General features: G+C 41.6%; 76 protein-coding genes (2 of these 76 running past the window's edge). 60 read left to right on the forward strand and 16 right to left on the reverse strand.

Annotation, left to right across the window (positions count from 1 at the left end):
• From DBR40_RS03260 to DBR40_RS03345, 18 genes are all read left to right on the forward strand, one after another.
• Nucleotides 1-1,730, forward strand: the 3' portion of a protein-coding gene (locus tag DBR40_RS03260; protein ID WP_124558376.1) for a SusC/RagA family TonB-linked outer membrane protein. Its footprint begins 1,471 nt before the window's first position; the window shows 1,730 of its 3,201 coding nt (coding positions 1,472-3,201); its start codon lies beyond the left edge, outside the window; it ends in the stop codon at nucleotides 1,728-1,730.
• 26 nt (nucleotides 1,731-1,756) lie between these two features.
• A complete protein-coding gene (locus DBR40_RS03265; protein ID WP_124558377.1) occupies nucleotides 1,757-3,313 on the forward strand; it encodes a RagB/SusD family nutrient uptake outer membrane protein in 1,557 nt (518 codons plus the stop codon).
• Nucleotides 3,314-3,678: 365 nt separating this feature from the next.
• On the forward strand, nucleotides 3,679-6,816 hold the full coding sequence (locus DBR40_RS03270; RefSeq protein ID WP_124558378.1) for a SusC/RagA family TonB-linked outer membrane protein: 3,138 nt from the start codon (nucleotides 3,679-3,681) through the stop codon (nucleotides 6,814-6,816).
• An 11-nt stretch (nucleotides 6,817-6,827) separates the two neighbouring features.
• Nucleotides 6,828-8,708, forward strand: a complete 1,881-nt coding sequence (locus tag DBR40_RS03275) for a RagB/SusD family nutrient uptake outer membrane protein (protein ID WP_124558379.1) — start codon at nucleotides 6,828-6,830, stop codon at nucleotides 8,706-8,708.
• A 199-nt stretch (nucleotides 8,709-8,907) separates the two neighbouring features.
• Nucleotides 8,908-9,930 (forward strand): LacI family DNA-binding transcriptional regulator, encoded by a 1,023-nt coding sequence (locus tag DBR40_RS03280; RefSeq protein WP_124558380.1) that lies wholly within the window; start codon nucleotides 8,908-8,910, stop codon nucleotides 9,928-9,930.
• A 274-nt stretch (nucleotides 9,931-10,204) separates the two neighbouring features.
• Entirely contained in the window at nucleotides 10,205-11,065 is an 861-nt protein-coding gene (locus DBR40_RS03285; RefSeq protein ID WP_233603786.1) for a polysaccharide lyase, read from the forward strand.
• Between the two features lie 258 nt (nucleotides 11,066-11,323).
• Nucleotides 11,324-11,821 carry a phosphoheptose isomerase gene (locus DBR40_RS03290; protein WP_039475589.1) on the forward strand — a complete coding sequence of 166 codons (498 nt, stop codon included), beginning with the start codon at nucleotides 11,324-11,326 and terminating at the stop codon, nucleotides 11,819-11,821.
• Nucleotides 11,822-11,949: 128 nt separating this feature from the next.
• Nucleotides 11,950-12,681, forward strand: coding sequence for an acyl-CoA desaturase (locus DBR40_RS03295; RefSeq protein ID WP_124558382.1), 732 nt, complete (start codon nucleotides 11,950-11,952; stop codon nucleotides 12,679-12,681).
• 167 nt (nucleotides 12,682-12,848) lie between these two features.
• Nucleotides 12,849-13,184 (forward strand): DUF1475 family protein, encoded by a 336-nt coding sequence (locus DBR40_RS03300; protein ID WP_124558383.1) that lies wholly within the window; start codon nucleotides 12,849-12,851, stop codon nucleotides 13,182-13,184.
• Nucleotides 13,185-13,265: 81 nt separating this feature from the next.
• On the forward strand, nucleotides 13,266-14,066 hold the full coding sequence (locus DBR40_RS03305; RefSeq protein WP_124558384.1) for a DUF1295 domain-containing protein: 801 nt from the start codon (nucleotides 13,266-13,268) through the stop codon (nucleotides 14,064-14,066).
• Between the two features lie 116 nt (nucleotides 14,067-14,182).
• On the forward strand, nucleotides 14,183-15,214 hold the full coding sequence (locus DBR40_RS03310; protein WP_124558385.1) for an SAM-dependent methyltransferase: 1,032 nt from the start codon (nucleotides 14,183-14,185) through the stop codon (nucleotides 15,212-15,214).
• A gap of 123 nt (nucleotides 15,215-15,337) precedes the next feature.
• Nucleotides 15,338-16,585 (forward strand): NAD(P)/FAD-dependent oxidoreductase, encoded by a 1,248-nt coding sequence (locus tag DBR40_RS03315; protein ID WP_124558386.1) that lies wholly within the window; start codon nucleotides 15,338-15,340, stop codon nucleotides 16,583-16,585.
• 349 nt (nucleotides 16,586-16,934) lie between these two features.
• Nucleotides 16,935-17,738, forward strand: a complete 804-nt coding sequence (locus tag DBR40_RS03320) for a DUF1365 domain-containing protein (RefSeq protein ID WP_124558387.1) — start codon at nucleotides 16,935-16,937, stop codon at nucleotides 17,736-17,738.
• A 25-nt stretch (nucleotides 17,739-17,763) separates the two neighbouring features.
• Nucleotides 17,764-19,002: an SAM-dependent methyltransferase gene (locus DBR40_RS03325; protein WP_124558388.1), complete on the forward strand. Its 1,239-nt coding sequence runs from the start codon at nucleotides 17,764-17,766 to the stop codon at nucleotides 19,000-19,002.
• Nucleotides 19,003-19,236: 234 nt separating this feature from the next.
• Complete coding sequence (locus DBR40_RS03330) at nucleotides 19,237-21,672, forward strand: outer membrane beta-barrel family protein (RefSeq protein WP_124558389.1); 2,436 nt, start codon at nucleotides 19,237-19,239, stop codon at nucleotides 21,670-21,672.
• 319 nt (nucleotides 21,673-21,991) lie between these two features.
• Nucleotides 21,992-25,126, forward strand: a complete 3,135-nt coding sequence (locus DBR40_RS03335; protein ID WP_233603788.1) for a SusC/RagA family TonB-linked outer membrane protein — start codon at nucleotides 21,992-21,994, stop codon at nucleotides 25,124-25,126.
• Nucleotides 25,127-25,137: 11 nt separating this feature from the next.
• Complete coding sequence (locus DBR40_RS03340) at nucleotides 25,138-26,568, forward strand: SusD/RagB family nutrient-binding outer membrane lipoprotein (protein ID WP_124558390.1); 1,431 nt, start codon at nucleotides 25,138-25,140, stop codon at nucleotides 26,566-26,568.
• Between the two features lie 84 nt (nucleotides 26,569-26,652).
• Nucleotides 26,653-28,737 (forward strand): S9 family peptidase, encoded by a 2,085-nt coding sequence (locus DBR40_RS03345; protein ID WP_124558391.1) that lies wholly within the window; start codon nucleotides 26,653-26,655, stop codon nucleotides 28,735-28,737.
• A gap of 6 nt (nucleotides 28,738-28,743) precedes the next feature.
• On the opposite strand, the gene DBR40_RS03350 is transcribed toward DBR40_RS03345, so the two are convergent.
• Nucleotides 28,744-30,378 (reverse strand): ABC transporter substrate-binding protein, encoded by a 1,635-nt coding sequence (locus DBR40_RS03350; protein ID WP_124558392.1) that lies wholly within the window; start codon nucleotides 30,376-30,378, stop codon nucleotides 28,744-28,746.
• 45 nt (nucleotides 30,379-30,423) lie between these two features.
• Between DBR40_RS03350 and DBR40_RS03355 the strand changes: the two genes are divergently transcribed.
• A complete protein-coding gene (locus DBR40_RS03355; RefSeq protein WP_124558393.1) occupies nucleotides 30,424-30,876 on the forward strand; it encodes a hypothetical protein in 453 nt (150 codons plus the stop codon).
• A 214-nt stretch (nucleotides 30,877-31,090) separates the two neighbouring features.
• Here the strand turns inward: DBR40_RS03355 and DBR40_RS03360 are convergent, their stop codons facing one another.
• Nucleotides 31,091-32,428, reverse strand: a complete 1,338-nt coding sequence (locus DBR40_RS03360) for a sigma-54-dependent transcriptional regulator (protein ID WP_124558394.1) — start codon at nucleotides 32,426-32,428, stop codon at nucleotides 31,091-31,093.
• A 285-nt stretch (nucleotides 32,429-32,713) separates the two neighbouring features.
• Here DBR40_RS03360 and DBR40_RS03365 point away from each other — a divergent pair, with 285 nt between their 5' ends.
• The 8 genes from DBR40_RS03365 (at nucleotide 32,714) to DBR40_RS03400 (ending at nucleotide 43,090) form a co-directional block, all read left to right on the forward strand.
• Nucleotides 32,714-33,325 (forward strand): N-acetyltransferase, encoded by a 612-nt coding sequence (locus DBR40_RS03365; protein WP_124558395.1) that lies wholly within the window; start codon nucleotides 32,714-32,716, stop codon nucleotides 33,323-33,325.
• Nucleotides 33,326-33,332: 7 nt separating this feature from the next.
• Nucleotides 33,333-34,436, forward strand: a complete 1,104-nt coding sequence (locus DBR40_RS03370; protein WP_124558396.1) for a M20/M25/M40 family metallo-hydrolase — start codon at nucleotides 33,333-33,335, stop codon at nucleotides 34,434-34,436.
• A gap of 93 nt (nucleotides 34,437-34,529) precedes the next feature.
• Nucleotides 34,530-36,998: a PIG-L family deacetylase gene (locus tag DBR40_RS03375; RefSeq protein ID WP_124558397.1), complete on the forward strand. Its 2,469-nt coding sequence runs from the start codon at nucleotides 34,530-34,532 to the stop codon at nucleotides 36,996-36,998.
• Nucleotides 36,999-37,098: 100 nt separating this feature from the next.
• Nucleotides 37,099-38,793 carry a sodium:solute symporter gene (locus DBR40_RS03380; protein WP_124558398.1) on the forward strand — a complete coding sequence of 565 codons (1,695 nt, stop codon included), beginning with the start codon at nucleotides 37,099-37,101 and terminating at the stop codon, nucleotides 38,791-38,793.
• A 423-nt stretch (nucleotides 38,794-39,216) separates the two neighbouring features.
• Complete coding sequence (locus DBR40_RS03385) at nucleotides 39,217-39,840, forward strand: class I SAM-dependent methyltransferase (protein WP_124558399.1); 624 nt, start codon at nucleotides 39,217-39,219, stop codon at nucleotides 39,838-39,840.
• Between the two features lie 208 nt (nucleotides 39,841-40,048).
• On the forward strand, nucleotides 40,049-40,567 hold the full coding sequence (locus DBR40_RS03390; RefSeq protein ID WP_124558400.1) for a DUF2911 domain-containing protein: 519 nt from the start codon (nucleotides 40,049-40,051) through the stop codon (nucleotides 40,565-40,567).
• Nucleotides 40,568-40,743: 176 nt separating this feature from the next.
• A complete protein-coding gene (locus tag DBR40_RS03395; protein ID WP_124558401.1) occupies nucleotides 40,744-42,828 on the forward strand; it encodes a glycoside hydrolase domain-containing protein in 2,085 nt (694 codons plus the stop codon).
• A 70-nt stretch (nucleotides 42,829-42,898) separates the two neighbouring features.
• The gene (locus DBR40_RS03400; protein ID WP_124558402.1) at nucleotides 42,899-43,090 is read left to right on the forward strand and encodes a hypothetical protein; all 192 of its coding nucleotides are present in this window, start codon (nucleotides 42,899-42,901) and stop codon (nucleotides 43,088-43,090) included.
• Between the two features lie 115 nt (nucleotides 43,091-43,205).
• On the opposite strand, the gene DBR40_RS03405 is transcribed toward DBR40_RS03400, so the two are convergent.
• A complete protein-coding gene (locus DBR40_RS03405; protein ID WP_124558403.1) occupies nucleotides 43,206-44,309 on the reverse strand; it encodes a DNA alkylation repair protein in 1,104 nt (367 codons plus the stop codon).
• A 132-nt stretch (nucleotides 44,310-44,441) separates the two neighbouring features.
• Here DBR40_RS03405 and DBR40_RS03410 point away from each other — a divergent pair, with 132 nt between their 5' ends.
• Nucleotides 44,442-45,299, forward strand: a complete 858-nt coding sequence (locus tag DBR40_RS03410) for an NAD(P)-dependent oxidoreductase (RefSeq protein WP_124558404.1) — start codon at nucleotides 44,442-44,444, stop codon at nucleotides 45,297-45,299.
• 120 nt (nucleotides 45,300-45,419) lie between these two features.
• Here DBR40_RS03410 and DBR40_RS03415 read toward each other — a convergent pair whose 3' ends face one another.
• From DBR40_RS03415 to DBR40_RS03425, 3 genes are read right to left on the reverse strand one after another with little or no spacing between them, the layout of a single operon-like run.
• Nucleotides 45,420-45,821 carry a DUF1634 domain-containing protein gene (locus DBR40_RS03415; protein WP_124558405.1) on the reverse strand — a complete coding sequence of 134 codons (402 nt, stop codon included), beginning with the start codon at nucleotides 45,819-45,821 and terminating at the stop codon, nucleotides 45,420-45,422.
• 8 nt (nucleotides 45,822-45,829) lie between these two features.
• Nucleotides 45,830-46,663 carry a sulfite exporter TauE/SafE family protein gene (locus DBR40_RS03420; RefSeq protein WP_124558406.1) on the reverse strand — a complete coding sequence of 278 codons (834 nt, stop codon included), beginning with the start codon at nucleotides 46,661-46,663 and terminating at the stop codon, nucleotides 45,830-45,832.
• A gap of 4 nt (nucleotides 46,664-46,667) precedes the next feature.
• Entirely contained in the window at nucleotides 46,668-47,342 is a 675-nt protein-coding gene (locus DBR40_RS03425; protein WP_233603790.1) for a FadR/GntR family transcriptional regulator, read from the reverse strand.
• A gap of 203 nt (nucleotides 47,343-47,545) precedes the next feature.
• Here DBR40_RS03425 and DBR40_RS03430 point away from each other — a divergent pair, with 203 nt between their 5' ends.
• Genes DBR40_RS03430 through DBR40_RS03440 form a run of 3 tightly spaced genes read left to right on the forward strand, consistent with a single transcriptional unit; the run spans nucleotide 47,546 to nucleotide 52,332 of the window.
• Nucleotides 47,546-47,935, forward strand: coding sequence for a BlaI/MecI/CopY family transcriptional regulator (locus DBR40_RS03430; protein WP_124558407.1), 390 nt, complete (start codon nucleotides 47,546-47,548; stop codon nucleotides 47,933-47,935).
• Between the two features lie 25 nt (nucleotides 47,936-47,960).
• Nucleotides 47,961-49,862, forward strand: a complete 1,902-nt coding sequence (locus DBR40_RS03435) for a M56 family metallopeptidase (protein ID WP_158673981.1) — start codon at nucleotides 47,961-47,963, stop codon at nucleotides 49,860-49,862.
• A 22-nt stretch (nucleotides 49,863-49,884) separates the two neighbouring features.
• Nucleotides 49,885-52,332, forward strand: a complete 2,448-nt coding sequence (locus tag DBR40_RS03440) for an outer membrane beta-barrel protein (protein ID WP_124558409.1) — start codon at nucleotides 49,885-49,887, stop codon at nucleotides 52,330-52,332.
• A 118-nt stretch (nucleotides 52,333-52,450) separates the two neighbouring features.
• On the opposite strand, the gene DBR40_RS03445 is transcribed toward DBR40_RS03440, so the two are convergent.
• The 4 genes from DBR40_RS03445 to DBR40_RS03460 all read right to left on the reverse strand — a co-directional run bounded on the left by DBR40_RS03445 (nucleotide 52,451) and on the right by DBR40_RS03460 (nucleotide 57,382).
• A complete protein-coding gene (locus DBR40_RS03445) occupies nucleotides 52,451-53,740 on the reverse strand; it encodes a gluconate:H+ symporter (protein WP_124558410.1) in 1,290 nt (429 codons plus the stop codon).
• An 81-nt stretch (nucleotides 53,741-53,821) separates the two neighbouring features.
• Nucleotides 53,822-54,004 carry a hypothetical protein gene (locus DBR40_RS03450; RefSeq protein WP_124558411.1) on the reverse strand — a complete coding sequence of 61 codons (183 nt, stop codon included), beginning with the start codon at nucleotides 54,002-54,004 and terminating at the stop codon, nucleotides 53,822-53,824.
• Between the two features lie 161 nt (nucleotides 54,005-54,165).
• Entirely contained in the window at nucleotides 54,166-56,715 is a 2,550-nt protein-coding gene (locus DBR40_RS03455) for an ABC transporter permease (RefSeq protein ID WP_233603792.1), read from the reverse strand.
• Nucleotides 56,693-57,382, reverse strand: coding sequence for an ABC transporter ATP-binding protein (locus DBR40_RS03460; RefSeq protein ID WP_124558412.1), 690 nt, complete (start codon nucleotides 57,380-57,382; stop codon nucleotides 56,693-56,695). Before DBR40_RS03460 ends, DBR40_RS03455 begins: the two co-directional genes overlap by 23 nt.
• Before the next feature lie 99 nt (nucleotides 57,383-57,481).
• On the opposite strand from DBR40_RS03460, the gene DBR40_RS03465 reads away from it, so the two are divergent.
• Complete coding sequence (locus DBR40_RS03465) at nucleotides 57,482-58,165, forward strand: arylesterase (protein ID WP_124558413.1); 684 nt, start codon at nucleotides 57,482-57,484, stop codon at nucleotides 58,163-58,165.
• 120 nt (nucleotides 58,166-58,285) lie between these two features.
• Here DBR40_RS03465 and DBR40_RS03470 read toward each other — a convergent pair whose 3' ends face one another.
• Together DBR40_RS03470 and DBR40_RS03475 are read right to left on the reverse strand one after the other, a co-directional pair.
• Complete coding sequence (locus DBR40_RS03470) at nucleotides 58,286-60,079, reverse strand: cytochrome-c peroxidase (protein ID WP_124558414.1); 1,794 nt, start codon at nucleotides 60,077-60,079, stop codon at nucleotides 58,286-58,288.
• 75 nt (nucleotides 60,080-60,154) lie between these two features.
• The gene (locus DBR40_RS03475) at nucleotides 60,155-61,642 is read right to left on the reverse strand and encodes a hypothetical protein (RefSeq protein ID WP_199748266.1); all 1,488 of its coding nucleotides are present in this window, start codon (nucleotides 61,640-61,642) and stop codon (nucleotides 60,155-60,157) included.
• Between the two features lie 228 nt (nucleotides 61,643-61,870).
• Between DBR40_RS03475 and DBR40_RS03480 the strand changes: the two genes are divergently transcribed.
• On the forward strand, nucleotides 61,871-63,379 hold the full coding sequence (locus DBR40_RS03480; protein WP_124558415.1) for a S41 family peptidase: 1,509 nt from the start codon (nucleotides 61,871-61,873) through the stop codon (nucleotides 63,377-63,379).
• Nucleotides 63,380-63,935: 556 nt separating this feature from the next.
• Here the strand turns inward: DBR40_RS03480 and DBR40_RS03485 are convergent.
• Nucleotides 63,936-65,504 (reverse strand): sulfatase, encoded by a 1,569-nt coding sequence (locus tag DBR40_RS03485; protein WP_124558416.1) that lies wholly within the window; start codon nucleotides 65,502-65,504, stop codon nucleotides 63,936-63,938.
• A gap of 395 nt (nucleotides 65,505-65,899) precedes the next feature.
• Here DBR40_RS03485 and DBR40_RS03490 point away from each other — a divergent pair, with 395 nt between their 5' ends.
• The gene (locus DBR40_RS03490; RefSeq protein WP_124558417.1) at nucleotides 65,900-69,826 is read left to right on the forward strand and encodes a Dyp-type peroxidase; all 3,927 of its coding nucleotides are present in this window, start codon (nucleotides 65,900-65,902) and stop codon (nucleotides 69,824-69,826) included.
• A 240-nt stretch (nucleotides 69,827-70,066) separates the two neighbouring features.
• Here DBR40_RS03490 and phnA read toward each other — a convergent pair whose 3' ends face one another.
• Nucleotides 70,067-71,308 carry a phosphonoacetate hydrolase gene (phnA, locus tag DBR40_RS03495; protein WP_124558418.1) on the reverse strand — a complete coding sequence of 414 codons (1,242 nt, stop codon included), beginning with the start codon at nucleotides 71,306-71,308 and terminating at the stop codon, nucleotides 70,067-70,069.
• Nucleotides 71,309-71,548: 240 nt separating this feature from the next.
• On the opposite strand from phnA, the gene DBR40_RS03500 reads away from it, so the two are divergent.
• The 17 genes from DBR40_RS03500 (at nucleotide 71,549) to DBR40_RS03580 (ending at nucleotide 93,829) form a co-directional block, all read left to right on the forward strand.
• A complete protein-coding gene (locus DBR40_RS03500; RefSeq protein WP_124558419.1) occupies nucleotides 71,549-72,142 on the forward strand; it encodes an RNA polymerase sigma factor in 594 nt (197 codons plus the stop codon).
• A gap of 109 nt (nucleotides 72,143-72,251) precedes the next feature.
• Nucleotides 72,252-73,424, forward strand: coding sequence for a FecR family protein (locus tag DBR40_RS03505; RefSeq protein WP_124558420.1), 1,173 nt, complete (start codon nucleotides 72,252-72,254; stop codon nucleotides 73,422-73,424).
• Between the two features lie 135 nt (nucleotides 73,425-73,559).
• On the forward strand, nucleotides 73,560-77,156 hold the full coding sequence (locus DBR40_RS03510) for a SusC/RagA family TonB-linked outer membrane protein (protein ID WP_124558421.1): 3,597 nt from the start codon (nucleotides 73,560-73,562) through the stop codon (nucleotides 77,154-77,156).
• Between the two features lie 42 nt (nucleotides 77,157-77,198).
• Nucleotides 77,199-79,118, forward strand: a complete 1,920-nt coding sequence (locus tag DBR40_RS03515; RefSeq protein WP_124558422.1) for a RagB/SusD family nutrient uptake outer membrane protein — start codon at nucleotides 77,199-77,201, stop codon at nucleotides 79,116-79,118.
• A gap of 33 nt (nucleotides 79,119-79,151) precedes the next feature.
• Complete coding sequence (locus tag DBR40_RS03520) at nucleotides 79,152-79,598, forward strand: DUF5018-related domain-containing protein (RefSeq protein ID WP_124558423.1); 447 nt, start codon at nucleotides 79,152-79,154, stop codon at nucleotides 79,596-79,598.
• A gap of 69 nt (nucleotides 79,599-79,667) precedes the next feature.
• Nucleotides 79,668-80,660 carry a metallophosphoesterase family protein gene (locus DBR40_RS03525; protein ID WP_124558424.1) on the forward strand — a complete coding sequence of 331 codons (993 nt, stop codon included), beginning with the start codon at nucleotides 79,668-79,670 and terminating at the stop codon, nucleotides 80,658-80,660.
• A gap of 556 nt (nucleotides 80,661-81,216) precedes the next feature.
• Nucleotides 81,217-81,507, forward strand: coding sequence for a DUF6266 family protein (locus tag DBR40_RS03530; protein ID WP_255420093.1), 291 nt, complete (start codon nucleotides 81,217-81,219; stop codon nucleotides 81,505-81,507).
• A gap of 54 nt (nucleotides 81,508-81,561) precedes the next feature.
• The gene (locus DBR40_RS03535) at nucleotides 81,562-81,759 is read left to right on the forward strand and encodes a hypothetical protein (protein ID WP_124558426.1); all 198 of its coding nucleotides are present in this window, start codon (nucleotides 81,562-81,564) and stop codon (nucleotides 81,757-81,759) included.
• A gap of 4 nt (nucleotides 81,760-81,763) precedes the next feature.
• On the forward strand, nucleotides 81,764-82,015 hold the full coding sequence (locus DBR40_RS03540; protein WP_124558427.1) for a hypothetical protein: 252 nt from the start codon (nucleotides 81,764-81,766) through the stop codon (nucleotides 82,013-82,015).
• A 664-nt stretch (nucleotides 82,016-82,679) separates the two neighbouring features.
• Complete coding sequence (locus DBR40_RS03545) at nucleotides 82,680-83,057, forward strand: hypothetical protein (protein ID WP_124558428.1); 378 nt, start codon at nucleotides 82,680-82,682, stop codon at nucleotides 83,055-83,057.
• A 322-nt stretch (nucleotides 83,058-83,379) separates the two neighbouring features.
• Nucleotides 83,380-83,940, forward strand: a complete 561-nt coding sequence (locus tag DBR40_RS03550; RefSeq protein ID WP_124558429.1) for an RNA polymerase sigma-70 factor — start codon at nucleotides 83,380-83,382, stop codon at nucleotides 83,938-83,940.
• 68 nt (nucleotides 83,941-84,008) lie between these two features.
• Nucleotides 84,009-85,172 carry a FecR family protein gene (locus tag DBR40_RS03555; RefSeq protein ID WP_124558430.1) on the forward strand — a complete coding sequence of 388 codons (1,164 nt, stop codon included), beginning with the start codon at nucleotides 84,009-84,011 and terminating at the stop codon, nucleotides 85,170-85,172.
• Between the two features lie 240 nt (nucleotides 85,173-85,412).
• Nucleotides 85,413-88,775 carry a TonB-dependent receptor gene (locus DBR40_RS03560; RefSeq protein ID WP_124558431.1) on the forward strand — a complete coding sequence of 1,121 codons (3,363 nt, stop codon included), beginning with the start codon at nucleotides 85,413-85,415 and terminating at the stop codon, nucleotides 88,773-88,775.
• Nucleotides 88,776-88,833: 58 nt separating this feature from the next.
• A complete protein-coding gene (locus tag DBR40_RS03565; protein WP_124558432.1) occupies nucleotides 88,834-90,669 on the forward strand; it encodes a RagB/SusD family nutrient uptake outer membrane protein in 1,836 nt (611 codons plus the stop codon).
• A gap of 138 nt (nucleotides 90,670-90,807) precedes the next feature.
• Nucleotides 90,808-92,313: an alpha-L-fucosidase gene (locus tag DBR40_RS03570; protein ID WP_124558433.1), complete on the forward strand. Its 1,506-nt coding sequence runs from the start codon at nucleotides 90,808-90,810 to the stop codon at nucleotides 92,311-92,313.
• 117 nt (nucleotides 92,314-92,430) lie between these two features.
• Nucleotides 92,431-93,210, forward strand: a complete 780-nt coding sequence (locus DBR40_RS03575) for a helix-turn-helix domain-containing protein (protein WP_124558434.1) — start codon at nucleotides 92,431-92,433, stop codon at nucleotides 93,208-93,210.
• Between the two features lie 85 nt (nucleotides 93,211-93,295).
• A complete protein-coding gene (locus DBR40_RS03580) occupies nucleotides 93,296-93,829 on the forward strand; it encodes a dihydrofolate reductase family protein (protein ID WP_124558435.1) in 534 nt (177 codons plus the stop codon).
• 184 nt (nucleotides 93,830-94,013) lie between these two features.
• On the opposite strand, the gene DBR40_RS03585 is transcribed toward DBR40_RS03580, so the two are convergent.
• Nucleotides 94,014-94,460 (reverse strand): hypothetical protein, encoded by a 447-nt coding sequence (locus tag DBR40_RS03585; protein ID WP_124558436.1) that lies wholly within the window; start codon nucleotides 94,458-94,460, stop codon nucleotides 94,014-94,016.
• Between the two features lie 434 nt (nucleotides 94,461-94,894).
• Here DBR40_RS03585 and DBR40_RS03590 point away from each other — a divergent pair, with 434 nt between their 5' ends.
• The 4 genes from DBR40_RS03590 to DBR40_RS03605 all read left to right on the forward strand — a co-directional run bounded on the left by DBR40_RS03590 (nucleotide 94,895) and on the right by DBR40_RS03605 (nucleotide 103,900).
• Nucleotides 94,895-96,997, forward strand: coding sequence for a polysaccharide lyase 8 family protein (locus DBR40_RS03590; RefSeq protein WP_124558437.1), 2,103 nt, complete (start codon nucleotides 94,895-94,897; stop codon nucleotides 96,995-96,997).
• A 319-nt stretch (nucleotides 96,998-97,316) separates the two neighbouring features.
• Nucleotides 97,317-98,837 (forward strand): alpha-L-fucosidase, encoded by a 1,521-nt coding sequence (locus DBR40_RS03595; RefSeq protein WP_124558438.1) that lies wholly within the window; start codon nucleotides 97,317-97,319, stop codon nucleotides 98,835-98,837.
• A gap of 238 nt (nucleotides 98,838-99,075) precedes the next feature.
• On the forward strand, nucleotides 99,076-100,974 hold the full coding sequence (locus DBR40_RS03600) for a glycoside hydrolase family 36 protein (RefSeq protein ID WP_124558439.1): 1,899 nt from the start codon (nucleotides 99,076-99,078) through the stop codon (nucleotides 100,972-100,974).
• A gap of 172 nt (nucleotides 100,975-101,146) precedes the next feature.
• The gene (locus DBR40_RS03605) at nucleotides 101,147-103,900 is read left to right on the forward strand and encodes a glycoside hydrolase family 2 TIM barrel-domain containing protein (protein WP_124558440.1); all 2,754 of its coding nucleotides are present in this window, start codon (nucleotides 101,147-101,149) and stop codon (nucleotides 103,898-103,900) included.
• Between the two features lie 120 nt (nucleotides 103,901-104,020).
• On the opposite strand, the gene DBR40_RS03610 is transcribed toward DBR40_RS03605, so the two are convergent.
• The gene (locus DBR40_RS03610; protein ID WP_124558441.1) at nucleotides 104,021-107,155 is read right to left on the reverse strand and encodes a GH92 family glycosyl hydrolase; all 3,135 of its coding nucleotides are present in this window, start codon (nucleotides 107,153-107,155) and stop codon (nucleotides 104,021-104,023) included.
• A gap of 419 nt (nucleotides 107,156-107,574) precedes the next feature.
• Between DBR40_RS03610 and DBR40_RS03615 the strand changes: the two genes are divergently transcribed.
• The 5 genes from DBR40_RS03615 to DBR40_RS03635 form a co-directional block, all read left to right on the forward strand.
• Nucleotides 107,575-109,245 carry an alkaline phosphatase family protein gene (locus DBR40_RS03615; protein ID WP_124558442.1) on the forward strand — a complete coding sequence of 557 codons (1,671 nt, stop codon included), beginning with the start codon at nucleotides 107,575-107,577 and terminating at the stop codon, nucleotides 109,243-109,245.
• Nucleotides 109,246-109,742: 497 nt separating this feature from the next.
• On the forward strand, nucleotides 109,743-110,255 hold the full coding sequence (locus tag DBR40_RS03620) for an RNA polymerase sigma-70 factor (RefSeq protein ID WP_233603794.1): 513 nt from the start codon (nucleotides 109,743-109,745) through the stop codon (nucleotides 110,253-110,255).
• Nucleotides 110,256-110,325: 70 nt separating this feature from the next.
• On the forward strand, nucleotides 110,326-111,417 hold the full coding sequence (locus DBR40_RS03625) for a FecR family protein (RefSeq protein ID WP_124558444.1): 1,092 nt from the start codon (nucleotides 110,326-110,328) through the stop codon (nucleotides 111,415-111,417).
• Nucleotides 111,418-111,560: 143 nt separating this feature from the next.
• Nucleotides 111,561-114,959 carry a SusC/RagA family TonB-linked outer membrane protein gene (locus DBR40_RS03630; protein WP_124558445.1) on the forward strand — a complete coding sequence of 1,133 codons (3,399 nt, stop codon included), beginning with the start codon at nucleotides 111,561-111,563 and terminating at the stop codon, nucleotides 114,957-114,959.
• A gap of 30 nt (nucleotides 114,960-114,989) precedes the next feature.
• Nucleotides 114,990-115,343: the beginning of a RagB/SusD family nutrient uptake outer membrane protein gene (locus tag DBR40_RS03635; RefSeq protein ID WP_124558446.1), read on the forward strand. It continues 1,287 nt past the right edge of the window; only the first 354 of its 1,641 coding nucleotides appear in the window; it begins with the start codon at nucleotides 114,990-114,992; the stop codon falls past the right edge of the window.

Raw genomic sequence — 115,343 nt, forward strand, 5'->3', positions numbered from 1 at the left:
TCAGTTTTAGCAAAGACCTGGAGTTTCGTACCCAGTTAGGGGCCAATATTGTAACCAGGAATACCAACGAGTACAACGCCAAACAACTGTACGGCATATCCGACGGGCAAAACGGTACCGCCAATATTACCGATGACCGCGAAACCTTCTGGTCGTTAGAGAATTATTTAACCTACAACAAGCGCTTTGCCGAATCGCATGCCATTAATGCCTTATTGGGTATTTCGTGGCAGGCAACCAGTTTTTTCAGCAATACCAGTCATGCCGAAAATTTCGTAACCGACTTTTATGGCGATAATAACCTGGGCTCGGGCAGTAAATCTATTTCAGTTGGTTCGAGCAGAAACCGTTCGGCCTTTAATTCTTATTTTGGAAGGATTAATTATGCCTTTAAAGATAAATACCTGTTAACCGTTACAGGCAGGGTAGATGGTTCATCTAAATTTGGAGAGAACCACAAATTCGCCTTTTTCCCTTCTGCAGCGCTGGCCTGGAAAATTTCGGATGAAGAATTTTTGAAAGGCAACAAAACCATCTCTAATTTAAAATTTAGAACCAGTTATGGTTTAAGTGGTAACTCTGAGCTACCTGCATACCAATCGTTAGCTACTTTGGTTAATAACTTTGGCATTATTAACGATACCAGGGTAACCGGTATCGGGATTGGCCGCCTGGCAAACCCCGATTTGGTTTGGGAAAAAACAGCACAGTACGATGCAGGTTTAGAACTGGGCTTATTTAACAACCGCATTAATTTAGAAGCCGATATATATTACCGTAAAACAACCGATATGCTACTCGATGCCCCGGTTCCGCGTACTACAGGTTATTCTGTAATTAGGAAAAACGTAGGCTCGATGCAGAACAAAGGTTTAGATTTAGGTATTAACACGGTAAATATCCAGACCGATAACTTTACCTGGAAAACAAGTTTCAACATCTCATTAAACCGTAATAAAGTACTTTCACTGGCTACGCCCGATGATATTTTTGGCGTAGGTAATCCTAACTTTACCAACCAAACTGGTATTATCAGGGTTGGCGAGCCCGTTGGTTCGTTCTGGGGGCTGGTACGTTTAGGTACCTGGAGCGAAGCCGAAAGGGCCGAAGCGGCTAAATATGTGAGCTACCGTGGTGGTAAAACGTTGCTTCCGGGCGATATTAAATACCTGGATGTAAACGGCGACCATGCCATTACCGATGCCGACCGTCAGATTATCGGAAATGGAGCACCTAAAGGTTGGGGTTCATTTTCGAACTCATTCCGTTATAAAAACTTAGACCTGATTGTTGAGCTGCAATACTCGTATGGTAACGATGTGTTGAATATGACGCATCACTCGGGCGAAGACAGGCAGGTACAGGCCAATAGTTTTGCCAGTGTATTAAACGCCTGGACTCCTCAAAATCAGAATACCCCTATCGCGGCCATTAGAGATCAGGCTGCAGGTTATGTAACCAATGTAGATACGCATTGGGTAGAAGATGGTTCATTTATTCGTGGTAAAAACCTGTTGCTGGGCTACACCTTCAACAAATCGCTGGTAGAAAAACTGCGTTTAAGCAAATTGCGTGTGTACACTTCCGTTCAGAATTTCTTCATCGCTACCAAATACACTGGCAACGATCCGGAAGTAACCACTTATGGTAATGCTTTTGCACAGGGGCAAACATTTTTCGATTATCCAAAGCCAACCACCTTTACCGTGGGCTTAAACATTGGATTATAAACATTAATTAAAGAAAGGATATCAAAATGAAATTAAATATAAAAAACATCGCTGCCCTTTTGTTGCTGAGCGGAGCGTTGGTGGGTACTGTTGGGTGTAAGAAATTTTTAGATGAAACCGATCCGACCAATCTTTCGCCAAGTAGCTTTTATACGCTGCCCGAGCATGCTGAGGCAGGCATTGCAGCTGTTTATTCAGAAATCAGGTTTATTGGAGGTGGTGCAGGCATTTTCTCTAACAACTGGCAGATGCTCGATGCGCCAACCGGCATACAATCGACCGAAACTGCACAGAATTCAGATTTAAACAATCTTTACTCGTTGATTTATGACGGTACAAACCTGCACATTAACCAGAACTGGAACGGTTTTTACAAAGTAATTGCACAGGCTAATCTGGTATTGGATAAGGTACCAGGTATTAATCCGATGGATAATGCACAGAAAAAAAGGATTTTAGGCGAAGCGGCCTTTGTTAGGGCCTGGGCTTATTTTTACTTGGTACGCTTGTGGGGCGATGTTCCGTTAATCCTTAAGCCGATTTCCAGTCCTAATGATCCTAATTTTGCTCCTTCAAGAACGCCTCAGGAACAGGTTTACAAGCAAATTGTTGATGACCTTGTTTTGGCCGAGGCCGCAGGCCTGCCCTTTACAGATGCTAGCGGAAGGGTATCAACCGCTGCCATTAAAACCGAACTGGCAAAAGTGTACCTCACTATGGCAGGGCAACCGCTTAACAAAGGAACTGCCTATTATAAACTGGCTGCCGATAAGGCTAAAGAAGTAATCGATTATTCGACTGCTAACCCAACCATACTAGGTTTGTTTCCTACTTATGCTGCGTTGCACGATGCTAAAAACGATAATAAACTAGAACATTTATTTGGTATTCAGTATAACGATGCCGCAGGTGCAGGTAATCCGCTGCAGTCTTCATACCTCCCATTGCACCAGCCACTGGTTTCTAAAATCGACGGGATTGGGACTTCTATTCCAACGGGTGATTTTTATGCATCCTATGAGGCAGGCGATTTGAGGGCGAAAAACAGGGAAGGTTATTTCTTTACCGATTACTATACCGATGGTTTTAAAATGCCATTAATTAACCGTGGCAAGCCTTATATTTTTAAACACTTCGATATTATTGCAAATGGTACGTTGGGTACAGAAGGTACCAGTCGTAGTGATTTGAACATTCCGCAGATTCGTTATGCCGAAACGCTGTTAATTTATGCCGAAGCACAAAACAGGGCCGATGGTACAGCCAATACTGCTGCCTATACAGCATTAAATGCCATCAGAAAAAGAGCCCAGCTGGGCGATCTTGCCGGCCTTAGCCAGGTACAGTTTGAAGAAGCCGTTTGGAGAGAACGCTGGCACGAACTGTGTTATGAAGGCATTCTCTGGTTTGATATGCTTCGCCTGCGCAAAGTTTATAACGAAAGCACCAATGGCTTCGATAACTTTGTTGGTCACGTTAATAAAAGTGTAAACCAGGCTTTGCAGACTAAAAACCTGCTTTTTCCAATACCTACTTCCGAAATCAGAAATAACCCGAACCTTACACAGAATACGGGCTATTAACAAAATACTTTGGTTTGTTAGATGAGGGTGTCCCAAATTTTTTGGGCGCCCTTTTTTGTTGAAATGTAGTGGGGGCTGATAAGCCATTTAACCTGATGATTATCCTGCCCTTTTCAAAAAGGTGAAATTTATTACATCGTTGGAAATTGAAATTAAGGGCTATTTTATGCTTATTCCGGTTTTCGCTTTTTATTTCAGCTCTTTCAGCCTTTTATATTAGTGATTAAATAAGTCTAACCAGATGATCTACGCTAAATCGCTAAGTTTTGTGCCTGTATTCAGGAATCAGTCGTTTTTTTACGGCTAAGCGGGCCTGTTCCCAACCAATCTAATCGTCCTTAATATCAATTAACTAAAATAAACTTATGAGTAAAATTTACAACAAAAGCGCAGTGCTGCTGTATCTCAAGCGCCTGTGTACCGCAAAAATTTTAGCCATTTCGCTCCTTTTGCTATGCGGAAGCTTTAGTGCTTTTGCACAAACAACGATAACAGGGATTGTTAAAGATAATAAAGGCCTAACCTTACCGGGAGTTAGCGTGCGGATAAAAAATACGCAGGTAGGCACACTTACCGATGGAGCAGGTAAATACAGCATAAAAGCCCCCGAGGGCAATCAAACCCTGGTATTTACTTTTGTGGGTTTTACCTCGCAGGAAATTCCGCTTAATGGGCGTACCAACATCAATATTACCCTCGAAGATGCCTCACAAGGCCTTACCGATGTGGTGGTAATTGGTTATGGTACTGCACAGAAAAAAGATGTAACGGGTGCCGTTTCGAGCATCAAGGCAACCCAGCTCGAAAATGAAAATCCCAACAGTGTTACCGATATTCTCAGGGGTAACATACCCGGTTTAACTGTTGGGTTTAATAACAGTGCAAAGGGTGGTGGCGATTTATTGGTACGTGGAAAAACCACCCTTACCGGTACCACTACACCTTTAATTGTTTTGGATGGGGTTATTTTTATTGGTCAGCTTTCTGATATTAACCCGAACGATATCGAATCAGTAGATGTACTTAAAGATGCCAGCTCGCTGGCGGTTTATGGTGCAAAAGCGGCTACAGGTGTTGTGGCCATTACCACCAAAAAGGGGAAAAATAGCTCGCCAACCATTACGGTAAATACCAATTTTGGAATGGCTACGCTGGCAAAAGATCAGCCTGTGTACGATGGACCTGGTTTTTTGAACTGGCGTGCCGATGTACAACGAAGTGGAAGCGTAAATCCGGCCTATATTTACAGCGACCCCAATAATTTGCCGGAGGGCGTAACCCTTACCCAGTGGCTAAACGGGCAAACCACTACCAACCCGACTGATTTGTGGTTAAGCCGTCTCGGCCTTCTGGCCAACGAGAAAGCTAATTATCTGGCCGCAAAAACTATTGATTGGTATGATATGCTTTTGGTTACCGGCCAGCGCCAGGACCACACTTTAAGCCTTAGCGGCAGAAAAGAAGAAATAAATTATTACATGTCGTTAGGCTACCTCAAAAATGAAAGCATTATTGCTGGTGGAGGTTTCAGTACCTTCCGTACCAGGCTTAATTTAGAAGGGAAAGCAGCTAAATTCTTAACCCTGGGTATGAACATGCAATTTGCCGACCGCGATGAAGGGGCAATCGAAGCGCAGTTTTCGCAACTGCCGGATTTATCTCCCTATGGCGATTTTTACAATGCAGATGGTTCTTTGCGTAGAATCCCGACCGATGATAACGGGTTGAATGCCCGGAATCCTTTTCTCGATCAGACTTACAATTCGAGGTTGCAGAAACAGAGCACTTTATTCGGAAGCCTTTATGCCAAAGTACAATTGCCTTTCGGTATCAGCTATCAGGTTAATTTTAGTCCGGGCTTAGATCAGTACCGTACTTTTAACCACCAGTCTTCTAAAAACCCAAATGTTACCATTCCGGGTGGTTCGGCACAACGTGCACAGGAAACCCGCTACAACTGGCAGCTGGATAACCTGATTAAGTGGAATAAAACCTTTGCAAAAGATCACAATGTAGATGTGACTTTACTGGTAAACGGCGAGAAATATTCGACCTGGTACACCATAGCCGGTAACGAGGGCTTTGCACCAACAGATGTGCTGGGTTTCCACAACCTGCAAAGCGGTAATAAACCAACCGTAAGCAGCGATGATAAAGTATACACAGGCGATGCTTTGCTGGCCAGGTTAAATTATTCGTATAAGGGGCGTTATGCTTTTACCGGATCGGTTCGCCGCGATGGTTACTCGGCTTTCGGTGCTTCGAAAAAACGGGCTAATTTTCCGGCTGCTGCCCTGGCCTGGACACTGAGTGAGGAGAGCTTTTTGAAAGAGGTGAAGTGGCTCGACTTTTTAAAACTTCGTTTATCATACGGTATTAACGGAAACCGCGAAATCAGGGATGCGAACAACGTAATCGATCCTTATGTTTCTATTCAGACGCTAAGTGGAGGTAAGTATCAATCGGTTAACAGTAGTGGTACACCTGGCGAGGTAAATACAGTGGTAAACAGCTCGCGGCTGGGTAACCCGAATCTGGAATGGGAGAAAACAAAATCGCTGAACCTTGGTCTGGATTTCGGCTTCTTGAATAACCGCATTAACGGCTCGTTGGAGCTTTACGATAAAAAAACTTCAGATCTGTTGATTGGTCAGTCGCTGTCATCTGTTTCGGGCTACGCCAATGTAATTGCCAATTTGGGTAGGGTAAACAATAGAGGGATCGAACTTAGTTTAAATAGCCGTAACATTACCGGGGGCAACATTACCTGGAATACTTCGGTAAATTTCTCGCTTAACCGCAATAAAATTGTGGCTTTGGCCACCCCGAACGATGATCCTGGAAACGGATGGTTTATTGGTAAAGATATCGACGTGATCTGGGAGTATAAAATTTTAGGCGTGTGGCAGGAGAACGAAGTAGCCGAAGCAAACAAATTTAATAAGGGCATTAAACCAGGCGATTTTAAACTGGAGGATGTGGATGGCAATTACGTGTACAACGATCTGGATAAACAGTTTATTGGCTACCGCAGTCCGCGTTTTAACTGGTCGATGCGCAACGATTTTAATATCTTCAAAAACTTCGATTTCTCATTTCAGCTCGTATCAAGCTGGGGGCAACAAAGGAGCGATATTTACGCCAAGAACCAGCCGGGTAGTGTAGGTTTTGGCCGTTCGAGCTCTTACATCATCCCTTACTGGACACCATCTAACCCCATAAACGATTATGCGCGCTTAAACTCTGGCCTAAGTGGGGTAACCTTTAATGCTTACCGTAAAAGTTCTTACATCAGGTTAAACACCATCGCACTAGCCTATGGTGTACCCAAAGATTTGCTGAGCAAATTTAAAGTGCAGAGCGCTAAAATTTATGCCAACGTAAGCAATGCCGGAGTGTATGCACCAAACTGGAACCAGTGGGATCCGCAAACGGCTGATAATAACGGAAACCCTGTTCCAACACCAAGAGTCTACACCTTCGGATTGAATGTTACCTTTTAAAAATGAAGCACATGAATAGCATATATAAAAAAATAGTTCCATTTGTAGCTTTCGCGATGCTGCTAACCGTAAATGGTTGTAAAAAATCGGATTTAGATTCCGAATTACTATCGCAGCTCGAACCGCAAACCGCTTTAACCAGTGTAGCCGCCATGAAAGCCGCACTTGCCGGTATTGGGGCTAATGTAAGAAGAGAGTTTACAGGCGATATGGCGCCTATTGTTACCGAATCTATATTTTCGGAAGTTGCGGTAGACGGTACAACCGATAAAACCACACAGGCACAGGATATGGACACACGGGTAACGCCCGATGCCAATCTGGATAATCCGGATTTTAACCGGATAGGGTTTTACTGGACTGAAGGTTTCAGGGGAGTACGCATGGCCAATACCGTTATTACCTATATCGATAACGTAACCTTTAAAGATGAGGCCGAGAGAAATGCCATTTTAGGAGCGGCCTATTTTTATCGTGCTTATTATTACTACCGTTTGGTACACCAATTTGGCGATGTGCCTTTGAATTTAAAAGATATTACCACGCCCAAATTAGATTATTATTCGACAAAACGCGAGGTGATCTTGAAAAAGATGCAGGAAGATTTATTGTTTGCCGAGAAATGGGTGAAAGACAATGTAGACCGTGGCGAGGTAACCAAAGGTGCCTGCAGCCATTTGCTTACCAAGGTTAATTTGGCATTGGGCGATTTTGATGCGGCCATTACCTCAGCAAACAACTTAATTAATGGTGGTACCTACAGCTTAATGCGCAACCGTTTTGGCAGCACTGCCGGCGATGCGAGCAAAAATGTAGTTTGGGATTTGCACAGGATGGACAATAAAGCCATTGCTGCAAACCGCGAGGCCCTTTTCTTAACCATCGATCGTGAAACACTGGCCGGCGCTACCGATTTAGGTTCGCAGGTAATGCGTAACTGTGTACCGGCATGGCATTTTGCAAACTTAAGAACCCCATCGGGTACTACGCAGGCCATTGTTGATGGTATAAATGTAGAAATTCCTTTAACCTTAATGTATGGCAGGGGGATTGGGCGTTACCGTGGTACGGCTTACAGTACTAAAAATATCTGGACAGATAATACCGACTACCGCCATGCCCCGGGTATGTGGATGAACATGACTGATCTGGTATATAACAACCCGGCCATTAAAACCGCAAGCAACGTTGCCGAAAGGGCGTTGTACGGCAAACCTCTGGTTGATGTATCGTCTGCTAACGTAAATAATATGTTTTTAAATAAAGGTTTAGATACCATTCGCCATTTCTTTGGCTGGCCACATTATAAGACCTTTATCAATTCTACCAATGCATTGGCAGCTGATAAATACTGGTCGCCGCCGAGAGGAACCAATACCGATTGGTACATCTTTCGCCTGGCCGAAACCTATTTGCTGCGTGCCGAAGCCTATTACTGGAAAGGAAATTTAGCTTTGGCTATGGCCGATTTAAATCAGGTACGCTCCAGGGCCAATGCAGCATTGCTTACCGATGCCTCGGCCATTACGATCGGCACCATACTGGATGAAAGGGCGCGTGAGCTATTTTACGAAGAGCCCCGCAAAACCGAACTTACCCGTATTGCCTATATTTTTGCCACTACCGGTAAGCCGGCCTATAACGGCAAAACCTACAACATGGCATCTTTCTCCGATAATAATTTCTTTTACGACAGGATTATCGAAAAGAATGATTTTTACCGCAACAAAGTACCAACGGTATTGGGCGTAAACTTTAAAATATCGCCTTACCATGTGCTTTGGCCCGTTCCGGCAGCGGCGCAGCGTTTCAATACCGAAGGCCGGATTAATCAGAACAAAGGATATAGCGGCTACGAAAACAATGTGCCTGCTCTTGATAAAATTCAATAAAAAGCGCTTCTGACGTAAATTTAAGCACGGGGAATTTTAAAACCCCGTGCCCATTGAAAGAATAAATTGTCCCGGTATAAAAAGTTGTTGATTTAATGATGTGCCAGGGTGGTAGCTCACTGCTCTGGCCATTTTTCACTTTAAAATACCCATCATTTCCCACTCAACAAAATACAGGGTTAGTAAACATCCGCCACCTATGGAAAATAAACCGGTTACCTTAAAACTGATTGCCAAAGAATTAAAATTGTCTATATCAACCGTTTCAAAATCTTTAAAAGATTATCCGCGGATTAAGGAAAGTACCAAGCAAAGGGTAAAAGAACTGGCTGCCAGGCTAAATTTTACGCCCGATGTTTCGGCTTTAAGGCTAAGGGACCGCAAATCGCGGATTATCGGGATTATTTTGCCTAACCTTTCCGATCATTTTTTTACGCGGAGTATTTACGGAATGGAGCAGCTGGCTACCACACATGGCTATAACATTATCATCAGCCAATCGCACGATAATTACGAAATGGAAGTAATGGCCGCTGCGGCTCTTTTAGGCTCGCGAGTAGATGGATTAATTGTGGCCATTTCGAAACAAACATCAGATTTTACACACCTCGATCAGTTCGAAAAAATTGGCATTCCTGTAGTTTATTATACCCGCAACCCAAGCTTTAACCTCAATTGCCACAAAGTGTTGAGCAATACCCATCAGGGTTGCTATATGGCTACCGAATACCTCATTAACCGGGGGCATCAAAAAGTAGCTTATCTGGGCGGACCCAAAATGGTTAATTTTAGTCACGATCGCTTTTCGGGTTACATCAATGCGCTTAAAGACAATAATATTTCGTTTAATGCAGCACACGTAGCCTATACCGATTTTGATGAGGAAAACAATTTACTGGCCATTAAAAAACTGTTTAGCGATTATGATAGCAGTCCTACAGCCCTGGTAGCTTTTAAAGAAAAGCTGCTTTTCGATACGCTTAGGTTCTTAAAATCAGTTGATCACCCGGCTTATCAATCGCTCGAATGTATTGGCTTCGGGAACGATCCTATTATTGCCTATCTCAGTTCATCGCCAATTGCTTCTATTGAAGAAAACCCAGAGTTACTGGGAGAGCAGGCAGTAAGTTTGGTGGTTAAACTTATTAGTGGTGAGATTGAAACGAATGCCTACAAAAAGGTAATTGTAAACTGCAACCTTAAGGTGCATGCAATAAGCTAAGGTTGTGTTAGATAATTGGTTACTTAGGTTTAACTGTTGTGGTGTGATAATTTCAATCGTTGTAACAATAAATCAATTGCGTTTTTGTGTTTTTGCTGCGGGCATCGTCTGTTTGGGTTTACTTTTATGGTTAAGTTAGTGTAATAGATAATTACTAACCAAAAACAGAAACCAGTTTCCTCCCAATCGATAACAAGCTATCTAGGATAGCGGGTTATGATCAAAAAAAACTAACCAAATTTAAATCTTAACTAAAACTAACATGAGTCAGAAAATGAATTCAAAACATTTTATTGCCTGTCTGTTGCTTATATTTTCGGCAATATTCGGGTGTAAAAAAAATGCAGCCACATCTAACGAAGAAAATAAGGCACTTGCCGATCCAGCTCCGAAATCAGGTGCTGTAACCGAAGCCTACCCAAGTAACATCAATACCAGTTTTACCCATGCCGATGGGGCTTATTCTTACAGCGAAGCAAGCGCCGATTTTGGCAGCGCAAATTTAACCGGCTGGAACGAAGACATGGCCTATATTTCGGGTAACTGGGCACGTGCAACATTGGCACCAAATTCGGTTTCTAACGGATTAATTGCCGGAGCCGATATTTCGGATGGTTCGGCTTACGAGGCTACTTTTAAAGTACGTTTCCACAGCCAGTTCGATTGGAGTAGAGGCGGTAAAGTAGGTTTTGGCTTTCTGATTGGTGAAGGCAATACCGGTTGCGACATTGCCAGCGATGGTAACGGCGGAAGTTTACGTTTAATGTGGTACAATACCGGTAGTCGTGTGTTCTTTCAGCCTTACGTGTATCATAGGGATATGGCTGGCCCTTGTGGCGATACTTTTGGTAAATCTTACCCGGCTACAGGTAGCTTGGTTAAAGGCGATACTTACACTGTTCATTTATATGCAAAAAGCAATACCGGATCAACTAAAAATGGCTGGGTACAGGTAATTATTAACGGTACCACCGTACTCGATCAATCTATCCGCTGGACCACCAACGACGCACAACGTTTAATCAACAGACTATCTTTTCACAATTTCAGGGGAGGTAAAGATGTTGCAGTTTGGGGCTCGAGCCAAACCAGTTACATCTATTTTGACGATCTTGTAGTGAATAAAATCCAATAGTACTGCCCAGTTTTTATATTGAAGCCTCATGGAATTTTTACCTTATTCCATGAGGCTTTTTCTTTTGTTTGAAGGTTATCAGCTATGTTTTAATTACCATAGAAGTGTATGATTTTTGTGCTTTCTAAAAAATAAAAAGCGCGATAGTCCTTTTTTAATTTATTAGGCTTATTTTTGCGCAAATTATAAAAAAACAACATTGGCAAGTTATCCATGCTGGTGAATCTCGATAATCATTAGAAAACAAATATTTTACCGATGACAAACGATAAAAAAGAAATATTCGAAAGTGTAGCACAACGTTTAAAAATTGAAGGTTTTAATGTAGTAAACCGCGATGAAACCCGCCCTTGGGGTGGTTTCTTTGTAATAGACGAAGCGCAGGCACAACAATTTGCCGATACCTATTTTGATGGATTAAATGTAGAAGACCTTAAAATTGGTGGTAAATTAAGCCCGAAAATTTTAATTGTTGCACCAAACACACGTCTTTCGTGGCAATACCACCACCGCAGAGCCGAAATTTGGCAAGTAGTAACCGGTACTGTTGGTATTAAAACCAGCCAGACTGACGAGGAAGGTGAAGTAAAACAATACGGACCAAAAGATCAGATTAAATTACAGCAAGGCGAACGCCACCGTTTAATCGGTTTAGAAGATTGGGGTGTAGTTGCAGAAATCTGGCAACATACCGATGCTGCAAACCCATCAGATGAAAGCGATATTGTTCGCGTTCAGGACGATTTCGGTAGATAAAATTTGCTAAGCCGTATCAATCAGGTAATGGTTGATACGGCTTATTTATTCGAGCGTACCAGTTGTCTATCTTTCTGCTCCAAAACTAAACGCCCTCAAACTTCGTTTATAAAGTATACACACCTTACATGATTATCCTTATATTTTTTCTTTGCCACTGGTTTTTATCACTATTCAGCCAAACCTTTTTCCTGCACCGTTATTCATCACATAAAATGTTTAAAATGGAGCTTTTTTGGGAAAGGTTTTTCTATTTGGTGCTATTAATCTCGCAAGGCTCATCATTTTTAAATCCACGGGCTTATGCCATTCTTCACCGGATGCACCATGCCTATAGCGATACCGAGAAAGATCCGCATTCGCCACATTTTTTTAAGGATGTTTTCGGGATGATGATTGCCACAAAGAATATGTACATGAATTACCTGCATTTTAAAATACAGCCAGAACCTGCTTTTCAGGGTAATTACCCGGAGTGGCCGTTGGTTGACCGCATTGGTGATTCGTGGTTTTGGAGAATTGGTTGCGGTTTATTTTATATTGGCTTTTACGTGGCTTTTGCCAACCACTGGTGGATGTTCCTGTTATTGCCAATTCACTTTCTAATGGGGCCACTACACGGTGCTATTGTAAACTGGTGCGGGCATAAATACGGTTACTCAAACCACGATAACGAAGATCACAGTAAAAACTCGTTGCCATGGGATTTCCTTTTAATGGGCGAGCTTTTTCAGAACAATCACCACAAGAAACCGAATAGCCCAAACTTTGCTACTAAATGGTGGGAATTTGATCCAACTTATCCGGTAATGAAGGTTTTGCACTGGATGCGTATTATTAAAATCCGGAAAATACATTAAGTCTAAAAGACTAAAGTTAAAAGACCAAAGCTGTAAGCAGATTTTCCTATAAGTAGATCGTCATTTCGACCGTAGCGGAGAAATCTGTCCGGGCTAAAGTTTAAGATCAAATCTTTATTGTGGGCATTACCGTATATTGTTGTAAGGTAAAAACAAACCCGCAATTTATGATCAGCTTCCTCAAAATAGTCTTTTCCATTCTATTGGCCTTCATGTGCTATAAAGTTATAACCACTTCGCTGGAAAGTAACCTGTTTGAGCAGTGGGATTTTTTAGGCAGTATCCCCTGGATGCGCGCCACCCTATGGGATTTTTATGCTAACATTTTCATTATCACCCTGTGGATGTTTTACAAAGAAAAAAGCATTATTCTTAAAATCTCTATTGCCATTTTGTTCGTATGTTTAGGTAGTATAGCAACTTTAGCCTATGTTTTAGTGTATTTGTTTAAACTAAAACCCGGCGAAGGTGTTAAAGAATTACTTTTAAGGCGTGAGGCGTAGGATTTAAGGTATAGAGCTTGCCTTAAAAGTAGTTTATTTTTAAAGCAAGCTGATTTAGCCTTAAATTTTTATCGAAACCTTATGCCGTTCCAAACAGGACATCTATTATTTATTGCCTTCATATCGCTTATTTCGTGTTGCCTGATTATGGCTTTGGTTTGGCTATGGGCAAAAAAGATCAGAAATGCAGGTGTTGTTGATGTGTTTTGGGCATTAAATTTCCCGGTAATTACCATTATTACTTTCTTTTTATCCGATGGTTTTGAACCGCGCAAAATTTTAATCTGTGGTATGTTCCTTTTGGCTGAGCTGCGGCTGGGTGTTCACCTGTGGCAACGTGTTATTGGTCATTTAAACGAAGAAGAAGGGCGGTACCAGCAGCTGCGTAAGGAATGGGGTGATAAAGCCGACCGCAATTTTTTTGTGTTTTTTCAGTTTCAGGCTATTTCCAATGTTATTTTAGCCATACCATTCTTTATTGTTACTGCAAACCCCTCACAAACCATTTCTATTTTAGAATACCTTGGCGCAGGGATATGGGTTATTGCTTTTTTTGGAGAAATGATTGCCGATAGGCAGCTGGCCGAATTTAAAAAGGATCCCAAAAACAAAGGGCAGGTATGCAATACTGGCTTATGGCATTATAGCCGCCATCCCAATTATTTTTTCGAATGGGTAATCTGGCTCGCTTATTTTGTTTTTGCCCTCGCATCGCCCTGGGGCGTACTGGCCATTATTAGTCCGGCCATTATTTTATATTTATTAACCCGGGTTACAGGTGTGCCAAATAATGAAGAACAAAACCTGCGCAGCAAACCAGCAGCTTATAAAAAGTATCAGGAAACAACGAGTGCCTTTTTTCCGTGGAGAAAAAAGAGGTGAGATGGAAAACGTAAAATGGATGATGGACCTTACGGTCTGCAAATCCATCATCCACTTTAAATCGTACATCTACCATTTTCCATATTACATCAACCATCTTACATTATTCCATTTATATGTGGTACGATAAACTTTTAGAAAACGATAAACTTCCGGATGCAGCCTTGCGTATCGGTATCAGAAAATTATGCAAACAACGCCTGGATGATGAAACCCTGGGTGATGAAGAATTACAGCAGGAAAAATTTATGGACCTGGTTGCCGAATTAAAGCAATCGCCAATTGCTGTAAATACCGCCGATGCGAACGAGCAGCATTACGAATTGCCTACTGAGTTTTTTCAGTATTGTTTGGGCAAAAACCTAAAATACAGCAGCGGTTACTGGAAACCTGGGGTGAAAGATATTGATACCTCTGAAGATGATATGCTGGCTTTAACCTGTAAAAGAGCCGGTTTGCAAGATGGCCAGAATGTGCTGGAGCTGGGCTGCGGCTGGGGCTCACTTTCGCTTTATATGGCGGCTAAGTTTCCTAGAAGCACTTTTACGGTAGTATCTAATTCTGCTACACAAAAGGTTTTTATCGATAAAACTGCAAAAGAACGGGGTATTGATAACCTGACTGTTTTAACGGCTGACATGAATACCTTTACCATTGCCGATACATTTGACCGTGTTGTTTCTGTAGAAATGTTTGAGCACATGCGTAACTACAAATTTTTGCTCAACAAAGTGGCTTCTCTTCTAAAACCTGATGGAAAGCTCTTTGTACACATATTTACTCACAAAACACTGGCTTACAAATTTGAAGTAATTGATGAAACCGACTGGATGAGCAAATACTTTTTTACCGGTGGCATTATGCCGTCGAACCACCTGTTTTTTTATTTCAACGATGATTTAAAGATTGATAAACATTGGGTGGTAAACGGAACCAATTACGGTAAAACATCCGAAGCCTGGTTAAGCAATATGGACAAGCACAAAAAAGAAATTATGCCCATCTTCGAAAATACGTATGGTAAAGACCAGGCTGTAAAGTGGTGGGTGTACTGGCGCTTGTTTTACATGTCGTGCGCCGAACTTTTTAATTACAATAAAGGAAACGAATGGATGGTGTGCCATTATTTGTTCGAAAAAAACGGGTGAAGTAAGCGGTAAAATGTGAGGTGGATAATAGAGACAGCGATACGCCATGATCCATCTTACATTGTCCATCATCCATGATTCACCTTACATCATCCATTTTCCATCTTACATATTTACTGCCTCATGAAAACACTCGCCATTATAGGCTCCGGAATAGCAGGAATGGGTTGCGCCCATAAACTGCAACATCAATATAATATCACCCTGTTTGAGGAACTGGATTATATTGGTGGCCATACCAATACGATTACACTCGAAGAAGATGGCCGGCCCATTTATCTCGACAGTGGTTTTATGGTTTTTAATTACCAAACCTACCCAAACCTCACTGAGCTATTCGGCGAAATTGACGCACCTGTTATCAAAACAGATATGTCTTTCAGCGTTCAGTTTCTGCCAAAAAAGTTAGAATATAGTGGTTCAAGTTTAAACCACTTGTTTGCGCAGCGTAAAAACCTGTTCAATATTCCTTATTTAAAAATGTTGATGCAGATTAACCGTTTCAACAAAGAAAGTGTAGAAATTCTGGATAAACCCGAATATCAGGATTATTCGATCGGTAAATTCTTTAAGGAGTTTGGTTATAGCGATGAGATGCTCTGGCAATACCTTATCCCCATGAGTGCGGCTGTTTGGAGTGCCCCGATGGAACAGATTTTGGATTTTCCGGCCGTAACGCTTATCCGTTTCTTTAAAAACCATGGGTTTTTAGGCTTAAATACCCAGCATCAGTGGTATACCTTGCAAAACGGGAGTCAGGCTTATCGCGAAAAACTCATAGCGCCTTTTCGTGAGCGGATTAAAACCAACACCAAAATTGTTGCGGTAAAACGGCAGGAAAATGGCAGGGTTGAAGTAGAAACAGCTAAGGGAGAAAAATTTGAATACGATAAGGTGATTATGGCTAGCCATGCCGATCAGACTTTCGAAATTGTAAAGGATAAAACCGACTTAGAAACAGCATTAATTTCGAAATTCAAATACCAGTTAAATAAGGCCGTTGTACATACTGATGAAGCACAGATGCCTAAAGCAAAACTAGCCTGGAGCAGCTGGAATTACCGGGTAGAAAAACAGGGCGATAAATTATTGCCAAGCACCATTTACTGGATGAACAGTTTGCAGGGCGTTTCTAAAAAGCAGGATTACTTTGTTTCCATTAATCCAACCGAAACATTAAACCCGGAAAAGGTTATCAAAGAGATTGATTATCACCACCCGCTGTTCGATGTACCGGCTATGCAGGCGCAAGAATCGCTTCACAAACTAAATGAAAGCGGACCTGTTTATTACTGTGGCAGCTATTTTAAATATGGTTTCCACGAAGATGCTTATAAGAGTGCGGTGGATTTGTGCAGGAATCTTCTCTAAAACGATTGTTGTTTCGATCCGGTAGCTATCGGATCGAAACGTAGTGAAAGGCCTGCCCGTTGCAGTCGGCGAGAGTCGGCTATTTAGATTTCTGGGCTGCGTTGCACTCCGGTACCATTGACAAACGCGCTAGAAGAATTGTCATTTCGACTGGAGCCGGCCGGTTTTTCACCGGTGGCGGAATGGAGAAATCTATAGAGACAGATTTCTCGACTCCGTTGCACTGCGCTCGAAATGACGACCCCGAAGGGCTGTCACTAATATTGATTTTTATCCAATAAATTAATCCTCGAAATGACGGGTGAGTAGAATGGTTAACAACGATAAAATTTTGTAAATTGTAGTAACAATGGGATTTACCTCCAGTATATTCACTGCCAAAGTGATGCATCATCGCTTGGCACCCAAAAAACATTCTTTTTGGTACAACATTTATATGTTTTACATCGATCTGGATGAGCTGGATTTGCTTGCTCAGAAATTACGCTGGTTTAGCTACAACAAGTTTAATCTCTTTTCCTTTCGCGATAGTGAGCACCTGCAGCTGCCTAAGGAAAATCCTGATAAAACGAAAAATACCCGCCAGCATTTAGTAGATTATTTATTGGAAAATGGGGTAGATGGTAGCGGACTTAAAATAAAGCTGCTCACCAACCTCAATGTTTTGGGCTATAATTTCAACCCGGTTTCATTTTATTATTGTTTTGATCAATTGGATAATCCGGTGTGTTGTGTGGCAGAAATCAGCAATACTTACCGCGAAATGAAGCTGTTTTTCTTCGGGAAAGACGAATTGCATGGCGATACCTTTAAAAAAATAACAACAAAATATTTTTATGTATCGCCATTTATCGATCATGACAATGTTTTCGATTTTAAACTGAAGGTACCTGCTGATAAACTCGATATTGAAATTGATGATCTGGATAAGGCAGGTAACCGTTTTTTTATCAGCACTTTAAAAGGCGAAAGGAAGTTGTTAACAAACCGGAGTATGTTAAAGTATTTCTTTGCGATACCATTAATTCCGCTGCAGGTTATGGGCATGATTCATTGGCAGGCACTGAAGCTTTGGTTAAAAAAGATACCTTTTCATCCTAAAGCCAAAAACCCTCAGCTGCAACGTAACGTATATAAGCCATATAAACCTTAAACAAACAGATTTAAAGATATAGATTATGAATACGCTTGTCGCTACCAGAACATCAACCGGGTTTTTCGAAAAAGTGGTGCTAAATGCACTTTCTAAAATGACTTTAGGGAAACTGGAACTTTCGATGCCAAATGGAGAAATTTTGGTTTTTGGCAATGGAGAACATAAAATTGAGGCCAATATCCAGGTTAACCATCCCGATTTTTTTAAATCGATAGCACTTTATGGCGATATTGGTTTTGGTGAGGCCTACACCGATGGACTTTGGGATACCACAAACATTACCAATGTTATTAAATGGGTTATCCTCAATATCGAAAATGCACCTTCGATTACTGGAAGTAAGGTTAAATCGTTTGCTTTGGGTCTGCTGAAATGGGTAAACAAAATTTACCACGTAAAGCGGGCAAACACATTGGCCGGATCCCGGAAAAATATTTCGGAACATTACGATTTGAACAACGATTTCTTTGCTACATTTTTAGATAAGACCATGACTTACTCGAGCGGTTATTTTCTTAATGAAAATACCACTTTAGAAGAATCGCAATATGCCAAGTACGATAGGTTGGCCAAACAACTGAAAATTAAAGCTACTGATCATGTTTTGGAAATTGGCAGCGGCTGGGGTGGGAACGCCATCTTTCTGGCCAAAAAATATGGCTGCAAAGTTACCTCGGTTACCATTTCTAAAGAACAGCAGAAATTGGCCCAGGAGCGGGTTTATGCCGAAAAACTCGAAGATAGAGTGTCGGTTATTATTCAAGATTACCGCAAAATTACCGGAACTTTTGATAAGATTGTATCGATTGAAATGCTCGAAGCTGTTGGACACCAATACCTGGAAGCCTATTTTGAAAAATGCCAGGAACTTTTAAAACCCGATGGTATTTTCGCTTTTCAGGTAATTACCTCGCCCGATAGCCGCTATGATAAATTGCGCACCGGGGTAGACTGGATACAGAAACATATATTTCCGGGTTCTCTTTTGCCATCGGTTGCAGCTATGAATAAAGCAATAAACGAAACCGGTGATTTGACACTTGTTGATTTAAAAGACATGGGGTTGGATTACGCGCGTACACTTCACTTATGGTTTATAGAATTTAATAAAAACCTCGATAAGGTTAAGACCCTTGGTTTCGGCGAAACTTTTATCCGCAAATGGAATTATTATTTAAACTATTGCGAAGCTGCCTTTGCCATGCGCAATATCAATGTAATGCAGATGGTGTACTCAAGACCAAATAATACTGGAAGATAAGTAAAGCCTTTACTTAAAATAAAATGGATGATGGGAAATGATTTCTATCATCCATTTTTTGCATTATATACAGTCTCTTCCTACTTAGGTGTTTATCTTAATCAGTAGTTTTATTTTTACCGATAAAAGAACGATCTTTGCCGACCAAATTAAACTACTCACGTAAAAAGTATGGCGTAAAATTGTAACAATATGCAATTTGCACAGACTAATTACAAAAGACTAACTCCTAACATGAAAAAACTGCTACTATTAACCCTCACCCTTGGACTATTTTTTAAAGTGCATGCCCAGTTTCCTGCTGGTGGCTTTGGTGGGGGAGCAAAAAAAACAACTGTTACCGGTCGTATCACCGCCGTTATATTAGACTCATTAACTAAAAAACCTATTGATTACGCAACTGTATCGTTAATTAACGCAAAAGACAATAAATCGGTTAACGGTGGTGTTACCGATGAGAAAGGGAAATTAACCCTGCAAAACGTATCACCCGATGCTTATAAATTGATGATTGGTTTTATGGGCTACAAAACCAAAACGATATTGGTTACTACTACGCCTGCCAAACCCGATAACAATATCGGTACCATTTATATTTCTTCTACAGAGAATGCTTTGGCTGATGTTCAGGTACAAGGTACCAAAGCGGTTATCGAAAATAAAATAGATAGGATGGTGTACAATGCAGAAGCAGATGGTACTAACGCCGGTGGCGATGCAACAGATGTAATGCGTAAAGTACCCATGCTTTCGGTAGATATTAATGGCAATGTGCAGCTTCGTGGTGGGGCCGTTCGTGTATTAATTAATGGTAAACCATCTGGTACCATGGCCAGCAGCGTTGCTGATGCGTTAAAGATGATCCCTGCCGAGCAGATTAAAAGCGTGGAGGTAATTACCAGTCCATCGGCTAAATACGATGCGGAAGGATCAGGTGGTATCATCAACATCATTACCAAAAAATCAAATGCACAAGGTGTGAGTGGAACCGTTAATGCTTCGGCAGGTACCCGCCAAAATAATGGTGCATTTAACTTAACTGCTAAAACTGGTCGATTGAGTGTAAATACCGCCCTGGGTGGAAACTTTGCCTATGCTCAAAATTCTCGTGTTGTTATATCCAATATTACACGGGTTGATAATGTTATTGTAAACAATGTTATGCAAGATGGTTATTCGAAATGGAGCAGGGAAGGTTTAAACGGAAGTTTAGGGGTAGATTATGATTTTAATGCCTACAATAACATCAGCTCAAATGTAAAATTTAATAGCTTTTCTAATGGTGGCCCTGGCAAATCATCGTTCATTACAAACGGTGTTGAGCTAACAAATATCAGTGATATGGACATGACTTTCAGAAACATGGATTGGAATGTCGATTACAAAAAAACAACTAAAAAAGAAGGAGAGGAATTTTCAATTTCAGGCCAGTTATCTACAGGAAGAACCCCACAAAACTTTAGCAACACTTTTATCCCTGCAGGCGCCACAACAGGAAACCTTGTTGAAAGAAGCAATACCAGTAAAAACAATGAGTATACTATTCAAAGCGATTATACCTATCCGTTTACCAAATCTTCAATTTTAGAAGTTGGTGCCAAAGGGATTTTCCGAACCATTAAGAGTCAGTTCGATGTATCGGCCCAGGATTTTGATTACAGTCAGGACGTTGCCGCAGCTTACGGTGTAATGAGTTTCAATCTGACTAAAAAGTTGAAATTTAAAGGCGGATTAAGGGCGGAATATACATCAATTAGCTTCAACACCCAGGCTAACGGTATTCAAAAAAACGATTATCTGAACTTGTTCCCAAGTGCAATTTTATCTGAAACCTTAAAGGGAAATGCAACCTTAAAATTAAGTTACAATCGCCGTTTGCAAAGACCAGGTCAGAATTACTTAAATCCTTTCCTTAACGATAGTAATCCAATTAATCTGCAACAGGGAAATCCTTACCTAAGCCCCGAGTTGAGCGATAACTTAGAGCTAGGTTACAGTACTTATATTAAGGGATCAGTGATTAATGCATCTGTATTTTACCGCCGAACAGGTGGCGTAATTGAGAGCTCCTTAGCTACAAATAGTGCTGGTACGCCATTAACAACCTTTATTAATGTTGGTAACAGCCAGACTTACGGCTTCAATTTATTCGGTTCCTACAATCCTAAACCTAAATGGACCTTAATGAGTAATATTGGATTAAACACCTACGAGGTAAATAATACCACTAATAACTTTAGCACCGGAACATTTTTAAACTATAATCTGTTTGCCCGCTCTGCTTACGGATTTGGTAAGGGTTACAATTTCGAATTATTTGGTGTTGTAAATTCGCCAAGAAGAACCTATCAGGGTAAAACAGATGCGATGATTTTTTATGGTGCTTCATTTAAAAAAGATATCCTGAATAAAAAGGGATCAATTGGTGTAAATACTTTAAATCCATTTACAAAAGATCTTCACATTCAAACGGTAAATAATTCTATCATGAATGCGGTAACCATTAACCAAAGCCAAAATATTTACTACCCGTTGCGTTCGTTTGGCGTAAACTTTAGCTATTCATTCGGTAAGCTTAAATTTACTGAAAAGAAAAAGATCAAAAACGATGATATTAAGCAAGACCAACAACAAGGTGGCGGCGGAATGGGTGGTGGCGTTCAGCAATAAAATACCCAATCTACATATATTCAAATCCTTTCTGAATCACTTCAGAAAGGATTTTTTTGTTTAGGTAGGGTTTTCAGGTAAATAAATCCTTATAAATCATCCATTTTAAGTGCAATAAACAGTGCTTTCATTGGATCATCCATTGTTAAGCTAGTTTTTGCGGTTTTACTATTTTTTTCTGCGTGCTTTTGCGGGATGCGCTGCGATTGTGTAAAAATTTGCTTGAAATGCAGGCTGTTACGTCGTGTTTTATGCGTGTTCTTTTATGCTAAAAGCTTATATTGCATATGCTAACATTATTAACCTAAATAACTGAGATATGAGAAAAACCTTTACCTTAATTTTTTTTCTTTGTATTTTACTGGTGGGCCTATCCTCAATGGCACAGGTAAAGACAATTACGGGAAAAATAACCTCGTCTGATGATGGTGGGCCATTACCTGGCGTAAGTATAAAAATTAAAGGAACAAATGCAGGAACATCGAGCGATAGCGATGGTAGTTTTACCATTAAAGCGCCTTCTTCCAGTTCTATACTCGTTATAAGTTTAATCGGGTATAAAACACAGGAAATTACGGTTGGCAATAAAACCACTGTAAATGCTAACCTGATGCCCGATGCACAAGAACTACAGGAAGTAACCATTTCTACCGCACTAGGTATTACTCGTCAGGCCAAATCTTTAGGTTATGCGGCGCAATCAGTTGGCGGAAGTGACCTGAACTATAACCATCAGCCCAACCTGCTTAATGCTTTGCAGGGTAAAATTGCCGGCGCAACTATTTCCAGTACAGGAGGTGGTCCTGGCCAGGGTGCAAATATCAGAATCAGGGGGGTAAACTCTATCGATCCAAATATTTCTGGCGATCCCTTATATGTGATTGATGGTGTGCAGATTGATAATTCGACCTCAACCGTTGGTGCTAATCCCGATGGAACTGCCTTTGGCGCAAGGGGAGTAACCAACAGGGCTTCGGATATTAACCCCGAAGATATTGAAACCATTAATATTTTAAAAGGTGGTGCAGCTACTGCCCTTTATGGCTTAAGAGGTGCAAATGGCGTAGTGGTAATTACAACTAAAAGAGGTAAACAAAACGGGGTTAGTGTTAACCTGAACAGTAGTTATGGGTTTGATGAAGTTTTGAAAAGTCCTGATGTTCAAACTGAATACACCCAGGGAGTTTTAGGGGTTTATACCAACCCTCCTGGAGGTATTGGGCCAGCCTGGGGACCAACCATTGCCGAAGCAAAACTGATCGATCCAACACATCCTGATCAGTTATTTAACAACTATGATCGTGCATTTGGAACCGGCCAGCAGATAAAAAACTCGGTTTCGGTTGCCGGCGGTGGTGATGTAGTAAAGTTTTTCTCGTCAGTTTCGCAATTGTACCAAAAAGGGATGATGCCCAATACCGATAACAAGAATTTTTCAGGAAGGTTAAATACTGATTTTATCATCAGTCCTAAATTTAAAGCATCGGTAAATATGAATTTTACCAATTCGGGTGGCTATACTTACAGTGCTGACCGTTTTGGAGAAAGTTTGGCTTACTGGTCGCCACGTTACGATGTTTCAGATTTCCAGAATGCGGATGGTTCGCAAAAATACATTGGTACAAATAATCCGATATGGGGTACTGCCAACAACAGGTTTAAAGGCGATGTAAACCGCTTTATCGGCGGGGCAAGCTTAAGTTACGATCCCGTAAAATGGCTTAATTTTTCTTACCGTTTAGGTTTTGATACATATACCGATAACCGCGTGCGCACGGCCCGTGGCCCTATGTATGCTACAGAGGCAATGTACGATAATGCACAGGGCTTTTATGGAGAGTTCAATACCAAGTTCAGAACCATTAACAGTACGTTTGTAGCTACCTTTACTTCTAAATTAACTGATGACATTACCGGAACTTTAAGGCTGGGACAAGAGCTTTACGATCGTAAATCAAAAGAAATCGGTACTTTAGGAAGTATCCTTGGGGTTTACGATTTCTTTAACCTGGCCAATGCAGGTGTGCTTACCCCAACACAAACCTTGAAACAAAAACGATTGGTTGGTTATTTTGGTGAAGCTACTTTTGATTATAAAAATTACCTTTTCTTAACCCTAACCGGACGAAACGATATTACCTCTACCTTGCCTAAAGCAAGCAGGTCGTTTTTCTATCCTTCTGCGAGTTTAAGTTATGTATTTTCAGATCAATTTAAACTGCCTGCAGTTATAAGCCAGGCTAAGTTGCGCTTATCTTATGCCCGGATTGGTAAAGATGCATCCGAATATTCTACTTTTACCGGATACACACCTTATATATCGTTGCCAACCGGTACAGGTGGGTTAACCATTGCCTCTAACCTGGGTAATGCCAACCTTCGCCCCGAATTTACCAATACTTACGAGGCTGGTTTAGAGATGTCGTTCTTTAAAAACCGTTTAGGTTTCGATTTTACCTATTATTATTCTTTGAGTCAGGATCAGATTATCCAAACACAGATTTCTTCTGCTGTAGGTTATGTAACCAAATCTATTAATGCAGGCGATATCAGAAACAGAGGGGTAGAGCTGGTTATAAACGGTAAACCTATTGTATCAAAAGATTTTAGATGGGATGTGAACCTGAACCTATCAGCAAATAGAAATAAGGTGCTGACTATGCCAAACGGAATAACCGAAATTGTATATGGTGCCGCAAGGGGCTATGGAAATGCCGGAGTAACCATGAAACTTATCCAAGGGCAACCTTATGGTAATATTTATGGCAGTTATTTTAACCGTTATTACGGAGGTCAAGCCGAAGATCCGATTGTACTTGATAAAAACCTTCCGCTGCTGATCAGTGCCAATGGATTTCCAAGTATTTCTGGTGGCAAACAAAAGCTATTGGGTAACTCGCAGCCTAACTATATTGTTGGACTGGGCAATACATTCAGGTATAAAGATTTTAGTTTAAATGTATTGTTCGATGCCCGTTTAGGATTCGAAAAATACAACTGGCTGGAAGATTTTTATTCGGCTTTTGGCTTGCCAGATTATACTGCCGACAGAAGGACTACAAAGGTGTTTGACGGCGTATTGGCCAATGGCCAGCCCAATACCAAACCAGTGTACATGGGACAACGGTTTGGCCCTGATGGGGTAGATTATGGCGAGGGTTACTACCGTATTTATTACCGCAACGTTTCTGAACCATTTGTAAGTGATGCATCATGGGTACGTTTGCGTTCGGCGAGTTTAACCTACAACGTACCGCAAAACTGGTTGCCGGCAAAATCAATCAAAAATGCTTCACTTTCGGTTACCGGAAATAATTTATGGTTATGGACCAAATATTACGGTGTAGATCCCGAGTCGAGCTCTTTTGATGCCGGTAGCAACAACGATGGTTCTGCAGGGTTTACCTATCCATCTGCCCGCACTATAATGTTTACCCTTAATGTTGGTTTTTAAATAGTATTACGATGCAAAAGATTATAAAATATACATTGTGCTCAGTTTTAATTGCAACACTAGGCTTGCAAAGCTGTAAAGACAGCTATTTTGATAAACTGTCAGACAATCCGAACCAGGTTCCTGTGCCAACGCTCAATGCGTTGTTGGCTACATCGACCTATAAAATTGGAAACAACAATTACTTTATTGGAAGTATTGTTGCCCCTTACGTGCAATATACAGCCAACCCCACGGCTAACGGTGCTGGCGATACCTATCAGGCAATTGATTTTAGTGCCACCTGGGATGCCCTTTACTTCGCCATGGCCGATGCTAATGAAATGAAAAAGCTGGCCATTAGCCAGGGTTCCAGCGAGTATAAAGGTGTAGCCGATGTGATTATTGCCTACAACTTAACTTTGGTAAATGACCTTTGGGGAGATGCACCGTTTTCGCAGGCTTTTAACATCGATAACCTTACGCCCAAATATGATAAACAGCAGGATGTTTACAATCAGGCTATGGCACTTTTAGATGAAGCCATTGTAGAGCTTGCCAAAACCAATTCGACTATTAAACTGGCGCCAAACAGCGATTTGATTTATGGAAAAACAACTGCAGAAAGGGCAAACTGGTTAAAAATGGCTTATGCTTTAAAAGCCAGATTATTGAATAAGGTGAGTAAAACCAGTGCTTACAACCCTACAGCAGTGTTGGCCGCACTTAGCAATTCTTTTGCCGCCAATGCTGATGATGCAAGTATGGCTACTTTTAAAGAACGTAACCCATGGGCAAATGTGGCACTATCCAATTCACAGCAATCGTTAGGAGGCTGGTTATCCGAACAATTTATCGATGCATTGAATGGCAAAACTTTCACTGTTTTCGATCCCCGAATCGAAAAAATTACCGACAAAACGATCAATAATATCTACATTGGAACGGTAAATGGTGCCGGTAACCGCTTGCCTGGTGCCAACACCACTAAAGATGAATGTTATATTTCGAGAAATTCTCCCTGGACCAGTGATACAGCCCCTTTATTTATTGTAACCTATGCTGAGTTGAAATTTATTGAGGCCGAAGCTTATTTCGATAGCGACAAGATAAAATCTTACGCAGCTTACCTAGCAGGTATTAGTGCCAATATGGATAAACTTACGGTTTCAACAACCAACAGAGATACTTATCTGGCAGATCCGCTTGTGGCAGTTGGTGCTGCGGCTTTAACCAAAGACCTTATTTTTAAAGAAAAGTACATTGTTACCTATTTAAATCCGGAAGCTTGGAACGATGCACGCCGTTTCGATTATAAGTATAAAGATTTTGGTCTGCCGGCCAATAATGCACTTCCTACATTTATCCGCCGGCTGGATTATACCCAGGGTGAAAGAAGTAAAAATGGTGCCAATGTGCCTACTGATGTACCACGCACTACCAAATTGTGGTGGGATCAGTAACATTCTTATAAAAAATTAAGCTTTAGGCCTTAATCATCTGATGGTTAAGGCCTTTTTTCATAATTTATCTCAAAATCCCAAGGAATGAAAAAATCGCTGCTTATCCTGTTTATGCTCCTTTCTACCTCAAAAATATTTGCACAGTCGTTTAGCCTGAAATCTGTTTTGTCTTATCCTTTTCCGAGCCAGTTGGTAGCCGCGCCCACAGGGACAAAAATAGCATGGGCGGCAAATGAACAGGGGAAAAGAAATATCTATACTGCGGCAGCTCCCGATTACAAAGCGGTAAAAATTACCAGTTACAATGAAGACGATGGGCAGGAGTTAACCAGTTTGTCTATTTCGCCAGATGGCACCTGGATTGTTTTTGTGCGTGGTGGCGATCATGGTGGAAGGGATGGTGGTCCGGTTAATGCAGCCTCATCTGCAATTGCGCCAAAAATACAGGTTTTAGCTATCTCTTTTACGGGTGGAAAGATCATCACCATTGGCGAAGGCGATAATCCACTTATTTCACCAAACAGCAAACAGGTGCTTTTTAGCAAAGCCGGTCAGGTTCTAATTGCGCCAATTGACGGACTAATGCCTGCCAAAAACCTGTTTTATGCAAAAGGGATTAACGGAGGATATAAGTGGTCGCCCGATGGGGAGAAAGTTGCCTTTGTTTCTAACCGTACCGATCATGCTTTTGTTGGAATTTACACCAATGATGAAACACCTGTGCAGTGGTTATCGCCATCATTTGCTAAAGATAACATGCCGGTTTGGTCGCCCGATGGTAAAGAAATTGCCTTTATTCGTACACCTGGTTCAGGTAGTGAAACAGATTCTATTTTATCCCGTAAACATCAGGCCTGGGCCATCTGCACCGTTAATGTTTCAACAGGGCAAGGTAAGCAGATTTGGAAAGCTCCTGAAACGATCAGGGCATCATACCCATCAATTGATGGAGGTGCCAATCTGCAATGGGCACGGGATAAAATTGTATTTACTTCATACGAGGACGGCTGGCCACATTTGTATTCCATTAATCCCGATGGCTCGGGTAGGTTGTTACTCACGCCGGGCAATTATGGTGTAGAAAATATAAAACTGGGTAGCGATAAAAAAACATTGGTTTTTGCTGCCAATACAGGTAAGGATGGTGATGATCTGGAAAGAAGGCATGTTTACAAAGTTTCAGTAAATCAGGCAAATATGCAACCTTTAAGTAGTGGGAAAGGGATTGAGGCCTACCCGGTAATATCGGGCGATAATCTTACTTTTTTCTGCTTAAGTGCTACCGCAGAGCGGCCACTTTTACCAGCTGTTATTGCTGGAGGAAAAGTGATTAAGCTCATTGGTGAGTCGCTTATTCCCACCGATTTTCCGATTAAGGAAATGGTTGTGCCCAAACATGTACGTTTTAAGGCAGCCGACGGTAACACGGTTTACGGGCAGTTGTTTTCGCCGAAGAAAATGATCAAAAACCAGCCTGCAATTGTTTATGTGCATGGTGGGCCGCAAAGACAAATGTTTTTAGGATGGAACCCCATGGATTATTATTCCATAGATTATGCTTTAAATCAATACCTGGTTAATTTGGGTTTTACTGTGTTAGCTGTAAATTACCGTTTAGGCACTGGTTATGGTTTCGATTTTCATAAACCAATGGGTGCGGGGGCACAAGGAGCATCAGAATACCAGGATATTAAAGCAGCTGGCGAATGGCTGGCAGCGCAACCCGGTATTAATAAAGATCAAATAGGAATCTATGGAGGTTCTTATGGTGGTTATCTAACTGCACTAGCACTTGGAAAAGATTCGAAGCTGTTTGCTGCAGGTGTAGATATTCATGGGGTAAATAACCGATTTAGCAGTCAGGCTACCGAAGGTAAAGAGCCGGCACCTGATGCTACACTTGCGGCTAAAATTGCTTTGTCATCCTCGCCTGTCAGTTACATTAACACCTGGACCTCGCCAACACTTATTATTCATGCCGATGATGACCGCAATGTGGCCTTTAATCAGAGTGTAGATTTAGCCAGGCGTTTTGAGGATAAGCACTTTGAATTTGAATTTTTAGTTATCCCGGATGATACCCATCACTGGATGAAATTTTCGAACGGATTGAAAGTAAGCGAGGCTACCGCAAAGTTTTTGAAACGGAAATTGATGGACAAAAAGTAATCCCTTTTACTTTTTTTGAACCCGTTTTAAAATCATGAGGCTTTGCGGATTAAAAGAATATCCGGAAATATTGTTCTGCAACATTACCACCGATTGATCGTAAAAAAGTGGTACCACTGGTGCATAATCCATCACAATCTGATCCATTTTGCGGTATAGTGCAAACCGCTTTTCGTTATCAGGTTCGTAATAGCTCTGCTCAAATAATTGGTCGAAAGCTTTGTTGTAAAAGGCAGTATAGTTGGGGCCGTAAGGAACTTTGTTTTTTGAATAAAACATGGAAAGAAAATTTTCGCCATCTCCATAATCGGCCAGCCAGGAGCCGCGGAAAAAGTTTACATGGTTTTTCGACATCAGGTCTCTTAAGCTGGCACTTGGACTCACATCAATTTTGGTTTTAATGCCAACAGCAGTTAATTCTCCCTGTATAAACTCAATAAGGTCTTTATAGGTTGTAGTGGTATTCAGGGTAATTTCTGTCAGGCCTTTACCTTCAGGGAACCCCGCTTCTGTTAAAAGTTTTGCGGCAAGTTTAGGGTTATACGCATAACCGCTAACGGCAAGGCTATCAAAACCGGGCATCCCTTTGGGAATAAAACCAGAGGTTGCCGATACGCCTACACCATTGCGCAGGTATTTAATGAGCTTATCTTTATCAATGGCATAATTAATGGCCTGCCTGATTTTCTTTAAACGCAGGGGCGATTTTTTAACAATGGCCAGGCTGGTATCTACAAGTATACCCACATATTCGGTACACAGATAGGGGCTTTTAGTCAGATTAAACTTTCCCTTGTATTTGGACGTCATTTTACCGCTTTTGGTCAGGATATCATCCCGGTAACTTCCATCTACATTGTAATAAAAATCGAGGTCTTTTTTTATGAAGCTCATAAAGCCGCTCTGCTTGTCGGTTATGAAAGTAGCTTTTACCGCATCGAGGTAAGGCAATTTAATGCCTTTTTCATCTTTTTCGAAATAGTGCTCATTTTTTAATAACACCAGGATTTCGCCTTCTTTCCAGTATTTAAATTTAAAGGGCCCTGTACCAATGGGATGGCTCCTGAAATCCTTGCCATAATGGCTTACAATTTCTTTGGGTACTACCGAGCAATATTGCGTGGTAAGCAAACTCATAAACGGCGGGAAGGGGCGTACCAGCTTAATCTGGAAAGTAGAATCGTTTAAGGCAATAAAATTATGTTCATCCTTTACTTTATCGCTAAAAATCCAGCCGCCCGATGAAGCTACTTTCGGATCAATTAAACGGTAAAAACTATAGGCAAAATCACTGGCTACAACTTTTCGGCCCTTTCCGTTTTTAAAGATAGGATCGTCGTGAAAGTAAACATCGTTGCGCAGGTTGAAGGTATAAGTTAAAGCATCGGCAGAAATTTGCCAGCTTTTAGCAATGCATGGAATAGTTTGCAGCGATGAATCGACCTGCACCAAACCATTAAAAATCTGGTTGGTCATCCAGATGGCATTCTGGTTGCGGGCAAAGGCTGGATCTATTGAGGTTAAGCCCTGATCGAGGTTAATATTGAAGACTTTTTTAGCCTGGTGACTGGCGTTTTCCTTACAGCTAAAGATCAGGGTGGCACAAAAAATCCAAAATATATAATTAAATGAGCCTCGCATCGGGTAGGAATGTTATTTTTGCACAAATTAATAAATTTAATGCAGATGTCTTTTTTAAACGATTTATTTATTGGCCTCGATGCTGCTAAACAGGAAGAATTACAGGAACGTTTAGATTTAGTAGAACACAAGATTAAATTTATGGATAAAATGCCGGTAGCTTGCCTGGATACCAGCAATAATCCAAACTACCTGCTAACCGAAGAAATTGCATTAGCCGGCGGAATGGTGGAAGCCGATGTTTTAAATGCGGTATTTATTATTTATTACCAACCAGGCAAAACACTTACCGATTTAATGCGCGAAGTACCGGCTGCACTGAATACCAGTTGGCAGGCAGTACAAAACAACCGCATTATTTTATTAAATGATGATGTAAACCGTGAAAGAACTGCCGAAAATGCAGTTTCTTTAATCGAAGATATTGCTGAAATGCTGCATCCGGGCTCTTTTATATTTGGGCACGAAGGGGATAAGTGGATCAGGTTTGAGGCTTAGTTTTGCTATTTCACCATATAAGGCAGTTAAGGCCATTTAATATTTTTACCCCCCGATCTGTCACCCTGAATTTATTTCAGGGTCTCTAATTTACCACCTAAAACACCTTAGTGCATTTAAGAGGATATTTGCATCCAATCTTCTGACTTTCAGACCTCCGACTCCGGACTTTTACCTGACTTTGGTCTTTTAGCTTTAGTCTTTGGACTTTCCTTTAAATCTCTTTAATCTGATACTCTTCTATTTTACGGTAAAGCGTAGTTAATCCGATACCGAGTAATCTCGAAGTTTCTGTTTTGTTGCCTTTGGTGTGGAGGAGGACTTTTTGGATATGCTGTTTTTCGATCTGCTGTAAATTGTATTCGTTTTCTATTGGCATGAACTCAAAAAATTCGGGAGGCAGAGCAGATGCACTTAAAGTATCGCCATCGGATAGAATCACCAGACGTTCAATTACGTTTTTAAGTTCGCGTATATTTCCTTTCCAGCCGTGGTCGGTTAGTATGGACAGAATTTTATCGTCCATTTTAGGCACGGTCCGGTTTACCTTATCGGCAAATGCCTTGAGGTAGTGTTTAGCCAAAGCAGGGATATCCGTCTTACGTTCGCGCAAGGGCGGTAGTGTAAGCGTAAAAACTGACAAACGGTAATAAAGGTCTGAACGGAACTTGCCTGTAGCGGCATCACCTTTTAAATCTTTATTGGTTGCAGCTAGAATCCTCACATTTACCTGTTGGGTATGGGTATCGCCCACTTTAATGAAGGTTTGGCTCTCCAATACCCGCAATAGCTTGGCTTGCAGGTCGAGGTTCATTTCGCCGATTTCGTCTAATAGCAAAGTGCCGCCATTGGCCTCTTCCAATAAGCCCTTTTTATCTTTATTGGCACCTGTAAATGCGCCAGCTTTGTAGCCAAAAAGCTCGCTTTCCAGTAAATCGGGACTAAAACCGCTGCAATTCAGTGCTACAAAAGGTTTTTCTGCCCTAGGACTCGCATAGTGGATCGATTGCGCAAAAACCTCTTTTCCTGTACCTGTTTCACCTAAAAGTAAAACCGTAGTATCGGTTACGCTTACTTTTCTGGCCAGATCAATGGCCTCTTTTAAAGCTTTAGATTGGCCGATAATGGTTTCGAAACTATGCTTTTGTGCAATTTTATTTTCAAGCTCTGCCACACGACGTTGAAGATTGGATTTATCCATTGCACGGTATAAAAGCGGAATAATTTTATCGTTGTCGTCGCCTTTAACCAGGTAATCGAAGGCCCCGTTTTTAATGGCCAGTACGCCATCGGCAATGGTGCCATAAGCGGTCAAGTTAATAATTTCGACAAAAGGTTTAATGGCTTTGATATCTTTAACCAGGGCAACTCCGTTTACATCGGGCAGCTTTACGTCACTGATGACAATGCTTACGTCGTTATTTTTTAAAAGTTTAAGTCCTTCTTTTCCGGTATTGGCTTGAAGGGTTTTAAAGCCCTCCAACTCTATAATCCTGGAAAGTAAACTGCAGATTTTCTTTTCATCATCGATGATGAGGACCATCCCATTCATAGGTTAAATTTATGCTGCAATATTAACAATAAATATACCGAATTATTAACGATTGTGATAATTGTGGCCTTTGGATTTAGTTGGCGACTGCATCAATTAATTATGGCTAGTCTAAAAGGTTTTCAATATGGTAAAAAGCCTTTCAAAATGGCAGGGTTTTGCTGGTGCTCGCCAGGATAGCTGTTTATTTTTTTTGAATTTTTATGTTGATAATCAGTGTTTTATTGTCTTGTTTCTGTCCTAGGTATTGCTTTTGATGACTGGCAAGTATGAAATTTTATTAAAATGAACAATTCAATAATTTTTGTCAGGGTTGCAACCAAAGCGGATGCAAAATATGCAGATGAAATTGTAGCTGAAACACAAAGCTCAGCATTGTTAAGAGGTTCGGGCATTTCGAAAAGAACACCAGCCTCAATTGTCGAAAAGATGATTGCCGGCAAAGCGGTAATTGCAGTAACTGCCGGTGGCGAATGGGCTGGTTTTTCCTATTTCGAAAGCTGGCAAAATAATGCTTTTATCTCCAATTCAGGATTAATTGTTGCGCCAAAATTTAGAAAATCTGGTGTTGCCAAAAGTATTAAGAACCGGATTTTCAGCCTATCACGCCGTTTGTATCCCAATGCGAAAATATTCAGCATAACCTCTGGTGCAGCCATTATGAAAATGAACACTCAACTGGGCTTCGAGCCTGTAACCTTTGCACAAATTACCCAGGATACGGCATTTTGGGAAAGCTGTAAAAGCTGTGTAAACTACTCCATCCTGGAAAGTAAAAATAAAAGTAATTGCTTGTGCACGGCCATGTTGTTCAGTCCCGAACATATCGATCAAATTATCGCCAGCGCCGAAAATACACTCCAATTGCAACAAAACCTAAACCTTAAAAGCATTTAATTACATCATGAATATCGCAGAAAAACCACTGACCAGTCATCCCGATTTAAACCAATTATACACAGAAGCCTTAGCTCTTTTATCCGCTTTAGTTGCCATACCATCTTTTAGCGGTTCAGAGCAAGGAACGGCCAGCGAAATAGAATCGCATCTGGCCAAACATGGTATCAACACCATTCGTAAAAACAATAATGTATGGTGCTACAACAAATATTTCGACAGTGCAAAACCGACCATTCTGCTCAACTCGCACCACGATACGGTAAAGCCCAACGAGCAATATAGCTTAGATCCTTTCAGTGCACTGATATACGATGAAAAAATTCACGGTTTGGGCAGTAACGATGCGGGGGCTTCGCTGGTATCGCTCATTTCGACCTTTATCTACTTTTACGAATCGAAAGACCTGCCTTTCAATTTATGCCTGGCAGCCACCGGAGAAGAAGAAACTTCAGGTTTGAATGGTATCAGGAGCATTTTAGACGATCTTAAACCCATTTCTTTTGCCATAGTTGGCGAGCCAACCGGTATGCACATGGCCATTGCCGAAAAAGGTTCGATGGTGATTGATTGTGTAGCCAAAGGACGCTCGGGCCACGCCGCGCGCGAGGAAGGGGATAATGCCATCTACAAGGCCATTAAGGATATCGAATGGTTTTCGCATTTTCAGTTTCCGATTGAGGATCATTTGCCTGCCCCGGTAAAAATGACTGTTACACAAATCAATGCGGGTTTGCAGCATAATATTGTGCCTGGCGAATGCCATTTTACGGTCGATATCCGTTTCGATCACAATTATACCCCGCGTGAGATCCTGAATGTAATTATCAACCACACGCTATGCAGTTTCAACGTGCGTCCAAATGTGCTCAATCCATCCAACATCGATGTGCTGCATCCTCTTGTTGTTGCCGGATTGGCTCTGGGCAGAAAAACCTATGTTTCGCCTACCAGTTCCGATCAGGGCTGGTTGAGTATGCCATCGGTAAAAATGGGGCCGGGCGAATCGGCCAGATCGCATACTGCCGATGAGTTTGTGCTGATTGAAGAAATTGAAGAAGGGATAACCCTCTATATCCATTTGCTCGAATCTGTTTTTAAAAGGGCATAAATCGGAGAAGCGCCATTTTTTGTACCTTTTTCGTTTCCGAAGCACTAAAGTAAAAGCTTTTTGAGCATATTTGAGTTTCGCAAAACAAATAATATGTTCAAAAGACTAACTGCCATATTCACCCTATGCTTACCGGTAATGTTCTGTGCCGCCCAACAAGTGCGCCCGGCAAAATCGGCCGAGATTTACCGTGAACTGAAAACCTTAAAGCATTTACCAAAGGTTTTATACTTAGCTGCCCACCCCGATGATGAAAATACAGGCTTACTATCATGGTTAATTAACGAACAAAATGTAGAAACAGCTTATTTATCGCTTACCCGCGGTGATGGTGGACAAAATCTTTTGGGTACTGAGCAAGGCGCTGCTTTGGGCTTGATTAGAACACACGAGCTTTTAGAAGCACGGAAATTGGATGGTGCCCAGCAGTTTTTTACCCGCGCCATTGATTTTGGTTTCTCTAAAAATACAAACGATACTTTTAAACAATGGGATGCCGATAGCATTACTGCCGATGTGGTTTGGGTAATCCGGAAATTCAGGCCGGATGTGATTATCTGCCGTTTTCCGCCTACTGCTGCGGCAGGGCATGGACAACATGCAGCTTCGGCTGTAGTGGCCGAAAAGGCATTTAAGGCCGCTGCCGATAAAAATATGTTCCCAAATCAACTGAAATACGTTTCGGTTTGGCAGCCCAAAAGGTTACTTTGGAATACTTTTAGGTTTGGTTCGGTAAATACCACAGCCGAAAATCAGTTGAAGCTAACTGTTGGTCAGTACGATGCGCAACTGGGTATGGGCTACGGAGAACTGGCCGGATTGAGCAGAAGTTTGCACAAAAGTCAGGGTGCCGGTACGCAGTCGGTTGCCGGTGTACGTTCTGAATATTTTACGCATGTAGCAGGTGAGCCCGTTAAAAGAACACTTTTTGATGGTTTAAGCATGAACTGGTCGGACAAAGGTGTGGGCGATATTGATGAATTGATTGATATTATCCTATTATCTTTCAACTATAACCAGCCCGATAAAAGTTTGCACGGACTGCTGATGCTACGCAAAAAAGTAGCCGAATTGTCTGATGCAGATTTGCGCAAAGATAAACTTGCGGCCATTGATCATATTATTTTAAGCTGTGTAGGTTTTATGGGCGAAGTGGTGACCAATCAGCCCGAAGCCATTGCGGGTAACAGCTATAATTTCCGTTTAAACTTAATTTCGAGATCTGCAACTCCGGTAACTTTAGAAAGTGTGAACTGGTTAAATCAAACCGATAACCTCAATAGAAAACTATCAGGTGATTCGTTGATTACCATCGAACGTAAAATCCAGATTCCTGCTGATGCCTTGCCTACAGAACCCTACTGGCTGGCCAAACCTGCAAAAGATGCCGCAACTTTTAGCGTAGCAAACGATACCTTAATTGGTTTGCCTGAAGTGCAGTCGCCTGTTAATGTATTGCTTTCGCTAAAAATTGAATCCGAGAAATTTGATGTGCAGCTTCCCTTATCTTTCAAAAAACTAGATCCGGTTAAAGGCGATGTAGTTGAGGGGCTTCGCATTATCCCGGCGCTAGATTTGAATTTTACCGAACCGGTTTACTTTGCCAAAGAGAAAGAAGGTTTAAATGTTACCTTACGTTTAAGGGCCAATAAGAATATCAATTACGGTAAAATCAGTTTCAAAATTGGCAACCAGATTGTTAAAACTTTTGGGGGCGTTAATCTGGCCGAAAACACCATCAATACCCGAAATTTTTTAATCCCCGCTGAAGATTTGGCAAAAATTAAGTCAAGTCAGAACAAGCTTGAAGCTGTTTTTTCTTCAGAGAGTGCCGAATATACCAAAGGACAGGTCATGATTCAATATCCTCACCTTCCAACTTTACAGTATTTTGTACCTGCCACAACCTGGTTAATAAAAGGTGATGTAAAAGTATTGGCTAAAAAAATAGGCTATATTGAAGGAGCTGGAGATTTAATCCCCGAGTTTTTAAGACAGGCAGGCTTGCAGGTTGATGTATTAACGGAAGCAGATATCCTGAATGCGACAAAACTGGCTACATACGATGCAGTGGTAACCGGTGTGCGTGTAATTAATACGGAGAAGCGGATTAAAAACTGGCAAACGGCATTGCGGAGTTACGTAGAAAACGGTGGTACCATCGTAATGCAGTACAATACTACACAGGATATGGCACTGCAGGATTTCGGCATTTATCCTTTGAGCATTAGTGGTAAGCGGGTAACTGAAGAAAATGCTGAAGTGAAAATCTTAAAGCCAGACCATAAGTTGTTGAATTATCCCAATAAAATAACTGCTGAAGATTTTAAAGGCTGGGTGCAGGAACGCGGAGCTTATTTTCCTGATAAGTGGGATGATAAGTACGAAACGCTTTTCGAAATGCACGATACTGATGAAGAACCATTGCAGGGATCTACCCTGTATGCCAAATATGGTAAAGGAAATTTTATTTATAGTCCGCTGGCGTTCTTCAGACAATTGCCAGCCGGAAATGTGGGAGCTGCCAGGTTATTTTTTAACTTTTTATCAGCTGGTAAATAATGAAAAACCAATTAAAAAACTGGAACACCTGGTATATCCTTTTAGCGCTTGCGCTGGTGTTTCAGATTGTATTTTATTACCTGTTTACTAAATTCTGGGCATGAGCAATATCGATTGGGCAGTATTGATATTTACGCTTTTTGCTGTAGTGGCCTATGGTGTTTTTATTGGCCGTGGACAAAAAAGTAATGCTTCTTATTTAAAAGCCGATAATAAAATACCCTGGTACATTGTGCTATTGGGTATTATGGCTACGCAAGCCAGCGCCATTACCTTTTTGTCGGCTCCCGGGCAGGCCTATACTGATGGGATGCGCTTTGTTCAATATTATTTTGGTTTGCCTTTGGCCATGATTGTAATCTGCATTACTTTCATTCCCATTTTTCAAAAACTGAATGTTTATACGGCGTACGAATATTTAGAAAACCGTTTCGATAAGAAGACACGCGTGCTCACTTCGCTTCTGTTTTTGTTTTCAAGGGGGCTATCAACTGGGATCAGTATTTATGCGCCCAGTATTATTTTATCGAGTGTTTTAAACTGGAATATTTATTTAACCAACATTCTTACCGGTGGTATTTTGTTGATTTATACTTATGTAGGGGGGGCTAAAGCCATAGCGCATACGCAGAAACTGCAGTTTTTAATTATTTTGGGTACTATGGCTTTTGCCGGCTATCTGTTAATTCAGCACATGCCCGATGGAATCGGTTTTAAAGATGCACTTTACCTGGCCGGTAAATCGGGTAAATTGAATGTAATCACTACAGAATTCGATTGGAAAGATAAATACAATATCTGGAGCGGACTGATTGGGGGATTTTTTCTGGCACTTTCTTATTTTGGCACCGATCAAAGTCAGGTGGGGAGGTACATTACGGCAAAAGATAATACCAATGCCAAAATGGGATTGCTGTTAAACGGACTGGTTAAAATACCTATGCAGTTTGCTATCCTGCTAATTGGGGCTTTATTGTTTGCTTTCTTTTCTTTAAAACCAGCGCCCATTTATTTTAACGAACGTTCGTATCAATATTTAAAGGAAAAAGAACCACAGCAAGCTGCTGCTTTTGAAAAAGAACACAACGCATTACAAAAACAATTTACGCAACAATCGCACCAAATACTGGCAGAAAAAGAAAAGCAATCGCCATTATTAAGTGCTTCGATAGCCGATTTTAAATCTACGCAGAACAAAGTGAAAGACCTGCATGCAAGGGTAGAAGAGGCCATTAACCAATCGAACTATAATGCCGAGAAAACAGATACCAACTATATCTTTTTATATTTCGTGAAAAACACGCTGCCAGTAGGTATGGTGGGATTACTTTTTGCTGTAATATTTCTGGCCAGTTGGGGTTCGATCTCTGCCGCACTCAATTCGCTTGCGGCATGTTCGTTAAAGGATGTGCATCTTATTTTTGGGGCAAAAGCACCGGATGATGAAACAGAACTCAAATACAGCCGGCTACACACGCTTGCCTGGGGAATTTTTTCGATCGCCGTAGCTATGTTTGCCACGCAGATGGGGTCGCTTATTGAAGCGGTAAATGTTTTAGGCTCGCTTTTTTACGGACCAATATTGGGTATCTTTCTTGTCGCTTTTTACTTCAAAAAAATTGATGGCCCTATAGTTTTTATTTCAGCGATACTCGCCGAAATTGTGGTGATTGCAGTATATAAATTTGATATTATTTCCTTTTTATGGCTTAACGTAATCGGTGCTGCTGCAGTAATTGTGTTTTCGCTGCTGGGCTTGTTGTTTCACAAGCCGAGGGCGGTTGTGAGTGAATAGGAGAGGTTTCTACCTTGGTGATTGTCATCCTAAGCTTGTCGAAGGACTTGGCTAATTTTTGCTTAATCGAACTAACTTTCCGTAGAGTTCCGAAGGGTTCTACGAATTATGAATGGAAAAGAGTCTTCGACTCGTTCTTTGCCATTGAGTTTACAAACTCAATCTTATTTGCCAATCCGTAGAGACGCTACGTTTAACTCTACGAACAGGATATTATTTTAGCCGGTTATAGAACACCAGACGATATTAACATAGTTTGTTAGGCTGCGCGGAGTCGAAGACGATACAATTCAACTACGGTCATCAACTTATCAATTTTTAACCAATTGGCCTATCTTCACAAGCAATTTAGCGTTCACTCACTCAAAATTCAATATCTTTATTTTGTTGGCTAATCAGCCATTTTAAACAAAATCATTACCTATGAACGAAGCCTGGATAAACAGATGGGACGATAGATACCGTACCGAAGAGTTCGCTTATGGCGAACAGCCCAATAATTACCTTAAAGAACAATTAGAAAAACTAAATAGTGGCACTATACTTTTTCCGGCTGAAGGCGAGGGCCGCAATGCCGTTTTTGCTGCAAAGCTCGGTTGGAAGGTTTCGTCCTTTGATATTAGTGCCGAAGGTAAAAACAAAGCCATTCAGCTTGCTGAAAGTAACCATGTGAGCATCGATTATCAGGTGGGTGAGTTGCAGCATCTGGATTACAAAGCAGAACAATTTGATGCCATCGCATTAATTTATGCACATTTTCCGGCGGAGATTAAATCAGCTTATCACAAAACGTTAGATCGTTATTTACGTAAAGGTGGATTGATTATTTTTGAAGCCTTTAGTAAAAATCACCTTGACTATCTTGCCCGTAACGAAAAAGTTGGTGGGCCAAAAGAACTCGATATGTTATTCTCTATCGAAGAAATAAAATCAGATTTCACCAATTACGAAATTGTAGCGCTGGAAGAAAAAGAAATCGAGCTGAACGAAGGTGTGTTTCATAACGGGCTGGGATCAGTAATCAGGTTTGTGGGCCGGAAGAAATAGAACAGTAGCTTTAATCGGAATGGTAGATTGGTGTTGTTTCGGTCGGGTGAGGACACCAACCGATAGGAAAACTATACAGACAGGATTTGTTCCTTAGGATACCTGTATCGTCATTCCGGTATCAATTTATTTAGTATTATTGTTTTATCGCGCTAAAGCCATAAATTCGTAAAATCAAAAGAACAGCAAAACAAATAAAAATAATACTATGAAAACGATGATCAAATCAATCGCTATGTTATTTACAGCAATTACAATTTCTGTAAGTGCAATGGCACAAGATGCGCAGCCTAAACCAAGTCCTGCAGCAACTGCAACAGGTAAAATTAAAAGTGCAACCATTACCATTAATTACAGCAGCCCTGCGGTTAAAGGCCGTAAAATTTGGGGTGGCTTGGAAGCATGGGATAAAGTTTGGCGTGCCGGAGCAAACGAAGCTACTACGTTCGAAACTGATAAAGACATTACCGTTGAAGGTAAAGCATTACCAGCTGGTAAATACAGTTTCTTCTTAATCCCGAAGGAAAGCGGAACCTGGACAGCTATTTTTAACAAAGAGCCTAAACAATGGGGTGCTTACAAATATGAAGAAGCTAAAGATGCTTTACGTGTTGATGTAAAAACAAAAGCTTTAAAAGCAACTCAAGAGCGTTTGGTTTATAAAATTGGCAAAAGCGGTTTCTCTTTAGATTGGGATAAGATTTCTGTTCCGGTTGCTGTGAAATAAATTTTAAAACACACACGATATTAAAGCCATTCCGATACCCGGAATGGCTTTTTGTTTTTAAGCGTTTACCGGGCTTACCAAACCGTAACCAGATACATTTTTGTAAAGAAGCTAAAACATAACCGCCACTTCATCTTAAAATGTTATTTTGGCGCAATTTATAAACCAAACCTCAAATGAAGTTTTCTGTTCAAATAGTAGGGGCTCTATTGTTCTTCTCGTTAAACGTTTTATCACAACAAAAAACGAATATATTTTCCGTTAGTTCGGCAAAACCTGTTGATCAGGTAAATGTTTTTTTAGGCTCATCTGCAGACCATGGGCAGATGTCGCCGGCCGCGTCTTACCCTTTTAGCATGTTAAGCATTGGTCCTCAAACTTACCCTAAAACGCATACCGGTTACGAATATCTTGCCAAGAAATTTGAAGGCTTTACCCATAACCGTTTCGAAGGGGTAGGATGCCAGGGATCAGGCGGAAATATTTTTATCAAACCTTTCTTAGGCGCTGACCCGGCACAATCAGAATTAATCAAAGCATCAGAAAAAGCCTCTCCTGGCTATTACGAAGTTGGCTTTGAAAATAAAATTAAAGCCAGTTTTACTGTTTTAGGCAAAGCCGGCAAACATGCCTATCAGTTTCCGGTTGGGGCTAAAGGCTTTTACCTTGATTTAGGTTACGCTTTTAACGGTGCTTTTGTGGCCGAAGAACATGAAGTGAACGGCAATACTGTTAGCGGTTGGATTACCTCACGCACAACCTGCGGTGCCGGTAAATACAAATTGTTTTACTATCTGGAAATAGGTGAAGGTGTATCCTGGAAAGTGCTTGATGAACATAAGTTAATCGCAACACTACAGTCCGGTATAACCACAGCAGGTATTAACATTGCCCTTTCATCGGTAAGTGTAGCTGCCGCAAAGGCTTCTATCAATAAAAATGCATTTGCTGCAGTAAAAGCGCAGAGCCATGAAGACTGGAATACCAATTTGTCTAAAATTGCAGTAAATGGCGATTTGGAAAGTGCAAAATTATTCTACTCGCTATTGTACCGCACCATGCAATCGCCATACGTTATTTCAGAAACTGACGGTGCCTACCGCAACACCAAAGGCGAGGAGCAAAAAGATAAGGAAATTCGTTACAATGGCTGGGCCATCTGGGATAATTACCGTACGCAGCTGCCTTTACTTTCGCTAGTTGCGCAAGACCGTTACGCAGGTATGGTTACCTCAATTGCCGATCTTTATCAATCAGGCAAAAAAGATTATGCCGGCCAAAATGAGCCTTCCAATACCGTGCGTTCAGAGCATGCCATTGTGGTGTTGCTTGACGCCTACCGTAAAGGTTACCCAGTCGATTTTAATAAAATTGCCGATTCTCTGGTAAAAGAAGTAAATGGTTTGGATTATAAATCGCCTGATAAAGCTTTAGAATCGAGCTACGATAACTGGGCATTAGCCGAAATATTCAAGATATTAAAGAACAAGGAAAAATCTGATTTTTATCTGGCAAAAGCCCTGGAGTATAAAAAATACTGGAACAAAGATTTTAAAGACATGAGCAAGAACGATGTAGACCGCATGCAGGCCAGAGGTTTATATCAAGGTACCATTTGGCAGTACAGGTGGTTTGTGCCTTACGATTTTAAAGGACTTGTTGAGCTTGATGGGGGAGAAGAATCATACCTGGCGAAGCTTGACGAATTTTTTGCCCACGATTTGTACAACCACGCCAACGAACCCGATTTACAGGTGCCGCTGATGTACAATGTAACCAAATCGGGATATAAATCGCAATACTGGATGCATCAATTGGCTGCGGATACGGTAATCCAGAATTACTTTAACGACAATAGTCGCGGTATTGGCAGTTATATCGGTAAAATTTACCACAACCAGCCACATGCCTACCTGCGTACCATGGATGACGATGCAGGTGCGATGAGTGCCTGGTATGTCTTTGCAGCCAGTGGTTTTTCTCCCGCTTGCGTAGGCTGGCCTGTTTATTATTTAAATGTGCCTTTGTTTCCAACGGTTACTTATAGCCTGCCAAAAGGAAAAACCTTCAAAATTGAAACCGTTAATTTTAGCTTAAAAAACAAATACATTAAGGAAGTTTTCCTGAATGGAAAGCTCTTTAAGAAAAATTATATTACACAAGATGATATCAATGCCGGAGGTATTTTAAAGATTGTTTCAAGTGCAACACCGGTTAAAGTTTCTGATACCGAAAACTGGATTTCCAGTCTCGAAAATTAATTTGAAAAATTAAGCTTAACCGACAAACATATTTAAAGTTGTCCTGTTATTGTAGTATAAATTCGAGATCATGGCACCTTTAAAATTAAGCGAAGAACAACATGCTACATTAAGCAACAGAAACACGACAGCAGAAACCGATGAGCAACCTTTAGCCCTTCATCCCGAGGCCTACAAAGTTAAAGGACCATCGCCCGATAAGATGAAAACTGTATCGGCCTCTTTGAGGAATTATGCCCACGGTTTGTACGGATTGCTGTAAAACACCATTTAGAAAAAACTCAACATACAAACAAAAGAAGCCGGTTTTATAAAAGCCGGCTTCTTTTGTTTTTTATAATCGTAAACCGAAATTGAATTAGTTGAATAAAGGTTGTTTATGCTTTAAGGTCAAAATTTTCCAGTTCCTTTTCTGCGCCATTGATAATTATCGAAACCTGGTGGTCGCCCAAATGGAATTTTCTTGTGGTAATTAATACGAATTTTTGTTTGCGGATAATGGCTACCTCGGCACCCGCCGTATAAACCCTTTCAGAAATTTTATATACTTTTTTGGTGTTCTGCCCATTTTGCTTTTTGTAATATACGGCATACTCTAGCCTTACCTTTTGTTCTGTAGGGTTTTCGTTGCGGATAGAAAATGAGAAAGCCAGACTTTCGCCAATTTTTACCACCGGGGTCAAAAGTTTAAAATCTTTCAATACAATGCCGGTATCATCCAAACCGTAATGCTTCAAAATTTCGGTGTGGCCCTGTTTTAAAAGGGTGCGGCTACCGTGTTTAATCAGGGCATCGGTTTCGGTACTTAAACCCGACCATCTTTTAGCTACCGCCAAAACCACTTGCGGGTGATCTTTCGCAATATCGTTCAAACTGTTGGCTACACTTCTCCTTACATATTCGGAAGGATCGCTTTTAAGGTTTTCTAAAATCGGTAAAATGGAGGCAGGGTCTTTTTTCAGAAAAGGAATACCCATCGCCCATGGCAGGCGGGGTCTGCTGCCCTCGCTGGCAAGCCTGCGCACCTTATGGCTTTCGTGCACCGACCATTGCTGCATGCGTAAAATCATTTCGTTTCCGTACTTCAAAATAAAGGGACGTACGGCAAATTCGCAGCTTACAAACTGGGTAACAAATTCCAGTGCCTCTACCGAATTTTCGAAATCATCAATTCCATAAGTTTCAATATAATCGGGCAAAAACATATAGGCTAGGCCATCTTCGCCAATACCCTGAACCCTTAGCTGTTCTATTGTTTTTTTGAGGAGTGTAATTCTCTGTGGATAAGCTTCAGGTAAAAAATGATGCAATACTTTTGAAGTGTGTTTCATTCTTTCTTTCAGTTCCATCGAATCAAATTCGGGCACAAAAATATTTTGAACGAATTTTTGCTCATCAAAAGTGGGAATGGTGGCGGTTAAGGCACCGCTTAACCTGTTGTAAAATGCGGGTGAATATAAATCTTTTAGCGGGCTGGCCATAGGTAGTTAAATAGGAAATCAAAGTTAGCGCAATAAAGTTTTATTTTGTTTGGCCAACATCATTTTTATCAGGCTGGTAAACGATTTCAGCTTTTTCTTTGCCACATTTGTTTATCAACAAATAACAGCAAAATGAACACAACAAAAATAGGCTGGATCGGATTGGGCAACATGGGTATCCCAATGGCTACACAACTGATTGAAGCAGGATACGAAGTTAGGGTATATAACAGGAGCAAGGCCAAAGAAGGCACTTTAAAAGAAATGGGCGCTTTACTGGCACAAACGCCAAAAGATTTAATTGCACAAACTGATGTAGTATTTGTAATGGTGAGTGATGATGCGGCAATTGAAGCCATTTTTAATGATACAGATGGTGTTTTGAGTGCAGAAGTAGCTGGAAAAATCATCATCAATATGAGTACGGTTTCTCCATCGATCTCCCGGCAAATGGCTGAGGCATGCACAGCGAAAGGTCTCCATTATTTAGATGCACCTGTTTCAGGCAGTGTAAAACAGGCTGAAACAGGTCAGCTGGTGATTATGGTGGGGGGTGATGAGCTTGCTTTTAACGAAGTTAAACCTATTTTAGAAAAGCTTGGAAAACTGGCCATGCGCGTGGGCGAAACAGGAGCAGGCAATAGTGCAAAGCTGGCGATCAATTCACTATTGGCTTTATACGCCCAGGGACTGGCCGAAACGGTCGTATTTGCTAACGCGCAGGGAATTAAAACCGAAGATCTGCTCAACCTGATTAATAACGCGGCTATTGGCAATATTTTTACCAAAATTAAGGGTGACGCTATTGTAGCTGATCAATATCAGGCTGCCTTTGCGCTGAAACACATCGTGAAAGATCTAAATCTGGCCAAAGCAGAGGGAATTTCATCACCTTTGGCTAAAACGGCATTACAAACTTTCGAATCGGCTTCGATAAGATACGGTGAGGAAGATATAATTGCGGTGATTAAAGAAGTTAAGGCTGATTAAGGCAACCTATCGGATGGTGTTTGCACCAGCCGATAAACTAATATTGGTCGGTGGGAACACCGACCAATACGATAAATCCGTAGAGACGTACTTAACTCTACGAATAGGATACCGAAAATATTAAACTTTCAATCCACTAAAAGTGCTGAGAAGAATAACACCCAATACAATTAGTGTAATGATAACATATAGTTTGTCTTTTTCCAGCATAAATGCAAAAAGTGAAAATACGATCCGCATAATGGGTGTAATAATTAATAGCAGCACTCCAAACTGGATAATAGCCATGGGTTTAAAGGTAAAAAGCCCCAGAAAGATCCCTTCAAAAGTGATGTAACTGTCTTGTTCTCCTTTAAAGATATGGTAATCGGGTCGTGGTCCGTTTCCGTTTTGGACTAAAAAAAGTACTCCGCCCAATAAAACAATCAGGCTTGCGGTAATTACCCCAAAGCGTAATAACTGACCAACAATTTTTTCTACATCCCGATCGCCGATAAGCTGTTTTGATATTGAATTTTTCATAATTGTATTTAAAATTGATGGTGATAACCGTTATAAATCATTTCGAAGGCCACAAAGGTGATCGCAATACAAAAGATAATCCGCAGGGTAGAAGGATTGATATGCGTTAACAATTTTGCACCTGTAAATGCGCCACCCAATACCCCAAGTACTACGGGGAAAGCGATGCCCGGATCCATGTAACCCCGTTGCAGATAAACCACAGCGCTGGCCGCCGCCGTTACCCCAATCATAAAGTTACTGGTTGTGGTACTCACCTTAAAGGGGATTTTCATGGCAGTATCCATTGCCAGTACCTTTAATGCACCTGAGCCGATACCTAGTAAGCCCGACATTACGCCCGCTACTGTCATGATCGAAAAACCTGCGCCCACATTTTTGAGTTTGTAGGCTACGTTGCCTGATGGGGTAGGGTAGCTGCTGTTCAGTTTTAAAACCGCCGATAAGTGACTGCCTTCCGTTAAAGCCTCTTGGTTCTTTTTTCTAAGCGTCATGGCGGCAGAGAAAAGCAGTACACAGCCAAAAAGTATAGCAATGGTATTGGTAGGGGTATAAATGGCAATTAAAGCGCCTAAAACTGCACCAAGTGTAGTGGCAATTTCGAGGAACATGCCCAGCCGGATGTTGGTAATACCTTCTTTGATATAAGCACTGGCAGCTCCCGATGAGTTGGCGATAGAAGCCAATAACGCTGCACCAATGGCATAGCGGATATCGACATGGAAAACAAGGGTAAGCAGTGGTATAACGACTACGCCGCCACCCAAACCGGTTAACGACCCAACTAAACCCGCAAGGTATGCTCCAAGGATTAAAATCAGGGTAAAAGTTAAAATTGACATGATATTAATGGTTATTGTTCAATATGGTAATGGTTGTTTCGCGAGCCGCATCGGCGTTTCCATCTTTTATCGCGTTAAATAAAGCCTGATGTAGGTGATGGCTCATGGCAAAATGTGCAATGCCCGATGGAGCTCTTTTGGCAAAGAAATCACGAATAATAACGGTAAAGCTTTCGTAAAGATCGGCTAAAACATGGTTGCCTGATGAACGGGCAATGGCCAGGTGAAATTCAATATCAGCATTGGCGCAATCCAGCCGCGATTCTTTTTCAATAGCCAACTTTCTGTTTTCCAGTGCTGCAGCCATAGCTTCCAGATCGGTTGCTGTACGGTTTTGGGTAGCCAGCAATACAATTTCCTGCTCCAGGATCGATCTTACGTGATTAATTTCTTCAAAATCCGATCGGCGTAACCTTTGTTCAATCGGTTCGGTTGGTACTGCATTTACCAAAGTGCCGAAACCCTGCTTAACAGTAAGTATACCTGATAAAGTGAGCGATTTTACCGCTTCGCGAATGGTAGATCGACCTACTCCGTAAAGCTCCATCAGGGCTGGTTCGGGTGGTATTTTTTCACCCGTCTTAAATTTGCCTGCTTTAATGTCGTCCCGGATTTTAACCGAAACCTGCTCGAAAAGTTTACTTTCCTGTTCCATAGCTTTGAATTTATATGCAAACATACGATGTTTATTTTAAACATCAGATGTTTGTTGTCTTTTTAATCTCATTTCTCGCTATGAATTAAAAGGCGAGCTGAAATATTTTTATTGTCGTAAATTTTTTATTGCTGATAATGAGATGTTTATGTTGTTTTCGGCATGGGTTTTATAAAAATAATTAAGCTAATATTTGTGTCGTACGAAAAGTATCGTACCTTTAGGATATGAAAGTGAATCAAACTGAAAATAATCTACCCGAACCTACCAAAGCTGAATTAGAAATATTGCAGGTTTTGTGGGAATTTGGTCCTTCTACAGTTCGGTTCGTGAACGATCAGTTAAATACGCAACGGGAAGTGAATTATACTTCAACCCTTAAACAGATGCAGATTTTAACAGAGAAAGGAATTTTAAAGCGTGACGAAAGCCAAATGAAGCACATTTATATTCCGGTTGAGGCAGAAGAAAAAACCAAAGTACAATTGTTAGATCGTTTTGTAAATACCCTGTACAAAGGATCGGCATCGCAACTGATGATGCAGCTTTTAGGGAATGAAAAGACATCTAAAAAAGAAATCGAAGAGATTAAGCGGCTATTGGATAGCATGGAATAATTAATAAATGCTAAAAAACACCATTATGGAATTTAAACTGGTTAACCTTTTACCCGAGAACTGGCTGCATGCTTTAGGCGCAACACTGTTTCACTCGCTTTGGCTGGGTGTAATTTTGGCCTTGCTGGCAGGTTTGGTAATGTTTACCACCCGTAAGGCAAGTGCTGCTTTACGCTACAACCTGCTAACCGTTTGTTTAAGCCTGTTTGTTGTTGCCATTGCTTTTACTTTTTATACAGAACTTCAAAAACCGGTTATTGCTGCACAATTGTTTAGCAATAACCAAAAGGTAGTTAATCTTTCTCCTGCTGATGGGCAAGCTATTACCAGTGTGCAGGAGAAAATGAGTGCTGGTATGAACCAGGCCCTTTCGTTATGGAATGCCTATACCGTACAGATTGTTTTGATCTGGTTTTTGATCATCTGTGGTAAAAGTATCCAGCTTATTGTGGGTTTAAATAATGTTTACCACTTGCGTAACCATGCAATTTATGCTGCGGGCAAAAAATGGGATGTAAAACTGGCCGAACTCGGTGAGAAGCTGGGGGTAAGCCAACCAATTAGCCTGATGCAATCGGGTATTGCGCAAATGCCTATGGTTGTGGGGCATTTTAAACCTTTGGTATTAATTCCGCTGGGCTTGCTTAATGGTTTGTCAACTGCCGAAGTAGAGGCCATTCTCGCACACGAGCTTGCACACATTAAACGCAAAGATTATCTGGTAAACCTGCTGCAGAGCTTTATCGAAATCGTTTTCTTCTTCAACCCGGCGGTACTTTGGGTATCGCAATTAATAAAAACAGAACGCGAGCACTGTTGCGATGATTTGGCCATCGCTTGTGTAAACGATCGTAAAAACTACGTTCAGGCCCTTGTAGTCTGTCAGGAGTTTAAGCAGCGTGCACCTGCTTATGCCATGGCGGTTACGGGTAAGCAAGGTAGTCTGCTGCAAAGGGCAAGCAGGATGTTATTTAACACCAATTCAACTTTAAACAAAATGGAAAAGACAATATTAACCATCGCACTGGTTTCGGTAGTGGTTTGCACTGCTGCATTTAAAAGTGTTGGCTATGCAAAAACAGTTACCGGAAATAAAATATCAAGCGCTATTCAGGTAGTACAGGATTCGACCAAAAAGCGTGTAGCTGCTAAGGGAACGAAACGCAGCGGTGAAGAAGCAAAACAAGGCAAATCTGCCGAGCAAATGGAGCGCGAAATTGCGGCTAAAATGGATCGTACCGAAAAGTCGTTACAAGAAAAAAACAGGGCCTCAATTGAAAAGGAACAGGATATTAAAGCCCGGATAGAAGATCAGAAACGTGCAAGAGAAGATAGAAGAATGGCAGCAGAGGATATAAAACGCGCTAAAGCCGATAAAGAACTGGCTAAGCATGATGCTGAATGGGCAAAAGAAGATGCAAAATGGGCTAAGGAAGACGCTAAATGGGCAAAAGAGCATGCTGACGGAAGAGGTTATGATATGCCACGCCCGCCGCGCCCGCCACGACCAGCCAGAGTACCACGACCAGCCAGAGCGCCAAGACCTGTAAGCTCATATACCATACCACCTATGCCACCAACTCCTCCTACGCCTGCAACGCCGGCTACACCTCCAACTCCGCCAACTCCACCGGCTTATGGCAGTACTACAACCAGAACAGGTGTTGAACGGACGGTTACTTCTAAAACGGTAACCAATGGCGATGGCCACGATTATACCAGCGAAATTAATCAGCAGATGATCAAAGATGGTATTATCAGCAGCACAAACAAACTCTCGTATAAGCTTAATAAAGATGAGCTGATTGTAAACGGTGTTAAGCAAAGTGCCGATGTACAGAAAAAATACAAGCAAAAGTTCTTAAAAAACGAAGGACACTCGCTGATGTATAATTTCATGGTAGAGAACCACAAAACCAATTTCTAAAAAGCGCTAATCTAACCCCTTCATGAAAACAATAATTGTGGCCCTGTTGGCCATGTGGATGAATATTGCCTTTACTTTTGCTCAAGCTCAAACGCCATCATCCAAAATTTATGGCCGGGTATTGGATGCCGAAGGCAAAAACATCGAATTTGCTACCGTGGCCCTGCTAAAAGATGCGGTTTTGTTGAAAACCAGCTTTACCGAAGCTGACGGACGTTTTGGTTTCGATAAGCTCGCTTACGGCAGGTATCTGCTTAAAGTATCAGTGGTAGGAGCATCCATTTACCAAAGCGACACTTTGCTGGTGGATGCAGCACATACCAGTATCGCATTAGCCGATATTAAAATGGCTACCGGTACCAATAACCTTAAAGAGGTAACGGTTGCTGGTCAAAAAGCTTTTGTTGAGCGGAAAATAGACCGTATGGTAGTGAATGTTGATGCACTGATTTCGAATGCAGGCACCACAGCACTGGATGTGTTAAGCAAATCGCCTGGTGTAAGTGTCGATCAGAATGGAGCCATCTCGCTTAAGGGAAAAAATGGGGTGGCCATTTTTATCGATGATAAACCTACCTACCTTTCGGGGGGCGACCTGGAAAACTACCTGCGCTCTTTGCCCTCTTCATCACTAGATCAGATTGAACTGATGACCAATCCGCCGGCCAAATATGATGCGGCCGGAAACGGAGGGGTAATTAACATCAAAACCAAGAAAACCAAAACGGCAGGTTTTAATGGTGGGATTAACCTGAGTTTGAACCAGGGGCAAATGAGCCGTTCGAACGATAGCTTTAATTTTAATTACCGTAAGGATAAGCTGAACGTTTTCGGAACACTGAGTTACAACCTCAACAACAGTTTTACCGATCTGGATTTGAACCGAAAATATAAAAATGACGATGGTAGTGCCAAATCCTACTTTAACCAGAATTCATATTTCCGCAGGCAGGGCCACACCTTTAACCTGAAAACAGGCCTTGATTTTTATGCTACTGAAAAAACAACCTGGGGCGTGGTGTTTACAGGGATGAACCGGATTTCGAAACAGGTAAACAACAATACAAGTAACCTATCCAATGCAGCTATGCAACTTGATTCGGTCATCCGTGCTGAAAATATCGATCAGATTAAGTACCAGAATGCCGGGGTTAATTTAAATTACAGGCATAAATTTAACAAGACAGGCAGGGAACTAACTTTCGATGCAGATTACCTCCTTTATCACAACCAAACTGATCAAACTTATTACAATTTCAGTTATCTGCCCAATATGGCTTTGAAGTATCAGGATGTTTTAACGGGCGATTTACCTTCGAATATCGATATTTATACCGCTAAAATAGATTATAGCCACCCGCTGGCCAATAAATGGAAGCTGGATGCAGGAGCCAAGTCGGCCTATACCAAAACAGATAATACTGCAGGTTATTTCAATACCTCGAACGGAAAAACTGCTCCCGATTACGAAAAGAGCAATCACTTTTTATACCGCGAAAATATCAACGCAGCTTACCTGAACATGAGCAGGGAAGGGAAAAGGTTTTCGTTACAGATAGGGCTACGCTACGAAAATACAGTTTCGAACGGGCACCAGCTTGGTAACCTAATTAAGCCCGATTCGAGTTTTAAACGTACTTACAATAGCCTTTTCCCAACATTTTATCTTTCGTACAAGCTCGATACAGCAGGTAATAACCAGCTGGGCTTAAACTACGGTCGCCGCATTGATCGTCCTTATTATCAGGATCTGAACCCTTTCTTTTCACCGCTGGATAAGTTTACCTATTATGTGGGTAATCCTTTTCTAAAACCTTCGTTTACACAGAGCTTAGAACTATCGCATACCTTTAAAAGCAAAATAACCACCACCTTAAGTTACAGTTGGGTGCGCGATGAGGTAAATGAAACCATTGAAATTTTAAATGGTACCTACTATAGCCGTCCGGCCAATGTGGGTAAAACTAGGGTCGCTAATCTTTCTGTTAATGCAGAAATTGATTTAACCAAATGGCTTAAACTGAATGCTTATACGGAGGTGGGCAGAATGATTTCGAAGACAGATTTCTATACTGGTTATTTGGTAACCAACGGTACTTTTTTCAGGGCTTATCCCAATCTACAGTTTAAAATCAGCCCAAGCTGGAGCGCCGAGTTAAACGGACAATACCAGAGCAAGTTTTCTAACGTACAGTTTTTATTGGGATCGGTACACGAGTTTGGCGCAGCAGTACAGAAAAAATTGAGTCCAAAAAGTACATTGAAATTAACAGCTGGTGATATTTTTAGAAACCGCATATTTAATGGGATAATTAACAACCTGGCCGCTACGGAGGCTAACTGGGTAAATCGACAGGATTCGAGAAGAATGGTTTTAAGTTATAGCTACCGCTTTGGTAAGGCTTTTAGCACACCGTCTAATCACGAATCATCGGGGGCAGATGCAGAGAAGAACCGGGTAAAGAATTAGTAGGGAAATCCTAACCGGAGTGCAACGGTATACCTGCAAGTAGCTATCTGGAAAATTTATAGTGCTGGTAGATTGCTCAGTTACGTTGCACTCCATTCGAAGTGACGATCAAATAGGCTTACACAATCTGGTTCAATACCAGCACGCCAACCAAACCCAATACAGATACCAAACTTTCCATCACCGTCCAGGTGCTGAAGGTTTCTTTTAGCGTGAGGTTAAAATATTCTTTAAACATCCAGAAACCCGTATCGTTAACGTGCGAGAACATCAGACTTCCGGCACCAACTGATAAGACCATCAGCTCGGGTGGGGTACCCGGGCCAATTAAGGGTAAAACCATGCCTGATGCAGTTAATGCTGCAACTGTGGCCGAACCCAAAGTTACCCTGAGCGATGCCGTAATGAGCCAGGCTAACAGCAAAGGAGATAGGTTTAAACCACCGGTAAGCTGTTTTACCGTTTCGCCCATGCCGCTATCAATCAAAATCTGTTTGAAGGCGCCACCTGCCGCAATAATTAGCACAATCATGGCAATGCTTTTTACCCCTTCGGTACAAGATTCCATCGCTTTAGCAATCGACGCTTTTTGCAGTATTAAGGTAAGCACTACCGATAGGAGCAGTGCGGCAGTCGGATCGGCGAGAAATACAAAGATGGCTTTACCTGGGTAATCCATCTTAAGGCTACTACCCAGTGTACCCGCAACAATTAAAAATACTGGTAACAGTGCCGTAATAAAACTTTTAGAAGCCGAAGGCAGGTTGTCGTCTTCATTAATTACAAAGCCATCTTGTACAACGTTTGTGCTTCGTTTTAAGAGCAGCCTTGGTAAATATACCCCTGCAATAACTGCAATGGGCAAACTTAAAATTAATCCATAAATCAGTGTTTTTCCAATGTCGGCATGAAATATACCAGCCAAAGCTACCGGGCCCGGGTGCGGTGGTAAAAAGCCGTGTGTTACCGAAAGCGCTGTAGCCATAGGTAGCCCAATGTATAGTTTGGACAGACCTGTTGCCGAAGAGATAGCAAAAACCAGGGGGATTAAAACCACAAATCCTGCATTATAAAAAAGCGGAATGCCAACCAATAAACCAGTTAAAAGCACTGCCCATTGGATGTTTTTTTGACCAAAAGCCTTAATGAGAATGAATACAATCTTTTTGGCAGAACCACTATCTTCAATCAGTTTACCCATCATGGCACCAAGTGCCAAAACCATTACCATGCTGCCCAGTGTACTGCCAATGCCGTTGCTTATGGCGCTCATTACTTTGGCTGCCGGCATACCCAAAAGCAAACCAGTAATAATGGCTACAGCCAGCAGGGCAATCATCGGGTTGATCTTTTTCAAAATCAAAACAAACAACAGGAGGATACCAAGAAGTAAGATGAATAATGACATTTGGTTAGGAGTTTAAGGAGGATGATTAGTTTTATTGACAGCTCTACCTAGATTAATAGGTGTCTGTGAAAAGCATGACCGCTATTTTTTAACCGTAATGGTTCTACCGGTAACCAGTGTAAATTCGTAAATGCGGTACAAACCATCATCTTTAATTTCTATGCTTTCTACCAGGCCTGTTTTGCTGAAAGTATCGGTTACCATGCTGCCAATCTTTACATCCTGAAGCACATCAGTTGGGGTATCGCTGTTTAATCTGATCATAAAGGTAAAAGTATCAAAATTCTATGGTTTTAACCACGGATGCACGGAATCCACGGAAAATGTTCTGTTATTTGTCTCTATGTTCTTCGTGCCTTCCTTTGTGGGCTCTGTGGTTGAATATTGCGACTAAACCAGCGCCACCCGCTTAGCGCTTTCCCCCATTAGCCCTCCGTTCTTAAAATTTTTAAAGGTGGTTGCTTGAGGATACTTCTTGTACTTAAAACTCCTGTAATCACCACCAGCAATACAATTGAACCAAACAATAGCAGGGTAGAAAAAAATGGTGGTGTAAAGGTCGCATCAAAACTAAATTTAGCCAGCGCCCAGCTTCCGCCAAGTGCCAGAATTAATCCTGCGCCTGCTGCAAAGCTGCCTAAAAAGAAATATTCAATTGCATTAATCCGGATGATCTGCTTACTGCTGGCCCCCATGGTACGAAGTAAAATACTCTCTTTTATCCTTTGGTTTTTACTCGTTAACACCGAAGAAATTAACACAATCCATCCGGTTACCATGCTAAAACCTGCCATAAACTGAATTACGAAACCGATTTTGCCCAAAAGCTCATCCAGTAATTTTAACACCAGGTCTAAATCGATTACCGAAACATTTGGGAATTGCCGAACTACCTCTCCCTGGAAACGTGCCGAAACCTCGCTCGAGGGAACCCTGGTCATCAATACATGAAACTGCGGTGCCTCTTCTAAAACCCCTGCCGGAAAAACAACCCTGAAATTGGTTTGCATCCTACTCCAGTTTACCTCCCTTAAGCTGCCCACTACTGTAGGGATCATCATGCCCTGTACGTTAAAAAGTATTTTATCGTTTAAACCCACCTTAATCTGCTGGGCATAACGCTGATCGAGTGAAATGTAAACCATTTCGCTGGCTTTTACATGGCCAGTCCATTTACCGGCAGTAATCTTTTCAGCTGCGGTAAGGGTATCCTGGTAAGTGGCTCTGATTTCGTTACGGTATGCCCTGCGGTTGTTGGTATCAGCAGTCGATTTTTTGTCGTTAATCTCCTCAATACGCATGGTAATTACGGGTACCTGATTCATTAAAGGCAGTTTAAAAGCTTTGGTTAGGCTGTCTAATCCTTCCTTTTGCGTATTCTGGATATCAAACATTACCATGTTGGGCTGATTGTTACCTGATGAGAGGCTAACCCGGTTCATTAAAATACCTTGCACAAAAAAGAGGGTACAGATAAAGGTGGTTGAGAGGCCAATAGATACCGTTAACATTAACGTTTGGTTGTTAGGCCTGTACAGATTGGCAAATCCCTGCCGCCACAGATAACCAGCAGTGCCAGGCAAAAGTTTCCTAACCATAAACATAAGCAGTTTAGACAGGATAAGGAGTAAAATAAAGGCGATGGCAATGCTGAGGGTAAAAAACAGCGTTTGTACCCCGGTTTTCATCTGTAAATGTGTAAAACCCGCAATAAAAGCGGCCATAAGCAGATATACCAGCCACAACAAGGGATCTTTCCTACCCCGGCCTCTTTCGAAAGAAACCCGTATGGCATTTAGTGGCGAAATTTTGCGCACCGCTAAAAGCGATGGCAGGGCAAAGAGAACGGATATGATGAGCCCGAGTAAAATCCCCTGACCAACTGCGGGCCACGAAACCTGCATGGTGATTTCGATGGGTAGAAAATCTTTCAACACCCAGGGAAGCAAAAACTGTATAGCTGTGCCTAACAGCGCACCAATAACAGCTGCAATTAAGCCGATAAAAAAGACCTGGATCAGGTAAATTAAAAATGCATGTCGCGCTTTTAAACCCAAACAGCGTAAGGTAGCAATGGTGGCCAGTTTTTCCTGAATATATACCTGTATGGCACTACCTACACCTATGCAACCCAGTAATAAGGCTATAAAGCCCGATAAAGCCAGAAAACGGCTAACATCTTTGAACGATCTGCCGGTCTGTTCTTTTCTGGATTCGACAGTTTCGGCATCGAAACCTTCTTTCTCGAGTTTACTATCTGTTTTTTTTACCCATTCATCAATTTTCGACGGGTCGTTAAATTTAAAGTAAAACTTATGGTTAATCCGGCTTCCTGTTTTAATCAGATTGGTTTTTTCGAGGTATTGTAGCGGAATGTAAACGGTTGGGGCAATGCTTGCCGAAATTCCGGTTTGGCCGGGTGCCTTGGTTAGTGTGCCCAATATCTTAAAGCTTAGGTCACCAACTTTTACCGAGTCGCCAACCTTTGCATCGAACTGCAGCATAAGGGTTTTATCAACCAGCGCATTTCTGTCTAATTGAAAGCTTTTTGCTGCTGCCACAGGAATGGTTTCAATAGCGCCATAGTAAGGATACTTTCCTTTCAGTGCTTTCATTTGCACCAAACGGCTGCCGCCACCTTTCTGGAAATAAATCATCGAGGCGAAGGTTTTTTCCTGCGATCGCTCGTCGCCTAATGTATCGAGCATGTTGTTCATCACATTGCTTACACCTTTCCGGCTATCCAATACAAGATCTGCTCCTGTTAGTTCTTTTGCCTGTGCATCGATATCTTTTTGCAGGTTATCTTTAAAAGAATAAACGGCTACCAGTGCAGCGATGCCCAAAACGATAGCCGAAATAAAAAGCAACAAGCGCGAACGGTTTTTCCGGCTGTCGCGCCAGGCCATTTTAAGTAACCACGAAAGTTTAATGCGTTGTTTCGGAATGGTGCTATGCATAAGTCGGGTTTTCATCTGAAAGGATTAAACCACCTTTAATTTTGATAGTTCTAGAGGTGCGGGCTGCAAGTTCAAGATCGTGGGTTACAATAATTAGGGTAGTTCCGGCATCTTTATTTAAATCGAAAAGCAGCTTAATTACTTTCTCGCTGGTTTCGGCATCGAGGTTTCCGGTAGGCTCATCGGCAAAAAGAATGGCAGGTTGATTGGAGAAGGCCCTGGCGAGCGAAACCCGCTGCTGTTCTCCACCCGATAATTGAACGGGATAATGGTGCGCACGATCGGCGAGTCCAACTTTATCCAGCAGTTCTAAAGCATGTGCTTTAATGTTTTTTGCTCCCCTTAATTCCAGCGGAACCATTACATTTTCTAAAGCAGTTAGGGTTGGCAATAACTGAAAATTCTGAAAAATAAAGCCTACATATTGATTCCTTACAGCAGCGCGCTCATCTTCGTTTAATTTTTCGAGGGCTACGCCGTTAAGTTCTACGGTGCCACCACTAGCCCTGTCGAGGCCTGCGCACAAACCCAGCAAGGTAGTTTTACCGCTTCCTGATGGACCGGTTATGGCTACTGTTGAGCCTGCAGAGATCGAAAAATTAATCTGATCGAGAACGGTTAATTCGCGTCCGGCACTTTGATAAATTTTGCTTACATTTCGGATGTTCAATATGCTTTCCAATAGCTGATTTTTTAAGGTTTGCGGATAGATTGTTGCCAAAGATAACAGGATGTTGCCTGTTAAGATAATATTTTATAATTAGATATACACCGGTTAAATATGTTACGAAAACGCATTATAGGCTTATTTGTTTTAGGAATTGCGCTGCTGGGCTGTGGTAACGGGCAAAGCAAAAGCGATAAGGTTAAAACTTTAGATTCGGCTGACCAAAAAACGGCAGCGGTAGTACAGAAGGAACAGAATATACTCTTTTTCGGAACGAGTTTAACAGCTGGTATGGGACTCGATCCTTCGGAAGCTTTTCCTGCCTTGATTCAGAATAAAATCGACTTGTTAAAATTGCCTTACAAGGTTATTAATGGCGGCTTAAGTGGCGAAACATCTGCCGGCGGTAAGGGAAGGATAGATTGGTTGCTGAAACAGCCTGTGCGTATCTTTGTACTCGAACTGGGTGCTAACGATGGTTTAAGAGGCTTGCCTGTTGCGCAAACCATCAAAAACCTGCAGGATATTATAGACCGGGTAAAGGCTAAATATCCGGATGCCAAACTGGTGCTGGCAGGTATGCAGGTTCCACCTAATATGGGGGCTAAATATGCAGCCGACTTTAAAAACATATTTCCGGAGCTGGCACGAAAAAATGATATGAAACTGATCCCGTTTTTGCTGGATAAGGTAGGGGGCATACCGAAATTAAACCAGGCTGATGGTATTCATCCAACTGCAGAAGGAGATAAGATTTTAGCCGAAAATGTTTGGGTGGTGTTGAAGGATTTATTGTAGGTTAATTGCTGACTTTTAACCGCAGAGGACGCAAAGGGTTAAGCGCAAAGCACGCTGAATTAGGGTAAAAGTTCAAATCATTAATCCTGCGTGGCTTCTGTGCATCCGTGGCAAGAAAAATTAAGGCAAATCCTCCAACGTACCTAAAAAGGCAATAATCTGTTTAATCTCTGTTTTATTTAAATTCAGTTTATCAGCAGATAAAGTTTGGTTGCTCACCTCAATTCCCATTCCCGCTCCTCCACCACGATTATAGAAATCCATAACCTGCTCCAGTGTTTTGTACACCCCATTGTGCATGTAAGGTGCCGTTTTGGTAATATTCCTTAAAGTAGAAGTTTTAAAAGCATGCTTATATTGTGGGTAAGCGTATAGGGCGTAACGCCCCAGATCCTGATCTAATTTTGGTTTTATGGTATCGGTGCTTGCAGGTACACCTAAAACCTCTGCTTCACTTTTAATAAACAGGGGAGCTGGAGTACCATTAAAAAGTGGCGCAAAATGGCAACTGCCACATTTAGCTTTTCCCATAAACAGGTTAAATCCCTTCTTTTCTTTCTCGTTAAGTTGTTTTTTATCGCCCCGCATATAACGATCAAACTTTGAGTTAAAAGGCGATAAGGACCGGATATAGGAAGCCAGGGCTTGCTGGATTTTCCAGGGATCGGCCTTATGGGTTTTATCCTGGTAGGCCGTTTCAAATAAGGTTAAGTAATTTTTCGAAGTATTAATCCGTGCTGATGCCTGTGCAAGCGATCCGTTCATTTCCTGTTTGTGGTGAACCACATCAAGTGCCTGATCTTCGAGCGTGCCTGCTTTTAAATCGTAAAAGAACCCGCGTTGCAAACCGGCATAGGTTAATGTTGGGGTATTCCTCAATAAGGTTTCACCTTTCGATATTGCAGCCGCTTTGGTTAAACCATCTGTAAAAGCGAGCGATTGGTGGTGACAGCTGGCACAGCTGCGGTTGCCTCCATTAGAAAGTACCGGGTCGTTAAAGAGGGTTTTGCCCAATGCAATTTTAGCATCGCTAATAAATAGCGTGCTGTTGCCTACAAATTTATTTACGTTAAACGCATTTGGTTCAAACATGCTCACCGATTCATCGCGCAATGCGGAGCCACTTGCAGCAGTTGGTATGTTTTTTTTCCGGCGAAGCAGGTTGATGTGTTTACTGATTGGATCGAGATAAACGGTTATAAACGTTAGCCGGTCAAAAGCGTTAAAGTCCGGGTTCCTGGCCAGGTAAGCAAGGGCTGATGCGATTGTTTTATTTGCTGATGTTCCGTCGTATTTCGATAGTACATCTTCAATTCCTGTTAATGCAGAGGCCGTTTCGGGGATTGCCTGTAAAGCGGCTGGTGTATCAAAGCCGGTAATGCCCAAACTGGTAATCCTGAAAATTTCCAAACGGATAGCATCAAATAGTTGGGCATCGGTAAGCTGGTATTGCTCATTAAAACGGCTAACACGCTGCAGGTTGAGCTGCATTTTTTTTACCTCGTTTAATAACTCCAGACGGTTTTCCTTCGTTGGCTCTTCATAAATTATTTCTTCCATTACCTGAAAGCCTGTTGGGTTCTCGATCAGGTTTTCGCCCAATTCAATTTCATCAATTGGTGCGCCATTAAGCATAACAGCCGTTGAAGGGAAAAAATATTCGATATAATATTCCAGTTGCTTGTATTTTGCTCTTGCCAGTAAAAAGGATTCTTTAATTGCCTTTTCGTTACGGTTTTGAACGGCCTTAAATAATTTTTGATCAACAATGCTTTGAAATTCAATAAGCTGCTGATCAAAGTCTGCTTTAACCTGTTCTGCAGCTGATTTGGTTTCTGTTTTGCAGAAAATAGATAGCAGCGTAGTGAGGGTTATTAATGAAGCGAAAAAGACAATTTTTTTAAGGCCTGACATATTTGGGTAGAGTTGAAATAAAATAGAAAAATCCCTTTCAGCTACTGCCGAAAGGGATATGAAAGCATTTTTGGATTATTTAGAAACGCCGCGAACAATTACAACTTGTCCACCTTCGTTATTGTTAACCAATCTAGTTGTACCACCATCAGCATTTTTGTACTTATCATTTGTCCAGGTGTGTGGGTGTAAATTAACCACAAACGTATCCGGAATGCCGGTTAAAGCAGATACATCGTACATGGCACCATATTCCCAGCTACTTAATAGTGTACTGTTTCCCGGGTTGTATTTCGCATTAAAAGTAGCATCTGTTCTGCGGTGATTCATCTGTAACATCGGTTTTAACGATTTTGAAGCCATTGCAAACTGCCATATGGTTCCATCATGATCGTTGTTTTTGTAAAATGAATCGCCATCTTCCTGAATGTATACGTAGTTTTCAGTAACGCAAAGGTTATCAGGATTTACAATGCTTTTTCCAGGATTATCGTTGCCATCAACAGCTACTTCCAATTTACCTTTTAATGGGTTGCTTGCATCTAATACCAGCTTGTACACACGGCCCCACATGGTTTTACCGCTTACAGGAGTAATTTTATCGCCCTGGCTAACACCGGTTGCAGTAAAATATACTTCACGGCCGTTGGCAGCACTGCCTTTTCTGTAATCGATATCTTCAACACGCGCTAACATTAAAGCTTTTTTATCGATGGTTTGTTGCTGCAACTGGGCACCAGTACTGCTTTTCACATTATCGAGTTCTACAAATTCTACGTCGTAGGTTTGTCCTTTATCCATGTTGGTTTCAACTGGGTCGTTATTGCTGCGTTTCATCACATATAACTTGCCGTTTTCCAAATCACCCTGTGTATTTGAAACGTACATGGCCAACTGTCCGTCTGTTTCATCTTCGCCAATCATGATTACCGTTTTACCTGCAAATGCTCCTTTAGGTAGCGGTACGGCATTTTCTGCACTCCATCTGCCCAATGCGCTAACAGTTCTTTGTTTGTTCTTTTTATCGGCCGCCGCAAGTGGGTCAATGGCATGAATCATTGATTCTGCGCCACTTTCACCTGCAGTTAAAAAAACTGGTTTAGCAAAACCATGTTCTTCAGGGGTTGCCATTGTAGCAGAGCAAAGGCGGGTCATACCGCCATCAGAGTCTACAATGTATTCTCCTTTTACCGGTTTGAAATTTTTATCTAAGTACACGCGCGATACCGATTGAAGGATTTCATGGTTGTTAATCATAATGAAGCCTTCACCAGCAGGGTTTTTAATAATTCCGGCTCCATCTGGCTGTGCACCAAAAATGAAGTTTGGCGATTCAGGCAATACATCGTCCGAGCTGATTAGTGTAGTAATGTTCAGGCTTTCGAAACCAGGCATTGCTTTTACCAATGATGGGTTAACCGAATAATCTTTTAAGGTAACCGCAGTGGTTTCTGGTGTTTCCGGTTCATTGTTCTTTTTACAGGCACTGATTACCACTGCTGAAGTAACGAATGCGGCAACAGCAAGGGCCAAAGCCTTTTGCTTTAATAGCGTTTTGTTCATAAGTTTTGTTTTCCGTTTGCGGCAAAATTACATTGGCTATGTTGCGAAAAATTAAAGTATATGTTAAGCTAAACTGCATTGCGCTATTTAGAATGGTTCTGCCATACCGGTTTAATATTCAGCCGTATCCAATCCGCTTTTCGGGGGGCTTGATCCGCATTCCAACTCAGATGAAAATTTGGGGTAAGGCCTAATATCCAGTATATTGCATCTCCATAATCTCCCTTCATGAAAATGCCCCTAATCAGAATATTTATTCTCTTCCTAATGACAGTTGCGCTGGGTTGCGGAGGTAATGCATCACATAAGCAAAACAACAGGCCAACTGCCGAAGCAGATACCACAGCTAAAAATTTACTTACTGTAAACCACATGCATGGCGATTTAGCTGTTTTGTGGGGAGCCATTAAAGAACTGCATCCGGGCTATGGTTTTTATACGCCAGCAACCCAATTAAAGCAGGCTTATCAAAATGTTTACAACAGCCTAAAAAGACCGCTTTCTGAAAGTGAGTTTATAGATGCAGTGTATCCCTTTTTGTGCCAGTTAAGGTGTGGGCATACCCAGTTAAAACATGCCGCATCATTTAAACCATCGGGCGATAAGAAAGTACCGCACTTGCCTTTTCATGTATTGGTACAACAGCACAGGGTGTGGATTACCGGGCATCAGGTTCAGGAACTACATGCAGGGGATGAAATTATTACAATGAATGGTATTCCGGTTTCCGAAATGATTGATCATGGTTTTAACCTGTATTGTGGTGATGGTTATAATGAAACATTTAAAGAATTGTTTTTAAGCGAATACGATGGTTTTGAAGATGTTTGTAACAAATACTTCCACTGGCAGCCCCCATACACACTTAACTTACGTACTGCCAAAGGTGGGTTGAAAACAGTAAAGCTGATAGCAAATGACGCAAAAATACCTGCTGAAACACAAAAAACGGTCGATAATTTTGCCGGATGGACAGTAGCCGGCGAAATTGAAAATTCGCGTTTACGCTTTCAAAAAAATAAATCGACAGCCTGGTTTCAGGTAAGTCCCTTTGCGTATACCGATACTGTGGTATATGAAAAAGCTTTTGCCCTGATTAAACGGAAAGATATCAGGAATTTGGTGCTCGATTTAAGGCACAACACCGGTGGAGATATCAGGGTGGCTATCCGTTTATTGTCTTACCTGGCTGATGCTGATTATAATATTGTTGCCGATGTAAAATCGAGGTTCGCTGATCCTGCTTCCAGTCAGTTTGCCCGGTATTTTGATGCCGGAATTACCAGTGGTTTTAAGCTCGGTTTTAAAGCCGGGGCTAAGGCAGGTAACTGGCACCACATTACTGTTACACCAGAATTTGGACAACTATACGGGCCATTTAAACTTGCTAAAACGAATCACTTTGATGGCAATCTGATTGTGTTGATTGATGGAGCCACTTTTTCGTCAGGCGCACTTTTTACAGCAGCGTTAAAGGCGCAAAATAAAAATGTTAAGTTTATTGGGCGGGAAACAGCAGGTTCGGAAGAGGGCTGTAACGGTATGACAGTGCAACGGCTAACCTTACCCAACAGCAAGATCGTAGTCGATTTTCCGTGGATGCGCGTGGTATCTGTAGCTAAAAATGCAAGTCGTGGCCGTGGCATTATGCCCAATTATACTGTTAATTACAGCCCCGCCGATGTACTAAGCAATAAGGACCTTGATTTAAATAAAGCCCTGGCGCTGCTGAGGTAATGATCATCGCTCAGGCAGGTATCTTAATGGGCAAAATATTTAAGCTTATTCCTTGCACCGGCTATAACCAATATCCAGATACTATCCATATGTTATTCCATTAGGTTACATTAATACCGTGCCATTTCTGTTTCAAAACTATTATAAAACAGGGCTTCAATCTGTTTTTTACTTGCCCATTTAGTTGCCCAAAATTATGGACAGGCCTTTTGGCATATCGTAACGGCTGTTTTTTTTGTGAAATGACCCCAAACTGAGGTATTTAAAGTCGGAACACTTAATGGTAGTTTCTGTTGTGAATTGACTCAAAAAAATAATAATGATTAATGTTTTTGACAACAATTCTTTGAAACTGTGGAACAAGGTTTAATTCGTTTTGGGGAAAAGTGTGGAATTATTTCTACACCTTTTTATCACGGTTAATCTTTCCTTAGTTGGAAGACGGAAAAATGAAGCGCAAAGGCTTTGTTTTGCCTGTTCTTAGCCCATTAATCAGATACTGGGATAAAATACCTCAAAAACTGTTCAGTGTAATTTTTGAGGTATTTGGATCTGTTTATTTGATGGTAAGTTCATCAGGAAAAGAAACAGGCTTTGAGGTACTGCTTACAACAGGCATTTGTGCACCACGCTCTTTTAGGGTTTTCCCTAAAATGTTGGCCAGCTTTTTAGTTTCTGTCGGATTTGAGGCTGCCAGATCGTTTTTCTCCGAAATGTCCTTACTTAAATCGTACAGCTCTAAGGCCTGGTTGCGCATGCGGTAAATCAGTTTCCATTTACCGTATCTTAAGGCACTATAATAATTGATGCCTAAAAGCTGCTCCTCTTTTTCATTGGTCCATTTATTGGGGTAATGAAAAACCAGTGGGCGATCATTGAGTTTAATAGCGGGATTTTTTAAGGTGGGTACTAAGCTTAAACCATCCAGCTTTTGAATCGTTTTTTTATCAGTTATACCTGCCCAATCGAGCATTGTGGGGAAAAAATCATCAATAATTACGGGATTGGCGTTAATGCTCTGTGTTTTAGCTACGCCCGGCCATTTTACAAGCATTGGCTCGCGGATACCACCTTCGTATACCGAACCTTTACCCGAGCGGTAAGGGAAATTGTGGGTGTTAACCGCGCCACCACGACCATGCGCATCTAAGCCTCCATTATCGCTCATAAACACAATAATGGTATTTTCTGCTACACCTTTCTCTGTAAGGAAGTCCATAATATCTCCCAAACTTTTGTCCATGCCCTCAACCATACTGGCATACTTTGCTTCGGCACTATCCAAACCTGCATCGTAATAGCTTTGCACAAAGCGTTTATCGGCCATAAGGGGTACATGTACCGCATAGTGTGCCAGGTTTAAATAAAAAGGTTCTTTTCTGGCAATGGGTGTTTCCATTGCTTTTTTAGCTTCTAAAGTCAAAGCCTCTGTTAAAAAAGTACCGCTGTTGTAATATTCCTGTAAATCGGGCACGGCTTGTGCCTGTGCTTTGCCAGGTAAGTTGCCGTAGCGCTGTTCGGAAAGGTAACTTTGCGGATGCCCTGCCGAGTGACCTGCAATATTAACCATAAAGCCCAGGTTATATGGATTTGAGCCTGGCGTGCCCATCGAGCCCCAATGCGCCTTACCTACGTGAATGGTATAATAACCGGCTTTTTTGAGCAATTGTGGGAAAGTAGTGGCATAAACCGTATTTTCTGTATTGGTGGTATTGCTTAATCCGTTAATGTTCCAGTTTAAAGGGGCAAATTGCTCGTCTTTGGCATCGGTAGGTTCGTTTTTATTGGGCGATGTCCAATTGGTAATGTGGGTACGCGCAGTGTTCATACCGGTTAGCAGGCTTGTTCTGGTAGGTGTACAAACAGGTTGTGCGTAGGCGTTGGTAAATTTCATGCCTTGCCTGGCCAACCGCTCCATATTGGGTGTATGGTACCGCTTATTCAAGGGCATCACTTCAGCGCAAAACGGAACTGAAGTATCCATTATGCCCATATCGTCTACTAAAAATAATATAATATTTGGCCGGGTTTTCTTTTGTTGCGCAAAAGCATTTAGGCTAATTAAAAGTAATAGCACACCAAATGAATGCTGAATTAACTTGTATGTTTTTAATGTTGTTTTCAATTTGGTTAGTCAATTAGTTAATAGCTGTTTTACTCTAAGATAGGTTAAATATTTAAGGCCGGATAACGCAAACGTTTGACCGATTTTAATAAAAGGATTCAGAAAAAAGAAGTCGGATAACGATAAAAGACCGGTATTTTTTATTCATTTTTATTGCTTAATGCTATGAGGTGCCAGAGATGATGTTTCCGGTGTTAAATAACAATTCGCGCTTAATTATTGGAGGAGAACATGTGTAAGTCGATGTAGGTGTTGTGTTAGTAGATGTGTAGTTAAAAATAGGGTGTTTATACGGTGTGTAAATACATAAAAATATGGTTACTTAGCAGTAGGCTTAACTTCCGATCGCAGATAAGGCCAGACTTAACCATCTATAAACATAAACATCTCGAACAATGAACACCTTAAAACTAGAAGAAAGGCTTGACGAAGTGTGGAAACACTGTCAGCGCGGATTAGTGTATCCATCACCCTTCGCCATTTTTACCACATTCTGGGTAAATGCACCGGTAAACCGGCCACAGTTAACCGAACTGATGGCTGCGGTACGGAAAGAAATTAATACCAATGAAGTACTGGCAAACAGAAATACCTCGGTAGTACTGGGTATTTCTTTTAAAAACTGGGCTGCTATCTGTAAAAAAGAAGGGCTAAGCTTACCGCAGGGCATGCGCCTTAATTTTCCAACCAAAGACGATCCTTTTACCTCCGATGTTTTTGATGCCTCGAAAGGGGTTTTCGATGATACCGATGGCGATCTGTGGTTTCATATTAAAAGTGATAGCAAGCAGGCCTGTGAGGTGGTACTCGATTTTCTGGTAAAAGGATTAAAGGGAATAACCAAACATTATTTTGCACAGGATGCAGCTTCTAAATCCAATCAGAAAGATGGTAATAAAGGTAAAGTATTGGGTTGCCGCTTTTCTGAAAACCTGAATAACCCTTCCGATCCGATTACCATTGCCAAACATACTCTAATAGGGGGTGAAGATATTAGCCATTTAGGCGGATCGTTTGTGCTTGCACAGCGTTTTATCATCAACTGGAACCAGATCAATATGATGACTGAAGATCAGATCGAAGACCTGATTGGACGTAAAACCGACGATACCATTATTCCCGACCGCGATTCGCGCAGTCACATTAAATCGGCCAGAATACAAGATGAACATGGCAATACTACGCCAATCCTGCGCTTAGGTTTACCATTCGGCAGGGCCAAACAATCATCGGTTGGGTTCAGGGCGCCAAAATCGGTTACCGTTTCTGACGAGGAAGGCATTTACTTTGCAGGTTTTGCCAAAGCAGCCGGAATACTCGAAAATATTATGAGCAACCAGGTTGGGGGCGATAAGGGTTTTATGAACGACCGTTTATTTAATCACCTCAAATCAGATTTGGGTGGTATCTTTTATATTCCAAGTATGGATGACCTGGCCCTGGATCAGCACCCCGACTACAGCAATAATTTCTCGTTTATGGAGAAAGGCGACTGGTCTAAATTTCCGGGGGTAGACTGGACACGCTTAGACCGCCATTATCAGGATGCATCTAAAAACGGGTTGATGTACTACAGCCATCAGAATTACCTGTTCGCCATGTCGACCGGTATTAACCGCCACAACCACTATTTTAAAACACCGAGTAACCGCATACTGAGCCTGATGGAGAATATTTTTTCTTTATGGCAGGATAACTGGTATTTTAACCGCAAGCAGGAGGAAATTAAAGACGACCTTCAGCATTACATCAAAGCCTACGAGGGGAGCGATAAACCTGCCGATATCATGAAAGAATCGATCATGATTAGAAAAGGCTGGGCTGTGCGTTTAAGCCTGCAGTTGTTTAGCTCTGCTGATTACGGCTTTAGAGGGCGTAAAGTCAGGTTTCCAGATGGTACGCTTCATCCTTATTCAGCCTTTATCGAAGCAAAAGGCGAATGTGTCTATGGATCAGATACCTACCGGATTTCGCCCGAAGAGATTATTGTAGGCGCCATGCCAAACCTATCGTTAGGCGAGGGCCGTTATGTGATGAAATACCTTTCGGAAACCGAACGCATGGACGGCTTTTTAAGCAACCTGAGCGAAGCATCGGGGGTAGGGCACGTAATACCTCATTACGAAAAAGCTTTGCAAAAAGGTTTACAGCAAATGAAAACAGAAGTACTGGCTTACGAGCATAAGGCAAGCACTCCAGAATTGAAAGACTTTTACCGCTCTTCGTATTTATCGCTGCAAGGCATTACAGAATACATTCAGAACTACGAAAAGCTGGCCCGCGAAACTGCCGGAAAAATGGCCGAAGGGCAGGCCTGGGAAAAAGCCAATTTGCTGGCTATCGCTGCTCGGATGAAAAAACTGGCTAACGATAAGCCCGATACTTTTGTAGAAGCAGTACAGTTTATTTTTACCCTGCACTCCTGTTTGCACTTAAACGGCGAGCCTACTGCAATTGGCCGGATGGACCAGCTGTTGCAGCCTTTTTATAAAAAAGATGGTATTTCGGAAGATGAGGCACAGGAAATTATCGATGCTTTTTACATCAAATTAGATGAGAAAGTACAACAAAACCGCATTTTTATGGAAGATCATCAGCCTTTTGGCAACCTGGCCATGGGTGGTGCTTCCGGTCCGTACCCACAGGGTGCTTCTTTAGGCCAGTGGATTCAGCAAATTACCGTAGGTGGAACAATAGCCGATGGTACTGCCGATTTTGCAGCCAGTAAACCAGCTTATAACGATGTAACCAAACTCTTTATCCGTGCCTCGGGCAGGTTGCCTTTAAATGCGCCTTGCCTTTCGCTGCGTACACGTAAAGATATTCCCAAAGAAATACTTGAAGAAGCTGCTCATGCAATCCTTTCGGGTGGGGCACATCCGATCTTGCTCAACGACGAAAAAATTATCGAAGGGCTTTACCGCAGTGGAGATCATGTGGGTGGCGATCTTGGCCACAGCAACAAAAACTGGAATTCGGCCGTTTCCATGCAATCGGCACAGAACTATGCCTGCGATGGCTGTTACGAACCGCAGTTTCCGGGCGAGAACTGGTTTTCGCTGGGTGGCTTTTCTACCTTACAGCCATTGGAATGTGCTTTAAACCAAGGGCGTACCTATTCATCGGCGGGCCAGGCTTACCTGTTCGGGCAAAATGTATCGCTCAATTCTAAACCTGCAGATCAGATTAAAAGTTTTGATGAACTGGTAAAGATTTATTTCCAGCATTTCGAATTGTTAAATCGCAAGGCCTTTAACGGGCAGCTAATGGGTTTTGGGGCCAATACCAAATTCTGTCCTTCGCCCATATTAAACGTGCTGATGGATGATTGTTTGGCCCGTGGACTTGATTTTTACAGCGGAGGTACCAAATACAACATTTACGGGCCTTGCTATATCTCCTTAAGTTCGACCATTAACTCGTTATACGCCATTAAGGTAATGGTGTTTGATGATAAAAACGCCGTAACCACCCTGCCCGAATTGCTGGAATGTTTGTGCTGTGATTGGGGATATAAAATGACCGAGCCCTTCATCAGTACGCTGGCCGGCGAATCGCGCATTACCAGTCGTTCCGATCGTTTTAAGCGTCTGCGTGAAATCGCGTTAAGCTTGCCGCGTTATGGCCGCGGGCACCACGAAATTGATGCTTTTGGCGATACCATTGTAGGCGGGGTTGCTAAAATATCAGTAGAAACCTTTACCAAGCCTTTACCGCAAATGTACAGTGCCTTGCAAAACCTGGCCGCGCGTTATGGTACCGAAGAACATCCTTTTGGTATTCAGATCCAGCCGGGAGTAGGTACTTTCGAAAACCATGTAGAAATGGGTGCATGGAACGGAGCCAGTGCCGATGGTCGCAGACTGGGCACCGCTGTAGCTTCTGACCTGAGCGCGGCACCAAGCCCGATGGATTTACCGGTTGATCACCAGTATGCAGGTTTCGAGGCTTCATTGGCTGGTTTCGAAGGCGAAGGTGCTGATCTGATGACTGATGGTGCACCAACGGATTATAATGTGGATGAAGATTTTCCGGCAGAGAGAATAGTGCGTGTAATGCAGCAATTTGCCGAAGGTCATTCATCCAATATCCTTACCATCACGGTAGCCAGTCCAGATACTTATAGTCAGGCCGTGGGTTCGCCAGAACAGTTTAATCTGTTGCGCGTAAGAACTGGTGGCTGGTCTAACTTCTTTACCTCGGTGTTCCCGCTTACGCAGGATCAGCACCGCAGGAGACCGGTTTCAACACCAGAAGTGATGGAAAAGAAAGAGGGTGACATTAGCAAATGCCCTTTCCACCATAAAATGGCTGAGGGATAAAATTTAATAAAAGTAGGTGGGAGCGCGTAGCAACCACCTGCTTATTTTAGTTTCTCTCATTTACACAGATCTTTTTATCATTTAAGACATTTAAGGCCATGTAAGCTTTAGTCTTTCTGTTTTGGTCTTTTAGCGCTTTCTTTAAGCTCTCCGTCCCCGGACTTCCGACTATCCGACTTCGGACTTTTTTTACCATTTAAGACATTTAAGAACAATTAAGCTTTTAGCTTTGGTTTTTAATCACCTTGTCCCATTAATAGCAAAATCAAAAATATCGAAGTTACGGGGATCGCGCTGTGCCTTCATTTTATAAACTGAATTGAGTGGATGAGAAATAACCATGGGTACCATTTCCTCGTACCGGCCGCCATGCGAGCGTAAGGTTCCATCAAGTGCACTTAAATCATGATCGTTTGGAGTTTTACCCAGCACCACATCACGGGCTGAAAGTATCAAAAGGTCGCCTGTACGGTCGGCAGGTTGTTCGAGTAGGCGGCAACCTGTTTCTTTGCTGTACACCTCGGTAATCCCATCCTGCAACTCAAGCCAGTTTTTAACTTCGTTAATCTGGGTGCTATCGTTTAGATAAACTACCGCATAAGAACCCAGGGCGCCATGGTGTTTCACATAAGGATCGGTAATGGGGCATATTACCCTAAAGCCAGAACCAAATCTTTCGGTTAGCATGGTTTCAATAAACAAAATATTCGGAGAGCCGTCTGCTTTAATTTTTGCATTCATACCATGATCGGCAGTTGCTGCCACTATTGCTCCTAAAGCAAGCATTTTACCCAATTCAACATCCTGCGTCTCATAAAAGGCGAGTGATTGTTCCGTGTCTGGTGCATAAGTATGCTGCATATAATCGGTTAACGAGAGGTATAAAACATCAGCCATCCCCCGGGCTATCAGAGCAACTCCTGCGCGCAATACGAATAAACTGGCCTCAGCGCTGTAAATTGGTGGGGTTTGCTGGCCAACAAATTGTTCTACCTGTTCAATACCATGTGTATCCAGGGCAGCATGTGCAGCTTTTTCAGCCGAAAAGGCAATGCCTTTTAGCCGATGCGAAAGTATATCCCTCAGTTTTTCTTTGGCAGTAACTACGGCCACTTTGCGTCTGGCATTTGCAGCTGCAGCCAGTATGGTTTCGGCTTTAAGGTAAGTTGCTGCATTCATCATTACTTCCTGTTGTATGGCAGTATCAAAAAAATAGTTGCCGCATATGCCATGCGCTGCCGGACTAAGCCCCGTAACAATAGATGCATTATTTACATTGGTAAACGAGGGCAGGGCGCCCCTAACCATTCCTCTGTAGCCTTGTACAATCATTTTTTTTAAATGGGGCATCCGGTTGCGGGCCATAGCTGCATCAAGGTATTCATCGGCCGAGCCATCCATACAAATCACCACAATTGGTTTTGCTTCAGGTGAATAGGTTTTGCCATTGATGATAAAGGGTTGGGTGGAGATACTGTTCATCTGAATGCGATTTAATTATTTTTTACTGGTTTATTCATTAGGCTTTTGATCTGGTTGAAAATCTGATAGCCTGTTTTAATAACTAAAAATTAACATGATGTTATTTGCTTATTAATAAACAAAGTTTAATTTTACTAAACAAATATATGCTTTAGCCTTTAATGCTACACAACCCAAAACGAAATAGCAGTAAGAATTATGGTAAAATAATTTTTAGAAGGTCAGATATTTAATTTTCTAATGGAACAGCATAATAAACTTACCGATGCAGATTTACTTGCCCTGTTAAAACTGGGTAAGGAAGATGCATTTGTAGTAATTTATCACCGATACTGGGAGTGTTTAATAAATGCTGCTTATCAACGTTTACGTTCAAGGAGCGATGCTGAAGAGGTGGTGCAGGAAGTATTTGTTAATCTGTATTTACGGCGAAATGAAATTGAACCTAAATCTACATTGGAGGCTTATCTTAAAACTGCGCTCAAATACAAAGTAATTGATATGTATCGTTTGCAACAGCTGCATTATAAGCATATCGATAACCTAATTGCCGAAACACAGGTTAACCCGCAAGCTGTAGATGATGAACTGGCGATTAGGGAGTTTAAACTCAGTGTGCTTTCGGCATGCCAGAAATTACCCCAAAAGTGCCGCGAAGTATTCATCATGTTCCGCTTCGAAGAATTGTCACATAAAGAAATTGCCCTGCGTACATCTATTTCAGTGAGTACGGTAAAAAAACACCTCCACAAGGCAATGTTTTTCCTACGGGAAGAATTTAAGGGGAGCAAAACATTCCTAACGCTGGTATTCTGGTACTTGTTTTATAAATAATTATTTTTTGTAGCTGATAAAAAAAAAATATTTAACTGTAAATCAGTTTGTTGTGCTTTTGTTGCAAGCGGTAGTAGAACCTTTTCGGCTTTGCTTCGAGTACGTTTATATGAGCGATAGCCAAAAAGAGTTCGACAAGTACTTACTAGAAATTATCACCAGGTTCAAAAACGGAGAGGCCACAGCTGCTGAAATCCGGGAAATAGATCAGTGGTACGAAAGCCAGTCGACTAACACTAGGTATACTGATCAGCTCCCGGCCGATGAGCAACTCGAAACCAGGCAGAAAATGTTGCGAAATGTTAAGGCAAGTATCCGGCAGGAAACGGAACATGTTGTAAAACTCAATGCTTATAAAAAAATAAAAGGCCTTGCCATTGCAGCAACTGTACTATTAGCCATCGGAACCAGCATCTATTTTGGTTTAGACAAGCAGAAAACCGAACACAGACAACTGGTTGTAGCAAACGACATTGCACCGGGCAGTAATACAGCAACATTAACACTGGCTAACGGTAAAAAAATAAACCTTGCAGCTTTAAACAATGGCCAGATTGCCAGCCAGTCTGGAATCAGGATTTCTAAAACGGCTGATGGACAACTGGTATATGAAAGTATCGCAAATGAAACTGATCCAGGTAGTCAACCCGAATTTAATACCATAGAAGTACCTGTTGGCGGGCAATGGCAGGTTATTTTACCCGATCGGTCTAAAGTTTGGCTGAACGCATTATCCAGCATTACCTACCCTTTGCATTTTACTGGCAAAGAGAGAAATGTGAAAATCTCAGGTGAAGCCTATTTTGAGGTGGCACATAATCCCAAAATGCCATTTAAAGTGCATAGCAATGGTCAAACAGTAGAAGTACTGGGCACACATTTCAATATTATGGCCTATGCAGACGAAAAATTGATGAAAACCACTTTACTTGAAGGTGCGGTGAAAGTTTCGGAAGGAAAGCAAACCAGGTTGCTTGTACCAGGTGAGCAGGCACAGGTTGGAGGTGGGAGCATTGCAGTAACTAGGGCTATTGATGTTGAAGATGTAGTGGCCTGGAAAAACGGGTATTTTAAATTCGACGAAAACCTGGAAGCCATTATGGCAAAAGTTGCCAAGTGGTACAATGTAGAAATTGTTTATCAGTTTAAACCCGATCCGGATATTGTTTATGCGGGTAAAGTTTCGCGTGCTAAAAATATATCTTCTTTATTGAAACTTATAGAATTTGATGGCGATGTGCATTTTAAAATTGAAGGAAGGAGGGTAATTGTAATGAAGTAATAAATGCAAGCCGGTAAGCCAAAAGGATGGTCAAAGGTGCGCTAACACCTTTGACCGGACGTTGAGTTTACCCATTCCGGTATGCCGGAATAAAATTTAAATCTCGTATTAAATCAAAACCCAACATTCAAATTTATGAATTTAAACTTACATAAGAAGTATGGAGGTAACAGCCATGCATTTTATAAAATTCTGCTGGTGATGAAGATAGCCACATTTTTATTGATAATAACCATCATGCAGGTAAGTGCGTCTTCTTTCGCACAAAAAATTACTATGCGTAAAGTTAATGCTCCGTTAACTTCCATTATCGATGAAATCCGAAACCAAAGTAACTACGATTTTTTTTACAACAAGAAGGTGTTAAGAACAGCCAAATCAGTTACTATCAACGTAAAAAATGCTTCGCTGGAAGAAGTGCTCGAAATTTGCTTTAAAGACCAGGCGATTGATTATCAGGTAACTGATAAGACAGTATTGCTTAAAGAAAAGGTTATTAAACCTGGTTTTTTTATCCCTTTTAGTCAACCTGCCGAAAAAATTACAGGTAAAGTGATCGACGAAAAAGGCCAGCCCATACCTGGGGCAAGTGTTAGTGAAAAGGGTACTAAAAATGTAACACAAACCAATAGTGGTGGCATTTTTACCATTGATATTGCTAATAAAGAAGCCATTTTGGTTATTTCGTTTATTGGATACCAGAGTAAAGAAGTTTTGGCCGGCAGCATAAATGGTCCAATTTTGCTCAACCCAAGCCAGGAAACCCTAAATGATGTGGTGATAACAGCTTACGGTAAGGTGAAAAGAAACAGCCTTACCGATGCCATTTCTACAATCGATGCCAAAAAAATAGAAAACAGGCCATTAAGGACACTTGCCGACGGTTTAGTAGGGTTGGCGCCCGGGTTAAATATTAAAATGCCAAGTGGGGCACCAGAAAGTGTTCCCAGTATTAATATCAGAGGTTTTACAGGCTTCGGTACATCTGGTGGGCCCCTGGTATTGATTGATGGGGTCGAAAGACCAATGCAAGATGTTAACCCGAATGATGTAGAATCGGTTTCGCTCCTGAAAGACGGTGCATCTTCCGCAATTTATGGCTCAAGAGCGCCTTATGGCGTATTGTTAATTACAACTAAAAGCGGTAAATCGGGGAAAGCTACTGTAACTTATTCCAATAATATCCGGATTGGAAAAATAACTTCATTTCCTACTCAACCCGAATCACCTGAATGGGCGCGCTACATTAACATGGCGCAAAAAAACGGTCAACCTGCCGGCACCGGCACAGATGGAGTAGATGCAATAACCATTGCAAGGATGGAGGCCTGGCTACAACAAGACTGGAATAACCCTGCTTTCGATGAACTGCGCACCCGGTTTGGGGATAAAGCACAATCGTACATAGAAAATGGCCAGTTTCCTACTTCCGATGCCAGTTTTAAATACTGGACCAGGGAACAATCTTTTGCTACTACTAAACTATATGATACGTATTTAAACAAATCAGACATTAGCCAGCAGCACAATTTAAGTTTAAGTGGAGGTACTGACCGGTTACAGTATTTTACAAGTGTTGGATATAATGGTGGTAAAGGTTTGTTCAAGGGCGATTTTAACTACAATAGCCGTCAGAATTTCCAAACCAAGTTAAATTACAAAGCGGCTGAATGGCTGGATTTAAGAACAGACGTAAGTTTGGTAAGGCAGGAAAACCAGGGTGCAAATTACCGCAATGGAGCAGCAACAGATGGGCCAAGTGGTAATCTGATTGCCAACTATGGAGACATATTTGGCAGCATGACCCAGTATTTCGCAACGCCTTTAAAAGTACCTTCAGGGAATGCCTATTCATGGATTTTAGGCGCATCGGGTATATTGGGCGAAGGAGGACTGATTAAAAACAGAAGAAATGATGTGGTACTTACCGGAGGAGCTACGGTACGGCCATTTAAATATTTTGAACTGAACGGCGATTACAGTCTGCGTTTAAGCAATTCTTTTTACTCAAAAGTAGACAAGGTTGCCTATACCGAACTGCCGGACGGAACACTGGTTCAAAATAATCGTTCGGCCAATTCGAGCGCGATTACTAAATCGAGTAGCCTGCTTAATTATCAGTTTGCCAAGTTTAGTGGGCAGTATAAAAGAAGCTTCGAAGGTGGCCACAATCTGTTGGCACAGGTTGGAATGCAAATTGAAAAAAATGCATTTGAATCGCTTACCGGAAGTAAAACAGATTTATATGCACCAAATGAAATTGAAGCACTCAGGTTTGCAGCCAATAATCCGCTTGCAGATGATAATTTGTATGAGTGGGCCACTTTGGGTTATTATGGGGTATTTACTTATGATTTTCGCGAGAAATACCTGATCAAGTTTGCAGGCAGAAGGGATGCCAGTTCACGCTTTGCTGCCGATGCCCGGTGGGGATTTTTTCCTTCAGTTTCCGGAGCATGGAATGCCGCTAAAGAAAATTTTTGGCCCCTGAAAAACTGGATTAACGAATTTAAACCAAGGGTATCATGGTCGAGCTCAGGCGATCTTACTTCTGTAGGGGCAAGCAGTTACTACCCTGTAGCCGTACTTGGTGCATCTGTAAGTAAAACCACACTTTTAGGCGGAAATTATTCAAATGTATTTACCCCACCCGGATTACTGAGTGCTACACAAACCTGGGCTAAGCCAACCGTGCTTGATTTTGGTATCGATATTACGGCTTTAAAACAAAGGCTTAACATCACCTATGATTGGTATCAGCGCCGGGTAAAAGATCAGATCGGCCCACCAGATCCCGTATCAGCGGTATTGGGAACGGGTGCTCCGGCTCAAAACAACTCGGTTTCAGAAACCCGGGGCTGGGAGCTGAGTATCGGCTGGAATGATAAATTTACCCTGGCATCAAAACCCTTTACTTATGATATTAGAGTGAATATGAGCGATTATATTGGTTACGTAACCAAGTACAGTAGCAACGCTTCAGGCTTAAGAAGTGGCGCATGGACGCCAGGCGAACTTTTTGGTCAGAACTTCGTATATAAATCTGCCGGAATAGCACAGAATATTAACGATTTAAACGGTCGTACGCTTACCGGAACTTATAACTATCCGGGATACCTGCAGTATCAGGACCTGAATGGAGATGGTTATATTAATGCTGGTAACGGAAACTTTTGGTATAGCATGGGCGATGTGGTGAGGGATGGTTTCAACTATCCGCGTAAGAGCTATTCCATTGTACCTTCCTTTTCGTGGAACAATTTCAATATATCGGCAATATTTGAAGGGGTAATGCAATGGAAAGTATATACCAATTCTTTGTATGTATGGGGCACGAATGCAGGCAGTGGGGGAATTGCTTATTTCTATACGCCTGTATTTAAGGAAAGCAGTCAACTGGGATATTGGAATACCAGTAATCCAGATGCTTTTTTCCCTGCCTTAAATACCGGGAGTGGTCTGGCTACAGACAAGTATTCACTTGATCTTTCCCACCTGCGCATCCGGAATATAACCATTGGTTATGACCTTCCCCAGAAATGGGTAGCCAAAGCCCGCTTAAAAAATGTAAATATCTACGCCAGTGGTGAAAATCTAGGGTTCATTTATTCTAAATCTTTTATCAAGTACGATCCAGAGTTTTTGAGTAATCTCTCTGGCCTGTTCAGTAACAGCACAAGTGGTTATCCACCTTTACGCTACTATTCATTTGGTATTAAGGTAGGGTTGTAGCGGGCTAATCAGATTATAGAATTTAATAAAAAAAATAAACATATGAAATTGTTCATTAACAAAATAAAAAGCTTTACGCTCCCCACCATGATGCTGCTTTTGGTGCTGAGCTCCTGTAAGAAGGACTTTTTAAACAAAGATCCTTTAACTTCTGCAGGGCCCGAAAACCTTTTCCGTACAGCGACTGATCTGCAAACCTATGCAAACGGTTTTTACCCCAAACTGGCACCTCAGTATACAGCCTTAGGCAATATAGCCAATACCAGTTTGGATGCCAATTCGGATATGATGATTATCCAAAATACGGTAACGGCGGGTTTAAATATGTCCACATCCAATTCTGTTGCACCAGAAACCAGCTCGGCATGGAATAGTGGGTACACCGCTATCAGAAGTGATAATTATTTCCTTCATTACGCCTTGTTAAACGCGCAGAAAAATGCTTCAACAAACCATTACATTGGCGAGGGTTATTTTTTCAGGGCATGGGATTATTTTGCAATGTTGAAAAACTTTGGCGGAGTACCAGTGATTACCGATATTTTAAAAGAAACAGATGTCGTAGAACTTTATAAACCCCGTGCTTCGCGTTACGAAGTAGCCAGTCAGATTATTAAAGATCTCGATTCTGCAATAGCAAAACTCAACTGGAAAGGAGTGGCAGAAGGCGGGATATCCGGAAGGATTACCAAAGATGCCGCACTTGTGCTTAAAACCAGGGTGGCACTTTACGAAGGTACCTGGGAACGCTATCACGGTAGAAAGAACTCACCCTTTGCCATGCAAGGTAAAAACGGAGCAGAATTTCTGGCAATGGTTGAGCCTGCGGCAAACATGTTAATCAGCCGTTATGGCAATAAAATATTTACCAATCAGGGCGATAAATCATTAGCCTATAATCAGTTATTTGCCCAAAAGGATGCGAGTGCCACTGACGGAGTGGTTCTTTACAAAGTGTATGATGCAGCTAAGTTAGTAGATAGTCACAATTTCTTTTTTAAAATTATTGATTATGGACCTTCTATTACAGACCACCTGGTCGATATGTATCTGAAGGCCGATGGAAGCCAGCAAAGCACTACCGGGACACTGAGTACGTTAAGCAGCAGCCTCGACCCCCGCTTTAAACAAACGGTTTGGACTTCAGATCGAGGGCCGTTTAATAAGCTACCCGGACGTGGTGGCGATGGTACACCTTTCCGTTACCCGCTTATTGCACCTGCAGGTTCCTACACCGAAGGTTTTACTTCAACCGGCTACCGGAATTTTAAAGGTGCCGTTTTTGCCCAGGAGTACAGAAAAGGGGAAACAGATGATGTGTTAATGCGTTATGAGGAATCCTTATTAGCCTTGGCTGAGGCTAAAGCTATTTTAGGTACCGCTAATCAGGCTGATCTGGATAAAACGGTGAACGTGATCAGAAGTAGGGTGGGGATGATTCCCATGTCCATAAATGCTGGCGCCGGATTTATTTATCGTGAGGAATTGGGTTTTGATTTGAGTGAAACCCCGCTGGTTAATGAGATCCGTAGAGAGCGTAGTGTAGAGTTTGCCCTCGAGGGGTTCAGGTTGGATGATTTAAAGAGATGGGGTGTATTTGAAAAGGTGGTTAACGGTTATCAGCCCAAGGGCGCTTTATTGCAGGAGTTTTTAGATTATTATAACCGCACTCCGTCCCAGGTAGCCCTGGATATGGGAAGCGACGCTACAAAATATAGCCAGATCCGCGCTGATGGGTATACCCTGAATGAAACGGTGCTGAATTTAACCTCAGGCAGTAACGTAGATCGTTTTCCTGATGGGAGGATTAACCCCTTATTTAAAATAGCCGATTTCAGGCCGGGAGGCCGGGGGTTCTTTATTGAACCTGCAAGAGATTACCTCGCCGGGGTTCCGCTGCAGGAAATCAGGCTATACCAAACCAAGGGGGCTAAACTTGAGCAAAACCCTGGCTGGAGATAAGAAGATTTAATGATTACTATAAAATTCAAAATTATGAAACCTAATAAGTGGATAGTTATATTGCTGTTTATCTTTTCGATAAGTACAACAGCATGTTTAAAACCAAGAGTAGGGCTAGATGATACCGTTTGGGGCGATCAGGCCTATATTACAGGGGTGGTACTTTTTAAATATACTGTGGTAACCAATCAATTGGGGTATACCGATCCGGTGTCGGGGTACCAGAATACAGGTATTACCACACCAACGAATGTTATCGATAAAAATAATGCAATGATTACCATTGCGGCAGCCAAAGGAACCGATGTTACCAAAATGGGTATCAGGTTTACACATTTTGCCCAGAAAATAGAACCATTAGATGGCGCTCCGCCAGCGGGCGTAATCGCCGATTTTTCGAAAGGTAAATTTGTATATCGCGTAACATCGGCCAATGGTATTGTGCGCGATTGGACAATTATGATATCAGTAGCACCATAATACGCTAATAGAAAAGGCTGAAACCAATACTGGGTTTGGCCTTTTCATAAAAATAATAAATTATTAACTATGGAAAAGATCAACAGAAGAAGCTTTATTAATGGCATAATGGTCACCGGTATTGTTTTGCAGATCCCCAATACCGTTTTGGGCATGTTTCCTTCAAAAGCGAAAATGGTTAAGGCCAGCCTCATTACCGATTTGCACCACGATATTATGCACGATGGTGCGGAGCGATTGGAAGCATTTTTAGTTCATGTTAAGAAAAATAAGCCCGACTTTATCATGCAAATGGGGGATTTTGCTTATCCCAACATTAAAAATAAGACGCTCATCGACCGTTTTAACCATGCACATGAAACAGCTTTGCATGTAATTGGCAATCACGATACCGATGCCGGACATACCAAAGAACAGTGCCTGGAGTATTATAAAATGCCAGCCCGGTACTATACCAAAGAAATTAATGGTATTTGTTTCATTGTTTTAGATGGTAATGATAAAGGATCACCTACCCGTAAGAGTGGATACCCATCGTACATTAACGACGAACAGAGACAGTGGTTGCAGCAGCAATTAAAAACGATAAATAAACCCATTGTAGTAATGAGCCACCAGCCTTTGGCTGGCGAACTGGCAGTTGATAATGCTGCAGAAATACAAGAAATATTAAGTAGTGCTGCCGATAAGATTTTAGTAGCCATAAACGGGCATACCCATATCGATTGCCAGCTTTTAATTAAGAATATAAACTATGTACACCTTAATTCTGCTTCTTATTTCTGGGTAGGATCAAAGTACAAACACAACAGTTATTCCGAAGAAATTCATGAAAAGTACCCATGGATTTCCAGCACCTGTCCTTATCAGGATGCCTTATTTACCACTTTAACCATTAACCCTACATCCGGAACCATTCATATTGATGGACGAAAAAGCAATTGGGTAGGTGCTTCGCCTGCACAGTTAAATTATGTTGAGCAAATTGCCCTTGCTCCAGACAAAGAAATTGTACCTTTTATAAGCAAAAGGAATATTCAGGTAACGCGTAAAGAAAAATAGCAAACGCTTAATTTTTTAGCCACAGATTACAGATTAGCTATAGGATGAGATTAAATCTGCTGGTCTGTGGCTTTAATTCGAATAGCCAATCCGATAGTTTACACCTAAGACTCTTTGGCTTCTGTCTTTTTTCACCATTTAAGGCATTTAAGAATATCTGAGCTTTTGGTTTTAGTCTTTCTGCTTTGGTCTTTTAGCGCTTTCTTTAACCACCTAATCCCCAGGCCTCCGACTTTCCGACTTCGAACTTTTTTACCACCTCAGATACCTAAGGCCATCCAAGCTTTTAGCTTTGGTCTTTCTGCTTTGGTTTTTTAACTTTTTTCGCTATTCCTTCGGAGTTTCTTCGGATCTTCATTGGAATACCTTCGCTTTTTCCCGAAGTAGTTCCGAGTGAATTGCGTTAATAATTAGTCGTTTATAACCGGATAATACGTTTCGGAATATTTACATACCTAATCGAAAAATATATCGCACGAATTAAAAACGGCATAGCGGGTGGCTTTTCAGGAAAAGTTGGCGCAGTAATTGGCTATCAGTTTAGAGGGAAAACTACATCAGGAGTGTAGCCAAATCAACCAGTAAAGTACCTACACCAAAGCAGCTGGCCACTCGCGAGCGCTTTCGGCTAATGCAGAAATGGCGATCGCAGTTCACCGGTTTTTTTGCTACTACTTTTAAAAACCATACGCACGAACATTCGGTGCAAAATGCAGCACAGGCCTTTGATACGGGCATTGTTGCAGGCGAGTATCCGGCTTACTACATCTACGCCAGTAAGGTGGTGAGTAACGGTGCACTACCGGGTTTGCCAGGGCTTATTATGCAGCATAACACGGCAAAATAGTTGTAGTTTAGCTGGAACAATAGTTATGGAAATAGCGCGCAGCCTACTGATTTATTGAGTATTTTAATCTGGTATGATGAAGGCGATATTTATGAAGCCAGTACCACTGCGGCCCAACGCGCTGACGAGGCCTTTACTTACAATTTAAAATATCCCGGTGGGCAGGTATTTGCCGATGTATATATAACGGTTTTATCTGATGACCGCGAACGTGCCGCCGATAGTTGTTACATGGGGAGGGTAGAACCGTAAAAAGATGGAAAAGTATAACGGAACATACATTAAACAAGTAGTAGCTTCCAATTTACACAATGCGACAACTGAATGGATTAATTTGTTGAGTCCTGATGATATTTTTGGGATGACGGATTTGCTCAGGCATCAGTTGAGAATTGAATTGAGCAATGAGGAACCAACTTTAATTGAAGGGATTGATGATGTTTGGTGTATGTTTTTTAAAATGAGCAGGATATCATGTTTATTGAATATTGTTGAAGGTAAAATTTGATGATGAGAGGAAATTTAATGGTATTATATGTTTTCTTGCTTATATTATTTGCTTCATGTGCAAATGGCCGAATTATATGAGAGTGTATTTTAAATAAAGATGATATTAGAATTTTTAATGTTTATAACACATCGGTTTCTAACAATTATGAAAAAGTTTGATTCACAAAGAATTGTACTACGAACTTTTAATATTGTTTCGCTCATGGTTGCTAATGTACTTATGTTTTTTTATGGTCTAATCTATGTGCTTCTAGTTAGTAGTGAGGTAATTAGTAACAACATGCCGTTAGTTATTGCTACAGTATTCTTATTGTGGCTAATTGTTTTTATTGGGGTACGAAGGAAATATAAAAATGTATTTCGGAAAGCAATGAAAGAGGCAGTTAACAAGTATCGCTTCAGTGATCGAAAGATTACCGTTGTTTTTTTTGGATGTTTTTTAGGTTCCTTTATTATTATTGGATGTGGCATCATATTTTTAAGACTGTATATTTATGGATAGGTCTAAATCTGGTTAGGTTAATTTATGGAGCAAGAAGATTTAGCTTGTTAGGCAAATTATTCCTATGGCCATTCTATTAAAAACTTTACAGTAGTGAATGGAGTAATTGATTCTGTTTCAAAACCTACGACAATAAATTTCTAATATTGGGTAGTTAAACATGAATTATATAATTGTATTAATCATAACCTCAGCCGTAATAATTGGCTTTCTTATAAATTACCTTATTTATAGAAGGATTGTTGCTGTTATAGTAAGAAGATTTCTAACACCTTACTTAGCCTCTCGTGCACTAAAATTGAACGAAACCAGATTCACGGGGCTATTTAATAATGGTGATTTTAATGATGAAGGTTTAGGCTTCAACCTTGTACCAGAAATGGGTAGATTCAGTATTTCTACTTATATCTATGTTTTTGCAGGTGGAGAAAATAACCAAACGATTCGTTTTACTGCTAAAATTCAGGTTAGGTTTCTTTTCATTAGAAAAGTTTTTTTGAAAGGAAAAAATCTTAAAGAAATAGAACTGGCGGGTTAACAGCTTATACATCTCAGCTTTCCGTTTTGATCTTTTAGCTTTGGTCTTTAATCTTTAACCTCCCGGTCCCCGGACCTCTGACTTTCCGATCCCGGTCTTTTTCACCATCTTAGACATTTAAGGACATCCAAGCTCTTCGCTTTGGTCTTTCCGTTTTGGTCTCTCCGCTGTAGGCTTTAGCCTTAAATTCACCTTGTTCATTTTGATCTTACTGTAATTCTTATAAATTTGCTGTTACCAAATAAAACAAGTCAGAGCTAAAACTCCCTGGAGATCCATTTAATTTATACCCACTATCCTTATCTAACGGCTAATAATAACTATGTTCAATAAAAACAACGGAGATGTTGCTGATGTTTTGCAACCTGAGGAGCTTTTTAAAAAGCTTTACCGGCGTTTATATGATTTTGCATATTACTTGTTAAAGGATAAAGAATTGGCAGAAGATGTAGCCCAGGATGCCTTTGTGGTTTATTTAGAACAACAGGAAAGTATAGCTGCCAATTTCAATGCAGTAAAATCATTTTTATACACTACCGTAAAAAACGCCTGTTTAAATAAAATACGGCATAACAATGTGGTCGATGTTTATAATAAAAACAATCCGTTGGATATTTATTCCGATCCACAGATATTGGAAGGTATTATCCATACCGAGATTATTGCCGAGATTTATGATCAGATTAATGCCCTTCCACTCGGATGCGCCATGGTAATCAGATATGGTTATTTAGAAGGATTAAGCAATAGCGAAATTGCCAAACTGATGAATATTAGCATCAACACGGTTAAAAGTCAGAAAAAACGCGCGTTATCTTTGATGAAAATACACCTCGGAAAAGCTGCAATGGCACTTTTTGCGGCTATGTATCTCCATCATTAATTTTTTTCAAATTATTTTCCATCCTTTTTTACTCTTCAGGTTTCTTAGTTGTATAGCCCATACAAACGATGAAAGAAGAAGCCTTTGAATTGTCAGCATTAATTTCCGGATACCTGCTTTGTACTCTAACCACCGAAGAGGAGGAGCGATTGAAGTTGCTTTTGGCTGAAGATGAAGAAAGGTATGAGCTGCTTGAAACTTACCGTACTGCCGGCATCACAGCAGAGCGCCTGGCAAATATGGATGGTGTGGATGTAGATCAGGCCTGGCGTAAGGTTAACAACCGTTTTAACGGAACTAAAGTTGTTCAGCATAAAAACCGTTATGGCTGGCTTAAATATGCGGCCATTTTGATCGCAGTTATTGGAGTTTCTATTTTCTATTTCAATTTAAATAAACCCGATCCACGGATTATTCCCGATATAACCAAAACCTACAAAAACGATGTTTTACCGGGCACCCAAACGGCTAAGCTAATCCTTTCTGATGGTATCCAAATATCGCTAAACAAAGAAAAACAGGTAATTGACGATGAAAAAGGTACTACGATTATCAGCAACCTTGGCGAAATCAGTTACGGACAGTCCAAAACTAACGATCCCGCCAGCACAAAATACAACACTTTAATTGTACCCATGGCCGGAACTTACAAGGTAACCTTGCCTGATGGTTCAAAAGTAATGTTGAATGCCATGTCGGAACTGAAATTTCCGGTAAGCTTTGCAGGCAATGAGCGGTTAGTGAGTTTAAAAGGCGAAGCTTATTTCGAAGTGGCTAAAGATGCTACCCGTCCGTTTAAAGTTAAACTTAACGAATCGGATGTTGAAGTTTTAGGCACCCATTTTAACATTTCGGCATATAACCAAACGGCAAAAACCACACTTTTAGAAGGATCGATTAAGGTGAGTAATGGCAAAAGCAGCAATATCCTTATTCCGGGCAGGCAGGCACTGTCCGATCAGCAAAATATTGCAGTTTCAAAAGGCGATGTGGATAAAGCCGTGGCCTGGTGTAAAGGCGATTTCTATTTCAGTAATGATGCGTTGGAGCCTGTTTTGATTGAAATAAGCAGGTGGTACGATTTAAAACTTGTTTACAAAAGGAAATTGCCAGATATCCATATTGGCGGGCATGTGAGCAGAAAGGCTAAATTAAGCGAAGTACTGGATATGCTTAAAGATGTAAGTAACCTGTCTTTTGGTATAGAAGGCCGGAACCTGATTATCAATTAACCAAATATAAACCAAACTGAAAAAATATGATGTAAAAGCAGACAGGACCACGTATGTCTGAAAAATGAATACCGGAAGTGTACCACCACCTCCGGTAAGTAATTCAGGTACGAAAAAACAGTATTAAAACCGAACTTATTTCTCTAACCTAAATCAAACGAAAGTATGAATTTCTTTTGTCACAGACAAAATATTGCCCACCGGCAAGCAATTTCCGGTATACCAATAGTTATCAAAATTATGAAACTTGTTACCCTTTTAATTTTTGTACTTCAGATTGGCGTATTCGCCAACGGAAGGGCGCAACAGGTTAATATTTCAGTAAAAAACGCAGCGTTAAAAACCGTTTTTACTGAGTTAAATAAACAAACCAGTTACCGGTTTCTTTACAACGAAGAAACCATTCAAAAGGCTTTGCCAGTTACTTTTAAGGTAAGTAATGCCGATATCAATACCGCCTTAAGTAAAGCCCTGCAAGGCTCAGGTTTAGGGTTCAGGATTCACGGCGAAACCATCACCATTTTAGAAACGGCTAAAATAAATTCGGTTGCAGCAAAGGTATTAACTATTACCGGAACAGTAAAAGATACCTCGGGGCTTGCACTGCCAGGTGTTACGGTGCAGGTTAAAAATAAACCCACCATCGGTACTGCTACCGACGGAAACGGCTCATTTGTATTAAAAGGAGTGCCCGAAGGAGCAGTATTGATTTTTAGTTTGTTGAGCTACAAAAGCCAGGAACAGCCGCTAAATGGCCGTACGGTAATTAATGTACTGCTTAAAAACGACGAAGCTAACCTTAGTGATGTAGTGGTAGTTGGTTTTGGCAAGCAAAAAAAGAGCAGCCTGGTAAGTTCCGTTTCTTCGGTAAAGGGCGATGCACTACGCATACCCACCCGCAGCTTAACTAATGCCATTGCCGGCCAGGTGCCCGGTATTATTGCCATTCAGCGATCGGGAGAACCGGGTTATGATAATGCCGAATTCTGGATCAGGGGAGTAAGTTCCTTTGCCGGCGGAACCAATCCGCTTGTGCTGGTTGATGGGATACCTCGCGCCATGACTGATATTGAACCAGATGAAATTGAAACCTTTAACGTATTGAAAGATGCTGCAGCCACAGCAGTATATGGGGCAGAAGGGGCTAATGGTGTAATTTTAATTACTTCAAAGCGCGGTGTGGTGCAAAAAACAAAAATTACCTACCGTGGAGAATATACTCAGAATAAACCCACCAGGCTCCCCGAGTTTATGGATTCTTACGATTACCTTTTTGCTTATAATGAAGCCTTGCGTAATGAAGATAGTCCGGTGTTTAAAACAGATGAGCAGCTGGCCTTTTATAAGAATGGTACAGACCCTGATTTATATCCGAATGCCAAGTTTCTGGATGTTATGCTCAGAGATAATACCTACAATACCCGCCATACTTTAAATTTCAGGGGTGGGGGCGATATTGCTAAGTTTTTTGTTTCGGGCGCTTACTATCAGGAAAACGGAATTTTTAATTCCAATCCCAATAATATTTATGATAATAATCTGGGGCTTAAGCGCTACAATCTGCGTAGCAATATTGATTTAAATGTTACCAAAACAACTGTATTGGGAGTAGATTTGAGCGGACAATACCTGTTAACAAACTATCCGGGTACAGGAACAGCAGCCATTTTTTCGCGGATGATGGGTGTGCCGGGTTATCTTTTTCCTGCCGTTTACTCAGATGGCACTATAGCCGGCCATCCCGGTATTCCAAGTTCCAACCGCTCTAACCCCTACAATTTGTTAATGGAATCGGGTTATGCTAAAGAATGGAGAACAAGTTTACAATCCAAATTATCTTTAGATCAAAAGTTAGATTTTATTACCAAAGGATTGAGCTTTAGAGGGATTGTTAGTTTTGATGCTACCATGAATTATTACATGAACAGACTAAAGTCGCCTAAACAGTTCAATGCAACCGCACGCGATGCCAATGGTAAGCTAATCTTTACTCAGGTTGGAAATCCTGAAACAACTTTGGGCGAGCCTGTAGAAACAAGTAATGGTCAGAAAAATATCTATTTAGAAAGTTCATTAAATTATAACCGGGTTTTCGCAAACGATCATACTGTTGGCGCTATGTTGTTAACTTACCAAAAAGAAGCACAGCAGCAAGGGGAGGCATTGGCCTTTAAAAAGCAGGCTTATGTGGGTAGGTTAACCTATAACTACGCCAACCGGTATTCTGTAGAAGGCAATTTCGGCGTAACCGGAAGTGAAACTTTTTCGCCCGGTAACCGTTTTGGTTTTTTTCCTGCAATAGGTGGGGCATGGTATGCCAGTAACGAACCTTTTTATCCTGAAGCGCTGCGTAAGGTAGTATCATCTTTAAAATTCAGGGCATCTGTTGGTAAAACAGGTAACGACAATACCGGCGGGGCAAGATTTCTTTACCGTGGTACCTATACCACTGGCACCACCGGCTACCCAATTGGAATTGGTGGTACAGGCTCTCTGAATGGTTTAAATGGTATTGTGGAGGGACGTTTTGAAGCACCCGATTTAACCTGGGAGATAGAAAATAAGAAGAATTACGGAGTAGATATTGAATTGTTTAAAGGTGCTGTAGATTTTTCTGTTGATTATTTCAATAACCTGCGCTCCAGTATTTTATTGCAACGCCGCACTGTTTCGGGCGTTACCGGCTTCAGGCAGTCGCCATGGCAAAATTTCGGTTCGGTATCCAACAAAGGGATGGACGGATCAGTTAACATTAAACAAAATATTGGCGGTTTGAAATTAACGGCGCGGGGTAACTTAACTATTGCCAAAAACAAAATACTCGAGATTGATGAACTACCACAACCTTATCCCTGGATGAACCAAACCGGGACAAGCATTGGTGAGTGGAACCTGTATACAGCTGATGGTTTATATGCCGATAACGATTTTACACTGGTTACCGATGCTGCAGGAAAACGTACCTACACTTTAAAACCAGGGCTACCTGTAAGCACACTGGGTGGTGTAGTTAGGCCCGGCGATATTAAATACAAGGATTTAAACGGTGACGGGAAGATCGATAATTTTGACCGGAGCTATTATACAGGCAGTAATCCTGCTAATCCGGGCATTGTGTACGGTTTTGGGCTCAATGCCGAGTATAAGGGTTTTTACGGCAGTATCTTTTTTCAGGGTGTGGGGCGTACCTCAACCGTATTTGGTCAATTTGCGGGCGGTAACTTTTTTCCATTTGCATTTGGCGTCGAAGAGTCAAATTTAAGAGCAGAAGCCGCTAACAGGTGGACTGAGGCGAACCCAAGTCAGGATGTGATGTATCCGAGGTTGCACTCCAATAGTTTTGCAAACAATCAGGTAGCCAGCACCTGGTGGCTGAGAGATGCCAGTTTTATTCGTTTAAAAAATATTGAACTGGGTTATCGTTTCCCTAAAAAAATGCTGCGGAAAATTGGTTTCGAAACCGGCAGGATATACTTAATGGGTAATAATTTAGCCGTTTGGGATAACATTAAAATGTGGGATCCTGAGATCGGGAATGCCAATGAAGGCCTAAATTACCCCATTCCGCGTTCGTACACCATTGGCATTGAGTTTAATTTATAATATCCAAAGAAGAAGAATGATGAAATCAAAAATATATAAAGCCTTGTTGCTGTGCTGCATGATCATAAGTCTAGGTTCGTGCAGTAAAAACTATTTAAATGTATCCGATGAGCTTGCAGGTCAGCTTACACTCGACCAGATTTTTTCTACACCGGCCAATGCACGTGCTTTCCACCGCAATATTTTTGCAGGTATTGGCACTTCATCGGCAATGGTTTTTCAGTTATCTACTACAGCCGTTAGGGGGGTAGATAATCCCTGGCCAGCTTTTACCGATGAAAACAGAAACCAGCAAGGTGCTTTCAGGGTAGAACCGCCTGCAGGTTTTAATGCTTCAAATGCACCATTTAGCCGTTGGGATTTATACCTGTATATTCGCCAGGCCAATGTTTTTATGGCCAATGCTAAGGTTATACCTCGTGTTGGTGGCACTTCGTCGGGTGGCACTGTTGCCGATGCTATCGAGGAGCCTGAATTTAAAAAGTTAATGGCACAGGCCAGGTTTCTAAGGGCGTATTATCATTATTTGTTGTTCGAACTATATGGGCCAATTCCGATTATGGATAAGACTGTTAACCCTAATGATGCCGATTTGGATTTTGAGCGCAATAGTGTGGATGAAGTGGTAAATTATGTAACCAAAGAGATGGATGCCGTAGCTCCCGATCTTGATGAATATATTCCCTTAACCGATATCAATAATCTCGCTCTGCCAACCAAAGGTGTTGCCCTTGCTATAAAGGCCAAAATACTGGTTATGGCTGCCAGTCCACTGTACAATGGTGGTTTTGCTGAAGCAATGGCATTAACCAATAAGAGTGGTAAGAAGTTGTTTCCGGCAAAAGATGATAACAAATGGCAAAAAGCGGTTAATGCACTTCAGGATTTTATTAATTTCTCGGTCGGTAAATATGATTTGTACCGCGAATTTACTGCAGGAGTATTAGATCCCGATAAATCTATTTATCAGTTGTTTCAGGCTATGAACAGTGAAGTAATCTGGGCAAGTGGTAACGAAGCCTACGGCAGCATTTCTTCGGGAGATGGTATGGTACGCCGGGCAACCCCACGTAGCCAGGGTGGTTATGGAAATGTTGGCACTACACAGGAATTGGTGGATGCCTTCTTTATGAAAAACGGTAAATCCATTAACGATTCAGGATCGGGTTATAGCGAGGTAGGTTTTTCCACTGTAACCGAGGTGCCTGCAGGAAGATCGGAAGCAGGGACTTTTAACATGTATGTAAACCGCGAGCCCCGTTTTTATGCTTCTATTGTTTATCATGGAAAAAGATGGCCTGTAACCAACGCACTGATTAAGTTTACCAAGGGAAATGGTAACGATATTGCTTCTAACTATTCGATTACCGGTTACAACATGTACAAACGCTTAAACAGAACAGTAAGCCAGTCGGTAACCACGGCACCGAAAAGCTTTTACCGCCCTTCTTTTATCTTTCGCTTAGCGGAATTTTACCTTTTATATGCCGAGGCATTAAATGAAGTTAATCCTGCCGATCCTAAAATTGCCCAGTACGTAGATTTGGTACGCGAACGCGCAGGTATTCCCAAATGGAGCGTAAGTAATCCGGCTATTATTGGCAATCAGGCTTTGCAACGTGAGGCAATCAGAAAGGAAAGCCGGGTTGAACTTTGTTTTGAAGGTCAGCGATATTTTGATGTGCGCAGGTGGATGATTGCCGAGAATGCTTCGGGACAGGGCGCACAGGGAGGTCCTTTTTACGGTATGAACGTAGGAGCCGAAACCGATGCTGAATTTCTAAAACGCACACAGTACGAAACCAGGGTATTTACCCGTGCATATTATTTATGGCCTATTCCATTAGCAGAAATCCAGAAAAGTACCAAGCTGGTGCAGAATCCCGGATGGTAAACTGGCTAAGTTTAGCAGCCCGGTATTAAAACAGTTTTAAAAATATGCGCTCTTTAAAAGCAGCAGCTTAATTGCTGTTGCTTTTATGCATAAATTTATGAGCTCAATTGAGTTTACCCCACACAACCAACAACACAAATGAAAAAGACAATTTTTATTATTTCTTTGCTTTTCTCGCAGGCCTATGCCCAGAAAAGCATCGTTAGTATTTCGCCCGGCGATAACCAAAGTACCATCATTAACAAGGCGGCTAACGTAACACCATCGGCACGCCAGCTGCGCTGGCAGATGCTCGAGTTAACTGCTTTTTTTCACTTTGGTATCAATACCTTTACCGATAGGGAATGGGGCGATGGAAAAGAAAATATTGCTGCTTTTAATCCTGCACAACTCAATGCAGAGCAATGGGTTAAAGCCATTAAAGATGCGGGCTTTAAACAGGCCATTATTACCGCCAAACATCATGATGGTTTTTGTTTATGGCCAAGTAAATTTACAGCGCACAGTATAAAAAACACCCCTTACAAGCAGGGTAAGGGCGATATTGTAAAAGAAGTAGCTGAAGCTTGTAGAAAATACAATATTGGCTTTGGGGTCTATTTATCGCCCTGGGACCGCAATAATGCTTCGTACGGAACAGATGCCTACAATACTTATTTCGTAAACCAGTTAACCGAACTACTTACTCAATATGGTAAAGTAGATGAAGTTTGGTTTGATGGTGCAAATGGCGAAGGGCCTAACGGCAAAAAGCAGGTTTACGATTTTAATAGCTGGTACACCTTAATCAGGAAATTGCAGCCACAGGCGGTTATTGCAGTGCAGGGGCCCGATGTACGCTGGGTAGGTACCGAAACAGGTGTTGGGCGCGAAACTGAATGGAGTGTGCTACCTATGGGAGAGCAGAGTCAGGAGAAGATAGCCGCATTATCTCAAAAAGATGTAAATGTAATTCCGACCTTAACGGGGTCTTACAAAGATCAGGATCGTGGTAGCCGCAGTAAGCTGGTGAATGCAACAGGTTTGGTGTGGTATCCGGCCGAAACCGATGTGAGCATTCGTCCGGGATGGTTTTACCATAGCAACGAAGATGCTAAGGTTAAAACACCGGGGAAGTTAATGGACATTTATTTTACATCGGTAGGTAGGAACGGGGTTTTACTTTTAAATATTCCGCCAAATACCCAGGGGCTTATAGCCGAAAACGACGTTAAAAACCTGGCTGCCTTTGGCCGGAAAATGAAAAACACCTTTACCAATAATATTGCTGAGTCGGCAACGATCACCTCGGTATCAGGCAAAGACCTAAAAGCCATGTTTGATGGTAAACTAAATACTTATTTTACAACAACTGGTAAGGATAGCACAACTACCATCGAATTAAACTGGACAAAAAATACAACCTTTAATGTACTCTCTCTACAGGAAAATATTGCCGTGGGGCAGCGTATAGAAAAGTTTGAAGCCGAATATTTTGATGGTACCGAATGGAAGAATTTTGCATCGGGTACTACAGTAGGTTACAAACGCTTGTTAAAATTTAACGCAGTTACCGCTAAACGGGTAAGGTTTAAAATATTGGCTTCGAGGTTAAACCCAACATTGGCCGAATTTGGCTTGTACCTTTTGGATGAGAAAGAATAGGATAAGCTTTTAAAGATAAAAACAGAGTTGGGAGGACAGTTGCATTGCAGCTGTCCTCTTTTTTAAAACCATACAGACATAACACTCGCCGTAGAATAATGGGTATATTTGTGCAGGATGCAAATTGAAAGTTACGATATACTACCGGCACTTAAACCCTATGTTAGCCAGATTTGTACCATGGATTGTGATGGGGGATTGGATAGGCATGATATCCGCGTATTACCCGATACCTGTGTAGAGATTTTTATCAATTATACGTCGTCCCCGGTTGCCATAATCGATAATGAACTGTATAATGGCAGTATCGTTAATTTTAGGATGAACAAGCCGGTTGATGTGCAAATGAGGAAAGGAGCAGGTTGTATGGCTGTTTGTTTTCAACCAGGTATGGCTTATCGATTCTTCAAAATTCCACTCCGTTTATTATCGAATAGTACTACACCATTGGCCGAGCTTTGGGAAAAGAAGGCTGCCATGCTGGAAGCATTAATGGCCGATGGCGGCACCCATAATCGCAGGGTGGCTTTATTGCAGCAGTATTTGTTGCAAGAGTTGCGCAAAGCTGATGATAATCTGGCGATCGAATATTGCCTTCAACAGATTCAATTATCCAAAGGCTTAATCTCTTTAGCTGCCCTTACCAGTCATATTGGTTTTAGCCAGCGCCATCTATCCAGGCAGTTTCAGCAATATGTAGGTTTATCGCCGCGCGATTACCTGAGGGTTTCCAGATTTATTTATTCACTCGAGCGCCTAAAGAGTAATCCTACGCGTTCTCTTACTCATGTGGCTTACCAGAGTGGTTATTACGATCAGGCTCACTTTATTCGTGATTATAAGCAATACACTGGTTTTACACCTGGTGAAGTGTTGCGAAGCAAAAATATTTTGTAAAAAGATCTTTCACCATTTTTTGTCCGTTCTGTACAATTATACAAAACAAGTCTTAGCCATATTTGTATCTTAAACACAACACCACATGAGAAAGTTAATATTGGGCTTAGCCATTAGCCTGGATGGTTATATTGAAGGAACAAAAGGCGAATACGATTGGTGTTTCACCGATCAGGATTATGGTCTTAAAGTGTTTTTCGACCGGATAGATGCCATGTTTATTGGTAGAAAAAGTTACGAGGTGATGCAGCAGCACGAAAACAGCAGCGATGATGCAATCCCTGGTATGCCGGTACTCACCGAGTATGTATTTTCTAAAACATTAACCTCGGTAAAAGCAGGTGCAGTGCTCATCGCTAATGATGCGGTAGCAGAAGCACAAAGAATAAAATCGGAACAAGGTAAAGATATCTGGTTGTTTGGGGGGGCTTCGCTAAGTGACGCGATGATGAAAGCAGGGTTGCTTGATGAGTTATGGTTATCGGTACATCCAATTTTATTAGGGGATGGAAAACCGCTGTTTCGCGGGCACAGCAATCGCATAAGTCTTAACCTGCTCGAGAGCAAAACTTACGAAACCGGGCTGGTATCTTTGCGGTACAAGGTGATTAATGTTTAAGCCTTAAGTTGTTTTGCCTCCTTAGACGTATAAGAAGAGTAAATCTGATTGCTCTATATGTTACCATATGAGGCATTTAAGTGAGCAGGCTTATATGAAACTTATTTGATTTATATGGTTCAATAAAAATAACCGTTGATTGTTTTACCACCTTAGACATATAAGAACATTAAAGCAGATAGGTTTATAGTTTTACCTGCAACACAGCTGACCGACTTTGAAAATTGAGACTGGGTAACCCCTTTTTTAAACGGTAATAGCCAAATGCACCAAGGGCTATAAGCAGTAAGAAAATATTTTCATCGAGCGGGCAGGTAGTGATATAATTTTGAATTAAAACTCCGCAAGAGCTACCCACAATGCACTGGCGGTAATTATCGGGTGTAGGGTTATTTATGCAGGCAGATGTTGTGGTAGAGGGCGAACCATTGTAAACATCAACAGTGTAGCCATTACAACTAGAAGTAGTACCTGCGGGCGAAGTATAAACAACAGTACCATAAGTGCCGCCTCCGTAGTATATGACGCAGCCATTTTGAGCATGAGATATAGATGGATAAACAACTAAGCAGATTAAAAACAACAACACAATCTTAGCCATAGCAAAGCCACGGCACAACCTTAAGTTCATAATAATATTTTTTAGACGACTATTAATTTGCTGAGCCTAAAATTGAGACTCAATCTTCAAAAATAGTTCATTTCATCATCGCTATAACGCGGTTTTGATCTAAATCAACAACTATAAATACTTTGTCAGGCTGGTTAACTAAGGTCGGCTGCTTTTTATAATAATTTTTGAATCCCTGTTACACCAACCATCCTCGGTTTTTTGTTTTTAACCCAACTTAGGCAATTATTCCCCCTATTTAGGACGATTTTTATCCCAGAGTAAACTGCTTACACCGTAAATTTGAAGATGACATAACCAAACGGTATGCATTACCATGAGCAACACCTAACCAAATGAAAATGAATATGAAAAAGAAACTTAAAATAAGCATGCGCTCCATTTCTGAGCTTCTGGTTTATGCCTGTTTTGTTAAATTTTAACATCTCCTGTAAATGATAAAAAAGATAAAATTAGCTTTAGTACTAACAATCGTTGGATTGTTGCAGGTTCAGATCACCACTGCACAAGATGAGTTTGATATCGTCAGGAAGAATATTGTAAACAACCTGAAAGCACAAGCTAAAACTACAACAGAAGCCATAGCTACTCTGCAGCAAAATCAGCAAGCCGATGGCAGCTGGGCAGATATTCAGTATACCGATGATAGAATCACCCTGTGGACACCCATCAGGCATTTGCACCAAATAAAAGAATACTGTATCGCCATTAATAAGGGCTATAACCGTAAGCTCGACGAAAGGATTGTTGCCGGCTTAAACTATTGGTTAAAAGCAGCCCCTAAGAGCAAAAACTGGTGGTATAACGATATTGCTACGCCGCAGGCACTTGGCGAAATACTGATGCTGATTGATGAAGCTAAGGTTAGTTATCCAAAAACAACCAAAGATGCCCTGCTAGAATCGATGAAAAGGGGCGATCCCTATAAGCAAACCGGTGCTAATAAGCTCGATATTGCCATGCACTACCTGTACAGGGCCTGTGCGGCAAAAGATGCTGTGCTGATGGATGCCGCAGTCAATCAGTTATTTGCTCCCATTGAGTTCTCCAGTCAGGAAGGTTTGCAAACCGATTATTCCTACTTTCAGCATGGTAAACAACTGTATCTGGCGGGTTATGGTGCTGTGTTTTTAACAGGCGAGTATAAAGCGGCGGCAGCCGTAATGAATACCAGGTTTGCCTTAAGTAAAGAAAAGCAAAACCTCCTTTATAGTTATTTAACCGAAACCTTTTTACGTGCCATAAGGGGGCGCTATAGCGATTTTAACATAGAAGGGAGAAGCATTTCGCGGCCTAATATGCTGGATAAGAAAAATGCAGTTTTAGATGGCTATGCCGAAAATACAGCTGCCATGCTTGCCCTGGCAAAAAATATAGACCCATCAGGTGCCAGGGCCATTGATGCAGCTATAGCACGCATAGAAGAGCGTCAACCGCCTGCTCTTGGCATTAGCTCTTACCACAAACAGTTTTACAGGGCCGATTATACCATGCACCAGCGTAAAGCATATAGCTTTAACATTCGGGCCGTTTCTGTTAGAACCAGGCGTACAGAGAGTGGTAATGGCGAAAATATTTTTGGCCGGTTTCTGGCTGATGGGTCGACTAATATTCAGCGTACGGGAAGCGAATATTTCAATATCATGCCCCTTTGGGAGTGGGATAAATTGCCCGGAATAACCTGTCGAGATTACTTAACAGATCAGCCTGCGGTTGTAGAATGGGGCGAAAAAGGCAATATGGATTTTGTGGGTGGGGTTAGCGATGGAAAATACGGTTGCACGGTTTATGATATGGATTATAACCAGGTTGCAGCGAAGAAAGCGTGGTTCCTTTTTGATCGCGAAATAGTTTGTTTAGGTACTGGCATTAATAGCACCGAAGCCGAAAATATTACTACCACGCTTAACCAATGCTGGCTGAAAGGAAAAGTAGGCTTAGCCAAAAACAAATGGTTATTAACCGATACGGAAAAACTGGATAATCCGGCCTGGGTTTGGCACGATAGCATTGGCTACTGTTTTTTACAGAATACCAGAGCTGTAGTAAGCGCTGCAATGCAAAAAGGTAGTTGGAAACGCATTAACAAAGGCTATAGCGATGAAGAAGTAAACGGGAAAGTGTTTAAACTATTTATCGATCATGGTGTAAAACCTGCAAATGCAAGCTATGCTTATTGTGTTTTACCCAATGTTGCCTTACAGGAAATGAACAGCACAGTTACTTCAAATATTAAAGTGCTGGCCAATAATAACCAGGTGCAGGCTGTAGCCAATAATGCTTTGCAAATGCTGCAGGTTTGCTTTTATCAGCCTCAAGGCCTTAGCTATAAACAACTGAAAGTAACGGTCGATCAACCCTGTCTGGTGCTTGTAAAAGAAATGAATGCCAGTACGCCCGAAATATGGCTTGCAGACCCCTCACAAAAACTAACAGAGCTTACGGTTACCGTTCAGGTTAACAATAAGCCTGTAACCAGGCACATAACATTGCCAGATGGAGAAAGCAGGGGTAAAAGCTTGAAGGTTAGTTTTTAGATTAGGATACCTTAAAGCAGCCACGGATTCACAGATTAGCACGGAGGTTTTTTGCATCATCCTCACTAATGAAGCAATGAACAGCCTTCAAGGGCTAATATTGCGTAATAAGCAGCTAATATAGTTGAAAAGAAACATCCGGAAATAATTGAAGTTTGAGTAGTGAAATGGTAGCATGGATGAATTGCTGATCAGCCAGTTAAAAGCATAATAAACCAGAGGCATGGAAATAACATTGCCCGGTAAAAGCTAAGCTAATCTGTAAGCAATGAATGGTGCCGGGCGCTTAAGTAAGAATTGTACGCATATGTTGTTAAAAATGAATAAGTATCAAATAGTGGTTTCGAAAGCAAAACAAATTGGTTTATTGTTGGGCTTCATTTTGTGCTGCAGTGCTGCAAGTGCACAGCTGCTGGAACCGGCTACAAAGCCAAATGAAGCACAAAGGGAAATGATTAATCGTGGTTATGGCATGTTTATGCATTTTGGCCTTAACACTTTTGCTAACCTGGAATGGTCTGACGGAACAATACCTGTTGATACCTATCATCCAACCAATCTCGATCCTGACCAGTGGGTAAAAACCGCTAAAGAAGCTGGTTTCCGTTATGTAGTGCTGGTTACCAAACATCACGATGGTTTTTGCCTTTGGGACAGTAAATACACCACTTACGATGTAGCATCTTCGCCCGTTAAAACCGATGTAGTAAAAGCCGTTGCCGATGCCTGTAAGAAATACGGTATCAAACTTGGTTTGTACTATTCGTTGTGGGACAGGCACGAACCTACTTATAAAGACAAAGACCCTAAAGTATATGTTAATTATATGCTCAATCAGCTTACCGAGCTGTTTACTAATTATGGCTCTATTTGCGAGCTTTGGCTGGATGGTGGCTGGGACAGGCAGCCCGGCGATTGGGGCGTAGACCAGTTGTATGCATTGGTTAAAAAATACAGTCCGCAGTGTGCAATCAGCATCAACCATACCATTGTGAACGAAGAAGGAAAACGCAAGTTCACCGTGCCGAGTAACATGACGGTAGATAATAAGTACTATTTTCAATACTTTCCGAGCGATTTTCGCCTGTGGGACCCACGTTTAGTAGGTAAATTTGATAAAAAACAGTATTTGCACCAGGGCAAATCTTATTATCTGCCTTTCGAGCATACCCTATGTTTAAGTTCGCGTTGGAACTGGTTTCAGAAAACAGAGGATTTACCGGTAAGGGAACTGGATGAACTGGAAGAGCTATTTTACTGGTGTACCGATAATGATAATACGCTGGTGATTAATGTACCTCCCGATAATACCGGAAGGATAAAGGAATATGAAGCGCTTGCTGTAATTGAACTGGGGAAAAGGCTGGGATTATCAGCCAATAAACCTCTGCCTAAAAACGGCGAGTTTATTTCGTTAAAAAGCCCGGTTACAGCCAGCAGTGTATTTGCAGATAAGGAGAACAAATACGAAGCAGCTGCGGTAACCGATGGCAGTTTGGATAGCCGTTGGGCTGCGGCCGATACGCTGGCCGAACTAACTATTGAGCTTAATCCGGCAAAACCGTTTAATAAGATCAGTATATTCGAATACCAGGATACCAAACAATTACCGGATAATTTTTCGCAATTGCGCTTACCCCGGATTCAGGAATACGAAGTAGCGATTTTAAAAGATGAAAAATGGCAAACCATTTATTTAGGTACAACACCAATGGGCGATTGTAAGGTAATCAGGCTGCCCCGTAATTATCAGAGCAATAAGCTAAGGTTTAAGGTTAAAAAAGCTTCCGCACCACCTTCTATTTATGAAATTTCCGTTATAAACACTGGAAAAGGGTAATTATTGGCTTGGTGCTTATAAGCAAGTCTCTAACCTCTATTGCTAATATAACATAATAAGCAGCTAAAATAATTGATGAAAATAAGCCGGAAATAGCTGAAGTTTGAAGAACTAACCAAATAATTTCCGATGCAGTTAAGCCAGGGCTGTCCTGACCGTACCATCTTGCATTTGCCAATAAATGAGATATTGGCATTGCCGGCACTATTTGGCCTTTTAAAAACTATTTTATTTTAAAATGATGAGGAATATAAAAAGGTTTATCATGCTTTGCCTGATGGCACTGGTTACAATAAATGCAGTAGCAACAGGCACACCACATCAAAAGGCTGTCGATGTTTTCTTATCAGGCTTAAAACAATCAAAACCAAGGGTAATTTTAGCCGATGGAAGCCAGGCCAATGCCGCTAGTGTTTTGGTTAACCGCATTTGGAAAGGTAAGTTGTGTGCACTTTCTATAAAAAATACTTCCCAGCAAGCACTTAGCATTCGCGAAGTAGTGGTTTTTGACTTTAACCATGGCCTTAGCGGTAACACGCCCATTTATGGCGAGAGTTTCCAAAAGCTGGGCCAAATAGGGGGTACATTGGCTAAGCCCGAAGATTGGGGCTCTTATTCAGATCGTGCCCACTATAAAATACCCGAGCCAGAGGGCTTGCGTACGGCTTACGGTATGCTTACTTTGCAACCTCAGCAAGCCGATCGGTTATTAGTGGCTACCACTTCCTGCAACCGCTTTATTTCTCGTTTCTCCTTTGATGCAAAACGCCTTCGCATATCAATGGATTGCGAAAATCTGTTGTTAAAACCCGGTGAAACCTGGAACCTCGAAGAGTTTATGGCCGTGGCAGGCCCTGAAAGGGAAAAGCTCTACGATCAGCTTACCCGGGCCATTGCCGTACATCATCCTAAACTGGAGTTTAAGCCTATCCCCATGGGCTGGTGTTCGTGGTTATGTTTCGGGCCAAAAGTTACGGCCAAAAACGTTTCCGATAATACCGGATGGATTGCGAATAATTTACCTGAGTTAAAATATGTACAAATTGATGATGGTTATCAACCCTGGATGGGCGATTGGCTGGAGGCAGGCGATGCCTTCGGTGGTGGCGTATCCAATGTTTTAAAAGAAATAAAAGATAAAAAGCTCGAGCCAGCCATTTGGGTAGCGCCTTTTATCGCCAGTCCGCAATCCCGGTTGTTTAAAGAACATCCCGATTGGATGGTAAAAGACGAATCGGGTAAACCCATGCGCTCAGATAAAGTAGGATTTGGAGGCTGGCGTCAGGGTCCATGGTATGCGCTTGATGGTACGCATCCCGAAGTGCAGAAATATTTTACAGAATTGTTTAAAACCATGCGCGAAAAATGGGGCTGTACCTATTTTAAATTAGATGCCAACTACTGGGGAGCTATTCATGGTGGCGTGCATTACGATAAATCTGCTACCCGTATCGAAGCCTATCGCCGAGGTATGGAAGCCATCCGTAAAGGAGCAGGCGATGCTTTCCTGTTGGGCTGTAATCACCCGATTTGGGCCTCATTGGGCTTAGTTCATGGTTCGCGCAGCTCTATGGACATTTCGCACAGTTGGGACTCTTTTAAAAGCATAGGCAAAGAAAATCTGTTAAGAAGCTGGCAAAATGGCCGCTTCTGGTGGAATGATCCGGATTGTATTGTGCTTACAAGTGGTGGTTCTAATGGGGTAATGGATAATGCCGGTAATTTTACAGGTGATAAAAATGCCAAACCAGGCATTCCTGAAAACGAATTCCTTTTTCACGCAGCAAGCATATACGCCACCGGAGGGTTGTTGCTAAGCGGCGATGATCTGCCAACCATTAGTCCAGAGCATTTGGTAATTTTAAAGAAACTGATTCCACCAACAGGGGTGGCAGCAAGGTTCGAAAATGAAAAGTTCGAAGTAGGAAACACAACATTAAAAGGCGAAACGGTTTATTCGGTATTTAACTGGAGCAATACTCCTGTGAAACGTACCGTAAAACTACCAGCCGGAAAATACAGGCTTACCAATAAATTTACCGGCAAAGCTATTGGCGTGTTTCAAGGTGAGTATGTAATAAATGATATGGCAGGACGTAGCGGTTTGTTAATAACTGCAACAAGGGTTGCCAATTAAAAGCAATAGAGTGATTTGAACATAGTAATGCTGCTCAATAACCGCTATAATCCGGTTAAATTAAAATAATGATGGTTAACCGCAGGGCTGTGGGACAAGGATTTTACAGACCAGCGAGGAATAATTGCGTAGTTTTAAAAAAAATAACACCAATTAAACCTGAGTTAGAACAATGAAAAAAGTAACGCTTTCCTTATTATGTGCCCTCATGGGTTTCAGTGCATTTTCTCAACAAACCATTATCAAATACCTTTCCGGAACGGATAAAGACCATACCGTAAACTGGGATTTTTATTGCACTGAAGGTAGAAAAAGCGGTGTATGGACCAAAATAGCAGTCCCCTCTAACTGGGAACAGCAAGGCTTTGGAGCCTATAATTATGGACACGATAAAATCAAAAATAAAGAGCAGGGTCAATACAGACATGAGTTTTTTGCTGATGGTGTAACAGGGAAAAAGGTATTCATTGTTTTTGAAGGTTCGATGACCGATACCAAGGTAATGGTTAATGGCATGCAGGCTGGCCCGGTACATCAGGGTAGTTTTTATAGCTTTAAGTACGATATAACCGATTTGGTAAAACCCAATGCCAAAAACCTGCTCGAAGTAACTGTCGATAAACAATCAGCCAACCCATCTGTAAATAAGGCCGAGCGCAGTGGCGATTTTTGGATCTTCGGTGGAATTTACCGCCCGGTTTATCTTGAAATTGTGCCGCAGACCTTTATCGAAAGGCTGGCCGTAAATGCAAAAGCCGATGGAGCATTTCAGCTGGATGTATATGCGCAAAACTTAAAACAAGGCGAACAAATTGAAGCCCAGGCAGAAAAGCTTAGTGGCGAAAAACTGGGTAGACCTTTTACGGCTAAGGCAAACGCAGCGGGTGATGGTTACGTATTGCAGGCTAATTTTAACAAACCTTTGTTGTGGAGTGCCGAATTTCCGAACCGGTACCAGGTAGTGGTTAGCATAAAGAATGAAAAGGGTATTGTTCACCAGATCAAACAAAAATTTGGTTTTCGTACGGTAGAGCTGCGTGCAAAAGATGGCTTGTACGTTAATGGAGCCCGCGTTTTGATGAAAGGCAGCAACCGCCACAGTTTTTGGCCAGAAACCGGTCGTACACTCAGCCATGGGGTTCATGTATTGGATGTACAGTTGATGAAGGATATGAACATGAATGCTGTGCGCATGTCGCACTACCCACCTGACCGGGACTTCCTGGAGGTTTGCGATTCACTTGGTTTATACGTGATAGACGAGCTTACCGGCTGGCAGGCCAATTACGATACGGAAATAGGTAAAAAACTGGTTAAAGAGCTGGTTGTGCATGATGTAAACCATCCTTCTATTTTATTTTGGGCCAATGGCAACGAAGGCGGCTTTAACCGCGAACTCGATGATCAATATGCATTGTACGATCCGCAAAACCGGACCGTTATCCACCCCTGGGAGAAATTTAATGGTACCGACACCAAGCATTACCCCGATTATAAGGGGATGGAAAGCAGAACCGCTACCGGCGAAGAAGTCTTTTTTCCTACCGAGTTTATGCATGCTTTGTACGATGGCGGGGCAGGAGCAGCACTCGATGATTTCTGGACACAAATGTTAAAACACCCACATGGTGGCGGTGGTTTTATATGGGCCTTTTTAGATGAATCTATCATTCGTACAGATAAAAATAATACCTATGATGGAGATGGTAATCATGCACCCGATGGTATTGTAGGGCCGCACCGCGAAAAAGAAGGCAGCTATTACACCATTAAAGAAATCTGGTCTCCGGCGTACATCAATCTACAAGCCCTTAAAGCAGATTTTGATGGTAAAATACCTATCGAAAACCGCTATGCTTTCACTAACCTTAATCAATGTACATTTAAATGGAAGCTGGTTAAATTCCCTTCAGCAACTGCTAAAACTACAGGAGCCCTGGTAAGTGCAGCAGGCATATTAAAGCCCCTAAACCTTAAACCAGCCGAAAAGGGCGTGTTAAGTTTACCATTACCCGCAACCTGGACCAAAAACGATGCCTTATATCTTAGCGCATATGGTCCAGATAAAAAAGAGCTCTTTACCTGGAGCTGGGCCATTTCCGCTCCGGCAGCTTTTGCATCTAAAATTAGCAGCACTACGGCCAAATCGAATATCAAATTAACGCAAACCGATGCCACATTGAGTATTAACTGCGACGGGATCAGTTACGATTTTGATAAAACAACCGGCTATATCCAAAAAGTCGTAAAACCAACAGGCACTATTTCTTTGTCAGGCGGGCCGGTTTTGGCCGGAGTAAATACCCAACTCAAGCAGTTTACGCATCAGGCGGTTAAAGGCCAGTATATTGTTGAAGCCGATTATACAGGCGACGCTGCTTTACATGTAAAATGGACTTTTACTTCTGGGCAGCCTGTTAAACTGGAATATGAGTATAGCCAGCAAGGCGATGCAAGCTTTATGGGCATTACTTTCAATTACCCCGAAGAAAAAGTTACGGGAATGAAATGGTTGGGACGAGGGCCTTATCGCGTTTGGAAAAACAGGTTAAAAGGCCAGCAATTTGGTGTTTGGCATAAAGATTACAACAATACCATAACCGGTGAAAGCTGGAAATACCCCGAATTTAAAGGTTATCATGCCGAAGTAAACTGGGTAACAATCGAAAATCGCGAAGCTCCTTTTACAGTTTATACAGCAAATAAAAATACATACCTGCAAATGTTTAAGCCAGCACGCGAAGCCGCTGCACTGGCTAACAATAATGTCGAACCTGCTTTTCCTGATGGGAGCATTGGTTTTTTAAATGCCATTAGTCCAATCGGAACCAAGTTCCAATCGGCAAAAGTTATGGGGCCGCAAAGCGAACTGAACCATGCCAATGGCGAAAAGATCAGCGGTAAGCTATGGTTCGATTTCAGGTAAAAAATTAAAACACGGAATCTCATGCTAAAAGAGATTAACGAAGTAATACTGTGCTTAAAAATAAAGCCTGAAACCGTAAGGTTTCAGGCTTTATTTTTACTCCGAATACAGATCCAGATTTTATATTCCCCAGTTCTTATTAGGTTTTGGTCCCATTTGCAATATCAGTTTCCCACCCTTCAATAATTCGCTTGCAGGAAATTTGAAAGACTGTAATGGCTTTCCATTTAAGGTAGCTTTTTGTACATATTTATTGTCGCGTGATACATCAGAAGCCTCAATTGTAAATGATTTTCCACGGCCATACTGCTCACCAAGATTAATGGTTACCGATGGGAAAATAGGACTGGCAATTTCATAAACTGGTTCGATACTGCAGCCCCCATCTGTTTGGAACAAGCCCAAAGCAGCCATTACAAACCAGGCACTCATTTGGCCCTGGTCTTCATCACCCAGGTAAGCATTTGCTAAATCGCTGCCATAATACCTGTCGATAATTGCCCTGCTCCAACGCTGCGTTAGCCAGGGCTTTTGCACCCAGTTAAACAAAAAGGCAAAATGCATCGACTGCTGGTTACCCTGAATTACCGGATAATCCCAGTACTGGTCGCCCGGTGCATTGAAACGTAATTTATTACTTTCTGTAAACCCCCACGACAGGCGCTCTACAAATTTATCTGCCCCAATCTCTTTCGCCAATCCCGGCACATCCTGTGGTACAAAATAGGTGAGCTGCCAGGCATTACCTTCTACATAGTGGTGGTTGGCACCCGATTTAAAAGGATCGAAATCTGGCGCCCAGGTACCGTCTGATTTACGCATCCGGGCATACCCCGTTTCCTTGTCAATTGCATTACGCCAATAGTTTCCCCTTAGGGCAAATTCTTTTTCATCTTCTTTTTTGCCCAACGCCCGCGCAAACTGCGAAACCGTCCAGTCATCGTAAGCATATTCTAAGGTGTTAGAAAATCTTCCAAGGTCGTAAGGTACGAAATGGTACTTTAGGTAGGGGACCAGATCACGGTTGCCCGCATAACCGAGCCCCACCTTTTGCGATGGAGTAGTTTGCATTTTCTTCATGGCTTCAAACGCTTTATTGGCATCGAAATCGCGTATGCCCATTTGATAGGCGCTCACCATTAACGGAATTTCATGTTCTGCAACCATTACGGGTACATAATTCATGCCCGCAGGTCCTTTGGCCAGCCAGCCATTGGTATCGTACATGGCCAGCTGCGATTTTACCCATTTAGAAGACCACTCAGGCGTAACCAGGTTCCAAAACTGGTTCAGGTTCCAGAAGGTATTCCAAAAAGCATCGCAACCCAGTGCCAGCGAATTAGGGTCTTTGAGTTTCTGCACTTTTTGAAAAGCATCTACCCAGCTGCCATCCAGGTCGCTCCAGGTATTCCGGCTGGCCAGTGCCCTGTACATATTGGTATAAAAACGGATTTTCTCTCTCCGGTCGTTAGATTGAACAGCCACCCGTCCAATCAGCTTATTCCAGGTATCACGTTGTCCGTTTCTTACCTTATCAAAACTCCATCCATAAGGTTCGGTAATTTCCTGTTTCAGGTTATCTGAAGCATTTTCAATGCTCACCATCGAAATACCCGTACGCACCTGCACCACCGGGTTTGTTCTGGTGTCGAACTCTACATAGGCACCAGCATCTTTTACTTCCCCGGTATTTACCAGATCTTTATTACCCACGCTATCATTCTGCCAGGTTCCAAATTTTTGAATTGGCTGATCAAATTCAATTACGAAATGGAGCTGGTAATCCTGGTTTACATCACCCGACCAGGCACCGGGCGTAAACTGTCTCGATACCCCTTCAATCCGCCTGTCGCTTACTTTTTTCAGGGTCACATTCTTAAGTGTATAGGCATATTCAGAGGGGATTTGTAAATCAATCATCACCCTCGAATCAGTAGCTTTAGGGTAGGTATAACGCTGGAAGCCGCAGCGGGTAGTGGCAGTTAGCTCTGCTTTAACCTTATAATCGCTTAGCATTACTTTATAGTAACCCAAAGGGGCTTCTTCTGTTGCTTTATCAATCTGCGAGCGGTAGCCCTCGCCAGTACTCCGCTCATCGCCTGTTTTAATCTTTAGCGGGCCGTTTACCGGCAGCATGCCTAAGCCGGCCATTGTCCATTCGTGGATGTGGCTAAATACACCCACACTCTCAAAACTTGGTTCGTAACCAGCCTGCCAGCCGTTATTCTGGTTGTCGGGGCTGAGTTTTACCATACTAAAGGGCATCCAGGGGCCAGGAGCAATCATCCAGCGGGAATGAGCAGTGCCCATTCGGGTATCTACATAATCTGCAGGCGTAAACAACCGTTGTGCCGATCGTTTTACCATGCCATTTTCCAGCAATATCCCATCACTGTAAATCTCATACTTACTTTGTTTAGCTACTGTAACAGCAGGCATGGGCACCTCGAACTGGTATCTTGCACTATCCAGCCGCTCACGGAATACCTCACTACCATCCAGTTTTACCGTTAGCACAGGTTTGCCAGAAATCAGCTGTGCATCGACCAATAAAGGCTGGATTTCTTTACCATGCGCGTTAAGTTGATAATCAGCAGGCTTTACCCTTCTCAAAAACACATTTTTATTGCTGATTAACCTGGCCGAAGCCGGGCCTTCCAACCTTACCTGATCAAACACCAGCCACGATCCCTCAAGGGTGGTCATCAAAATCTCATTACCGCCTTTACGCAACTGTTTCGCTTCAAGTGGAATTTCAATTTTATATTCGTGTGCTGTGTTTAAATCACCTTCAAAAGACTTATCAGCCTCCCGTTTAGGCAATTGTTTTACATGCGAAACACCATTAATGGTAACTTTAAACAGGGGAGGTAGTGTGCCCTGATAACCAATCAGGTCTACTACAAATTTCCAGCCCGCTCCTGTAGGCTGGTGTTGCAGGCCGAATAAAATATTGGCATTATGTGTTCTTAGACCTGAGGTTCCACCTGTGCCTCCCCAGGCATCTTTGGGGCCAGGCAATATATAAGCCCAATCCTGCTCAGGCTTTGAAACACCAATCAGATAAAACTTATCTTCCCAGCCAAAATCTTTTTCCAAAAAATGCTTATAACCCGATGGCGCCAGCGCCAGTTCTGCCGATTTGTTATCTGCATTGCCGATTTGCCACAAAGTTGTTTGGGCGCTCGTGGTACTGGTTAAGTACAACAAAAGCAGGGTTAGTAATTTGTTCAGGGATAATTTTCTCTTGTTCATTTGTGTTTACATTTTTGATCTACTCTACCGCTTAGCTTATAATGAAATAAGTATAAACTGGAGTAAATAGTTTGTATGTACATATTAAAAATTGAAGTTAGTTAGAATTTAGTGTTTTTAGATGTAAAAAATGAAAATAGTATCCTTTTTTATCAAGGGACATAAATAGCCTTGTTACGGAAAGCGTAATATGTATGTACAATATTTGTTTTTATGATTGCTTTCTAATCAGAACCGGAAATCTCATCTGTGCGAAAATGAATGAATTTGAAAATACCACCCTAAGTAGGGAAGCTTTGATTTTTAGGCGAATTATCTGTTTGTAAATGGTGCTTTAATTTTAAAAAAATAATTTTTTATTAACTTTCTTATGTTTAGTTTTATTAAACATTTACACAATAATATTAAACATTTAAACTATGAAAAAATTAAAATCCCTACTATTTCTAATTGCGACGGCGCTGGTCGTACTTTCGTGTAAAAAGGCTGTAACAGAGGCTGGTGCAAGTGCATCATCCCCGGATGAAAAGGCAACTGCGCGGAATATCTTGGCTGTAAAACCTAAAAAAGTACTTTTTATTGGTATTGATGGTTGTGTGTGGAAAGCCCTCACAGCGACTAATGCACCGAACCTAAAAAACCTGATGGACCAGTCTTATACAAGCACCAATGCATTGGCACAGGTGCCCACCTGGTCATCAAACGGATGGTCGGCATTGTTTACTGGTGTAGGTGTTGCCAAACACAAAGCATCTGATAATAGCTTTTCGGGTGCTGACTTTGTAAATTATCCTTCTTTTTTCCGGCAGATTAAAACCAGCTTACCTGCTTTAAGAACAGCATCGATCGTAACCTGGTCGTCGATAAATAATTTTATTGTCGCCACACCTGATGTAACTGTAAAACAGAACAGTGCAAATGATAATGCCACTGAAGTCAGAATTATACAGGAAATTACCAGCAGCAATACAGATGTTTCCTTTTGTCATTTCGATAATGTAGATCATGCCGGTCATGCGAGTAACTACAGGCTTACCTCACAAATGTATATTGATTCGGTAAAGGCAGTTGATGCCAGAGTAGGAAGGATACTGAATGCGGTAAAAACGCGGACTACTTATAACAATGAAGATTGGCTTATTGTAGTTGCTACAGATCATGGCGGCGATTTAAGTCACGGGGGAAGTAGTTACCTGGAGCAAAATGCATTTATTATCCTGAACAATAGTGCAATTAGCCCACAACTGGTAAATACACTGCCCACCACTACCACCGAATCAAATCCGCATAATATTACCACTGTCGATTTTAAAACAAATGTGTACGGAGAGCTTCCAGCCTTAAGTAACCTGAACTTAAGTGCAACCAGCAGTTTTACCATCGAATTTAGGGCCAGGGCAACTACAACCACCAGCGATCCGGTAATTATCGGCAATAAAAACTGGGCGAGTGGTTATAACAAAGGCATTATAATTGCCAATAGAAATGGTGTAATCAGGGCTAACTTTGGCGATGGAACACACCGCCTGGATATAGATGGGGTAGACCTCAGTGATCAGTTATGGCATCAGGTAGCTGTGGTAGTTAACCGGGGTACACAAAAAGCTATCCTATATGATGGTGGCATTCAGGTAGCCGAAGGTAATATCTCGTCGGTGGGCGATTTACAAAGCGGTAATGTATTTAAAATCGGGCAGGATGGAACTGGCAATTATAGCCCTTATTTTACCGGTAATATTTCTGAGCTAAGGTTGTTTAAATCGGCTTTATCGGCAACCAGTATCAGTGCATACAGTTTTACCGCTTTAACATCTGCACACCCACAGCAAGCAGATTTAGTTTTATATACCAAGGGGAATGAAACATCCGGAACGGTTTACAACGGTACATTGGTTACGCCAAAAATAAATATCCTAACCAAAAACAGCGCGACAATTACCCGCAGTGCTTTAACGGTTCCAATTTTTTATCGTAAAACAACCGATTATCATGGTGCTCCATATTTATACACCGTGCCGCCAACCATTTTAAGCTTTCTGGGTATTAGCCCTCCGGCTTATTATGACGGGCAAACCCTGATTAATTTTTAATTGATTATGAAAATGATAGACTTAAAAAGCACTAAGGTTTTGATCAGGAATACTTAATTATACTTTAAGAGTTATGCATAATGTAATACAGCCTGAAATCCTATGATTTCAGACTGTATTTTTTGTAAGGAAAGCTGCCAGCGAACCAGATATCTGTTCTTAGTCTGCAAAATTGTTAATTCTAATCAGCATTTTATTAAGGAATTTTGCCTTTTTTACATAGCCTTTCAAATAGACTGAAATGTCTCATTTGTTTTGTGTAAGGCCTGTTCTACCAACAAAAAGCTGCTTTTTTGTCCGGATTTAGCTGCTTAGCTAGCTTAAAATAATACTACTGCATGAGCAGAACCTTTTTTTACAATTTGTTGCAGTGGTTTAAAGTACATAGCTTTATCAGCGCCTTTAAACATTTGTTAAAGAGGCATAAACCAAATATCGAACTATTCCCTGCCTAATTTGAGATGGATATTATTGCATTACAACATAGGATTGCATTAATGAGAGATGAAACAGCTTACAAAAAGCTATTTCTCCATTTTTATTCAGGGCTATTGCGCTTTAGCATCACTTACGTAAAACAGAAAGAGATTGCCGAAGAAATTGTATCAGATGTATTGTTGAAAGTGTGGACGATGGAAAAAGCGCTGCTCGATGTTTCAAATGCCAAAGTATACCTTTTCTGTGCAACTAAAAACAGCTCGATTAACTTTTTGGTGAGAAATAGAAAATATACCACCTGGGATATTGATCAGGTAGCCCCATCAAGTTTAGTAGAACTTTCTACACCAATGGAAAGGATGCTGGATGCCGAATTGAAGGAAAAGATCGAAAAATGCGTTAAAGCCCTCTCTCCTAAATGCAGGATGGCTTTTATGTTAAACAGGCAGGATGGCCTTTCTTACCGTGAAGTTGCTGAGATCATGGAAATTTCTTCGAATACCGTTGACCGGCATCTGCAGCTGGCACAGCAAAAACTGGGCGCTGCTTTAAGTGTATATCTACACCGTTAAAAATATTTAAAATTTTATTGGGGACTTTTCCCTTTTCTGTTGTCTTACACATTAATAACCTTTTTTATTGATGGACGACGCACGCTTTTACTGGCTGATCAACCAGGTTAATGCCGGTAATATTTTAGACGAAGAATTAAATGAATTGCACGAACTTATGGAGTACGATCCGGGTTTGCGCACTATATATACCCTTTTAACGGCTAAATCTGAGCCTCAAAGCCGGGCAGAAGAAGCACAAGCCATGGAGGCCTACATGGCACATTATGCTAAAATGCAGTTGTCGGGCCATTTTGATCAGGCAACAACAGACCAATCCTTATTATCACAAAAAACTGAAAAGAAAAAGATATTCAAACTTCCTAAAAGGCTACTCCAGGCTGCTGCAGCAATGCTGTTGCTTGCAATCCCCATTTACTTGCTGATGTTAAAAAAACAAAGCAATCAAGAGCTGGTATTGGTAACCAAAAAAGGAGAAAAAAATAAGGTTGTATTGGCCGATGGTACCAAAGTTTGGCTGAATGCCGATAGTAAACTTTCTTATTCCAAAGTATTTACAGGTGCTACAAGAGCCGTTACCTTAAGCGGAGAAGCTTATTTTGAGGTTGCGCGCGATAAAAAACATCCTTTTATTATTTCGGCTAATGGGATCAAGGTAAAAGTTTTGGGAACGGCTTTTAACTTAAAAGCTTATCCGGATGATGAGAATACCGAAACAACACTGATTCATGGCCTGGTAGAGGTAAGTATGGATGATCAGCCTTTAAGCCGAATTAGCCTTAAACCCGGAGAGAAGCTGAAAGTGCACAATGAGCAAAAAGACAAACCGAAAGAAACCGTCAAAAAAGAACAGCCTACTATTCTGCTGAGCAAATCGAATGTACAGATTGAAGATAATAAAGTAAAAGAAAGTCTTTGGACCGAAAACAAGCTGGTATTTGATGGCGAGCCTTTTCAAAATATTGCTGTTAAGCTTGGCAGATGGTACAATAAAGAAATTATCATTAATGATGAAGACCTCGCAAGGATTAATTTATCAGGAACCTATGAAAATAAAACCCTCGAGCAGGTGTTGCTTTCCCTGCAGTTAGCAGCCAAATTTAACTACCGGATAGAAAAAAATCTGGTTTATATCCAATCAATAACCTCAACCAAAAACTAAACCAATTGATATGAAAGAAACCTAAATTTTAGAGAAAAAAAAGGAGAATGTTGACGCATCCCCCCTTTAATTGTGAATTGTCGAAATGGCCCTCGCTGAACACGTATTAAGCCATTTAATTAACAAAACCAAAAAACAAATATATGAAAAAAAATGAACCACAGGCCGTTCTGCAACGGCCGTATCGTTCTATGCTCAAGCTTTTGCTTATGATGAAAATTGTTGTACTTTTTATTTTATTAGGTACGCTACAAACGTTTGCCACCCGGAGTGTTGCACAGGAGAAAGTTTCTATTTCTATGCAGCAGGTAGACCTGAAACAGATATTCAAATCTATTGAAAATCAAACCACTATACATTTTGTGTACAATGATGAGATTTTGCCCGCCGGCAAGTTCTTTAATGCCAGTTTTGCCAACCAATCGTGGAAAGATGTACTTGCAACGGTGTTGGCCAACACAGGTATTCATTACCGTATTGTAGAAGAAAACCTGGTAGTTTTGACCCTTGGCGACCATAACCGGATTGTAGTTAGGGGAAAGGTAACCGACGCCAAAAACACCGGGATCCCGGGAGTAAGCGTTTTAGAAAAAGGAACAAAAAACGGCGCTGTTACCAACGAAAATGGCGAGTTTAATATCAATGTTACCGATGTATCGGCTACTTTGATTTTTAAGTTTGTGGGTTATGTTACCCAGGAGTTGAATGCCAGCAATAGCTTTATGACGGTGGTGCTAAAAGAAGATGCAGCAGAGCTAAATGAAGTAGTAGTTGTGGGCTACGGCAAGCAGGAGAAGAAATTTTTAACAGGATCTGTAGTTTCTATCTCAGGCAGTACAGTTAGCAATATTCCGGTTTCCAATGTTTCCAATGCGCTTGCCGGAAGATTAGCTGGTTTGGTGGTAATGTCCCCAAGTGGCCTACCGGGAGTAAGTTCTTCGGTAAGGGTTAGGGGAACTACTTCATATTCTGGTCAGGACCCGCTTTATGTTATAGATGATATTCCGCGTAGTAAACAAGAGTTTGATTTACTTTCGCCCAATGATATCGAGAGTATCTCGGTTTTAAAAGATGGTGCGGCAGCTATTTACGGGGTTAGAGGCGGTAGCGGTGTAGTACTGGTTACCACCAAACAAGGCGCCGAAGGACCTGCTAAGTTTAGTTTTAACATCAGTCACGGACAATCAGATCCTACGCGCATGCCTAAAAGGCTAAACTCATACCAGGATGCACTTTACCGCAACAATTACTATCTAAATCAAGGCGTTGCAGCTAACGATCCGCGATATTATACATCCGATGAACTTGAATTTTATAAGGCCGGAACCATTAATACGGATCTTTTTGAAATGATTAGTAAAACGCCGCGCACTACCGATGCCAATTTAAGTGTAACAGGTGGCTCGCAAAATGCCCGGTATTATGTTTCTACAGGTTATTTTAGCGAAACCGGCTTGTTTGATAAGTTAGAATCTAAACGGTTTAACATACTCAGTAACCTCGATTTCAAATTTGGCAATGGTTTTTCAGCTAAGGTAAACTTGCAGGGAACAGTTAGGCCAAATACCACTCCATGGTGGTATGATGGCGTAAATACAACAACCTTAAGCGATCTTACCCGTGCTGCAATGAATTTTACTCCGCTAAGCCCTGCGTATGTAAACGGTCTGCCCGATGGAAGTTTATACCACTTTTTAGTACCCGAGGTAATTAAAAATGGTTATATCAAAGGAGATCGGACCAATTTGAATGGTTTCTTAAAACTGAGTTACAATCCAAATTATATTAAAGGATTTGGTGCCGATATCAGTTACAATTACAATAAACAATCAGACCTGTATAAAACCAGGTATCAGCCTTATACCCTTTATCTTTTTAACCGTTTTGGAGGCAACAACCATTTAATTGGCGATCAGGTAATTGGTACCAAGGCTGCTGCGCAGCAACCTTACGATTTTTTTCAGGAGCAGTACATCCAAAACAAAACTTATGTATTTAATGCTGCTGCCCATTACGACCGTACTTTTGGTCAGCACGATCTGAGTGTGCAGGTTTTTTACGAGCAATCCGAATCTAAAGGAGATAATTTCTCCGCTAAGGGCGAAAACCTGCTCTCGAGTACTATCGATCAGCTATTTGTAGCCAATAGCGATCCTGCCCGCCGTTCTTTAACCGGCACTGGTAATGAATTCGGAAGATCGTCGGTTTTTGGCCGCTTGAACTACAAATTTAAAGGTAAATACCTTTTAGATGCAATTGTACGTGCCGATGCGTCATCAGCTTTTGCCCCTAAAAATAAGTGGGGATATTTCCCTTCACTATCCGGCGGATGGATTTTATCCGAAGAACCTTTTATTAAAAACATGCTACCTAATGTCGATAATTTGAAACTTAGGGCAGGTTATGGTTTGCTGGGCTATGATAATATTGATCTCTCTCAATGGTATTCTTATTTTTCATTACAAAGCAGCGCCGTTTTTTCAACGCCTGTAAATACCATTGCACCACAACGTTATCCTAATCCGGATATTAAATGGCAAAAAATTGCCACCACCAACATCGGGGTAGATGCCAGTTTTTATAAAGGATTAATAAGCGGTAGCCTGGATTTATTTTACAAGAAAACATCCGATTTGTTAGTGGCCAACCAAACCGTCGTTCCATCTACATTTGGTATTGCACTCGCACAGGTTAATTATGGGCAGGTTAATGCCAAAGGTTTTGAGTTAACTTTAAGGCATGATAATCAGATTGGACAAGTTAAATATTATGTTGGTTTTAACTTTGCCTACACCACCAATAAGGTAATCAAATATCCCGAGCAGGCCAATATTCCCGATTATCAGCGCAGAACCGGTAGGCCGGTTAATTTTATTACAGGTTATCAGTCTAACGGCATTATTCGCAATCCGGAACAACTGGCCAATTACCTGAAACTAAAATACGGCACGCGGGCATTTGAGCTTGGTGATATTGGTTTTGCCGATCTTTTTGGTCCCAGCAATGGTGCGCCTGATGGTATAATCAATGCCAATGATAATGTGGTTTTATCTAACCTGTCATACGATCCGCGCATTACCTATGGTATCCCCCTGGGCGCTTCGTGGAAAGGCTTTGATCTTGGCGTATTGTTACAAGGCGTAGGGGCGCGTAAAGTAATGCTTAGCGACAGAAGTCAGTGGCAGGAGCAAAATGTACTTGCCTTTTGGTCAGATTTCTGGTCGGCTGAGAATCCAAATGCAGCTTACCCCAAAATTGGCGGTTTAAACGGAACCGAAGGACCTGCCTCATCATTTTGGCTTCGTAGCGGTAACTACCTGAGGTTAAAAAGCCTGGAGCTTGGTTACACCTTACCTGCAAGGGCTACAAAAAGCATTGGTTTGGAGAAATGCCGTTTGTTCTTAACCGGAACCAATCTTTTCATTATCAGCGATGATATTAAGATGTACGATCCGGAATTACCCACAAACGAAACCGGTTATGGCGCATTCCAATACCCAATGCTCAGAACCATTTCTGCAGGTGCAAGTATTTCTTTTTAAACAATGTGAGCCAATTAAAAAGATCAGAACATGAAAAAAATATGCTTTAAAATATGCTGTTTAGCTACCGTGCTTTTTATGGCATGGAGCTGCAAAAAAGTAACAGAAAAGAACGACATCAATAATATACAAGATGCTTTGGTGTGGCAGGATACCGTTTTGATAACCGCTTTTGCCAATAACCTCTATCTCGATGTTCCATCCTGGGACCTGGGTTTAACCGGTTATACCGATGAGTCGAGAAATGGTAACCCGGTAATTAACGGCACGGTTACGCCCGATGCCAGTATCTCTTACTGGCCCTACACTGCAATCCGTAAAATTAATTTAATGATCAAGCAGTTGCCTACTTCGGCCGGAAGTGCCGGTTTGAAGAACAGGTTT

The sequence above is a fragment of the Pedobacter sp. KBW01 genome, from assembly GCF_003852395.1.
Lineage (GTDB): Bacteria > Bacteroidota > Bacteroidia > Sphingobacteriales > Sphingobacteriaceae > Pedobacter.

Coding starts and splice junctions, on each gene's coding strand:
- DBR40_RS03265 (WP_124558377.1), top strand. CDS start 1,757: ATGAAATTAAATATAAAAAACATCGCTGCCCTTTTGTTGCTGAGCGGA.
- DBR40_RS03270 (WP_124558378.1), top strand. CDS start 3,679: ATGAGTAAAATTTACAACAAAAGCGCAGTGCTGCTGTATCTCAAGCGC.
- DBR40_RS03275 (WP_124558379.1), top strand. CDS start 6,828: ATGAATAGCATATATAAAAAAATAGTTCCATTTGTAGCTTTCGCGATG.
- DBR40_RS03280 (WP_124558380.1), top strand. CDS start 8,908: ATGGAAAATAAACCGGTTACCTTAAAACTGATTGCCAAAGAATTAAAA.
- DBR40_RS03285 (WP_233603786.1), top strand. CDS start 10,205: ATGAATTCAAAACATTTTATTGCCTGTCTGTTGCTTATATTTTCGGCA.
- DBR40_RS03290 (WP_039475589.1), top strand. CDS start 11,324: ATGACAAACGATAAAAAAGAAATATTCGAAAGTGTAGCACAACGTTTA.
- DBR40_RS03295 (WP_124558382.1), top strand. CDS start 11,950: ATGATTATCCTTATATTTTTTCTTTGCCACTGGTTTTTATCACTATTC.
- DBR40_RS03300 (WP_124558383.1), top strand. CDS start 12,849: ATGATCAGCTTCCTCAAAATAGTCTTTTCCATTCTATTGGCCTTCATG.
- DBR40_RS03305 (WP_124558384.1), top strand. CDS start 13,266: ATGCCGTTCCAAACAGGACATCTATTATTTATTGCCTTCATATCGCTT.
- DBR40_RS03310 (WP_124558385.1), top strand. CDS start 14,183: ATGTGGTACGATAAACTTTTAGAAAACGATAAACTTCCGGATGCAGCC.
- DBR40_RS03315 (WP_124558386.1), top strand. CDS start 15,338: ATGAAAACACTCGCCATTATAGGCTCCGGAATAGCAGGAATGGGTTGC.
- DBR40_RS03320 (WP_124558387.1), top strand. CDS start 16,935: ATGGGATTTACCTCCAGTATATTCACTGCCAAAGTGATGCATCATCGC.
- DBR40_RS03325 (WP_124558388.1), top strand. CDS start 17,764: ATGAATACGCTTGTCGCTACCAGAACATCAACCGGGTTTTTCGAAAAA.
- DBR40_RS03330 (WP_124558389.1), top strand. CDS start 19,237: ATGAAAAAACTGCTACTATTAACCCTCACCCTTGGACTATTTTTTAAA.
- DBR40_RS03335 (WP_233603788.1), top strand. CDS start 21,992: ATGAGAAAAACCTTTACCTTAATTTTTTTTCTTTGTATTTTACTGGTG.
- DBR40_RS03340 (WP_124558390.1), top strand. CDS start 25,138: ATGCAAAAGATTATAAAATATACATTGTGCTCAGTTTTAATTGCAACA.
- DBR40_RS03345 (WP_124558391.1), top strand. CDS start 26,653: ATGAAAAAATCGCTGCTTATCCTGTTTATGCTCCTTTCTACCTCAAAA.
- DBR40_RS03350 (WP_124558392.1), bottom strand. CDS start 30,378: ATGCGAGGCTCATTTAATTATATATTTTGGATTTTTTGTGCCACCCTG.
- DBR40_RS03355 (WP_124558393.1), top strand. CDS start 30,424: ATGTCTTTTTTAAACGATTTATTTATTGGCCTCGATGCTGCTAAACAG.
- DBR40_RS03360 (WP_124558394.1), bottom strand. CDS start 32,428: ATGAATGGGATGGTCCTCATCATCGATGATGAAAAGAAAATCTGCAGT.
- DBR40_RS03365 (WP_124558395.1), top strand. CDS start 32,714: ATGAACAATTCAATAATTTTTGTCAGGGTTGCAACCAAAGCGGATGCA.
- DBR40_RS03370 (WP_124558396.1), top strand. CDS start 33,333: ATGAATATCGCAGAAAAACCACTGACCAGTCATCCCGATTTAAACCAA.
- DBR40_RS03375 (WP_124558397.1), top strand. CDS start 34,530: ATGTTCAAAAGACTAACTGCCATATTCACCCTATGCTTACCGGTAATG.
- DBR40_RS03380 (WP_124558398.1), top strand. CDS start 37,099: ATGAGCAATATCGATTGGGCAGTATTGATATTTACGCTTTTTGCTGTA.
- DBR40_RS03385 (WP_124558399.1), top strand. CDS start 39,217: ATGAACGAAGCCTGGATAAACAGATGGGACGATAGATACCGTACCGAA.
- DBR40_RS03390 (WP_124558400.1), top strand. CDS start 40,049: ATGAAAACGATGATCAAATCAATCGCTATGTTATTTACAGCAATTACA.
- DBR40_RS03395 (WP_124558401.1), top strand. CDS start 40,744: ATGAAGTTTTCTGTTCAAATAGTAGGGGCTCTATTGTTCTTCTCGTTA.
- DBR40_RS03400 (WP_124558402.1), top strand. CDS start 42,899: ATGGCACCTTTAAAATTAAGCGAAGAACAACATGCTACATTAAGCAAC.
- DBR40_RS03405 (WP_124558403.1), bottom strand. CDS start 44,309: ATGGCCAGCCCGCTAAAAGATTTATATTCACCCGCATTTTACAACAGG.
- DBR40_RS03410 (WP_124558404.1), top strand. CDS start 44,442: ATGAACACAACAAAAATAGGCTGGATCGGATTGGGCAACATGGGTATC.
- DBR40_RS03415 (WP_124558405.1), bottom strand. CDS start 45,821: ATGAAAAATTCAATATCAAAACAGCTTATCGGCGATCGGGATGTAGAA.
- DBR40_RS03420 (WP_124558406.1), bottom strand. CDS start 46,663: ATGTCAATTTTAACTTTTACCCTGATTTTAATCCTTGGAGCATACCTT.
- DBR40_RS03425 (WP_233603790.1), bottom strand. CDS start 47,342: ATGTTTGCATATAAATTCAAAGCTATGGAACAGGAAAGTAAACTTTTC.
- DBR40_RS03430 (WP_124558407.1), top strand. CDS start 47,546: ATGAAAGTGAATCAAACTGAAAATAATCTACCCGAACCTACCAAAGCT.
- DBR40_RS03435 (WP_158673981.1), top strand. CDS start 47,961: ATGGAATTTAAACTGGTTAACCTTTTACCCGAGAACTGGCTGCATGCT.
- DBR40_RS03440 (WP_124558409.1), top strand. CDS start 49,885: ATGAAAACAATAATTGTGGCCCTGTTGGCCATGTGGATGAATATTGCC.
- DBR40_RS03445 (WP_124558410.1), bottom strand. CDS start 53,740: ATGTCATTATTCATCTTACTTCTTGGTATCCTCCTGTTGTTTGTTTTG.
- DBR40_RS03450 (WP_124558411.1), bottom strand. CDS start 54,004: ATGATCAGATTAAACAGCGATACCCCAACTGATGTGCTTCAGGATGTA.
- DBR40_RS03455 (WP_233603792.1), bottom strand. CDS start 56,715: ATGAAAACCCGACTTATGCATAGCACCATTCCGAAACAACGCATTAAA.
- DBR40_RS03465 (WP_124558413.1), top strand. CDS start 57,482: ATGTTACGAAAACGCATTATAGGCTTATTTGTTTTAGGAATTGCGCTG.
- DBR40_RS03470 (WP_124558414.1), bottom strand. CDS start 60,079: ATGTCAGGCCTTAAAAAAATTGTCTTTTTCGCTTCATTAATAACCCTC.
- DBR40_RS03475 (WP_199748266.1), bottom strand. CDS start 61,642: ATGAACAAAACGCTATTAAAGCAAAAGGCTTTGGCCCTTGCTGTTGCC.
- DBR40_RS03480 (WP_124558415.1), top strand. CDS start 61,871: ATGAAAATGCCCCTAATCAGAATATTTATTCTCTTCCTAATGACAGTT.
- DBR40_RS03490 (WP_124558417.1), top strand. CDS start 65,900: ATGAACACCTTAAAACTAGAAGAAAGGCTTGACGAAGTGTGGAAACAC.
- phnA (WP_124558418.1), bottom strand. CDS start 71,308: ATGAACAGTATCTCCACCCAACCCTTTATCATCAATGGCAAAACCTAT.
- DBR40_RS03500 (WP_124558419.1), top strand. CDS start 71,549: ATGGAACAGCATAATAAACTTACCGATGCAGATTTACTTGCCCTGTTA.
- DBR40_RS03505 (WP_124558420.1), top strand. CDS start 72,252: ATGAGCGATAGCCAAAAAGAGTTCGACAAGTACTTACTAGAAATTATC.
- DBR40_RS03510 (WP_124558421.1), top strand. CDS start 73,560: ATGAATTTAAACTTACATAAGAAGTATGGAGGTAACAGCCATGCATTT.
- DBR40_RS03515 (WP_124558422.1), top strand. CDS start 77,199: ATGAAATTGTTCATTAACAAAATAAAAAGCTTTACGCTCCCCACCATG.
- DBR40_RS03520 (WP_124558423.1), top strand. CDS start 79,152: ATGAAACCTAATAAGTGGATAGTTATATTGCTGTTTATCTTTTCGATA.
- DBR40_RS03525 (WP_124558424.1), top strand. CDS start 79,668: ATGGAAAAGATCAACAGAAGAAGCTTTATTAATGGCATAATGGTCACC.
- DBR40_RS03540 (WP_124558427.1), top strand. CDS start 81,764: ATGGAAAAGTATAACGGAACATACATTAAACAAGTAGTAGCTTCCAAT.
- DBR40_RS03545 (WP_124558428.1), top strand. CDS start 82,680: ATGAATTATATAATTGTATTAATCATAACCTCAGCCGTAATAATTGGC.
- DBR40_RS03550 (WP_124558429.1), top strand. CDS start 83,380: ATGTTCAATAAAAACAACGGAGATGTTGCTGATGTTTTGCAACCTGAG.
- DBR40_RS03555 (WP_124558430.1), top strand. CDS start 84,009: ATGAAAGAAGAAGCCTTTGAATTGTCAGCATTAATTTCCGGATACCTG.
- DBR40_RS03560 (WP_124558431.1), top strand. CDS start 85,413: ATGAAACTTGTTACCCTTTTAATTTTTGTACTTCAGATTGGCGTATTC.
- DBR40_RS03565 (WP_124558432.1), top strand. CDS start 88,834: ATGATCATAAGTCTAGGTTCGTGCAGTAAAAACTATTTAAATGTATCC.
- DBR40_RS03570 (WP_124558433.1), top strand. CDS start 90,808: ATGAAAAAGACAATTTTTATTATTTCTTTGCTTTTCTCGCAGGCCTAT.
- DBR40_RS03575 (WP_124558434.1), top strand. CDS start 92,431: ATGCAAATTGAAAGTTACGATATACTACCGGCACTTAAACCCTATGTT.
- DBR40_RS03580 (WP_124558435.1), top strand. CDS start 93,296: ATGAGAAAGTTAATATTGGGCTTAGCCATTAGCCTGGATGGTTATATT.
- DBR40_RS03585 (WP_124558436.1), bottom strand. CDS start 94,460: ATGAACTTAAGGTTGTGCCGTGGCTTTGCTATGGCTAAGATTGTGTTG.
- DBR40_RS03590 (WP_124558437.1), top strand. CDS start 94,895: ATGATAAAAAAGATAAAATTAGCTTTAGTACTAACAATCGTTGGATTG.
- DBR40_RS03595 (WP_124558438.1), top strand. CDS start 97,317: ATGAATAAGTATCAAATAGTGGTTTCGAAAGCAAAACAAATTGGTTTA.
- DBR40_RS03600 (WP_124558439.1), top strand. CDS start 99,076: ATGATGAGGAATATAAAAAGGTTTATCATGCTTTGCCTGATGGCACTG.
- DBR40_RS03605 (WP_124558440.1), top strand. CDS start 101,147: ATGAAAAAAGTAACGCTTTCCTTATTATGTGCCCTCATGGGTTTCAGT.
- DBR40_RS03610 (WP_124558441.1), bottom strand. CDS start 107,155: ATGAACAAGAGAAAATTATCCCTGAACAAATTACTAACCCTGCTTTTG.
- DBR40_RS03615 (WP_124558442.1), top strand. CDS start 107,575: ATGAAAAAATTAAAATCCCTACTATTTCTAATTGCGACGGCGCTGGTC.
- DBR40_RS03620 (WP_233603794.1), top strand. CDS start 109,743: ATGAGAGATGAAACAGCTTACAAAAAGCTATTTCTCCATTTTTATTCA.
- DBR40_RS03625 (WP_124558444.1), top strand. CDS start 110,326: ATGGACGACGCACGCTTTTACTGGCTGATCAACCAGGTTAATGCCGGT.
- DBR40_RS03630 (WP_124558445.1), top strand. CDS start 111,561: ATGAAAAAAAATGAACCACAGGCCGTTCTGCAACGGCCGTATCGTTCT.